This window comes from Parasphingorhabdus sp. NYA22 (assembly GCF_976973735.1).
This window is the reverse complement of the sequence record NZ_OZ333477.1, coordinates 684,177-793,787: the sequence shown is the minus strand read 5'-3', so window position 1 is coordinate 793,787 and position 109,611 is coordinate 684,177. Positions and strand designations below refer to the sequence as shown.

Here is a 109,611-nt window from a genome sequence, read left to right as displayed (position 1 = left end):
CCGCCTTCCATCATCTTGGTATCAAGCGGACCCTTGGGCGGCTTGTGCTCGACAATATCGAGCCGCATCTTCCGGACCGCCTTGCGCAATTCCTCAGGTTCGCGGGCCTTGCGCAAGATTTCACGAATCTTCTGTTCCAGTTCGGCGCGGTTCGCTTTGTCGCCATAGACCGGTCGCGCCCGGGTCAAAGCCATATGCTCCCAGGTCCAGGCGCTTTCCCGCTGGTATTTGTAAAAGCTCTCAAGGGTCACCGCCAAAGGCCCCTGGGTTCCGGATGGCCGCAGCCTCGTATCCACTTCATAGAGCGGTCCGGCGGCGGTCGGCACCGAAAGCGCCGTCACGATCCGCGCGGTCAGCCGGTTATAATATTGGGTAGCCCCCAATGATCTGTTGCCGTCGGACTCTGCGCTATGATCGCCGCTGAACAGGAAGATCAGGTCCAGATCCGAAGCATGGGTCAAGGCCTCTCCGCCCAACCGGCCCAACGCCAGAATCAGCAGAGCACAGCCAGGAACCTTTCCGTGAGTCTCTTCAAATTCCTTGATTGTCGCGTCGGTCAGCACCTGAATCGCCGCTTCCGCCACCCGGGCATAGCCCGCCGATATATCCAGCGCATCATGATGCCCCTCGATCAGCTGGACCCCGAGCGCAAAGCGTTTTTCACCGACGCGGGCCCGCACCCGGTCGAGCAGCATCTGATAATCATCGCCCGGTTCCATCCGGGCAAATTGTTCGGCAAGCTCATCCACCGACGGGGGCAGGTCAAGCGCGGTAGCATCGATCAGACCGTCGAATAATTCTGCGCGCTGCGCCAAAGCATCGGCCAGCACCGGCGCATGGCTTAGAATCTTGCCGAGCAAGTCGAGCAAAGCGGGCCGGGCTTCCAATATCCGGAAGAAATTGATCGCGGTCGGCAATTTGTCGATCAGGCTATCGAGCCGCGCCAGCGCCTTTGTCGAATTGGGTGCGGTGGCGATTGCATCGACCAGATCAGGAAGGATAGCCTCGAAAGACTCCTGAGCCGCAGCAGACCGCAAGGCCGTCACCTTGCCGCTCCGCCAGCGCTTGATCGCCTGCAGAAAACTCTCGCCTTCGAGCAAATTTTTACTGGCGATTACAGCAGCCAACTTTTCTTCATCAGTCGGCAGACGTCTGTCATCTTCCGGTTCGATCAAATCATCATAAATATTGCCGACCGCATCGATATGCGGGGCCAGCAGGTCGAGCAATTGCTGGCCGGTTTCCATCCCGTGCAGCCGCGCCACGCGGTCGAGATCCGCTGCAGCGTCGGGCAAACTATGGGTTTGCTGGTCGTTGACCATCTGCAGACGATGTTCGATGACCCGGTAAAGTTCGTAGGACTCGCTCAGAACCCGCGCTTTTTCACCATCGATCCGTCCCGCCTTTACCAGCGCCGCCAGCGCATCGCGCGTCGCCGGTACCCGCAAATCCGGTTGCCGCCCGCCAAAGATGAGCTGGTGCATCTGGGCATAAAATTCCGTCTCGCGAATCCCGCCTCGCCCGCGTTTCAGGTCAAAGCCCGGTCCGAATTTCTGACCCGCCGCATAATGATCACGGATTTGCGCGGTGACCGAGCCGATATTCTTGATCGCTCCATAATCCAGCGACCGCCGCCAGATGAACGGATTGATCGTTTCTAGAAAATATTGCCCCAGCCCGGGGTCACCGGCAGCGGCCCGTGACCGGATATAGGCCGCCTGCTCCCACGCCAGCGCGCTCGATTCATAATAACTGATCGCCGCTTCGACCGGCAGCGCCACCGGACTGACTTCCGGCGAAGGCCTGAGCCGCATGTCGACCCGGAAAACATAGCCGTCCGCATCGCGGGCGTTGAGCGCCTCGACCAGCTGCTGGCCGATCCGCCGCGCTGCGTCACTGGGATCTTCCCTGCCGCGAACCGGAATTTTATCGGGATCGTAAATGAAGATCGGATCGATATCCGACGAATAGTTGAGTTCGCGGCTGCCGTGTTTGCCGAGGCCAATGATCGAAAAGCCTTCCAGCTGCGCATCGGGATAGCGGGTCGCATATATATCGGCCAGCGCCTCATCCAGCGCCCGGTCGGCAAAATCCGAAAGGCGCGTGATCACATCGGTCAGTGACAATTGTCCGGCCAGATCACCAATCGCCAAAGTCAGGGCCAGAGCCCGCTTTTCGCGGCGCAATTTTTGCCGGACATTTTTGGCACCTTCTCCGGCGCTGCCGACATATTCCAGCGCTGCCTCGAGATTTTCTGCGGCGAGCAGATCGGTCAGTTCGGGCAGTATCTGCATCGCCATCCCGAGATAAGGCGCATTATCGCGGGCGCGGTCCAGCGCATCCTTCAGGTTCGTTTTGTCCGGTAGCCCGACAATCATGACTTCAGATAGGCGCTGCGGAATTTTAGGGCAAAATCAGCAAATGTGCCCTCGGCAATTGCGTCGCGCATGCCTGCCATCAGCGATTGATAATAAGCGATATTATGCTCGGTCATCAGCATCGCCCCCAATATCTCTTTCGCCCGGATCAGATGGTGCAAATAGGCGCGGCTGTGGTTCTGGCAGACGGAGCATGCGCAATTCTCGTCGAGCGGCGCCAGATCCTCGGCAAATTTGGCGTTGCGGATATTGAGAGCCCCCTGCGCGGTAAATGCCTGGCCATTGCGACCGGACCGGCTTGGCAGCACGCAGTCGAACATATCGACGCCCCGCTCGACCGCGCCGACGAGATCGTCCGGCTTGCCGACGCCCATCAGATAGCGCGGCTTGTCGGCGGGCAATTGACCCGGCGCATAATCGAGCACATCAAACATCGCTTCCTGCCCCTCGCCGACAGCCAGACCGCCAATGGCATAGCCATCAAAACCGATTTCGATCAAAGCCTCCGCCGAAGCCGCCCGCATTTCCTTGTCGAGCGAGCCTTGCTGAATGCCGAACAAAGCCGCTCTCGCCGCATGCTCTTCGCCGCTGTCGAAGCCGTCCCGCGACCGCTTCGCCCAGCGCATCGATCGTTCCATCGATGCCTGTGCTTCCTCGCGGGTTGCGCCATTCTTGGTACATTCGTCGAACGCCATGACGATGTCGCTGCCGAGCAGCCGCTGAATTTCCATCGACCGTTCCGGGGTCAGCATATGGCGCGAACCGTCGAGATGGCTCTGGAATTCGACGCCATTTTCGCTGAGCTTGGTCAGTTCCGACAGGCTCATCACCTGATAGCCGCCGCTATCGGTCAGGATCGGTCGATCCCAGTTCATGAACTTGTGCAATCCGCCGAGACGCGCCACCCGCTCCGCGCCGGGACGAAGCATCAGGTGATAGGTATTGCCGAGAATGATGTCCGCACCCGTTGCGCGCACGGTCTCCGGCTTCATCGCCTTGACCGTCGCGGCTGTTCCCACCGGCATGAACGCAGGCGTGCGAATACCGCCGCGCATCATGCTGATCTTGCCGGTCCGCGCCTTGCCGTCGGTTGCGGCGATGGAAAAGGAAAAGCGCTCAGCCATGCAAATGCCCGATTTTCACTGCGAGACCAGATTTTACGGCCTCGATTTTGTGTTTTGCTATTGTTGGTGTAACCAATGGTCCGTCCTGTTCGAATATTTCAACATCTGTGCAGGATGGGCGCAGATTCTCAAAGACCTAAATCGGGAGTATTTTATGATAAAAGCTACAACACTTGGTTCCGCAGCAACCGCACTGATCGCGGCAGCCGCTCTTTCCGCCTGTTCCGGCGGCAGCACCGAAGCAGCCAGCGAAGGCGCCGAAGCATCAAGCGGCGAAGTGACCGAAGTCGCGGCAGCGGACCAGGAAAAATGCTACGGCATCGCCCTGGCCGGTGAAAATGACTGCAAGGCTGGCGAAGGCACCTCCTGTGCCGGTACGTCCGTCGTCGACTATCAGGGCAATGCCTGGAAAAATACCGACGCCGGTGATTGCGAAGCCATGGGCGGATCGCTCACCGAAGTTGCTGACAACGACCCACCGGTCGCTCCAGCAGCGGCTCCTGCTGAAGGCTAGACCTTCCGGGACGTGAAGCAAAAAAAGGGCGGCTCGATTGAGCCGCCCTTTTTTGTTCGAGGTGCATTGTCATTACAGCGTCCCGCCAAGCTGTAGCTTGCGAAGAACGCAAACGTTTAGCTTGGCAAACCGCTGATTGATTTCACTTCCATGAAATCCCTCAGGCCATAGACACCGCCTTCACGGCCGTTGCCGGACTGCTTATATCCGCCGAAGGGCAAGCCGGGAGCCGGTCCCCAATTGTTGACGATGACCATGCCGGCCTTCAATTGCGGCGCAACCGCGACGGCTGCCGCCGGATCGCCGGAAATCACGGCGGAGAGACCATATTCTGTGTCATTCGCAATCTCGATTGCCTCTTCGAGATTATCATAGCTCATCAGCGTCACCACCGGACCGAAAACCTCTTCCCTGGCGATCCGCATATTCGGCGTCACGCCACTAAACAGCGTCGGTTTGATATAATAGCCGCGGTTCACATTGGCAGGCAGATCAGTGCCGCCGGTTTCCAGCGTGGCACCCTCGTCAATCGCGGACTGGATCAGATCCTGGATCTTGCCATATTGAGCCTTGTTCACAACCGGCCCCATATGTCCGCCTTCAACGGTCGGGTCGCCCACTTCCTGACTCTCGACGATATTCTTGACCACGGCGATGGCTTCGCTGTTCTGGTCCTTGTGCACCAATACGCGGGTTGGCGCGATGCAGCTTTGACCGCTGTTGACCATCACCCCGGCAATAGTCGGTGGCAGGACTTCTTCCAGCTTGGCACCGGGCAGCACCAGATTGGGCGATTTTCCACCCAGTTCCTGATGCACGCGCTTGACCGTATCGGCAGCCGCTTTGGCCACCAAGATACCGGCGCGGGTCGAGCCGGTGAAGCTGACCATATCGACGTCGGGATGCGAGGAAATCGCCGCGCCAACGGTCGGACCGTCACCCTGCACCAGATTGAATACGCCGGGCGGAACGCCTGCTGCATCCATCACTTCGGCGAGAATGGCCGCGCTGCCGGGACATTCTTCGGATGGTTTCAACACCATCGTATTGCCGCCCGCCAGAGCCGGAGCGACTTTCAACGTGATCTGGTTCAAAGGCCAGTTCCACGGAGTGATCATGCCGACCACGCCGATGGGTTCATAGGCAATCATATTGGCACCGACTTTTTCGGTAAATTCGAAAGTCTTCAGCGCTTCCAGTGTACCCAGAAACCCGCCAAGACCGGCTGGGGCCTGCGCAGCATTGCCGAGGCTGATCGGCGCGCCCATTTCGACCGCCAGAGAGGCGGCGATGTCGGGCATGCGCTTTTTATATTCTTCAATGATCCGTTCAAGCAGGGCGAGCCGCTCTTCGCGGGAGGTCTGGCTGAAGCTTTTGAACGCCGCTTTCGCTGCGGCGACGGCGGCATCAACGTCGGCCTTGGTGCCAAGAACAATCTTCGTGCCCGGCTCTTCGGTTGCCGGATTGATGACCTGATGCGGCGTACCGCCGATAGAATCGACCCATTGGCCATTGATGTAATTCTGTTCGTAGCTATCCATTGTCATCTCTCCGTTTCGAAACTTTTATAATATTCACTGTCATGCCCTGATTCGGCTTGATATTCCACTAGCAACAAGGCCAGCGCTCATCAGCGCATGACCAACTTCTTTTAACAACCGCCGAAAGCTAACGCGATGTCCATTATGCAAACCTGCCCGAAATGCGGCACAGCCGTTCCGTATACGAAAGCCCTCTGGGGTATGGGCACGCCCTTTGCTTGCACGGGCTGCGAAGCTATGTTGATTATCCACAAGAATTACTGGATTCCCCTCTCGGGTTTCACTCTATTTTTTTTCGCTAAATCAGGGTTGGATGGATGGCCGGAGACCACTGTCCTGTTTTTGGTAATTGCAGCGCTAGTTCTGTTGCTATCCAAGTTTTTTATGCCTGCCGTGATTGTAAAAGAGTAAATATCCATCCGGAATGCTGTTCGCTGTTGCCCTGTGGACGAACTTACCAAGAAAATTCACACTTCCGGCAGCAGCAGACTGGAATCCCCATAGCTGTAGAATCGATAACCCCCGGCAACCGCATGGGCGTAAACCTTTTGCATCGTCTCCATACCCATCAGCGCGCTGACCAGCATGAACAGGGTGGATTTGGGCAGATGGAAATTGGTCATCAGGCCGTCGATCGCACGGAATTTATAGCCAGGCGTAATAAAGATATCGGTGTCGCCTTCGAACGCGCGGATGATGCCGTCTTCGCCCGTCGCGCTTTCGAGCAGGCGCAGGCTGGTGGTGCCGACTGCGATCACCCGGCCTCCGGCTTTGCGTGCTGCATTGAGGCGGCCTGCGGTTTCGGCGTCAATCCGTCCCCACTCGCTGTGCATCTTGTGCTCGTCGGTTTCGTCAACCTTGACCGGCAGAAACGTCCCCGCACCAACGTGCAGGGTCAATATTTCACTGCCCACACCGGCCTCGGCAAGCGCGGCCAATAATCCGTCGGTGAAATGCAGCGCCGCCGTCGGTGCCGCCACCGCACCCTTTTCCTTGGCGAACATCGTCTGGTAATCGTCGGCATCGCGCTCGTCGATCGCCCGCTTGCTGGCGATATAGGGCGGCAGCGGCATGGTGCCTGCCCGTTCGAGCAGCAATTCGACCGGCTCGTCGCCAAGGAAGTGCAGAATGAAACTGCCGTCGTCCAGCTTGGCTTCCGCTTCTGCCGATACGTCCATGCCGAAATCGACAATTTCGCCGACGCGCAATCGCTTGGCGTTGCGGATGAAGGCCTGCCAGCGGCGAAGGTCGACCCGCTTGTGCAGCGTCGCACCGATCTTGGCCTCGCCGCGCGTCCCTTGCAATTGCGCCGGAATGACCTTGGTATCGTTGAAAACCAATATGTCTTTGGGACCCAGCAATTGCGGCAGGTCGCTGACAATATGGTCGAACAGTCGGTCGCCATCGACCTGCAGCATTTTCGCGCTGTCGCGCGGGACGGCTGGCCGCAGCGCGATCAGCTCCTGCGGCAGCGCAAAGTCGAACAGATCAACGCGCACGGATTACTCTAGGGATTGATCGGCGCGTTCAGGTCATCGACCGAAAACGGCGCTTCGGAAATATTGTCCAGGGCACTCGGTAGAACCGGCGGTTTATTGTCTGCGGCCACCGATGCCTGCAATATCCGGCTCGGATTGACCGGCGGCTCACCGCGTTCGATTGCGTCCACATATTCCATCCCGGCAGTCACGCGGCCGAACACCGTGTAATTTTTATCGAGGGAAAAACGCGGGTAAAAGACGATGAAAAACTGGCTATTGGCGCTGTCTTCGCCTTGTGCCCGCGCCATCGAGACCACCCCGCGCACGTGGGGGAAATTGCCAAATTCCGCTTTCAGGTCTGGCAGGTCGGAGCCGCCGGTACCGGTACCGGTCGGATCGCCGGTCTGCGCCATGAAACCTTCGATCACCCGGTGGAAAATAATACCGTCGTAAAAGCCCTGCCGCGTCAGCATCTTGATCCGCTCGACATGATTGGGCGCCATTGCCGGAAACAGCTGTATCGTTACCCGGCCACCGGTCGACAGATCGAGGTGCAGGATATTTTCTTCAGCGGGAACAGACGCAGGTGCCGGTGTCTGCTCCTCCGCTTCCTGCGCATGGGCAGGAAAGGAAGCCAGAAACAGGGCGGAGATGGTCAGTAAAAATTTACGCAGCATGGCATACTCATTTGGTATCGAGGGCTGGGAGAGAAACTGGTCTTTGAACGATTCCACCTTTCTCCGCAATGAATTGCTGGAAAAGCCTATTGATCGCCCTTCAGGCCGATCTTTTGCACCCTTGCGGTGATTTCATCGGCCACAAGCGGCGTCACGAACTTGTGGATCTCGCCGCCGAACATGGCAATTTCCTTGACCAGACGCGACGCGATCGGCTGCAGCGAGACATCGGCCATTAAAAATACGGTTTCGATATCGCCGTTGAGCTGCTGGTTCATGCCCGCCATCTGATATTCATATTCAAAATCGGCAACAGCGCGCAGACCGCGCACGATCACGCCGGCACCCTGTTTCTCGGCAAATTTCATCAGCAGCATGTTGAAACCGACGACCTCGACGCCATCGCCCAGATCGGCGGTTTCCCGGCGCACCATGTCGAGCCGCTCTTCGTCGGTGAACATCGGCGATTTCGAAGGATTGGTGGTCACGCCGATCACCAGCTTGTCGACCAGCCGCATGCCGCGCCTGATGATGTCCATATGCCCCAAGGTAATGGGATCAAAAGTTCCCGGATAAACGCCGATTCTCATATCCCGTCCTTCCCGCCTAGCGGTCTCTAGTAATTGTATATTCTGCAATGGCGCGGAGCAAATCCGCTTCTTCGCCATAGCCGTTCAAGTGAGATTTGGCCTGATCCACCAGCATCTGCGCCTGCTCTTTGGCCCGATCCAGTCCCATCAGGCTCAGAAAAGTTTCCTTGCCGGCTTCAGCATCCTTGTGGAGCGCCTTGCCCGCCTTTTCTTCGTCGCCTTCGACATCCAATATGTCATCGGCAATCTGGAAGGCGAGGCCCAGATCATGGGCATAGCCGCGCAGACTGGTCCGGCCTTCGTTCGCGACCCGGCCAAGAATCGCGCCTATTTCAACGCAGGCACCGATCAGCGCCCCGGTTTTCAGCTGCTGCAGCCGGGTTACGGTCGGAAGATCAAAAGTGGAATTTTCCGCCACCAGATCCATCATCTGACCACCCGCCATGCCAGCCGGTCCGGCAGCCTTGGCCATACAGGCGGTCATCTCGGCGCGGATGAAAGGATCATGATGGGTGCGTTCGTCGGCGAGCAATCCAAAGGCCAGCGCGTGCAGCGCATCGCCAGCGAGAACGGCGGTCGCTTCGCCGAAAGCGATATGGGTGGTCGGCTTACCCCGGCGCAGATCATCATCATCCATGCAGGGCAGATCATCGTGAATCAGCGAATAGACATGCAGGGCCTCGACCGCCGTGGCGGCGCGGATGGCGCAGGATTCGTCGACGTTGAACAGTCTGGCCGTCGCCATCACCAGCACCGGTCGCAGCCGTTTCCCGCCACCGATCGCCGCATGGCGCATCGCTTCATATAGTTCGCGGCGGGCGTCGTCCGGGACCTGCAAAAGCGTATCAAACTGCCGGTCGATCGCGGTGGCAACCCGCCCCATTTCCCGCAAAAGATCCGAATTATTGTTGGCCGCCACAGGCTCAGTCCGCGTCAAAAGCTACAGTGGCTTTTGGTTTGCCATCGCGATCGAGCGTGATTTTCTCGATCTTGGCCTGCGCGGCTTCCAGCCTTTGCTGGCACAGGCCGCGCAATTTTTCGCCTTCGCTATAGAGCGCAATCGACTGGTCTAGCGGCACATCGCCGCTTTCGAGTTTGCGGACGATATCTTCAAGGCGCTTCAGCGCGTCCTCGAAATTCAGTGCGGAAAAATCTTCTTTGGTTTCGCTCATGGCGAAATTCAATGACGACGCTTTGGGCCGCGGTCAAGGGCTGGACTTCACTATCGTCCACTTCCGGTGTAGCTCCCGAAAGAAAAGCTGGGAGAAGAAACATGTTCATCGGTCATTTTGCGCCCGCCATGGTCGCCGCAACCCACCCAAAGGCACCGGGGCTCGGCACGTTGTTTGTCGCCGGACAGCTTCTGGATTTCGGCTTTTTCGGCCTTGCGCTGGCCGGCATAGAGAAATTTCGGATCACTCCGGGGATCACCGAAATGGTGCCGCTGGACCTGTATGACATGCCCTATACCCACAGCCTGCTGGGCAGCGCGATCTGGGCTGCGGGTTTTGCCCTACTGATCTGGTTGTTCACCCGCAACCGGACCGGCGCGCTGATTGGCGGCGCAGTGGTGCTCTCGCACTGGTTTCTCGACCTGCTGGTCCATGCGCCAGACCTCACGCTCGCCGGATCACCGCCGAAAATGGGCTTTGCGCTGTGGAATTATCCGCTGATCGAAATGCCGCTGGAGCTGGCGATCACCTTTGGCGCGCTCGCCTTTTTCGTAATCCGCACGCGGCCAATTGCGCCCAGCTCGAAATTTGTCTTAGTGCTTTTGGCCATATTGCTGGCGGCTTTTCAGGCCGTTAACTGGTTTGCTCCGGAACCCGAGGCCGCGACCCCGGCAATGATGATAACCGCCCTGATCGCCTTTACCGTCGCATCCGCTGCCGCATTTCTGGTCGGCAAGACGCGCATGTTAAAGCAGGTCTGAGCGGGCAAGCGCAACGACAGGAAAGCAGAATACAAATATGACCCAATATATCGCCGCCTATTTCATCGCCGCCATCGTCTTCGGCATTCTCGATTTTCTCTGGCTCAGCAATATGGCGGGGACCCTATACCGGCCGGTGATCGGCGAGATCATGGCGGACGAGTTCCGCAAGGCACCGGCGATGATATTCTATGCAATCTATCTGTTCGGTATCGTCTGGTTCGGAATCAAGCCAGCGCTGGCCAGCGGTCAGTGGACCACAGCCTTGCTCAACGGCGCTTTGTTCGGCGGGATCGCTTATGCAACCTATGACCTGACTAGTCAGGCTGTCCTGAAAGTCTGGTCGACCAAGATCAGTCTATACGACATTGCCTGGGGTGCTTTCGCGACCGGCGTGACGGCAGCACTGACCGCTTATCTGGTGCTGAAATTTGTGAAGGCCTGACGCTACCGGACCGTCAGCGCTTCGGCTTCGCGGTCAATTGCTCCATTCTTCCCGGCAGCAAGGAAAATATTTCACGCTTCCGACCCGGTGAAGCCGATCCCCATTCGGCGATTTCCGACAGGCTGCGGCCGCAACCCACGCACAATCCGCTGGGACGATCGATGGTGCAGATATCGTTGCAGGGCGATTTCAAGAGGATAGCTGCTCGTCAATCTGGCCGAGCCGTTCCTTGCCGAAATACATCTCGCCATCGATATACATGGTCGGGATACCAAAGGCCCCGCGCGCCACGGCATTTTCGGTGTTGTCGATCAGAGCCTGCTTAATCGCCGGATCCTGGGTCTGCGCCAAGAGGTCAACCGCATCAAAACCGCCGTCCTCCAAAATCTTGCCGAGCGTTTCACCATCGGTCACGTCCAGCCCGTCTTCCCAGATCGGAGGCAGGAGCAGTTCGATAAACTCCGCGCGCCTTGCCGGTTCGAGTGCGATTAGCATCCGCAGCAATGTGATTGTGTTGAACGGAAAATGCGGGTTCATCTTGAATTTGGACAGGCCGTGTTTTTTCACAAAGCGACCCAGCTCAAGCATCGCATATTCGTTCTTGCCCTTCACTTCCGCATCGCGGATGAACGGCGGCGCATTACCGGTCAGCTTGTGCATCCCGCCGAGAAAGGCCGGAGTGATTTCGATCGTCGCGCCATGTTTTTCGGCGATGTCTTTAAGCGGTTGCCAGATCAGATAGGCATTGGGGCTGACGAAATCGAAAATCAGCTCGATGGTCTTGGTCATAGATTGTTCCTTTGACGCGAACCATAAAGCAGCGCCACGAAACATCAATTCCCTCTAGGCGAAATTGTCCCGCCTCGTTAAAGGGTCTTCATGACCACAGACACGCTGATTACCGAGCCCCAGATCTCCACCGAAACCGTGCGGGAGCATGGCCTCAATGCGGAGGAATATCAGCGCATATTGAACGCGCTCGGTCGGGAGCCGAATATCACCGAACTCGGCATCTTCTCGGTCATGTGGTCGGAACATTGTTCCTACAAATCTTCCCGTCTGCATCTGAAGAAACTACCGACCACCGGCCCGCAGGTAATTTGCGGCCCCGGCGAGAATGCCGGCGTGATCGACATCGGTGACGGGCAGGCAGCTATCTTCAAGATGGAGAGCCACAACCATCCTTCCTATATCGAACCCTATCAGGGCGCGGCAACCGGCGTCGGCGGCATCCTCCGCGATGTTTTCACCATGGGCGCGCGGCCTGTGGCCAATCTTAACGCATTGCGTTTCGGACGGCCCGACCATCCAAAGATGAAACATCTGGTCAAGGGCGTAGTCGCCGGTATTGGCGGCTACGGCAATTGCGTCGGCGTCCCGACGGTTGGCGGCGAGACCAATTTCGATCCCGCCTATGACGGCAATATCATCGTCAACGCGATGACCGTCGGTGTCGCGGACGCGGACAAGATTTTCTATTCGGCAGCAAGCGGCGTCGGCAATCCGATTGTCTATGTCGGCTCGAAAACCGGCCGCGACGGCATCCACGGCGCGACCATGGCCAGCGCCGATTTCGGCGACGATATCGAGGAAAAGCGTCCGACCGTGCAGGTTGGCGATCCCTTTGTCGAAAAGCTTTTGATCGAAGCCTGTCTCGAACTGATGGCCAGCGACGCGATTGTCGCGATCCAGGATATGGGCGCGGCCGGCCTGACCTCTTCATCCGTCGAAATGGCGACCAACGGCGAAGTCGGCATCATTCTCGACATGGACAAGGTGCCATGCCGTGAGACGGAAATGACCGCTTACGAGATGATGCTCAGCGAGAGCCAGGAACGCATGTTGATGGTCCTGAAACCCGGCCGCGAGGAAATGGCCGAGGCGATTTTCACCAAATGGGAACTGGATTTCGCGGTGATCGGCGAAGTTACCGACACTCGCCGGATGGTGCTGACCCACAAGGGCGAAACCGTCTGCGACATTCCACTCGGCCCGCTCGCCGACGACGCACCCCTCTATGACCGCCCGCATCTGACCCGGGAAGAATATGCTGCGCATATCAATATCCAGCCGCTCGGCGACATTCCCGAGAGCACCGATATCGGTGCCGATCTGCTGAAGATGATGGCCAGCCCCGCGCTCGCTTCGCGCCGCTGGATCTGGGAACAATATGACAGCCAGGTCGGCGCAGACACCGCCCAACGCTCCGGCGGCGACGCGGCAGTGGTTCGCGTACACGGCACCAACAAGGGCCTCGCGATCACCACCGACTGCACACCCCGCTATTGCAAGGCCGACCCCTTTGAAGGCGGCAAGCAGGCGATTGCCGAAGCCTATCGCAACCTCTGCGCGGTTGGCGCCAAGCCGCTTGCGACCACCGACTGTATGAATTTCGGCAACCCCGAAAAGCCGCATATCATGGCGCAATTTGTCGGCACCATCGAAGGCATTGGCGAGGCCTGCAAGGCGCTCGACATGCCGATCGTATCGGGCAATGTCAGCCTCTATAACGAAACCACCGGCACAGACGGCGTCAGCCACGCGATCCTGCCAACACCGGCAATCGGCGCGGTCGGCCTGATCGACGATCTCGATACGATGATGACCATCGGCTTCAAGAATGAAGGCGACTTTATCGCCACCATCGGGTTCCATTATGAAGAGCTCGGCCAATCTGTCTGGCTGCGCGAAATTCACGGGCTCGAAGTCGGACCGCCACCCAAAGTCGACCTCAAGGACGAGCTATGGGCTGGCGAGATCATTCGCGAACTGATTGCCGAAGGCAAAGTCACCGCCGTACACGACATCAGCGACGGCGGCTTGGCTGTCACCCTCGCCGAAATGGCGCTGGCCGGCAATCTCGGAGCGGAAATCGACAAAATGACCAGCGCCTTTGCCTTCAGCGAAGCGCAGGGCCGCTATGTCATCACCTACCGCAACGAAGATGATCTGGATCGCGAGAAAGTACCGTTCGAGAAAATTGGCCAGGTGAAGGGTGATCAATTGGTCCTGAATGGCAAGCCGGTTGCTGTGAGCGATCTGCGCAATGCGCATGAAAGCTTTTTCCGTGACTGGATGGAAGACTAGCCCCTCCACCACTGCTTCGCAGCGGTCCCTCTCCCCATGCCTGCGGCACAGGGTGGAAAAGTTCGGTTTGACAGTTTTGGCCTAGGCATCCCCGAATAGCGCCATTTGTGATACATCTTTCCTCCCTGTTGCGAAGCAATGGGGAGGTGGCCTGCGCAGCAGGCCGGAGGGGTTATGGCAAGAACAACCAGACAGATCATCCTGAAGGCCAGGGAGCTGCGCAAAACCATGAGCAAACCGGAGATCATGCTTTGGCAACAACTCCGCAAGAAACCGCTCGGCATAAAATTCCGCCGGCAGCACCCTATCGGCTCCTATATACTGGATTTCTATTGTCCGTCGGCAAAGCTGGGGATCGAAGTCGACGGCATGGCTCACGATATGGGAAGTCGCCCCGAGCGCGACGAACGGCGCGACTGGGCCCTGTCTCAAGAGGGTGTCGAAACGATCAGAATATCCGCGCAAGAAGTCTTGGATGATCCGGCAGGTGTTGCTGACCGCATATTGCGATATATTCAGAGTCTGGGCTAAACCTCTACCCCTCCACCACGCTACGCGCGGTCCCCCTCCCCATTGCTTCGCAACAGGGAGGAAAACATCTTTCCTCCATGTGCCGCAGGCATGGGGAGGTGGCAACCTGAAAGGCTGACGGAGGGGCCATGGCACGCATTGCGCTAACGCCACGCAGTTTACCCAAGTAATTCCAAACATGTAACCAATCGTCCCGCCGCGCGTTATGGAAGACAACGCGAAAGGACGAGCATCATGGCTTCAGGATATTCCGGCACACCCCTGGCAAAAAAACTGTCCCTCAAGGACGGGATGCGCGTCTGGTTCTCGGATATGCCGGACAGCATTCAGGCCGAGATAGACGAAAGCGACCTCACTCTGTCCGAGGAGAAAGTTCCCACCCCCGGTATTCACTCTGCCCATATATTCGTGACCGAACGCAAGGACATGGAATCCCATCTAGCCACGCTGCGCGAGATGATCGATCCCGCGGGTCAGGTCTGGGTAAGCTGGCCGAAAAAGGCTTCCAAAGTCGAAACCGATATCACCGAAGACACGATCCGTGATGTCGCCCTGCCGATGGGCTTTGTCGATATCAAGGTCTGTGCTGTGGACGAGACCTGGTCGGGGCTGAAACTGGTGATTCGCAAGGAATTTCGCTGATAAATCCTCCCTGAAGCGAAGCTTCGGGGAGGGGGACCATCCGGAGGATGGTGGAGGGGTATTTACGCGCGTTGCCCCTCCGAGCCGCTTCGCGGCCCACCTCCCCATACCTGCGGTATAAGGAGGAAATCTATCTAAGCCGTCTGCGCCAGCATATCATATGGATCGACATTGCCGGCCCGGAACTTCGCATGCGCTTCATGATAGAAATGCGGCGTCTTGATATGCAGCCGCTTGCGCAATGCATCGAGTGGCTGGGCCAGAAGCTCGGCAATATTTTCTTCGTTGATCCGGGGACAGGCCTTGCCCATTTTCTGGCCTTCGCGGATCGCGCTGAATATCGGCGCGTCGCTCTTGACCTGCTTCTTCATGTTGAGACCGGCGGCATAAGCGATAAAGACATTTCCCAATGACGGGTTCTGGCCATAAGTGAAGGCCAGCACACAGGCTTCGCCCAGCGCATCACGGCCATAGCCGGTCAACACGTGGAGCAAATCATGGGTGTCGCGCTGACGGAAACCATACCATTCGATCAGATCGCCATATTTGCGCGGGCTAAACGCGTCATATTCGGCGATCAGGCCAGCTGCGCTGAGCCCTTCTTTTTCCATGAAGTCGCAATAGGCGTGGGCCAGACTACCCGCTGGCATTTGCCGCAAGCGATCATGATCGTCGAGCAGGGCCGCGAGTTCGGGTTCGCTTTCCAGCAGCGCCTTGCCCTTGTCGCTTTCGACAAAGGCCTTTGCATCCTTGCGAAATCCGGGACGCGGAAGCGATTCAAAAATATGGAACACCTGTGAGGTGTCTTCCTTGTCCTTGATCAGCTCGCGGAAATGGTACAGCGCCTTGAGCGGACGAAAGCGGGATGCCGGCCGATCCGGATGCACGAACGGCATTTGCGAATCACTTGGTGCGGAGAATTTATGATCAATTTTCATAAGGTCTATATGTCTCTTACTAACATCCATGTCAATAGAGGATAGATGCTTTCCTACAGGCCACGGCTCCGCTATCCAGCGATCATCCGGTTTCGGCCTGTGAAAAGGTTTTCTTGGCCCTAACTTTGACAAACTTTGAAACGGGAGACGGAAATTTGCAGCCGCATGACACCCTGCCCTACACCGAACTGCCGGACTATTCCGACGCCGAACGCGTAGCGCGGTCAGAGGCTTTTTATCAGGCGATCAAGACCCGGCGGACCTGTCGCTTTTTTTCTGACGAGGCCGTTCCCCGTGCGGTCATCGCCAATGCCATCATGGCGGCTGGCACCGCGCCCAATGGCGCCAATCACCAGCCCTGGCATTTCGCGGTGATCGAATCGCCGGAAAAGAAGAAGGCCCTACGCGCCGCCGCCGAAGAAGAAGAGCGCGCGTTCTACGAGAGCAAAGGCAGCGACGAATGGCTGGAGGCGCTCGCGCCGCTCGGCACCGACGCCGACAAGCCGTTTCTCGAGACCGCACCCTATCTGATCGTCATCTTCGGCCAGCGCAAAGGCGGTATGAACCCCGGCGAGATGAAGCAGAATTATTATGTGGGCGAGAGCGTCGGCATTGCCACCGGCATGCTGATCACCGCCCTTCACGACGCCGGTCTCGCCACGCTCACCCACACGCCCAATCCGATGAAATTTCTGAACGAAGTCTGCGATCGTCCGGTCAACGAAAAACCGGTGATGGTCCTGGTGGTCGGCAAACCCGCCCCCAATGCGACGATCCCCGTCCACGCGACGATCAAGAAGCCGCTGGACCAGATCGCCAGCTGGCTATGAGCAACCTTCGTCCGGAATATTCCGTTCGTGCCGAGCCTGTCGTAGCACAGCCAGTAGCAGCAACTATCATTTGCCTCGGTCCTTCGACAGGCTCAGGACGAACGGTGCATCGATGAGTATAGGTCCTCCCTCACCCCGCTATCTCGAACTCGACGCCTTGCGCGGTTTTGCGGTTATGGGGATATTGCTGATGAATATCGTCGGCTTCTCGATGCCGGAAATGGCCTATGTCAGCCCCGCGGTCTATGGCGGCACCGAACTGCCCGATACTATCGTCTGGGCACTGTCCTACGTCTTTGTCGATGGCAAGATGCGCGGCCTTTTCACGATATTATTCGGGGCGAGCATGATGCTGGTCATCGAGCGTGCACAGAGAAACGGTGAGGATCCGGCTAAGGTTCACTTCTCCCGGATGACCTGGCTGGCGATTTTTGGCCTAGCGCATTTCTTCCTCTTGTGGGCCGGCGACATTTTATTCCTCTACGCCGCCGTCGGCTGCATTGCCTATTTCCTTCGCAACCTGACCGCAAATGAACTGATGCGGCGGGCCCTGCTGATCTTCACTCTCGGTTTTCTCGGCTATACGGTGATGTTCGGCAGCCTGTTATATATGCAATATCAGGCCGGCTTGCCCGGAGCCAGCGCCGCCGCAATCGAAAATGTCGCCGAGGTCATCGCCAGTTTTGACAGCTCGACCGCCGCCATCACCGCGGACATCGCCCTTCATCAATCCGGCTTTATCCCGATATTTCTCGACAAGATTCAGAATGATCTGTTCGGACCATTTGTCCTGCTGACCTATAATCTGGCGGAGACCCTGCCGCTGATGATGATCGGGATGGCTCTTTACAAGAACGGTTTCATCACCGGGCAGTGGACGACCGAGCAATATCGCCGCTGGGGCACGCGGTTGACCGCCATCGGTACGGTCATCCTGACGGCAATTGCATTCGGCCTGATCTACAGCGATTTCGCCATCCTGCTGATGGTCAACGCCAGCTATGCATGGAACTGGCCGTCGCAGTTGCTGATGACCATCGGCTATGCTGCATTGCTGATTGGTCTGATGCGGACATTCCAGGGGTCGCCCTGGATGATGCGGGTCGCAGCCGTCGGTCGCGCCGCCTTCACCAATTATCTCGGTACCAGCCTGTTGATGACCTTCATCTTCTACGGCTGGGGACTGGGACTATATGGGTCGGTCGGAAGGGTGGAATTATATCTGTTCGTGCTCGGCGCCTGGGCGCTCATGCTGCTGTGGTCGCAACCCTGGCTGGTTCGCTTTCGCTATGGCCCGCTGGAGTGGCTATGGCGCAGCCTGGCGCGGCGTCAGCTACAGCCGATGCGACTGTCATGAGGGATCGCTGGCTTCTTCTGCCGTACTCATCAGCTCTTCATCGATAAACGCGCTGGTATAATTGACGCTCAACTGCTCGTACAAATCGAACCGGGAGACGATTTGCAATTGATCCTTCTCATCATTCATCTGTCCTCGCGGCCGCCCATCCGGCGAGTAAGCCAAGCTCCGCAAATCGCCTGCCTGATCGCGCTGGAATATCGAGCAAATTACCGGCGAACTAAGACTACCTACCACATTATACATCACGATCGCTTCCGCCTCTGCTTCCAAAGAAGCATCGTTCTCGGGATCAAACGCCGTTCCGGAATATCGATACACGGTCACATGATCCGATGCTTTTTCAACAGGGTCTTTCATGCAACGGGCGTTGCCGACCTGTATCTCTTCATCGGCTTCAAAAAGCACATGGTTCGGACTGATGGCAATAAAGATACCCCGCTTGGCGTCGAGCGGGCTCACGGCTTTCGGACCTGCCTGAACGAATTCCCAATCAGAAAGAAGTCCGGCAGGGATTTTCCCGAAGAATTCTAGCGACGGCACTTCTCCAAGCGTCAACAGACCGTTATTTCCTAAGCCGCCAGGCAAGGACTCGATATGACTGAGCAGATCTATACCCCTGGTTTTCCAGTCTGCTTCTGCTCCTCCCGTCGGCACCAGGGCGGCGCGGACTTCGGTTGCAATCGATTCCCGAATCTCTTGCAGCTCCTCGGCCATTTCCGTCTGCATGATCTGCCAAAATTCGGCGACCGGCGATAGAATCGGATCTGCCACCGCTTCCGCCTCGCTATTTTCAGCCATTGGCGGCGTGGATGCTGGCACGCTAGCAGCATGGGCGGGCGTCAGGATCAGTGCCGCGCCAACGGACACAAAGCAATTTAAAAGTCTACGCATCACAAACCTCGCTGTCGAACGTGGCTCCGGTGTAATCGATAATCTTTACATTGGAAGAATTTCCTAATAGACACTTTGCTATTGCGATCTATTCTCATTAGCGATATACGAGTCGCAGAGAGGAACCGAGATGGTTGTTTGCGTCTGTAATGCGATTAAGGAAAAAGACCTCAGAGCCGCTGTCCGCAGCGGTGCGGAAAGGCCTTCACAGGTCTATGCCCAACTCGGCCGCAAGCCGAAATGCGGACAATGTCTCGCTTTCGCCCAGACGATTATCAAATCCCAACTTGCGACCGCTTAGCATTCTCTTTAGCAAATCATTGAAATAATTGCGTTTTCTATAAACGCCGCCCTTTCGCTTCATAGGGCAATGCTGTATAGGCTTTCCCAACAGATTCACTGTCAGTCGGGAAGGACGCTGCCATGAAGGGCGATACAAAAGTCATCGAGTTTCTCAACGAAGCTCTGAAAAACGAACTCACCGCAATCAATCAATATTGGCTTCATTATCGCATGCTCGACAATTGGGGCGTGGCCAAACTGGCCGAATTCGAGCGTCACGAATCGATCGATGAAATGAAACATGCGGACAAGCTGGCCGAGCGGATTTTCTTCCTCGACGGATTGCCCAATTTCCAACTGCTCGGACGCCTGAAGATTGGTGAAACGGTGGAAGAAATCCTCAAGGCCGATCTGGAGCTGGAATATGAAGCGCTGCCGATGCTCAAGGATGCGATCGAATATTGCGAGAGCGTGCGCGATTATGTCAGCCGCGACCTGTTCGCCGAGATTCTCGAAAGCGAGGAAGATCACGTCGATTCCCTCGAACAACAGTTCGATATGATCGAACGGATGGGAATTGAAAATTACATCCAGCTGCAGTCGAAATCGGTCGAATAGACTGGTAGCAAGGGTTTCAGCCGAACCGGCGACCAAAGCCGGTCGGCTGGCGTTCCTGGACCAGCGGACTGGCGCCCTTTTCCAATATCGCCAGAGTGTCCTCGAACATCGGCCGTAAGGCCACCACCAGTTCGATAAGCTCGTCGGGCGTCTCATGATGCTCGACGCAAGCGCGTGCGGTCATTTCGATTGTTTCTGTGGTCAGACTGAGTTGCAGGCCACCCAGTTGCAGCGCCTCGCCTTTCAGCTTGTGCGCCGCCAGCACCATTGCGGCGGGGTCGTTGGCGCGCATGGCCTCTTCGATTCGGTCGACAGACTGGATGCCGTCTTCGCGAAAATAACCGAGTATCCGGACAAAATTCGGGCCCAGTGCCGAACGGGTTTCGGCACAGACCTTCCAATCAATCAATTCGCTTTCCACTGGTCCCACGGAACGCTCCCGGAAAAATAGCGAAAATACGCTAACCTCCCTCAACCTAGGGCGAAACTGGTTAACACTCTGTTACCGGGCGCGACAATAGCGGCGAGAATCTGATGCTTTGTTCAACAAGCTACAGAAAAATCATTCTTTTTCGTGATAGGGGTTTTTCGGCGCGCGGATGATCAGACGCACCGGAACGCCGCCGAAGCCCAATTCGCGGCGGATGCCGTTGATCAGATAGCGCCGATAGCTCTCCGGCAGATCGTCGACTCGCGTCCCGAAAATCACGAATGAAGGCGGCCGCGTCTTGGCCTGCGTGATATAGCGCAATTTGATCCGCTTGCCGCCGGGCGCCGGTGGCGGATTCTCGGAAATCGCATCTTCGAACCAGCGGTTGAGCTTGCCGGTAGAGACCCGCTGCGACCAGATCCGGCGAACCTCGAAGGCCGCCTTCATCAACTGGTCGATACCCTTGCCGGTAAAGGCCGAAATAGCGATTAGAGGCACATCACGCACCTGAGCCAGTCCGTCATTGAGCGCCGCTCTTATGCCGTTGAACAATTTGCTCGGCCCTTCGGCGACATCCCATTTGTTGATCCCGATGACGACACAGCGACCTTCCTGGATCGCATGGTCGGCAATGCGCAGATCCTGCGCCTCCAGACCCTTTGTGGCATCGAGCAAGAGCACGACCACTTCGGCAAAGTCCACTGCGTGACGGGCATCGGCAACGGCCAGCTTTTCCAGCTTGTCATTGACCTTGGCCCGTTTGCGCATACCGGCTGTGTCAATAAGGCGCACCTGGCGGTCGGGCGCTATGCCGTCGAGTTTCTCGTCCTCGGTCAGCGCATCGTCATGCCAGACCCAGTCAACCGTGATACTGTCACGCGTGATACCCGCTTCCGGACCGGTAATCAGCCGGTCTTCGTCCAGCATCTTGTTGATCAGCGTCGACTTGCCGGCATTGGGGCGGCCGACAATCGCCAGTTTCAGCGGGGCCGATTCATCAGTCGGCTCTTCGGAAGCCGCCGCTTTGAAATTCTCGACATAGGGCTGGATCGCCTGAAACAGGTCGGCCATGCCGTCGCCATGTTCGGCGCTGAACGGGATCGGGTCGCCGAAACCGAGCGCATAGCTTTCCAAAATTCCGGATTCTGCCGCCTTGCCTTCGGCCTTGTTGACCAGCAAAACAACGGGCGTTTTTGCGCTTCTGAGCCAGCGGGCGATTTCCTCGTCGAGCGGCGTCAGGCCAGCGCGGCCGTCGATGACGAATATCGCCAGTTCCGCTCCGGCCACCGCGAGTTCGGTCTGCTTGCGCATCCGTCCGGGCAGGCTCTTGGCATCCTCGTCTTCATAGCCGGCGGTATCGACGACATTGAATTCGAGACCTAAAAGATTGGCGGCCCCTTCCCTGCGGTCACGGGTGACCCCGGGCGTATCGTCGACGAGCGCCAGCTTCTTGCCAACCAGACGGTTGAACAGCGTTGATTTGCCGACATTCGGTCGACCTATGATTGCGATATTGGGCAGCATGGAGCCGGTCCCTGTCCTTTGCTTCTGAGTCTCAGCGGAACGCGGAAATCCGGCCACTGTCGTCAAGAATATATAGCATGCCACCCGCAACAACCGGCGGCAGCGAAACGCCATCATCCAGTTCAAACAGCGTCTGGCTCGATCCCTCACCCGGCGAAATTGAAACGACATCGCCTTCGGTGCTGGCAACAATCAGACGATTACCAGCCAGGATTGGCCCCGTCCAGTTGACCGGGTTTTTCTTCTTCTTCTCGTTCTTGAAGGCGGCGAGCTGGCTGATCCAGCGGACCTTGCCATTCGGCCGTGCGATGCAAAGCAGTTTCGCATCATCGGTCAGCACGAACACCCATTCACCCGCAACGACGGGGGTGGTGATTCCGGCAATATTCAATTCCCATATCCGCTGGCCGGTAACCAGTTCATAGGCCGCCATACGGCCGCCCTGCCCAAGCGCGAAAATACGACCGCGATCGATCACCGGATCGGCATCGATATCGGACAGGGTTGCCACCGAGGTCGAAATGCTGGTCCGGGCTAGCGCATCATTCCAGAGATTGCGGCCGTTTTCATAACGATAGGCAGTCAGTTCGCCCGAGCTATAGCCGGCGACGACGGTGCCCTGTCCGGCAGCAGGCGCGGCGACACCGAAAATTCCGGCGAGGCCGACCGTGCCAGCTTCATTCCACTGCACCGACCCGTCAGCCATTGAGAGCGCATAGATTTGGTTGTCCTGTGTCATCACATAGACATTGCCGTTGGAAATCGTCGGCGAGCCGCGCAATGGTCCAGCCGGGCGCACTTTCCATATCTGGCTGCCATCCGCCACGTTCAGCGCGACAACATCGCCAACGCCATTGGTCGCGTAAACGACATTATCGAGGACGCTTGCGCCGCCGCCAAACCGCGATGAGGCTCCATCGCCCTTGACTTCGATCTGCGAGGACCAGATTTTCGCACCGGTCGCGGCATCAAAAGCATGAACCATGGCTTCGGTGTCGGTCACGAAGAGCCGTCCGCCGGATATAACCGGTGCTGCTGCCAGCCGTTCCCGTTTGGTGGTGCCGCTGACATTGGCGGTCCAGACCCGTTCGAGACTGCCCGGCAATGCAACATGGCCCATCGATTTGCTCGCGTTGCCGCCCGATTGCGCCCATTCGCTATTGGCTACGGGAGCCGGCAGGATCACGGCAATCGAGGCCAATGCTTGATCGACTTCCGCACCGCTTTCGCCGCTCAATATCGGAGTCCGCTTGCCGAGCGTAGGCGTGTTCTTCTTGTCTTCGCCATCGCCGCCGCCCAGGATGCTGCAGCCGGACAGCAAGGAAAGGGCCAGCAGGCTGGCGATCATTGTCTTACCGGAAATCATTCCTTGGATTCTCCCTCAGTCGCTACCACGACAGGCGGCGCAACTTTTTTATCATCGCTGTCCAGTTCGACGGCGTCAATGCCCTCGACGCCCGCCATCTGCAAAGCACGCGACCGGATAGTGGCCGGAACGCTTTCATCTTTCGCAAGCTGGGCGAAAAGCGGGCCGGCCAGATCGGATTTGTTCAAATTCAGATAAGAGATTGCGACCATTTCGCCAGCGCTACCGAACCACGGGTTGCCGGGCACGGCCAGCGGCTTGAGCCGGTCAATCACTTGCTGGGGCTTGAGCGTATCAAATTCGGTCGCAGTCTGTCGGACAAGAGCCAGATCGCGAAACGGTTTCGGCAGACTGTCGTCAGCAGCGACCTTCGCATAACCGGCGATTGCCTTTTTCGGATCATTTTTTTCCAGAGCAATATTAGCCTGGAGCAGCTGCGCCGCAGCGCGATAACCGCTCTGCTCGGCTTCCATCAAAGGCTCGAGCGCGGTCGCGGCACCATCCAGATTATTCTGGCGGATGCTGTCGATAGCGGCGACATATTCCTCGCTGCGGAAACCGGAATCTTCATTCTGGCTATTCTGCCAGAATATCCAGCCAGCCAGCGAACCCAGACCGATGATGATGGCGGCGAAAATCCAGATCCCGTAACGCGTGACGATATTTTTCAGCTGGTCCTCGCGCACCGCTTCATCGACTTCGCGCAGAAACACCTGTTCTTGCTGGTCCGGCTTCTCTTCCGGTGCTTTATCTTTGTCTTTGGCCAAGCTGGCTTCCTCAAATCTGTTTCGCGTACCCTGTTCGCCGGTCGAACGAAGGCATTATGCAATCGGCTGTCCTTTAGCGTCCGCAATAGCAAATGTAAAAGTCTATTGACCATTTCCACAGGCTGAACAGCGATCGGGTTAAAACGGAGAATTATGTTATTTTTTCGGCTGATAGAGCTGGTCCGGCCCCGGAAAGCTACGCTCCCTGACCTCTCCGGCATATTGTTCGGCGGCCTGATCAATTTGTTCGGCAATATTGTGATAGCGTTTCACGAAGCGGGCGGTGCGGTCGAACATACCGAGCATATCTTCGGTCACCAGCACCTGGCCGTCGCATTGCGCGGACGCGCCGATGCCGATCGTGATTGCATCCACCGCCTTGGTCGCTTCGATCGCGATCGGCTCGAGCACGCCTTCCAATACGATCGCAAAGGCACCGGCCTTGTCCAGAGCGACCGCATCACCGACGATCTTCTTGGCTTCTGCATCACTGCGTCCGCGCGCGGCATAGCCGCCGAGCACATTGATTGCCTGAGGGGTCAGGCCGACATGGCCGACCACCGGGATGCCGCGCTGAACCAGAAAAGCGACGGTCTCCGCCATCACTTCGCCGCCCTCGAGCTTGACCGCGGCGGCCCCGGTTTCCTTCAGGATATGGGCTGCGCTTTCATAGGCTTTCTCCGGCGAGGCTTCATAGGAACCGAACGGCATGTCGACGACGACGACGCTATGGTAGCTACCCCGGACCACCGCAGCGCCATGGTTGCACATCATGTCGAGCGTGACCGGAATCGTCGAATCGAGTCCGTAAATCACCTGCGCCAGCGAATCGCCGACCAGCAGCATGTCGCAATGCGCGTCGAGCAACTGCGCCGTGCGTGCGGTATAGGCGGTCAGCATGACCACCGGCTCCTCCGTCACCCCATCGACCTTGCGACTCTGGATTTTCGGAACGGACAGGCGCCGCATCGGCTGTGGCCGGGGATTGGCGCGACTGGTTGATGTATCGAGTTTGAAGGTTGTGGACATAGAATATGTTTAGCCTCACTTGTCAGATAAGACCAGTATACTGTTGCCGCGATTGCCCATTGCCTTGAAAATTATATTGCGGCACACTTCTCCCGTCTCGCGACTCACCAAAATCTGATCTCCATTCATTGGAAATATTCATGCCTGTGGCCCGTAAGCCAGAGTCCATTTTGCTGTTCGTCGCCTTCATCGTGTTCATCGACATGATGGGCATCGGTCTGATATTACCCGTCATGCCATCGCTGATCGAGGGGATCACCGGCACAACGATCGATCGCGCCGCCGAAATCGGTGGCTGGCTGCTATTCGCCTATGCGATGATGCAATTTCTGTTCGCCCCGATCATTGGCGGCCTGAGCGACAGATTCGGCCGCCGGCCGGTGTTGCTGGTAACACTGTTTCTGCTCGGACTTGATTATGCGATCATGGCCTGGGCACCGACATTGATCTGGCTGTTCATCGGCCGGATATTGTCCGGGATCATGGGGGCGAGCTGGGCCGCTGCCAATAGCTGCGTCGCCGATGTGACATCGCCTGCGGAGCGCGGCAAATATTTCGGCATCCTGGGCGGTGCTGGCGCAATGGGCTTTGTCCTCGGCCCCGGCATCGGCGGTGTGCTGGGCGAATATGGTGACCGGTTGCCGTTTATCGCCGCATCAATTCTTGCTCTGGTCGGGACCGGTGTCGGCATAATTATATTGAAGGAAACACTGCCGAAGCAGAAGCGTCGGCCCTTTTCGATCACCCGGGCCAATCCGATGGGAAGCATCATGCAGATGAGCAAAACCCCGCTCGTCCTCGGCTTTCTGTCGACCATATTCGTGCTCCAGCTGGCGGCGCAGGCGCAGATTGCGATATGGGCTTACTGGCTGATCGAGCGGTTTGACTGGAGCATCTTGAAAATCGGGCTGAGCGTCGCCCTGTTCGGCATATTGCTCGCGCTGGTCCAGGGCATATTGACCGGACCACTGATCAACAGGCTTGGCGAAAGACGAGCTGGCCAGTTCGGCTTGCTGTTCGGGATCCCCGCCTATCTGATCTTCGCCTTCGCGCCCAATGACTGGTTTGTATTTCTGGGCATCATCGTTGGAGCGGCAAGCGGCTTTGCCTTTCCGGCGATGCAACAGATGATGAGCAGCCGGATCAGCGAGGATGCGCAAGGTGAATTGCAGGGATCCATTGCCAGCACGATCAGCCTGACCTCGATCATCGGCCCCGTGATGATGACCGGCGTATTCGGGGCTTATGCCGACAAGGAAGGCCTCTATTTTCCCGGCGCGCCCTTCATTCTGGGCGCCGCGCTGATGGTCGTTTCCATATTGATATACGCGGTCACCACCCGTCGCCACTATTCGGCCGCAGATACCGCCTGAGCCGGATTGTCGCTGAACAAGCCGTCGATGCCCGTCGCGAGGAAGGCACGGATTTCGCCTTGCAGGTCGCCCGGCTCGCGCGGATCGATGCCGCTCTTGAAATCGGTCGCCAGAAAGTAATTTTCGCGGCGGAAGGTCCATGGATGAACCATCAGGCCGGCCTTGTGCGCAGCCTCGACCAGCCCGGTCGGCTCGCCCAGTTGGCCAATGCCGTTTCGACCGATCACCATATCTTTTGACGGTCCGATCCCGACGGCATAGTTGGCCACGTCCTTCAAACCCGCCGCCGTGACCATGGATGCATAGCTTTGTCCAGCCATGTCCGGCGGCCCGCCTTCGCTCGCCACCAGCTGCACCAGCCGGACGTCGGTTTTTCTGGCCAGTGCCTTCAGATTGCCGACCTCGAACGACTGGATGAACACCGGATCATCCTTGCCATCATAGCCATATTGTTTGAGCAATTTGAGCATTGGTTCGTCATGGCCCCGTCCCAGCGCGTTAAAGTAGCTGGGATGCTTGGTTTCCGGATAGACGCCAATCCGCTTGCCACTTTTGGCACCATGCGCTTCGAGCAATTGCAGTATTTCCTCGAAAGTCGGAATTTCGAAGCGGCCATCATATTGCATATTCGCCGCCCGCAGATCGGGCAGCCGCTCCTTCGCGCGCAATGTCTTCAGTTCGGCGAGGGTGAAATCTTCGGTGTACCAGCCGTCATGCTCCGTGCCGTCGATCGTCTTGATGGTCTTGCGACCGGCAAATTCCGGCCTGTCGGCGACATCCGTGGTATCGCTGATGTCATTTTCATGCCGGGCCACCAATATGCCGTCGCTGGTCAGCACCAGATCGGGTTCGATAAAATCCGCGCCCTGCTCGATCGCCAGTTGATAGGCAGCCAGCGTATGTTCCGGTCGCTCCCCGCTGGCACCGCGATGGGCGATGATAATCGGAGGCTCTCCGGTCAATGTCGCTATATTCATCTTGGATTCTCCCGCCTGCTCCATCCCTGCTCCGCATCCGGCGAGCGCCAGCGCGAACAGTATCAAAAGAACAGGCCGGACGCGCATCGCTAACCGACCTCGACGCCGTTCCAGAAGGCGATCCGCCCCTCTATTTCGGCGGCAGCTTCTTTCGGCGCGGGATAGAACCAGGCTGCGTCCTCGTTGATCTCGCCCTCGACGATCAGGCTATGATAGGACGCGTCGCCTTTCCAGGGGCAGTGGCTGGTCTTGTCGCTATACATCAGATATTTCGACCAGACGGAATCGCGCGGAAAATAATGATTGCCCTCGACCATCACTATATCATCGCTGTCCGCTATCACCGCACCATTCCATTTTGCCTGAACCATGATCCTGTCACCTTATATCTAAACCGGGCGGGGCCAACAAAGTTTATCAGCGCCATCCCTAATATTTCCGAAGCCAGCAAAGGCATTCGACAATCAGGGTAAAATGGATAATCGCTACTGGCTATACGGCCATAAGGGCGGCTGGATTGCCGAGGGTTTCGCGCAACACGGCAATTTCAGCCAACCGGCAGCCCTAGCTGTTGCGCGCCGTCAGGCCCGCAGCTTCATAATCCGATGCCTTGAAACCGACGACCAGCTCGTCGCAATGTTCCAGCACCGGCCGTTTGATCATGCTCGGATTTTCCGCCATCACCATCACCGCGGTATCGTCGCCGATATTTTCCTTCACCATGTCGGGCAGCTTGCGGAACGTCGTACCGCGCTTGTTGACCAGCGCCTCCCAGCCTACCATCATCACCCACATTTCGAGCTTTTCCTTGCTGATGCCGGACTTCTTATAGTCGTGAAAAACATAGTTGATGCCGTTGCGTTCCATCCAGTTGCGCGCCTTCTTGACGGTGTCGCAATTGGATATGCCGTACATCTTGGTTTCGTTACTCATGGGTCTGGTCCTGTTTCTGCTGCGCTTTGAGCCAGAGACAGATGTCATTGACCGGACATCGGTCACATTTGGGGCTCCGGGAAGTGCAGATTCGCTTCCCGAACTGAATTAGCCAGAAATGGCCGTCGCGCAAGGCCCAATCGGGACTGCGCGCTTCCAGCTGTTGCGCGGTCTTGTCCGCAGTCTTCGCATCGGTCAGGCCAATCCGGTTGCAAACCCGGTGCACATGGGTGTCCACGGCGATCACATCGGCGCCAAAGGTGAAGCTCATTACTATATCCGCGCATTTCCGGCCGATGCCCGGCATCGATAACAAACCTTCCCGCGTATTCGGCACGACACCGCCATGTTCCGCAAGCAAATGCTCGCAAAATCTACGGATGTTCCGGGTTTTCATATTATAAAGCCCGCAAGGTTTGATCGCCGCGGCAATATCGCGGTCGTCCAGCGCCAGCATGTCTTCCGGCGTTTGCGCGAGCGCGAATAGAGCGCTGGCGGCCCTGGCGGTGTTGCGGTCCAGCGACTGGGCCGAGAGCATGCAGGAAATGCAGGACCGAAAAGCGTCGGGCTGGCCTTTGGGGCCCTTGGCATCTTTCGTGCGCCCCGGCATCGCTTCCGAAAGGCGGCGATATACGGTTTCGACCTGCTCATCATTTATCATAAGGGCGCACCCGTCTCGCAATCAGCCCGCACCGGACAGGACGGACAATCCGGTCGTTTCGGGCGGCAAAACGTCTGGGCGAGGCGTTTTCCCAAAAGATGGTGCTCGTCCAGATCCTCCGCTGACCATTCAGGCGGCAATAGCGGCATCAGCTCGTCATAAGCGCGCGTTGTATCGGCCTTGGGCGCCGCCAGCCCCATGCGCTGCACCACCCGGCGATGGCCGGAATCAAGCACCAGTGCTTTGCGATTGAAGTGACTGGTGTTCATGATGCCGGCACTGATCTTCCGCGCGATCCCCGGCAAAGTCTCCAGCCAGTCCATGGCATCCGCCGTCTCCATGGTTTCAAGATGGTCCAGACTGGCCTTGCCACACTGCGCGATAATTTCCTGCAGACAGGCCTTTAGCCGCTCCGCCGCCATCGCCGGAAACGTCGCGGTTTGCAGCTTGGCCTTCAATTCCTCGAGAGGCGCCTCCGCGGCGCGCTCCCACGAGCCATATTCAGCGATCAATCGATCCGCATTATCATTGGACACAGCAGTTTTCGCGCGCGCGCCGATAACGCCTTGCACCAATGCCCACATCGGATCACGGCGCTTGTCATCGGGCCGGATCACCCGGCCAAACTGCGCGATCAACCTGCTGTGCATCCGGCGCAATATGGCGGTGCGATGATCGGGACCCAGGTCTAGTTGCATCACCGGAATATGGGTAAGCCGCTCGTCAGTGGCAAGCCTCCACACGGGTTACTCACAGCGGTTTCCGGTGCTAGGCCTTCACATAGCCTTCGGACAATTGGCGGATTTCATGATCCGGGTCAAACCACGGCGCGCCATCCGAACGCCAGATATGGGCATCGGGCCTTTGCGTGATTTCCGTATCAACACAGCCCATTCTCAGAAGAACCATATTCGCCTCCCGCCGCTCCGCAATCAATTGTGACCCGCAGCGCGTGCAGAAATAGCGGTTCTTCCCCGGTGATGATTCGAAGCTGTTCCGGACCTCTTCACCGCTAGTCCATCTAAAAGCGCCATGCGCGATCGGCATAACGCTGGAAAAGGCGGCGCTATGGGCCTTCCGGCAGGTCTGGCAATGACAGTGAATGATCGGCCCATTGTCACAATCCGCTTCATAGGTGACCGATCCGCAAAGACAGCTTCCCTTGATCATTTTCGCTTCCTTCCGCGCGCCAGATTAAATCAGATATCGACGACAATCTTGCCGAAATGCTTGCCCGATTCCTGATGGCGGAAAGCATCGCCGAGATCGGCGAGCGGGAAAGACTTGTCGAGCACCGGCTTCAGGCCATTGGCCTCGATCGCTGCGATCATGTCCTGCTGCTGCGCCCGGCTACCGACGGTCAGGCCCTGCACGCGCAGGTTTTTCGCCATCAGCAGCGCTGTCTGCACGGGTCCGGCAAAACCGGTCAGCACACCGATCAGCGCGACATGGCCGCCAATGCGCGTCGCCATCATCGACTGGTCGAGCGTACCCGGCCCGCCGATTTCAACAACGCAATCGACGCCCTTGCCGCCGGTCAGTTCGAGCACCTTCGGCCCCCAGGCCTCGACTTCCTTGTAATTGATCAGATGATCGGCGCCGAGTTCCTTCAGCCGCTTCAGCTTCTCGTTGGACGAAGAGGTCGCGATCACCGTCGCGCCGGCCGCCTTGGCAAATTGCAGCGCGAAGATCGAGACGCCGCCGGTGCCCTGCACCAGCACCGTGTCACCCGGCTTCACGCAGCCATCAACGAACAGGGCCCGCCATGCGGTCAGGCCGGCGCAGGTCAGGGTCGCAGCCTCGGCGGCGCTATAGCCCTCGGGTGCCTTGGTCCACGCAGTGGCGAGGCCGACCGCCTGCTCGACCGCATAGCCGTCAATGCCATCGCCGGGCACGCGCTTGAAACCGCCTTCGGGCGGCGCACCGTCGATCCATTCGGGAAAGAAGGTCGAGACCACCATATCGCCCACCGCAAATTCGCTGACGCCATCACCCACCGCAGTGACTTCACCGGCGCCATCGGACATCGGGATGCGGTTTTCGGCGGTCGGGATCATCCCCTTGACCACCGCATAGTCATGATAGTTGAGGCTGGAAGCGCGCAACCGCACCGAGATTTCGCCGGGTCCCGGCGCTGCCGGATCGGGCAGATCGACCAGCTTGAGATTGTCGAGCGAAGCGGGGGCGTGCAGTTGAATGGCTTTCATGGCGAGTCTCTCCTGAATTTAATTGTCTGATTAAAGTCAGGTCTAGTGTCGCGGCGGCGGGTGGTCAACAACTGCCGGACCAGGCCCGCTCTCTTGACAAAAGGTCACTTAGGTGTCATTTTGACACCATGGCAAAGACGATCAAGATTGACGACGAACTGATGGAAGTCATCGGCCGCGAAGCCGAGATGATGAGCCGCTCGCTGGCCGGGCAAGTCCGCCACTGGGTGCGAATCGGGATGAGCATCGAGAAATCCCGTTTCTTCGACCAGTCGCGGGTCGTAGAGGCATTAAGCGGGAAATTGGCTCCCGACGCGCTGACCGCCGGTGAACAGGAAGCCTATATCGACGGTCTGCTTGATGCGGCACGCTCCGGCACGGTCGAGCAGCGCAAATTCTTCGCCGGACGCAAGGCAGAAGGGCTGGGAGTTGGACTGCGCGACGGCAAGATTAGCCGGGAAAGCGATCCCGCCAACTGATGGCCATCGTCGCCGGCCGCCCGACCTTGTTCCTGATCGCCGGACCCAACGGCGCCGGCAAGTCGACCTTTTACGAGACCGTACTGGCACCGCGCATCGCCGCGCCCTTCATCAACGCCGACATCATCCAGCGCGACGAGCTTGCCGATCCCTCGCCCGAAGCCTCCTACCGCGCCGCGGAAATTGCCGAGCAGAGGCGCCGCGACCATATGGCGGCGGGCCAGTCGTTCGTCATGGAAACCGTATTCTCGCATCCCTCGAAACTGGAACTGTTGCAGGACGCGCGCGATGCCGGATATCGCATCATCGTGTTTCACTTGGTTCTGGCTTCCGCCGATCTGGCGGTGACCCGCGTTGCTGCACGCATCGAAGAAGGCGGTCATTCGGTGCCGGACGAAAAGGTCCGCCAGAGATTCACCCGCAACATCCCCTTGATCCGTGAAGCCGCAATGCTCGCCGACCGCGCCATGATCTTCGACGCCTCGGCGCTCAACGAGCGGCCGGTGATGCTACTGGAACTGGTGCAAGGACAGGTGGCGCGAAGGGCCGGTGAAGTACCGGATTGGTTTGAAGGGGTTTACTGGGATCTGGTTTGAATTGAGGTAGAATTGCTTGAGACCGGCCGACGATACACCCCGTTCGTCCTGAGCCTGTCGAAGGACCTGATGCGCGCGTATGCTGATCCTCGTCACCCTCAACTAGTTACCGGGTCCATTTCTATGGTCTTGCTGGCGGTGATCGTGTCACAATAGATACTGAAACGAGTTCGGTATGACGATTTTTCTGAAACCTGATTGTTAGTAATTTTTCCTGAAAAATCGCCAGAACCAATGACCTAAGCAAACAATAATCAACGCAGCCATCATCCAAACCAATTGGTAAAGTCCGCCCAACCCGAGCCATGGGTGTACGTGATCTTCACCTAACAATTGAATCATTCTAAAAATGGGAGGAACAAAAATGAGTAACTGCACAAGGAGCAAATAAGGCAGCCACTGACGCGGTAATTTCAACGCGGCTACTACAAAAATGACCACCGGGATGAGAAATATTTTATCGCTATTACATTGGTCGAACGAATAAAAATATCGGGCCCATCCGGGAAACATTCGTTCCACCAAGATTGACATTGCAATCAAGTAACTAATGGGAATGCTAATTCCCAAAAACCTTAGCAAGCGGCCCACCTAGGCGCGGCTCCTCACGTCGCCAAATAAATCGGGCGTGCATCCCCCGGATGCCCGCTCTTTCCGATTTATTCCCACTCAATAGTCCCAGGCGGCTTGCTGGTATAATCATAAACCACCCGGTTGATCCCCTTCACCTCGTTGACGATCCGCGTCGATACGCGGGTCAGGAAGCTGGCGTCGAAAGGGTAGACGTCGGCGGTCATGCCGTCGGTGCTGGTGACGGCACGCAGGCCGCAAACGTTATCGTAGGTGCGCTGGTCGCCCATTACGCCGACGGTCTTGACCGGCAGCAATACGGCGAAGGCCTGCCAGATCGCGTCATATAATCCGGCGCTGCGGATTTCCTCAAGATAGATCGCATCCGCCTTGCGCAATATATCGCAGCGTTCCTTGGTCACTTCGCCGGGAATGCGGATCGCGAGGCCCGGTCCGGGGAAAGGATGCCGTCCGACAAACTGGTCGTTCAGGCCAAGCTCGCGACCGAGATCGCGGACCTCGTCCTTGAACAATTCGCGCAACGGTTCGACCAGCTTCATGTTCATGCGTTCCGGAAGCCCGCCAACATTATGGTGCGACTTGATCGTCACGCTCGGCCCGCCGGTGAACGAAACGCTCTCGATCACATCCGGATAAAGCGTGCCCTGGGCCAGGAAATCCGCGCCGCCGACACGGGCCGATTCCTCGTCGAACACTTCGATAAATTCGCCGCCGATAAATTTGCGTTTCTTCTCGGGGTCAGAGACACCGGCAAGGCCCTTCATGAAACGTGCCTCGGCATCAACCACAACCAGCGGGATATTATAATGGTCGCGGAACAGGGTTTCGACCTGCTCGCGCTCGTTCATCCGCAGCAGGCCATGATCGACAAAGACGCAGGTCAGCTGGTCGCCAATCGCTTCGTGAATCAGGATCGCCGCCACCGAACTGTCGACGCCGCCGGACAGGCCGCAAATGACTTTCTTGTCGCCAACCTGTTCGCGGATTTCGGCGATCTTGGCGTCCTTATATTCCGCCATCGTCCAGTCGCCGGCACAGCCGCAGACATGACGGACGAAATTGGCGATCATCTTGCCGCCGTCGGGCGTGTGCACAACCTCGGGGTGGAACTGCGTGCCATAATAGCGCCGCTCGTCATCGGCGATCAGCGCGAAAGGCGCGCCTTCGGTGGTCGCGACAATCCGGAAGCCCGGCGCGAATTCGGTGACCTTGTCACCGTGGCTCATCCACACCTGATGCCGCTCGCCGACCTTCCAGAGGCCATCGAACAAGACGCATTCTTCGCTAATCTCGATGAAGGCCCGGCCAAATTCGCCGCCAAATTCACCGCCGGCACCCGATTCCACCGTGCCGCCAAGCTGGTGCGTCATCACCTGCTGGCCATAGCAGATGCCGAGGATCGGCAGGCCGCTTTCGAAAATCACATCCGGCGCGCGCGGGCTGCCTTCGTCGGGCACCCCGGCGGGCGATCCCGACAGGATGATTCCTTTGGGTTTCAGCCGGTGAAAGGCCTCTTCCGCAGTGTTGAACGGAGCGATCTCCGAATAGACTCCCGCCTCGCGCACCCGGCGGGCGATAAGCTGCGTGACCTGAGAGCCGAAATCGACGATCAGAATGGTTTCTTCATGAGCTATGGACATGGCTTAGGCGCTTAGTGGGCCGCCCCTTTTGAGTCTAGTGCCTTTGTCGAATGTCGCCGCAAAAGCCGGCCCGCCTCAGCCCGTAGCAAGTTCGCCGAGGAATACCGCCAATATCACGCCGATTGCCGTGGCGACACCGGCCATATGCTGATCCTCTTTATAGGCTTTAGGGAAAACCTCGGTGGCGAGCGAGGCGACCACCGCGCCAGCGGCGAAACAGCGGGTCGCGGCCAGCACATGCGGGGAAACGCCTTCCAGCGCGAAATATCCGATGATCGCTGCGGCTGACAAGATCAGCGCGGTCATCGCCCAGAGCCCCAGCGTTTTGCCCCTGGACAGCCCGTTGCTGACCATCTGCTTGGCCCCGCCTGCGGCTTCGGGAAGGTTGGACAGCAGGATCGATCCGGCCAGCGCCGCCACTTCAATCGGCGCCGCCCCGATCAGAGCGACCCCGAGCGCCAGATTTTCCGGCACACCGTCGAGCGTGATCGCCGCCAGCAAGCCACCGCCGCCTTCCGCTCCCCATTTTTCATCAATCCAGTAATCGACGACGGAGAATACAGTCGCTCCGGCCGCAACCGAGCCCAGCCCGACCCAGAGATTGCTTTGCTCGACGGCGGGCTGGATCATCTCGCTGACCAGCGAAACAATCAGCGCACCGCCGGCCAGGGCAATGACAAAGCCTTCGGTCTTGCTCGATATTTTGCCGTAAACGCCCCAGAGCGCGCCCGCTATCAGCGCCGCCGAAACCACCACCACGACAAGAAAGGTCATCAACATGGATCGGTAACGCCCCTCTTCAAACTAGGTTGCCTCGACAAAATAGCCGAGCGGTGCCCCTGCCTGCGCGGGGGCACATTCTACCCCTCGACCATATCCCGCAACTCTGTCTTCAATATCTTGCCTATATGACTGCGCGGCAATTCGTCGATCAGACGAAGCTCGGAGACCCGCTGGGTCTTGCCGAGATTCGCGTTGGTAGCGGCCTTCAGCGCCTCCAGGTCCAGCGTCACCCCGGCATCGGCGACCACAAAACCGACCGGCGTCTCGCCCCATTGCCGCGAAGCCACACCGATCACGGCGGCATCGGCGACACCCGGCTGCGCCATCAGCGCTTCTTCCAGATCGCGCGGATAGATATTGAAGCCGCCCGAGATGATCATGTCCTTGGTCCGGCCCATCAGGGTGATGAAGCCATCCTCGTCGACCTTGCCGATATCGCCCATCCGCTGCCAGCGGTCGCCGTTCTCGTCATACCAGCTGGCTTCCTCGGTCTTCTCCGGCTGGTTCTTGTAGCCCGACATCATCGTCTGCGACCGGCCGACCAGCTCGCCCATTTCACCAGCGGGCAGACGGTTGAGCTGCTCGTCGATCGTAATAACCTCGCTGCCGCCCCAGGCGATGCCGACCGTGTGCAATTTGTCGGGATGCTCGTGGCACAGCAACAGACAGACCACGCCGCCCTCGGTCATCGAATAAATCTCGATCAGCCCGCCCGGCATGCGCTTCAGCACTTCCGCCTTGAGCTCCGCAGAGAAAGGCGCGCTGGTGCAATATTTATGCGTCATGGCACTCAGATCGAAATCGTCAAAACCTTCGAAATCCATCAGCCGCTGATATTGGACCGGCACCAGCATCGTGTGGCTGGCACGATGTTCCTGCGCCAGTTCCAGCCAGCGCTGGCAATCGAACTTGCCCATCAGCACCAGCGTCCCGCCATAGGCAATGGTCGGCGTGAGCAGCGCCAGCGTCGTATTCGAATAGAGCGGCGTCGATAGCAATGTGACCTGCCCCGGCTGACCATAGCCGGTCGCCTCACCCACCGCCGCATGATACCAGCGCATCTGGCGGCTGTGGACAATGCCCTTGGGCGTGCCGGTGGTGCCGCTGGAATAGATGATATTATAGGGGTCTTTCGGGCCGGCACCTAAGTCGGCCGGCGTCGCACCGTCGCCTGCCATCCAGTCGAGGATCATCGGTGCGTTGTCTGTTGCCTGGTCCAGCATGACATGTTTGAGCGCAGGCAATTTTTCGCCACTCTCCAGCAGTTCGGCACGCTTGGCACTATCGATAAACAGATGCATCGCGCCGCTGTCCGCCATCATGTTCGCCAACTGCGTCGGTGTCGCCGAAGTGGTCAGCGGCGCCGCACAACCACCCGCAACAATCGCGCCGAGATAGGCGAGCGCATAACGCACCGTGGTCGTCCCGAGAATCGCAACCGCCTGCCCCTTCTGCAGACCATCCGCCTGCAACTGCGCCGCAATCCGGTTGACCTGCGCAGCCGTTTCAGCCCAGCTCAGTTTCTCATCACTGTCATCCAGCGCGATCCGGTCGGGCTGGTTGACGGCATGGGCGTTGATCAGATCAGCGAGATGGCCAAAGGGCTGCTCGAGATAGCGGGCGGGTTCTATATATTTCATCAAGCGATTAATTCCGCATATCGGCTCGAGATGCAATCGCTTTCGGCGCGGCTTGTTCTTTTGAACAGGTGGGGAAAATTTTCACGCGAAGACGCTAAGGCGCTAAGGGTGATGGTTATTGACGATGCGTTTGAGACCCAGTTTGAAGGTCGGTGCGCCGAAATTCATCAGTCGCGGCAGCCTAACCCGCGACCAGCACCACATAAGTGCTCTCGACCCAGCCGCTCTTGCACGGGCCGTCGTAATTGCGTTTGGCGCGCACCGGAGAGGATACGCCGCAATCGACGGGCGCGCTCGCCGCAAGATCGGCTGGCTTGTCGTAGACAATGCCGAACCATTGCTGGTCGATACTGCGGGTACAGATGTAAACGGTCTGGCCGGCGGCAAGGCTGTCGATTTTTTCGGCGGCGTCAAAGGGTGCGCTGAGCACCGGCAGCGATCCGCTGACATGGCGGCCGACTTCGCCGACCGACTGGCAGGCATCGAACCGCGGACCGCCCTCGCCGATGCGCACCGGCTTGGCCGTCGGCCCGGTCTCGACCCGCTCGGTCCTACCGGTCGGATTGTCGGTATAGGAGCTGCTTTCGGCCAGATCGTCGCTGACCTGGGTGGATTCGGAGCAGGCTGTGGTTGCCAGACATAAAAGGGAGACGGCGAGCAGGGTATTGTTCATGGCCATGGTTTAGCGCAAAAGCGGGGCCTTTGGGAAGCTGCGATTAAATTGGGGCAAGGATAGTCTCGGGGCTGAGCTGGTCGCAGCCAATTCCGTTGCCTTTCGCATCCAGCCCCCGACGAACATTGCTATACCGTTCGTGTTGAGCCTGTCGAAGCACCTGCGCGGTCTCCAGCGTCCTTCGACAAGCTCAGGACGAACGGTGCGCAGCCAGGCTACTGCGCGTTCAGCATGCACGGCGCATGTGGCAACATCGATGGGAATATACGATCCCTCACAGCACAATCTGCGTCTGCGTCACCACCGCCACCAACGTTCCGTCTTCCAGCGTAATTTTTGTCTGCCAGACCGACTGGCGTCGGCCGACCTTGAACGGCACTGCTTCGCCGTAGACGATGCTGCCCTCGGGCGCGGCGTTCAGGAAATTGGTTTTGCTTTCCGATGTCGTGGTGCCGTTCGATCCCTCGGGAAGATTGGCAAAACCGCCGAACGCGCCGAGCACATCGGCAAAGGTCATGACCGCGCCGCCATGGATGCTGGGACTGCCGCGCCCGTTTCCGGCGGTGCAGATTTCCGGTCGCACCAGCATCTCGCCGCGGACAAGGTCCTTGCCCATTTCGGTAATCGTGATGCCCATCGTTTTGGCAAAGGGCACCATATCGGCAGGATTGGTCATATATTGGTTCCTCTAGGTCATTTTCGGTCATCATTTTGCGCAAAAACGGGAATAAGATCCCTGTTTTGCACAAAGGCGCGACGTGACAAAGGGCTTTCCAGCATAGGCTTTCAGGCCTTCACCATCCCGTCATTTCCCACCCCTATCCATTTTGATAATCAAGGCTTTGTGCGATTATTGTCTTTCCAATCTCAAACCAATATAAAGCTCTGATTTGACGCGATTTTAATATCCCGAAATCCTACATTTCCCTTGGGTTTGCCGGTTCCAGCGGCTATGGTTGCGGCATGAATGACATCAGCAAAAACGAAATGCCGGAAGATGCTTCCAAATCTTCCAATCAAAACGAATATGGCGCGGATTCCATCAAGGTTCTTAAAGGCCTGGACGCGGTCCGCAAACGCCCCGGAATGTATATCGGTGACACCGATGACGGCAGCGGCCTGCATCACATGGTGTTCGAGGTATCGGATAACGCGATCGACGAGGCCCTCGCCGGCCATTGCGACCTGATATTGATCACCCTCAACGCCGACGGCAGCGTCTCGGTCGAGGACAATGGCCGCGGCATTCCAACCGGCATGCACACCGAAGAAGGCGTCTCGGCAGCCGAGGTCATCATGACCCAGCTGCACGCCGGCGGCAAGTTCGAGAATACCTCCGACGACAATGCCTACAAGGTCTCCGGCGGCCTCCACGGCGTCGGCGTATCGGTGGTCAACGCGCTATCGGAATGGCTGGAACTAGACATCTGGCGCGACGGCAAAGAGCATAATATGCGCTTTGAATTCGGCGATGCCGTAAGGCCGCTGAAGGTTGTCGGCGATGCCCCGGCCGCGGACAACAAGACCGGGTTCAAAAAGGGGACTAAAGTCACTTTCTTCCCGTCTCCCGCGACCTTCAAGATCACCGAATTCGATTTTGAAAAGCTCGAGCATCGCTACCGCGAACTCGCTTTCCTGAACAGCGGCGTGCACATCATATTGCGCGACGCGCGGCATGAAGAGGTGAAGGAAATCGACCTGTTCTACGAAGGCGGGATCGCTGCCTTTGTTCAATATCTCGACCGCAACAAGACGCCGCTGGTGCCAGAGCCGATCGCCATTCACGGCGACCGCGATGATGTCATCATCGACGTCGCGCTGGAATGGAACGACAGCTATTATGAAAATGTCCTCTGCTTCACCAACAATATCCCGCAGCGCGACGGCGGCACCCATCTGGCGGCCTTCCGCTCGGCGCTGACCCGGACGCTCAACAATTATGCCGAAAGCTCCGGCGCGCTCAAAAAAGAGAAGGTCAAGCTGACCGGCGACGACATGCGCGAAGGTCTGTCCGCCATCGTGTCGGTCAAACTGCCCGACCCGAAATTCGGCTCGCAGACCAAGGACAAGCTGGTCTCGTCCGAAGTGCGCCAGCCGCTGGAAAGCCTGATGGCTGACAAGCTAGCCGAATGGCTGGAAGAAAATCCGCAAAATGCCGCAATGGTCATCCAGAAGGTGATTGATGCCGCTGCTGCCCGCGAAGCGGCTAAAAAAGCGCGCGAGTTGACCCGGCGCAAAGGCGCGATGGATATCGCTTCACTGCCCGGCAAGCTTGCCGATTGCCGCGAAAAAGACGCGAGCAAATGCGAACTGTTCCTGGTGGAAGGGGACTCTGCTGGCGGATCGGCCAAACAAGGCCGCGACAGCATGTATCAGGCAATCCTGCCGCTCAAGGGCAAGATCCTCAACGTCGAACGGGCCCGCTTTGACCGGATGCTCTCGTCCAAAGAAGTCGGCACACTGATCCAGGCGATGGGCACCGGCATTGGCCGTGACGATTTCAATCTGGAAAAGCTGCGCTATCACAAGATCGTCATCATGACCGATGCTGACGTCGACGGCGCGCATATTCGAACCTTGCTGCTGACCTTCTTCTATCGGCAGATGCCAGAGATCATATTGAACGGTCATCTCTACATCGCCCAGCCACCGCTCTACAAAGTCGGCAAGGGCAAGAGCGAGGTCTATCTCAAGGACGACAATGCGCTCGACCAATATCTGGTAAATGCCGGACTGAGTGGCATGATCCTGCAAACAGCCGAAGGCGCGCGGAGCGGTGAAGACCTGCGCGGTCTGATCGAACATGCCCGCAGAATGCGCAGCCTGATGACTTATGTACCGCGGCGCTATGACAGCACCATTGTCGAGGGAATGGCGCTCACCGGCGCTCTCAATCCGGATCACGGCAATGCGGAACGGCAAGCCGCAGTCGACGCGACTGCTGCCTGGATGGACAAGGTTGACGAGGAAGGCCGCTGGTCGGGTCAGGTTTCCGAAGAAGGCGGCTATCTCTTCCAGCGTTTCTGGCGCGGCGTCACCGATCATCACATTATCGAAGCGAAATTTCTGGAAAGCGCCGAAGCCCGCAAACTCCACCGCCTTGCATCCGAAGAATCCGCGACCTATAATAGCGGCAGCCGGCTGGTCAAATCGACTGCCAGCGACGCGGAAACTGCGGACGAGGATGGCGTCGGGTCGGAAGGTACTTTGATCACCCGCCCCTCCGAACTGCTCGACACCGTCATGGCGGCAGGCCGCAAGGGCCTCGCCATTTCCCGCTACAAGGGTCTCGGCGAAATGAACGCCGAACAGCTTTGGGAAACGACCCTCGATCCCGAAGTGCGCTCGCTGCTTCAGGTGACCGTAGAACAGGCCGATGTGACCGATGATATCTTCACCAAGCTGATGGGCGAAGTGGTTGAACCGCGGCGCGAATTCATCGTCGACAATGCGTTGAACGTCGCCAATCTGGACGTTTAGCTTCGCCTGACCTTAGGCCTTTGGGCCATATGGCGAAGGAGCATTCTGTCGGTTAGATGTCTGCTGCAATGATGGCGAGACAGACATGACGCATAGCCTCGGTGACGAAGCAGGATCGATGAGCCACGTAACCGTCTGGTATGATGGCGCCTGCCCACTGTGCATCCGGGAAATCGCCCTGATGCGCAAACTGGACCGGCGCGACGCCATCACCTTCATCGACATCGCAACGCCAGCTGCATCCTGTCCGCTCGACCGGCAATTGATGCTCGACCGCTTTCACGCTTCGGAAGACGGGCAGATATTGTCAGGCGCGGCAGCCTTTGCCGCCATGTGGCGTGCCATCCCGGTCATGCAGCCACTGGGCCAGCTTGCCCGCATTCCGGGCGTGCTGCCGATCCTCGAAGCCCTGTACAAACAGTTCCTCAGGATCCGGCCGCACTTCCAGAAGCGGTTCAGGCCGATAGACTAGGGTCAGGACGCGGCGGCGACAGCCCCCATCATCAGTTCCTGATCCTTGCGGGTCGGATTGCCGCGCAGGCACAGCCCGCCGTTAACCTGCAAATTCTCGCCGGTCATGAAACATTCGTCGCTGGCCAGGAATACAGCAGCGGCAGCGATATCTTCGCTGGTTCCGATGCGACCGAGCGGATAGCGCGCTTCGAACGATTCAACCAGCCCCGGCACCTGATCGACACCGGCCGTCATCGGCGTCCGTGTGAGACCGGGTGAAATGCTGTTGGCTCTAATCCCGCGATCACCAAATTCATGGGCAACGCAGCGAATGATATGATCGGTGGCCGCTTTCGTGCCCATATAGGCGGCATGATCATTTAGCATGATCGTCGCGGTGGCCGAACTGATCTGGATGATCGATCCGCCGTCATCCATCGCCTTGATCATTTCCTGATAGAATTGGAATGGCCCGACCAGCTGCAGCGCCGACATCGTTTCCAGCTCTTCCTTGGTGTTTTCCAGGAAGGGTTTGAGAAAGCCCAGACCGGTCGCATTGATGGCAATATCAACGCCGCCCATCTTGCTTTTGGCGCTCTCGCCAAGAGCCTTGATATCCGCCTCATTGGTAAGATCACATAGCGCATAATGGCCGCCGAGTTCTTCAGCGAAACGTTTCAGTTCGTCCTCCTTGCGTCCAGCAACCAGCACGTCAGCGCCTTCATCGTGCAGGCGCTTGGCAATCACCTGCCCCATATTGTCCCGACCCGCAGCTCCCAAAACAACCGCTCTTTTTCCTTCTAGACGTCCCATGCAATCCGCTCCTTTGATTGATTTTCCGTGTCTTCTAACGGTCACTCTATGACCGTTGCCACTCTCATTATGGCTATTCATTAGCCGCAAAAGAAAAGGCCGGGTACAGCAAGCTGTCCCGGCCAGTTTAGATCAACAGGAAGTTAATCAGAATTTAAATGCAGCTTCCACAAAAACCTGGCGACCACGATTTTGTGTCCAGACTTCATCATCACCCACGCCTGGCTCGAGGAACGGACGACCTGCGCTGGTGTTGATCCAGATTTCGTCGGTCAAGTTTACGCCAACCAGGGACAATTTCCATTTCCCGTCTGGATCACCTACAGAAATCGAACCATCAATCGACACGTAGCTGTCCTGTACAGTGTCGGATGCTGAATCTTCGTTGGTGAAGTAAGAACCGCTATATTGAAGGTTACCGTTTAAGCCCACTTCCACGGCATCACCCATGGGTATGGTCCAATCAAATGCCGCATTCGCTGCAAATTTTGGAGCACGTGCTGCAGACCGGCCGTTAATATCTTCACCCGAGGTTGTCACAAACGGAGCGGTAAATTCTGCATCCGTATAAGCGACAGAACCGGAAAGGTTCAAACCTTGTACTGGTGTGCGCCATCCCCATTCAACATCAACACCCTGCGTCGTTAGCTGGCTGGCGTTGAAGGTCTGGAACTGAACCGCTGCGGCATCAAAATTCTGCACCTGAAGATCATCAAATACATAATAGAAAACCGAAGTGTTCAAAGTGATTGTACGGTCCGCAAACTGTGTCTTAACACCGATTTCGCCGCCCAATCCCGTTTCGGAATCAAATTTCAACGCATCCGCTACGCTCTGACGAACAGCCGGGTCCGGATCGTTAAATCCAAGCAGGCTGTTCGATGGCAGCGCGCTATTGTCGATGCCGCCCGATTTAAATCCGGTCTTGAAAGACGCATAGACGTTGATGTCCGGCGTCGCCTGATATTTGATCGATGCTTCTGGCGAGAAGTTCGAGTCCGAGAATTTGATCGGTCCCGAGAAGAAACCGCTGCTGATAAAGGCAGGCGTCGCGGACAGGAACGAATGAACATAAGGAACGCTGATCGTCGAAACCTTGCTTTCGTCGGTCCAACGCAAGCCGCCGGACAGCTGCAACTGGTCTGTCAAATCCAGTGTGGCACTGGCGAAAAATGATAGCGCTTCGGTTTTGGTATTCTGTTTTTTATACCAGTCATAAGTGAAGCCGGTGACCGGATCGGGCGCCACGAAAGAGATGTTCACACCCTGTTGTGATGTATTGAAATCAATATCTCTGGTTTCGTAAAATGCACCCAGCATGAAATTAAACATACCGTCAAAGTCACTGGTGATACGCAATTCCTGGGTATATTGCTCGGTCTTATTAACCGGGTCACTACAACCTGCGTTACCGGCAACACCAGGCGAAAGCTCACCGGTATAAGCATAACAATCGGTGTCTACTGCATCCAGGCTGAGATAACCGGACACCGATGACAATGTAAGCGTCTCGCTCAGATCAAGGTCCCACTTCAATCGGCCAAAGAAAATGTCCGTTTTGCCGAATGGTATGCCATTTTCAAAACTCGTATTGTCGCCACCGGAGCCGGTTGGAACATTGCTGACCAATGCGGCAGCGCCGTCTGACATGCCGTAAAGACCGTCAGTGGCATTACAATCCGCGTTGGAAGGAATAACGAGCGAACCAGACAGCAGGTAAACGGGATCGGCGACGCCATTGGCACCACAGCTTATGTCGGTATGGGAATCAGCACCATCACTTCTGTTTCTGACGTAGTTCAATTTCAGATTTGCGTTGAAATTATCAACTGGATCCCATTGCAGCGTTGCGCGACCGACAAAGTTGCTAAGACCCCGACTGTCTCTGAAAGTACCATCAGGATTGAACGCCGGCGTGCCGGGTTGAACTTTCACATAGTCTTCAATGTCCTGATACTGCCCCGCTACGCGAATACCGAGTGTGTCGGTGAGCGGTCCGGAGATATGGCCACCGATGGTGTAGCCATTTTCTTCAAATTCGTAAGAAGCCTTGCCAGCCACTTCCCATTCCCGGGTAGGGTTGGCGGAACGGATAGCGAAAACACCGGCAGACGCACTTTTACCGAAGAACAGCGATTGTGGTCCTTTCAAAATATCGATTTGCTCGACATCAAAAAAACCGGCCTGAACGATCCGCATGGTGCTGACCTGAACGCCGTCAAAATCAAATGCCACGGCAGAGTCAAATGAAGCGGAGATATTGGAAGAACCAACGCCTCTCAAGCTGATCTGACCACCGGAACCGGAACCACCGACCTGCACGTTGAGCGCGGGAACGCGGCTTACCACGTCAGCGATTTCATTGACCTGGAATTTTTCAAGCGTATCGGCGCCAATGGCGGTCACAGTCACCGGTACTTCTTGCAAGGATTCAGTTTGCTTACGGGCTACAACGGTGATCACGTTGCTGTCGTCCCACGCATCAGCGTCCTGCGCTAAAGCTGGCGTAGCAAGCCCGGCGAATGCCAAGGTTGCGACGGACCCCAATAATAGTGATTTGGCTGTCTTGCTTTCCAAGACTGAATTTTTATGTGACGGATCTCTGGTCATTGTTCTCTCCCTATGGTCGATGTTTTTCGGCTGAAGCCTGCTCGAAGATCGGTAGCGGTTATGCTCGCCTTCCATTGGCGCGGTCTTAAGCGTGAGTTCCGGATCGCTCTGCTAGCCAATTTGATAGCAAATGCGGAGAACTGTGATTTTTGCGCAACATTTGTTCGTTTTCTGCCATTAATCGGCAATGGCACTAGCGATAGTGCTAACGATAATAGGGATTGCACCGACCGATATCTCGACGCCTATAGCGGGGTAACAGTTCAGAATTCGGAGAGAAACAAAATGGATCGCCTCAATGGAAAAATTGCCATCGTAACAGGAGCCGGTTCGGGCCTCGGAAAAGCGATCAGCGAAACATTTGCTGCAGAAGGCGCTCGAGTCGTTCTGACCGACATTGATATGGAAGCCGTCACAAAGGTTGCCGAAGCAATTGGCGCCAATGCAATTGCTCTTCAACAGGATGTTGTTGATGAGCACCGCTGGGATGAGATATTCGCGGCAACGGCTGACGCATTCGGCGCGCCGCATATTCTGGTCAACAATGCCGGTCTCGTCATTCCCGGCACGATCGAGGATTGCTCGCTCGAACTGTTCCGCAAACAGACTTCTATCATGCTCGACGGTGTATTTCTGGGATGCCGTAGCGCGATCAAAGTGATGAAATCTAATGATCAGCCCAGCTCAATCATCAACATGAGTTCGATGGCGGCCTTACAGGGCTATTCGCCATTCGTCGCCTATAGTGCAGCCAAAGGCGGCGTCCGGTCGATGACAAAATCGGTCGCTCTGCATTGCAAGGAACAGGATTATCCGATCCGTTGCAACAGCCTCCATCCGGCCGGCATAGATACGCCGATGGTACGGCAGGAAGCGGTCGGTGCGGGTGGCGGAGAAACCCCGGCAACCGGAATGATAGAGATCGGCGAACTGGGTCACCCCAATGATGTTGCGGCTCTATGCGTCTATCTGGCCAGCGATGAATCGCGCTTTATGACCGCTGGCGAATATCCGGTCGACAATGGCGTGCTCTACAAGCCAGCCTGACCTCAGGAGGCGGCCGCCCCCATTGCGGCCGCCATCTGGTTCTGGAATTCCGCGAGATCGAAATAGTCACGCCATTTGGCGATTTTGCCTTCGCGCATTTCGAACGTGCCCATCACGCGGATGGCAATCCACTGTCCGTTGATCCGGAACTTGTCGGTGCGTTCGGTCAACACCGTGTCGCCCTCGGCGACAATGTGGTGGACGATCCATTCCGCGCCATCGGAACCCATGCCGGAGCCATCAAAGAATGCTTTGACCGCGTCGATACCGACACAGGGTTCCATCGGGATATTATGGTAGAAAATATCGTCCGCCATGGCCGCATAGATTGCGTCATAATCCAGCCGGTTCCAGGCATCGATAAAGTCGAGAACCTGTTGCTTGCTATCGGACATGGTCAAACTTCCTTCTATTCTGCCGGCGATACGTCGAGGATCATCTTGCCCTGATTGGCCCCGGAGAATAGTTTCATGAAGGCAGCATAGCTGTTTTCGATACCCTTATCGATATCCTCGTCATGCTTGATCTTGCCCTCGGCGAGCCATTTACCCATTTCTGCAATGCCTTCGGCAAACCGGGGTGGATAATCGCGAACGAGGAAGCCCTTGATCGTCGCCTGACGCGAGATCAGATACCAGAGATTGCGAATACCAACAGGTTCCGGACTGTTATATTCGCTGATCAGGCCGCAAAGCACGACGCGGCCATATTCGTTGATCGCAGTGATCCCGGCGTCGAGAATTTCACCGCCCACATTTTCCCAGATGATATCGACACCATCGGGGGCTGCCGCCGCGATTTCCTTTTCCAGGTCGGCCTGGCTCTTGCCGCGATAGTCTATCGCTGCATCGAAACCATAATCCTCGATCAGGCGGCGACATTTATCTGCGCCACCGGCAATGCCGATAACACGGCAGCCCTTGATCTTGCCGATCTGGCCAACCAGCGAACCAACCGCACCAGCGGCGCCGGTTACCAGCAAAGTGTCGCCAGCCTTGGGCTTGCCATCGTCGATCATGCCGAAATAGGCGGTCATCCCGACCGCGCCGAGAACCGACAGAAAATTGGTCGGAGACGGAACCAGCGAGGCATCTACTGGCGATGTAAATCCGCCAGCTTCGACCACGGAATATTCTTCCATCGCGCCTAGACCGACAACCCACTGCCCAACTGGGAAGTCGGGGTTTTCGGATTCGGCGACCCGACCGACGCTGCTGGCCGTAACCGCAGCGCCCAAAGCAATCGGCGGCATATAGCTTTCCGCATCGCTCATCCAGCCGCGCTGGGCCGGATCTAGAGAGATATAATGATTGCGGACCAGAAACGAACCATCAGAGAGTTCCGGCAAATCCTCCTCGATCAGCGCAAAATCGCTTTCCTTGGGCTCGCCAACCGGGCGACTGACGAGCGTGAATTTGCGGTTCGTGGTCATATATTATCCTTCATTCGCGATTTGGTGGGATTTCTTGATTTTCTTGGCGAGCGACCATTTGTGGACTTCGGTCGGGCCGTCATAGACGCGGAAAGCGCGCACTTCGCGGAACACTTGCTCGACCACTGTATCCTTGCTCAGTCCGGTACCGCCCATCACCTGGACGCAATTGTCGGCGATGCGGAACAAAGCCTCGGAAACAGCAACCTTAGCCATCGAGCTTTCGGTGGTGCCCAATGCGCCGGTATCCAGTACCTCTGCGCACCAGTCGATCATCAACTCAGCCTGCTTGAGATCAATCTGGTTCTGCGCCAGCATGAAGCCGACACCTTCATGGTCGATAAGCGGCTTGCCGAATGCTTGCCGTTTGCAGGCATAGTCAATGGCAATTTCCTGTGCCCGGTCACAGCAACCGAGCCAGCGCATGCAATGAGTCAGGCGGGCCGGAGACAATCGAACCTGCGCATATTTGAAACCTTCACCGCTTTCGCCGAGCATCTGGTCGGCAGGAACGCGGAGATTATCAATATTCACAACCGAATGGCTGCCGGGCATCGAGCTGTCGATCGTGTCCAGCACCCGCTCAATCTTGATCGCCGGATCGGGAAGGTCGACGAGAAACATGGTCGCGCCTTCGTCAGACTTCGCCATGATGATCCCGACCTTCGCGCCTTTTGCGCCGGTGATGAAAGTCTTGCGGCCATTGATCACCCAGTGGTTGCCATCGGGCTTCGCAGTCGTCTGCATCATCATCGGATCGGAACCAGCGCCATTTTCACTGGCCGGTTCGGTCATGAAAAAGGCCGAGCGTTCCCGTCCGGAAACCAGTGGTTCCAGGAACCGCTCTTTCTGCTCCGGCGACGCGCATTTTCCGAGCAGATACATATTGCCCTCGTCCGGCGCGAACGTATTAACCGCCAGCGGCCCCAGCGGCGACAATCCGGACTTGCGCAAAACAAGCGCCGTTTCCAGATGCGTCAGATGGCTGCCATCCTCGCGAATATGCGGCGTCAGGACACCGGCTTCCCTGGCGAGCACGCGCATTTCCTGGACCAGCTCATCGGTCGGACCGTGATCCTCGCAGCGCACGTCCTTTTCATAAGCAAAAATTTTGTCGCGAACGAACTTCTCAACCCGTTCAGCCATGTCATGCGCCTCGGCGCTGATTTCTTTGGTCATCGAATCTCCTATCTTTGGAGAATCGTTACGGCAGATACGCCCGGTGCGCCATAGACTTGGGTATAGGCGGTTTTGGGATCGCCCGGCACCTGCCGCGCGCCCGCTGTTCCTCGCAACTGAACGACATTTTCATATACCTGGCGCAAACCGGACGCGCCAACCGGTTCGCCGCAAGCGAGACAGCCACCATCTGTGTTGATCGGCAAAGTGCCGTTGATCTCGCTGCGTCCTTCGAGCAGCCACTGCTCCTGTTCGCCGGGCTTGCAAAATCCGTTTTCCGCCATGTGCATGATTTCCGCACCGGATTCCGTGTCCTGCAGCTGGGCGATATCAATATCTTCCGGCCCCATGCCGGCCTGTTCGAAGGCCGCCTTGGAAGCTATTCCGGTTGCTGTTCCACCCCGTTCGTTGTCAATCGATGCGGCAAAGACCTCGAAGGATCCGGCTGGCCGCGTACGCATCACGGAAGACTTGAGCCGGATTATCGGAACGCCCAATTCCCTGGCCTTTTTCTCACTCGCCAATATCAGCGCGACAGCCCCTTCCGCAGGCGCACAGAACATATATTTTGTCAGCGGGTCGCAGATCATCGGCGCATTCATGATCGTTTCCAGGTCAACCTCGCTGCGCCGCCATGCATGATCGGTTTTCACGCCGTTGCGGAAGGCTTTTTGAGCAACCCTGCCGAGCGTCTCCCGGCTGATATTATGCTCATGCAGATAGCGCATGATCTTCGCACCGAAAAACTGCACGGTAAGCATATAGCCGGCTTCGCCATACCAGTTGGGCAGACCGTAATCTGACGGGTCGGCGTTAAATGCACCGCGCGGATGTTTATCGAAACCGACCGCCATGCCCATTTCATATTCGCCCGACTTGATCGCGCTCACCGCAGCGTTGAGGGCCGATCCGCCGGTCGCGCAACCATTGGAGACATTAATAAACTGGATGCCGGTCAGGCCCAGCTGCGACACCATATTATCTGCGCTGCCCGAAGCCGCCGAACCGCCAAAGGCGAACTCGACATCTTTCCATTCGATACCGCTATCGGCAAGTGCCTGCCTGACCGCGAAAATTCCCTGGTCCATGCCGTCACGTCCTTCGGTCCGGCCAAAGGGGTGAATGCCTGCTCCTACGATGCAAACGTCTGACATGATTATTCTCCCTGAACAGGTTTGAAGGCATGGATAAGCAATTGCTCTTCTGGCGGCGCATCGGGATCCAGCGGGATCACCGTAAACTCGACCTCCATGCCGATTTTGACATCATCCGGGTCAATACCGGTTAAACGCGATTCGACCATCGTCTGGCCCGGCAGGCTGACATAGGCGACCACATAAGGTTTGAATTTCTCGGGCTCAGTGGGTCCGATATAAGGGGGCTTGGGCGGAAAACGCTGAACCGTATAGGTCCAGACTGTCCCGCGCGTGGCCAGCGCTATCGGTTCGATATTGTCCGCCGGATTCAATGGCAGGGGAAAAAATATCTGCCCGGTTTCCTTGTTTCGCGCACCGATGAGTGCGTTCATGTCCTCGGTAAACAGATTGTCGGCAATCGGTTGTGCGCTCACGAAGATCTCTCCCTTTTCTGTACATCCTATAAGGGGGAAAGCGGGAAGCCATTAACTGCCAAAACGGCTAGGATAATCACGCGCTAATAGCCAGGATGCACTGCCAGCATACCGCCATCGACCAGCAGATCGCTACCGGTGACAAAGCTGCTGTCATCGCCCGCCAGATATACGGCGGCTGCGGCCAGATCACTGCCTTGCCCAATCCGGTTCATCGGCGCCATGGCGGCTGCCATTTCGACCATGCCAGGAACACTTTCCGCCGCCGTGTCGATAATGGCGGTGTGAGTCGCCCCGGGAATCAGATTGTTGCACCGGATATTCAATCCGCTCTGCGCGCAATGGACCGCCACCGATTTGGACAACATCCGCACCGCGCTTTTTGAGGCTGTATATGTCACATCACCAGGGAGCGCCGCGAATGCACTGGTCGAGGCAATGTTGATGATCGAGCCACAGGACCCGCCGGGATTCTCTTTCATTGCGGCAATCGCTTTCTGGCAACCCAGCATCACACCGGTCAGATTGATGCCAAGCAAATGGTGCCAGCTTTCGAGATCGACATCCTCGATAGTCTTGCCGATCACGATTCCGGCATTGTTGACCAATATATCCAGCCGACCATATTCGTCTTTGACCTTCTCCATCACCCGATCCCATGCTTGGGCATCGGACACATCCTGAACCATGAACATTGCTCCGGCCTCGTCAGCAACGGATTGACCAAGACCTTCTTGAACATCGGTCGACAGGACTTTGGCACCCTCCTGCACAAAACGCGCGACCGTCGCCGCACCAATACCCGATGCGCCGCCGGTCACTATCGCAACCTTGCCCTCCAATTGACCCGACATATTCTTCTCCCTATCAAATTCAGCAGAGGCTTATCTGGCCCCGACACTCTAGTTCCGGCATAATCTTAAACGAAAGGATGCTTGATGCTGACGCCGGAACATATGACGCAAATCGTGGACCAATATCTGGCCGCGATAAATGCAGGCGACATGCCAGCGGTAATGACAATTTATTCCGATGATGCGGCAGTCGAAGACCCGGTCGGCACAGAGCCGAAACGTGGCGACGATATCCTGGAATTTTATATCAACGCATTTTCCGGCGGCGCCAAGGTCGAGCTGACCGGTCCCGTGCGCATTTCGGAAAAGGCAGCTGCTTTCCCGTTCCGCGCCGAAATCAAACGGCCGGGAGATCAGATCCTGATCGTGGACGTGATCGACATTTTCGAATTTGATCCAGCCGGCAAAGTGCGCAAGATGACGGCCCATTTTGGTCCTGCCAATGTGACCGTCAGAACCGTCTAGATCGCTCCGCGGCTGATCAAAAGCCGGAATTTTTGGCCCAGCGATCACTGTGAAAACCGGCGTCGCCAAACATCTGCTGGGCGACATGCACGCGCTTGAAGTAAAGGCCGACATCATATTCGTCGGTAACGCCAATGCCGCCGTGCATCTGGATCGCTTCCTTGGTCGCAAGCTGTGCGACTTGGCCGGTCTTGGCCTTGGCCAGCGAACAGGTGATCCCGGCACTGTCAAAATCCTCGTCGAGATCCTTTAGCGATTTCAGTACTGCCGACTTCATCATCTCGATCTCGGTCGCCAGATGGGCTGCCCGATGCTGCAACCCCTGAAAGGACCCGATTTTCTGGCCAAATTGCTCGCGTTCCTTGAGATAGTCCGTGGTAACCCCGAAAACCTGCTGCGCGGAACCGGACATCTCGGCGCTGAGCACCGCGCGGCCGGCAGATAATATGCCCTCCAGCGCGCCATAGCCGCCATCCAGTTCGCCCAATATATCATCGCCGGTAACTTCGAGGCCGTCGACCGAAATATTGGCAGCGTTGCGGCTGTCCACCATCGGTGTTTGCTCGCGCGTTATTTCGGGCGCATCTGCGTCAACCAGGAACAAAGTGATGCCGTGCGTATCGCCTTGCGCTCCCGATGTGCGGGCAGCGATGATCAATTTGTCAGCGACATGGCCGTCGGCAACAAAGGTTTTTGCACCGGAAAGGGTGAAGCCGTTGCCAGAAGGTTCGGCTGAGAATGCGATCCGGCTCGGATTATGCCGCGGCCCCTCATCGACAGCCAGAGCAAATAACTTCTCGCCGCTGCTGATCGCCGCGAGATTTTCCTCTTTCTGCTTTGCCGATCCATATTGCTGGATCGCGGTCGCGCCCAGAACGGAAGTGGAGAAGAATGGCGAGGCGGTAAGATTGCGGCCCATTTGTTCCGCCAGCACCCCGGCACCGACATAGCCAAATCCGCTGCCGCCATGTTCTTCATCGACGATGATTCCGGCCCAGCCCATTTGCGCCATTTCCGACCAGAGTTCACGGCAGAACCCGTCCGCGGGCTTGTCGTCGCGAACTTTCCGGAATGCGGAAACCGGAGCTTTCTCCGTCAGAAAACCGCGCGCGGCATCCTGCAGCATTTCCTGTTCTTCGTTGAGTATCAGCAGCATGTGTATTTCGCCCTATTCGCTCGGCAATCCCAAGACGCGCTTGGAAATGATGTTAAACTGGACCTCCGTGGTGCCACCAAGGATCGAATAGGCCCGGTTGTAGAGCCAGTTATTGGCGAGGCTGCCATATTCAATACCATCTTCACCGATAGTTGCCGCAGCGGTGCCTTCGATATCCATACGCAACTCGGTGCCACGCTTGGTCAGCTCGGAAGCGACATATTTCAGCATCGACGATTTCGCGCCCAGACCGTTGCCCGCATTGGCTTCGTCGGTCATCCGCTCAACGGTCAGATTATAGGCCCAATTGTCGAGCTCTGCCTGCGCTATGCTTTGACGCAGAGCAGGATCGTCGAGACGTCCAGCGGCATCCAGACCGATTTTGTCGGCAGCAAATTTGCCGAGGCTTTCCGGTCCGCTCGTTCCGCGCAAGGGCGACATCGTACCGAGCATACCGCGCTCGTGTACCAGCAGGTTCTTCGCCACATCCCAGCCGCGATTGACTTCGCCGACGACGGACGCGTTGTTGTCGCCATAGCTTTTCGGCACTTTGACATTGTCGAAAAATGTCTCGCAAAATGGTGAATGGCCGGAAATGAGCACGATCGGCTTCACACTGATGCCCTCGCTCGCCATATCCATCAGGATGAAGGTTATGCCTTTATGCTTTGGAGCATCGAAGTCGGTCCGTACCAGACAGAAGATCCAGTCGGAAATATCGGCGTTGGATGTCCAGACTTTCTGGCCGTTGATCAGCCAATGATCACCCTTGTCCTCGCATTTTGTCTTGAGCGAAGCCAAATCCGACCCGGCACCCGGCTCGGAATAGCCCTGACACCAGCGAATTTCGCCGCGCGCAATCCCTGTCAAATGCTGTTCTTTTTGCTCGTGCGTCCCATAAGCCAGCAAAGCGGGGCCGAGCATCGAAATACCGAAGTTGCTCAGCGGTTTACGTGCGTCGATTGCCTGGCGCTCTTCGTCAAGAATCTTGGCTTCGTCAGCGGAAAGGCCCGCTCCGCCATATTCCTTGGGCCAGGTCGGTACAGTATAGCCCTTGGCCAATGCGCGCTCGAACCAGATTTTCTGCGCTTCGGACTGGAACTCCCACTGGCGTCCACCCCAGCACTGGTTTTCAGCGGTGATATCCCCGTCGCGCATTTCTTCGGGGCAGTTTTCTGCCAGCCATGCCCGCACTTCTATGCGGAATTTTTCCGGATCGCTCATGACCTAACCTCTCGTGACAACCATGTCATATGTCAGCCTGCATGATGCGGGCACTGCGCATTTAGTTAGCGATATCATCGTCTGCATCAGTCCAGACGAAGCATTTGCTTGCCGAAATTCTGGCCTGCGAACAAACGCCGCAATGTTACGGGAATATTGTCAAATCCTTCCTGGATATCTTCTTTGAAGGTTATTCTGCCTTCCTTGATCCATTGCCGCATGCGTTTTTGCGCTTCGGGAAATTCGCTCGCATAGTCGGATACAATAAAGCCCGACATGCTTGCCCGCTTGAAGATCAGGTTGAAGTAATTTTCGGGTCCAGCCGGCATGTCGCCCTGCTCGTAGCGGGAGATACCGCCGCAAATCGCAACGCGCGCGTGCATGGCAATATGGGCCAGTGCATCATTGAGGATCTTGCCGCCGACATTGTCGTAGAAGACGTTGATCGACTGGGCGCAATGTTCCTTCAATTTCGCCCGAACATCATCATTCTTATAGTCGATCGCCACGTCATAACCGACATCGTCGATCAGCCATTTGCATTTTTCTGCACCGCCAGCGATGCCAATCGTCCGGCATCCTGCGATTTTGGCGATCTGCCCGACCATTGAACCGGTTGCACCGGCTGCGCCAGACACGACAACCGTATCACCTGGCTGCGGTCGGCCATGTTTCAACAATCCGAAATAAGCTGTCATCCCGGTGGTGCCGAGCGCTCCCAGATTTGCGGCAAGCAAATCATCATCGGGAACCTTGTTCAATTCACCGCCGGGGACATGCGCATAATCCTGCCAGCGCAACATGCCCATTACCTTGTCACCAGCCGAAAAACCGGAATGCCGCGACTCGATGACCGTGCCGACGCCCGATCCGCGCATCACTTCACCAATTTCTGTAGGCGCGACATAGCCGCCGATATTCTCCATCCAGCCTTTTTGCGCCGGATCGAAACCCAATATCTCGGTCTTCACGAGAACATGACCTTCGGCGCATGACGGCACTTCGGTGACCACTTTTTTAAAATCATCGTCAACGAGCCCGCGTCCTCTGGGACGTCCATTGATCAGCCACTGCCTGTTGTCGGTCATTTTTTCTCTCCATTGGAAGACTTGGAAAGGTGTTAGACGGTTTCTTCCAGTCAACCGAACTGCCAGCTTTGATAGCTGGCGGACTGGAAATATCGATTGCATCCAGCTTGCCTGCGGGTTGCTCGTGCATGATCCGCGCTTTTCCGCCATAGTCCCGCGAGCAACAATGTTCGACTGGGCGCAGCCTAATCGCGGCTCACTCCCTATAACAATAGTGGCGGGCCAGCCCGCTCGCGCTATGAAGTTTTCAAAGAAAGCGTCCCCTCCAGAGGGCCGCATTACAAAGGAGCAAAGCCATTGGCCAATAGTGACATGGCGGACAAAGACGTCCTCGTTGATATTTTCACCCGCGCCGACCTGATCATGCAATCGGATATCAAATTCCGTCAGATGATTGGAGCGGGTCAGTTGCAAATCGTCTATTATCCCGTACGCGGCCAGGAAGTCGTGTCTTCGGCGATGATGGCAGCGGTGAACAAGGAAGATTATCTCGTCACGATTTATCGCGGACTGCATGATCAACTCGCCAAGGGCATTCCTTCCAAAGACCTATGGGCCGAATTTGCCGGCAAGATGGCAGGCACCTGCAAGGGCAAGGGCGGGCCGATGCATATTACCCATCCTGAAACCGGAGTGATGGTCACGACCGGGATTGTCGGCTCGGGCATCCCGATTGCCAACGGCCTCGCGCTTGCCAGCCAGCTCGACAAGGACGGCAAGGTCACGGTCTGCTGTTTCGGCGATGGTGCGACCAATATCGGCGCATTCCATGAAGGCCTTAATATGGCCCAGGTCTGGAAGCTTCCGGTTATTTTCCTGTGCCAGAACAATCTCTATTCCGAACACACCCCGATGTCTTTCGCCACCAGTTCCGATTCCATCAAGCAGCGCGGCGAAGGCCTTGGCCTGCGCTCGGTGCAGGTGAACGGCAATGATGCCAGCGCAATGTATGCGGCAGCAAAAGAGGCGGTCGAATATGCGCGGGCGGGTCACGGACCAACATTGATCGAAGCAATGACCTTCCGCTTCCACGGTCACCTGCTTGGCGATACCAGCCATTATATTCCGAAAGAGGAAATGGAGCAGGCGAAGAAGGACGATCCGATGCCGATCCTGCGCCAGCAGTTGCTCGACCTTCAGGTCAGCGAAGCAGATATCGCCGCGATTGAAGCAAAAAATGCCGCGATCATAGAAGAAGCATCGCAGTTTGCGCTGGATGCACCTTATCCTCCGGGCGATGAATATCGCATCGATGTCCTCGACGTGGAGATAGCAGCATGACCGATACAGCCGAAAAACCGAAAGACATCATGTTTGCTCAAGCCTGCAATATGGCCTTGGCCAAAGCGATGGCAGACGACCCCAAAGTCATTCTGTTGGGCGAAGATATCGCCGATGAACAGGGCGGCGGCGTATTCAAGGTGACCCTCGGCCTGTCCGAAAAATTCGGCACGGACCGCGTGCGTTCCACCCCGATTTCCGAACAGGCGATCGTTGGCGCAGCGGTTGGTTCTGCCATGGTCGGTTACAAACCGGTTGCGGAAATCATGCTGATGAACTTCATCACCGTTGCGATGGACCAGATTGTCAATCACGCGGCAAAGCTTCGGTTCATGTCTGGCGGACAGACCACCGTTCCGCTGACCATCCGCACCACGACCGGTGCAGGCACCGGTCTTGGCGGTCAGCATAGTGACATGCTCGAAGCATGGCTTGCCCACGTTCCGGGCCTCAAGGTCGTTGCAGCATCCAACCCGGCCGATGCTTATGGCCTGCTTTACTCCTCGATCATGGATCCCAACCCGGTGATCTTCATCGAGAATACGCCCGGCTATTTTGTCAAAGGCCCTGCTCCTGCACCGGACCACGTCGTACCGCTCGGCAAGGCATCGGTACCTCGCGAAGGCACGGATATTACGCTGATCGGCTATGGCAGCAGCATCAGCAGATGCCATGGCGCTGCGGACAATCTCGCCAAGGACGGTATCTCCTGCGAAATCGTCGACCTGCGCACCATCGCCCCGTTTGATGAAGAAACGGTGCTGAAAAGCGTTGCCAAGACCAAGGCTGCAGTCGTTGTCCACGAAGCGGTCCGGAATTTCGGCGTAGGCGCAGAGATTTCCTCGCGCATTCACGAGGAACTGTTCTCCGAACTGAAGGCCCCTGTCGGCCGTGTCGGATCTGGCTATGCGCCGGTTCCTTTCTCACCAGCGATCGAGAAGGCCTGGATGTTCAACCAGGACGATGTCGAACGTGAAGTACACAAGATCTTAGGGTAAAATTACAATGGCAACAGAAATACGCATTCCGAAATTGGGCTTCAGCATGGAATCCGGCATTCTCGCGGAATGGCTGGTCGAAGACGGCGCGGACGTAACCGCGGGTCAGGAAATCTACGCGCTGGAAAACGAAAAATCGACCCAGGAAGTCGAATCGCCAGCAAGCGGAAAACTGAAGATCATCATCCAGGCGGATGGGGAAGAATATCCGGTAGGCGAATTAATCGGAACGATTGAATAACCAAGACCACGCAACTCCACGGACCTATCACTATCGTTAGGAATGTTTGGTTGACTACAAAACCAAACAACGCGACACACAGAGAATAATAATAAGTGTCGCAAGGAGTAGAGTTGGATGGCTGCGAATTTTATCGCCGAGATTCCCGAAATTGGTCGGAAACGGTTTCGCGAGAATGTAGATAGTGTCACCATTACCAATCCAGCGGAGATCCGTCCCGCTGCAGAGGCTGTGCACAAAATCGCGGAATCCTATGGATTTCGTATCGCTGTATCGGCCGACATTTCATCCAAGGCACATCTCGTCGATGCCGACGGCAATCTGATCAACAAGGATGTTTTCGGCTGGGTCGCCGAAGGCGAACGCTGGTGGGAAGATACCCGCCTTGCGCTCAGTTCTCCCCTGCCCCGTGCCTGCCGCTACGAGAGCGAACCAATCTGGTGCAACGCCGAGGGGTTTCACGGGCATTGGCCGAATGAATATCTCGACAAAATCGATCTGAAGGATTTTTACGCCCAATCCCAGACCTCCAAATCCCACATATTGATTCCCGTACATCTGCCATTCGGCCAGATCGCGGCCGTCAGCTTCTCGACGCTTGAACATGGCATAACCGATCTCACCGAGGCCTATCGGCTCTATTCCGACTTTTTCGGGATTGTCACCGGCCGCTTTGTGACCGGCTATGTTCTGGCAATGCGCGAAAAGCACCGGATGCCGGCCAATTGCATCCTGTCAAAGCGCGAAGCAGAATGTCTGCACTGGGCCGCGATCGGCAAGACCGACAAGGAGATCAGCATGATCCTGTCGCTCAGCCATGCGACGATCCGCTATCACGTCAACCGGGCCGGGCAAAAGCTGAACAGCGTAAACCGTGGACAGACGATATTCAAAGCCGGCCAGCTGGGATATCTCGGCGCGACCGACTAGGGTCTATTTCCGCAATATGGCGAAGACCGCGGTCATCGTCATCAGCACAGCATCACCGCAGACAATCTGCCCGCTGCAGTAAGCGGTGCGTTTGCTGATCCGGTCGATGTTCGTATAAGCTTCGACCCAGTCATCAAGCTTCGCAGCAGCGAGAAAATTGGTGTTCAGATTCATCGTTGCCACCGGCAAGCGAGGCCGTTCGGCTTCGTGAACCTGCAGGCTGAGCGCTACGTCAGCGAGCGTCCCGAGAATGCCGCCGTGCGCGACGTTTATGTGGTTGATCTGCCCCTTGTGGATCCGTGTCCCCACGACGATGCAATCTTCATCGGATCGCACATAATAGGGCCCGGCCATGTCGAGAAACGGGCTGGAAAATTTCGCTCGTTCAAAACCGGCCGGGATATTATCGGCAGACAAACTATCCAAAGTCAGGCGACCGCCTTCTTCGGGCTTTTCGGTGGCTCTTCGGAATCCAGCCACAGGTTCAGCGTCTCGTGAAAATGCCGGAGCTTCGATTCCTGATATTGCGCGAACAGGGAGACCCCGTCCGGCTGGCTTTTCACGCCTTTTTGCATCGCCTTGTGATTGAGATAGTCCTGGTTAAAAATCTTGTTCAGATAGCTGCCAAACTCTGTCGCCTGCGTATAATCGTCATGCAGGTCGAGGAACGTGCATTTCGCTGGCTCTGGACGCTCTGCACCTTCTGGCAACGGGACCATGAACATGACTTCATGCAGCGATTGCTCCGGATTGTCGCCATCGGGACGGAAACGGTAGAAAATCGGATTGAAGTCCGCCCAGGGGCTGATGTTCGGGAATACGCTATAGAAAATCGCATCGACGAGATCAGCATCGCTGATATCATCAACCATGTCGCCCCAGGCGGGACGCATTTCCTCGCGTCGTGCCTGCGCCGCCTCGTCACGCATGGCGTGAGCGGAAACGTCGGTATGGACCATCGGCATATTTTCATCATCCGGAGCAATCTTGCCACCGATCCAGTTGCACATATGCGGATCTGCAGATGTCACATCACCTTCAATATAATTGGCCTCCATATCGAAAATGCCGCTCTTGCCGTTCGGCAAAGAGACTTTCACCCGATTTTCTTCCAGCCGCTCGAACTTGTGCTTGCTGATCGGGTGGACGAAACTCTGGAAAGCTTTCTGATCCGGAAAGGCTGTCGGATCGGGATTGACCAGATCGGTATGGGGGCTGGGCTGACCATGGGCAGACATCGCCCGGGATATATTGTGCCAGACATCATATTTGCTGTTTGCGTCAGCAAAGGCCGGCATCAGTTCCGGATGGGTGCCGACCACATGATAGGATTCCATGAACGCTTCCTGGGCAATTTTCCAGTTGCACGGCAGCCGCTTGATCATATGCGCCGCTTTGAAACGCCGTTCGAAAGGAATCTGGAAATGGCGATCAATGTCACCAAGGAAATCTTCGAGCGGTTCGCAATCGGGATCCGGATTGATAAACACGAACCCGCCCCACTCACCGACGCTGATTTCCTTCAGGCTGTGGGTTTCTTCGCTTACCGAAGGAAAATCCCATTGGCATGGCACTTCTTTCAACTTGCCGTTCAGTTCCCACGACCAGCCATGGAACGGACAGCGCAGCGCCTTTTGACCCTTTTTGTGATTGTCGCAAATCGCCCGGCCGCGATGCATGCAGCTGTTGGGATATGCCTTGATCTCGTCTTCCGATACCCGGACCACCAGAAAGGAAAGCCCGGCAATATCATAAACGAAAGTATCGCCGACATTCTTTATATCATCCTTGTGACAAGCCATTTGCCAGACGCGTTTCCAGAGTCTCTCGACTTCGCGATCATGCTCTTCCTTGGTCCAGTAGCGGCTGACCTCGACGGTAGTGACGCCAGGCTCCATCGGCGATTCTTCAAGAAACACAGCCGGCGGCGCGACTTTGTCGCCTTCCAGCAATTCCGTATAGGAAATCCCGTTTGACCGATTATGTCCGGTTAAAGTCTCAACCATCATCTTCTCCTGAAAACTAAACGTCTTTGTTTCGATCAAAATAGCCTAAACAAGCCACTCGGCCACTAGTGAATCTGGCAGCATCGCCTGTTGTTTTTGAGAGGTTAGCCCCCGGCGATTACCTGTGTATCTTTGCATCATATAGAGACGGAAGCGAATCCGCCCCGAAGGAGAAATTTCACGTGAAGCTTTATTCCAGCCTTGGCCCCAATCCACGTTTTGCCCGTATGTTCATTCTCGAGAAGGGTATCGACGTCGAACGCGTGCATATCGATATCCTGACGGCGGAAAACAGGCAGCCGGACTTTGCAGACAAGAACATCCTCGGTACCACACCGGTGCTCGAACTCGATAATGGCTTCATGCTCAGCGAGATCATGGCGATCGCCGAATATCTGGAAGAAACCCATCCCGAGCCAGTTCTGATCGGATCAACTCCTCTGGAGCGCGCCGAAGTGCGGATGTGGACCCGCCGGATCGATCTGGAAATTGCCGTGCCGATGACTCTCGGCTTCCGCGGCGGCGTCGGTCGTCCAATGTTTGAGCCGCGAATGGATGTGGTTGGTGCCGAAGGCGCAGCAGATCTCTCCCGCATGTCAGACAATAAATGGAAATGGCTCGACGGGCAGCTCGAGGGCAAAGACTATATCTGCCAGGACAAGTTCACCATGGCCGACCTGATTGCCTATTGCTTCATCCAGTTCGGCTATACGATCGGCTGGTCGCTGCCGGAAGGCACGGACAATCTGGCAAAATTTGTTGATCGGATTGGCCAGCGACCATCCTCGAAAGTCTGGCAGGACAGCGAATGAGCGAGACTCCAGCCTCTCTCGCCAAGCTCGGCACGATCATGCAGATCAGCTATGTGCCGGACGATTATGACGCGGCGCTCGATTACTGGACGCAGAAAATGGGCGCAGGTCCGTTTTTCCACACCGAAAAAGTCGAGGTGGAAAATGTCAAATATCGCGGCGAGCCGTCCGATATCCAGTTCTCTATGGCAATCGGCTATTGGGGCGATGTCCAGGTCGAACTGATCCGTCCGAATAATGATGCACCGTCGATGTTCAGGGACTGGCGAGAAAAGGGCCTGCAGGGTGTCCAACATCTCTGCCTGATCGTCGATGATCTGGACCACGCCCGCGCACTAACCAAAGAAGCTGGCGGCGAAGTGATCCAGGAAGTCAGCCTGCCCGGCGGTGTCGGTGGCGCCTTTTATGCCGATTATGGTGGTGGCCCCGGTACAATCATCGAATATCTGCAAATCCCGCAAGCCGGCCTCGACGGCTTCGGAGCCATGCGCCAGATGCATCTCGACTGGGATGGCAAGACAAACCCCGTGATAGGAAAAGAATAGATGAGCGAAGCTCCAGAACGCCGTCCCGACCAGAAACCGATCCAGTGCGTGCTGGTCGCCGCCGGCAAATATCATGATATCGATTACGCCAGGCTGGAAGTGCTGAAATTGCTCGCCGAGGATGACCGCATCCGGGTGCGGGTATTCGAGGATTACGAAAATCTCGACGCGATCAAGAATGCAGATTTTCTCGTCAGCTATACCTGCGATCTGAAACCCAGCGAAGCGGCGCAGAAAAATATCCAGGATTTTGTCACAAGCGGCGGGCGCTATTTTGCCCTGCACGGCACAAACTCGGTCCTGCGTTTTCTGGAAAGCGGTCTGGTCGATGCGCCCGATGAAATGCCGGTTTTTGCCGACACGCTTGGTACCCGCTTCCTTGCACACCCGCCGATCATCCCGTTCACCGTCGACAATGCTCAGCCCGATCATCCGCTGGTCAAGGGCATTCCCAGTTTCGAGACAGTTGACGAACAATATCTGGTGCAGACTCGCGCCGAACTCGATGTGCTGCTCGACACCGAATATAATGGTACGGATGATATCAGTGGCTTCGTTCACAGCGACGTCGAGAAGAGCCGTCATCCGGTTTTCTATATCCGCCGGATGGGCGAAGGCGCAGTGCTTTATCTCACTATGGGCCACTGCCGCGGCCATTATGATATGGATCCGGTGATGGATTGGTGGCCCGAAGTGGATCGCTCGGGCTGGCAGCAGCCGATCATTTATGATCTGCTGCGCCGCGGGATCGGCTGGAGCTGCGAAACCGCCATAACAAAATTTTAACCCCGATTTCACGAAACACACAGGAGAATAAAATGGATTTAGGACTCAAGGGCAAAAAAGTCATTCTCACCGGCGGAAGCCGTGGCCTCGGGCGCGCGGCGCTGGAACATTTTGCTGCGGAAGGCGCTGATGTCGCCTTCTTCTCGCGCAATGCCGAGCAGGTCGCTGCCGCGAAGAAAGAACTCGAAGCCCATGGCGGCAAGGTGATCGCCGATGCGCTCGATATGACCGATCTCGACGGCTATGCCAAATGGCTTGAAAAAGCCGCCGGCGAGCTTGGTGGCTGCGACATTTTCATCCACAATGTCAGCTCGTCCGGTGCCGGCGCAACCGGTGACTGGGAAGTTACTTTCAACACCGACATCCTCGGCGCGGTCAAAGCGATGGAAGTGCTCGAACCCTATCTGGAAAAATCAGACGACGGCAGCGTGATCTTCATGTCTTCCACCGCAGCGTTCGAAACCTTTGTTGCGCCACAGGCATTCAACGCGATGAAAGCCGCGCTGATCACCTTCGGCAGCCAGCTGAGCCAGTCGCTCGGCCCCAAGGGCATTCGCGTCAACATGGTTTCCCCGGGCCCGATCAAATTCCCCGGCGGCAACTGGTCGCAGATTGAAAAGGGCATGCCGGAATTTTACGAAGGCACAAAAGCCGGCTTTGCACTGGGTGATTTCGGCACAGCCGATGACGTCGCCCGCGGCGTCGTCTTTCTCGCCAGCCCGGCGTCCAGCTATACCACCGGCGCGCATCTGGTCATCGACGGCGGCTTCACCAAACGCGTTCAATTCTAAATTAAAATGCTTCCCCTTCCCGATGGAGGGGGAAGCTTGATCTTCCCTTTACGTGGTTCCGTATCACCCCCGAGGGCATAAGCCCGATTTACGGTCGCCCCCGCTGATAGGGCTACCTCGCCAAAACCTTCATTGTGATCGCTCACCCAATGATTTTATGATGCAAGCGATCCAAAGCGCATTATAGCGCGCGTCATGTCGACACGGCCATCAGAGAACACCCGAACATCCACGCTTTGGGCAGCCATGCCCTATCTCGCTTTATTTGGCGGAATGGTGTCCCTGGCGGTTGGGACCTCCTTTGCAAAACAGTTGTTTCCGGTGATTGGCGCGGAGGGAACCGCCGCGCTGCGGGTCAGTCTGTCGGCCCTGATATTGCTCTGCGTCTGGCGACCCTGGCGTTCCAGGCTGAACCGGGCCGATGCAGGGCGTGTGCTCTTATACGGGCTCGTGCTGGGACTTATGAACCTTACATTCTACCTGTCGCTACGGACCATTCCGCTGGGACCGGCCATCGCGATCGAATTTACCGGACCATTGGCTCTGGCGTTAATTCATGCGCGGCGCTGGATCCATTTTCTCTGGGTGGGCTGTGCAGTGGCAGGCCTGGGACTTCTGCTCCCTCTCCGCGGCGGCATATATGCGTTGGATCCCGTAGGCGTTGCTTTCGCAGCCGCAGCGGGTCTGTTCTGGGCTCTATATATCATTTTCGGAAAAAGCCTGTCGCACATGCACGCAGGACAGTCCGTGGCACTCGGTATGAGCACCGCTGCTATCGTTATCCTGCCCTTCGGCATCATGGGCGCCGGAACGGCCTTGCTATTACCGTCCGTCCTGTTTTTGGGCCTAGGTGTTGCGCTGCTATCCAGCGCCTTGCCTTATTCCCTGGAGATGATTGCCCTGCGCCACATCCCGGAGCGAACCTTTGGCGTCATGCTGTCTGCGGAACCGGCCATAGGTGCGATCGCAGGCATGTTCATTCTCCATGAGCAACTCAGCGGCCTGCAATGGTTTGCCATCGGCTGTATAGTAATAGCCTCTATTGGCGCGCTCCTGACGACAGAATCAGATAATCCGATCATCACGCCCGGTGCGCCGGCATAGAGGACTGATTGCCCTAGCAAGCAAATTTAGAGGCCTGCTGAACCAGACATCCTGTTCGAATCATGCATGCGCGAGCGCAAAATCCAGCGCCGCACAAACGGCCGCGACTTGCGCTTTGTTGCACTCTTCAGGCGTTGCGCGCTCGCTGTCCGGATAAACTTCGGTAGTTGTCCTGAACCGGGCATCGGTGATCGCCCCGCACATCGCATATTTGGCTTGCGGATATTCGATCACGCCGTGAGCGACGACGGGTGAACCTATAATCATATTATTTTCATCCGGCGGAGCGATGTGCGTCACAGCTTCAACCGCGGAGATTATGGACTGCTGGAAGGCAGGTTGCGGGCCCTCGCTATCGTCAACCAGATAGAAACCGTCAGGTATGGAGTCCGGCATAGAGCTATTGCCGTCTCGCGCGGCCAAGGCGGGACGAAACTCGGTCTCGTCGCTGTCGGTGGTTTCGTGCAGGTCGATATGCAAAAGAAACGGTCCCTTCTGTGCCGCAACCAACGCCATCAGCGCGGCGCACTCCAGCGCCTGGCTATCGGCTTCGAAATTGCGATTGGGATCCAATGCATCGTAATTCCAACGATTGACGCGTTCGTAAGCCCAGGGGCTGATGCAAGGCGCCACCAGCAGATTGACTTTGCCAGCATAGTTGGCTGCGCGGGTCTCAAGGAATTCAAGCGCGCCCATGATTCCGCTCGTTTCGTATCCGTGGACTCCGCCAGTTACCAGCGCTGTGGGCAGAGCCGGATCGTGAGGACCGTTGCGAAGCGCGAAGAGCGAATAGGTTTCACCAGCATAATCGAGTTGACCATAGGGGATAATCTCAAACTGGTCAGCCAGAGCCTCGATCCGCGGCACCACGTCCGCGGCGTACCGGCGCTGGACGGATTGACTGGCCCGCCATTGCCTCCGCTCCTCCTCGCCCCATGGCTGGCCCGGAATTCCTATCGGATAAAAAGGGGTGCTGTTCATTCTGGTCTCACTGGCTAGGTTCGCAAATCACGGCTTGCGAGTTGCGCTGCCAATTCTAGACGAATTTCGACTGAGTGCCAGAGTTGGTGTCCGCTTTCAGAATAATACAGCTTCCGAAAACAAGCGGTTCATCTCTCCATCACTTCCCTTTGCCGGTAAAAGCTCCGATCCTCTGATGCATATCGGGACCGTGGCCTTCGCTCTCCATCACTTCCCACTGCAGCCCGGCATCGAGCGGACCGCCATCGGTCGCCTCGAGCAAACGTTTGTTAGCGGCGTGGGAGAACCCGGAATTGGCGACAATCTTGCCGGCAAGTGCCGCAATCTCGGCGTCAAATTGCGCGAGCGGCACGGCATATTCGGCCAGACCGATACGTACCGCTTCCTCGGCGTTGATCATGTCGGCGGTAAACATCAGCCGTTTGGCGGTAGCGATCCCGACCCGTCGCGGCAGTCGCTGGCTCATCCCCCAGATCGGGGTCAGCGCCCATTTCGCATGGGTATCGCCAAAGCGGGCGCTATCCGCTGCCAATATGAAATCCGCCGCCAGCGCTACTTCCAGCGCGCCCGTATAGCAATGGCCGTGCACCGCCGCGATCACCGGCTTGGGCAGTTTTTCCAGCATCCGCAACGTCTCTGAATGCCAGCCACGCGAAGGCACCGCCTCGCCTTCTGCAATGTCGCCGAGATCATGTCCGGCTGAAAAACATTTCCCCGCCCCGCGCAGCACTACGCAACCGATATTATCATCTTTACGCAGGTCCTCGACATGGTCGCGCAGCTCCTTGAACATCGCCACGGTCAAAGCATTGAGCTTGTCGGGGCGATTCAGCGTCAACAGCGTCCAGCCATCCTGATCTTCACGCAGTACGAGATTAGTCATGGCTTCACTCCCTTTGTCGGACACCGTTCGTGCTGAGCCTGTCGAAGCACCTCTCGACGAGAAGTGCCCTTCGACAGGCTCAGGGCGAACGGTAAAATATCAACTATAAAATGCTATCGATCAGTTGACCGCCCGGTCCTTGCCCTCCCAATAAGGCGCGCGCAGGTCCTTGCGCAAGATCTTGCCTGACGGATTGCGTGGCAGGGCGTCGATAAAATCGATCGATTTCGGACATTTGAAACCGGCAATCCGCTCGCGGGCATCGGCAATCAGTTCGGCTTCGGTCAGTTCCTGCCCGGGCTTGAGCACGACACAGGCCTTTACCGCCTCGCCCCATTTTTCATCGGGCACCCCGATGACCGCGACGTCGGCGACCTTGGGATTGGCATAAAGCGCATTTTCGACTTCTGCCGGATAGACATTTTCACCACCCGAGATGATCATGTCTTTCAGCCGGTCCTGAATATAGAGATAGCCGTCTTCGTCGAGAGAGCCGGCGTCGCCGGTGTGCAGCCAGCCATCGGCATCAATGGTTTCGGCTGTGGCTTCCGGACGATTCCAGTAACCTTTCATATTCTTGGTAGAACGCGTCGCGATTTCGCCGATTGTATAAGGCGGCAAAGCCTCGCCCGTCTCCGGATCGATGATCTTGATCTCGACACCGGGGAGAGGCGTACCGACCGAACGCATCTTCTCGTTGCCGTTCACATCATGGTCTTCCGGATTAAGCGTGGTAATCGTCCCCGATGTCTCGGTCATGCCGTACATCTGGACAAAACCGCAGCCGAGCACATCCATCGCCTGTTTCATCAGCTCCAGCGGGATCGGCGACGCGCCATAGGTGATATATTTGAGATTGGAGAAATCGACATCCTTGGCCCGTGGATGATTGAGCAATATCTGGATCGCCGCCGGGACCATGAAGATTTTCGAGATATTATATTGGGCGATCAGATCGAGCGCCTGGGTCGGATCATATTCCGGCAGCACAATGGCGCTACCGCCGGTAAACATCACACCCAGCCCGGTGCCGGTCCCGCTGATATGGAAGCAGGGCATGGCAAGCAATGTAATCTCGCCCGGAATCGGCTTTTGCCAGTCCATCAGATCATCTTCGGTAACACCGGAACTGCGGGAAGAGAAGATCGATCCGCTGGTCATGATCGCGCCCTTGGGATGCCCGGTGGTACCAGACGTATAAAGCTGCAGCGCATCATCTTCTTCAGTGCAGGACACCATCGGGTCAATCGCATCAAAGCCATCACGCCATGACGGATAGCTGGCGAAATCGCCCTCGGCTTTCTCGCTGCCCAATATCAGTTCGACATGGTCCATATCCGCTTTGATTTTACGCACCAGATCATCGAAACCGGGGCCGATGAAGAGAATCTTCGCCTGACAGTCATTCAATATATAGGCGACTTCCGGCGGTGCCAGACGCCAGTTGACCGGCACCATGACCGCGCCCAGCTTGGCCGCACCGACCAGGATTTCGAAATAGAGATGGCTGTTCTTGCCCATATAGGCGATCCGGTCGCCCTTGCCGACGCCTCTGGATGCCAGAGCCTGAGCCGCCCGGTTGCTGCCTTCATCGAGTGCAGCATAGGTCATCTCGTCATCTTCATAGGTGAAAACCACAGAGTCCGGTTGTTCCTGTGCGTGAAAACGCACAACATCGGCGATGGAAATAATGTCTTCTTCGGTCATGCAATTGTCCTCTTTGCGCGATTCTGTGATCGGCTTTTCCATGGAATACATAGAGAGGCTGTCACATGATACAGCCTAGCAGATTGACTAGCCGCGATGCCCTGAATCCGGTGGCAACGAAACCGCTAGCTGCTCTAGGATCAATCCATGCGCAAACTGGCATTGCATCAGATCACCATGATGGACGGCGGACCGGAACGGCTTTTGCGCTTTGCCGCGGAATCCGGACTGGACGGCATCTGTCTTTTCACCGCCTCACCGCTCGACGCAAATGGCATCCCCATGTTTCCGGTCGTGGCAGCTGAGGCTGTGAATTCCTTCAAAAGCCTGCTTCGCGACCATGATGTGCGAATCATTAATGCGGAATATTTTCCGGTAATGGCCACACAGGACGTCGCAGCCTATTTACCGGCCATCACCCTGGCTGCAGAACTGGACGCCAAGCGCCTGGTCAGCCACATCCATGAAACCGACCGGCACCGCGCCGAGGATCAACTTTTGCGGCTTTGCAATATGGCTCTCGACCACGGGCTTGAGGTTGGCCTCGAATTCACCGGCTTTTCTGCCGGCTGCAACAGTCTGGACGATGCCGTCGCGCTGCATGGTCGCGTGAACCAGCCCAATCTGAAGATCGCGATCGATGCGCTCCATCTTTTCCGCACAGGCGGCACGCTGGAACAGGTGCAGGCCGTCGACCCGGCGATCATTGGCTACACGCAACTTTGCGATGGTCCGGATTTCCGGCTATCGGGCGATTATCTCGATGAAGCGATGAACCGGATGATCCCCGGCGAAGGTGTCTTCCCGCTGAGCCAATTGGTCGCCTTGCTGGGACCGCATGTCGATATCGACATTGAAGTGCCCAATTTTGCCGGTCCTTCAGGTTCAGAGGCAAAAACATGGGCGCGACGCGCCATCATCGCCAGCCGCGACCTGTCCGACTAAGACGGCGGGAGCTTGGGAGATTTGACCGGCGGCAAGTCCGACAGATCGAGCCAGTCATTTCCGGACTGGTCATAAAGGCTATCCAGCACCGCGAAGGGCAGCCGAAATGGTCGCCCCCAACCGCTGTTCCACATCGCAACCACGCCGCTGCGCGCCACCGGATCGAATATCATCGTCGAGCGGAAGCCGTCCACCGCGCCGCTATGCCCGACCAGATGCCGACCGGAATAGGTGAAGCTCCGCCAGCCCAATCCGTATGACGGCTCCCCGAGCGCACGAGCGAGATCGCCGCTATATGGGCGTTTGGTCCGGACCAAGGGCGCATGCGCCAAAGCCAGTGCCTCGCCCGACAGGACATCCTTGTTCTCGCCCATTTGCGCTTGCATCCAGCGCGCCATATCGACGATGTCGCTGCTCACCCCGGCGGCTGCAGGAACCCGCCAGTAGGATTCCGACAGGGTCCGCACCTCATCACCACGATGCGGCCGCGCCCAGCTTTTGGCACCAGTCAGGCCGGTCATGCCAAATTGCGCGCTCTTCATGCCAAGCGGCCTGAACAACTGCTGTTGCACCGCATCAGAATACAGAGTTCCGGCGGCCTGTCCCAATATCTCGCTCGCCGCATCAAAGGCGATATTCTGATAGCTGTGACAGCTGCCCGGCACACATTGCAACGGCGCGTCGACAAGCTGCGTACGGAGCAGGCCGGGATCCTGACCATCCTCCAGCTTGCTATCATAGGCATTTTTGGTGAGGCCGGTCCGGTGCGATAGCAATTGCGCCAGCGTGACCTGCGTCTCGGCATTGCCGGGCAAGCGAAGGGACGAATGCCAGCTGCTCAGCGGAGCTTCGAGATCGACTTTGCCTGCTTGCGATAGTTTTGCCGCCAGCGAACCCGCGACGCCTTTTGAAACCGAGGCCCAGCGGAACACCGTATCCGGCATCACCCGCTTGCCGCTATCTTTGTCCGCCACACCGTAAGTACCAATAAAGCGGAGCTCGCCGCTCTCGACAATCGCCACCGCCAGCCCGGCCATTTCGGGCTGTGCCGCCAGCACCGTAAAATCGCGGTCGAGGCCACGATAATCAATTCTGCCGTGCCAGTCACCGGCTGCGACCGGCAGCTTCTTTTCAGCTTTCGGCTGGGTCAGCACGGGCAGCGGAAAGCCGGTTTGCCGCTCGACAAGCGTACGATAACCATACCAGCCGATGAGCAGCAGAGCCGCCAGCCCGAACAGCAGCGCCAGAGATTTTTTCACGTTCAGTATCTTATAAAGCTAATTCATAGGCAGCGGTGGTTTTCGCAGCGACATCCTCGGCGCTGATACCCGGAGCCAGTTCGATCAGCCGGAACGGGCTGTCATGGTCAGGCCGCTGGAAAACACATAGATCGGTGATGATCATGTCGACAACATTGGTACCCGTCAGCGGCAGCGTGCATTCGGGAATGAACTTGGGGCTGCCATCCTTCGCGCAATGGTCCATCACGACAATGATTTTCTTCACGCCGGCGACCAGATCCATCGCGCCGCCCATGCCCTTGATCATCTTCCCCGGGATCATCCAGTTCGCGATATCGCCATTTTCGGCGATCTCCATCGCACCCAGCACGGTCAGATCGATATGACCGCCGCGAATCATTGCAAAACTATCGGACGAACTGAAATAGCTCGACGAGGGCAATTCACTGATCGTCTGCTTGCCGGCGTTGATCAGGTCGGGATCGATCTCGTCCTCATAGGGAAACGGTCCGATACCGAGCATGCCGTTTTCGCTCTGCAAGGTAACCTCCACGCCCGGCGGGATATGGTTGGCAACCAGCGTCGGAATGCCGATGCCGAGATTCACATAATAACCGTCATGCAGTTCTTTCGCCGCCCGAGCGGCCATTTCATCGCGAGTCCAGGGCATATTCATCCTTCTTTGTCATCTGGTTTGGCTGTCGTTTCCTTAGTCGCTTCCACAAGAGGAGGCGGTGTCAGAAACCAGCCATTATCGAACATATGATTCAACGTGATCGCTCCGTCGGGCTCCAGCAAATAGTCATAAAGCTCGTCGAAATCAGCACGGTCGTCGCCCGCGATGGCGACAATGCAATAGTTGCGCGCTGCATCCCAACGCCGAACCTGTTTGCGATCTTCCCCGCCGCGGTCAAGAAAAAGAAAATCATCCGATTCGGAATGTGAAAATCCCGCCTCGTTGAGGATGGCCGAAATCCTCGCGGATGCGGCAACCGGTTGATCGGACAGCCAGATCACGCTGATTTCGGCAGAATGCAGATTGTTGAGTGCCTCAACCAGACCGTTCTGCCGGTAAAGCGTCTCGGCTTTTATCAGGTCGCCACCGGTCGGACCATCAAGATCGATGAGCACGGCCAGCGGCTTGCCCCCGCATTCCATGGTTTCCGGCGTAAAAATATCCACTCGCGGAACCAGCACCACCGATTCGACGCCCTCTCCCGCTTCCTGTCTCGCCGATTGTGTCAGAGCATGAGCCGCAAAATTGGCATAAGGTGAAGCGCCCGGCCCCGATGATGGGAAAATTTGTGAACCATAGTCGGCAGAATTATCGTCAAGATTCAGCTCCGCAATTTCAAAAGCGCCACCTTGTCCGGAGAAGCTGTCATCTTTCGCGGGCAATCCGGTCGCACTTTCGCCGTCAAGCCCGATCGTCACGGAACCTACTGGGATCGCCAGATCAATCGCACCAGACGCGACCAGTTCCTGCTTCGCCCGGGAGCGATCAATTTCATTCTTGCCGATCGTTCCCAGAGCCGCCAGCGGCAGCAGCGCAGCGACGCAACCGGAGAGCAGCGGCAAGGCTGTCAATATAAGGAGAGACAGGCGGAATTGCGCCATCAGGCGTCTGCGCGCTCCCGGGTCATGCGGAATTCGATTTTTTTGTCATAGGGCGCGCCACAGATCAGGCGTTTGACATAAATGCCGGGCAGATGGATGCAATCCGGATCCAGTTCGCCGACTTCGACAATTTCCTCGACCTCGGCGACACAGATCTTGCCCGCAGTTGCCATCGGCGCGTTGAAATTACGCGCGGTCTTGCGAAACATCAGATTGCCCGCCTTGTCGGCTTTCCAGCCCTTGATCAGGCATAGGTCGGCGAAAATGCCGCGCTCGAGAATATAGGTTTCGTCATCGAAATCCTTATGCTCCTTGCCCTCGGCCACCTGTGTACCGACACCGGTCTTGGTATAGAAGCCGGGGATGCCCGCGCCGCCGGCACGACACCGTTCGGCCAGTGTTCCCTGCGGACAGAATTCCACTTCCAGTTCACCGGACAGGAACTGCCGTTCAAATTCCTTGTTCTCGCCGACATAGGACGCGATCATCTTCTTCACCTGCCGCGAGCGGAGGAGCTTGCCGAGACCTTCATTGTCGATGCCGGCGTTGTTGGAAGCGATGGTGAGGCCCTTGACCCCGTCAGCCTGGATCGCGTCTATCAACCTTTCCGGGATTCCGCACAGGCCAAACCCGCCGACGCAGAGATGCATTTCGTCAAACAAAAGGCCCTCAAGCGCGGCCGCCGCATCCGGATAGATTTTTTTCATAAACATGCTTTCCTGACTGATTGCCCGCCATCTAGCGCAGGAGGCGCACGAGCGTCCAGAATAGAATATGTTTGAAGATGCGAATCGGTTATGCGCACTCTCATGTTGCGCTTGCTTGCCTGCCTGTCACTATTCTTTTTTTTGGTACCGGTCACTTACGTGCGCAGTCCTGCGCCCCCGGCAAATGACAGTCAGTATATCGCTCTCGAACCGATCGCGCTCGACGCCAGAACCCCCGCCCGGACCCGGGTCGGGCGTCTCGCCTTTCTGGGCGGCTGGAAAATTACCAGCGACAATGGCGAATTCGGTGGCATATCTTCAATGCTGGCACTGCCGGACAACCGTTTCCTGATGCTCAGCGACAATGGCACGCTGGTCGGTTTCACATTGGACGAGGCAAGACACCGGGCGATCCGGCCATTCATTGCCCCCCTGCCCGACGGTCCTGCTCCGCCTAATGAATATGCAAAGAAGAACTGGGATTCCGAATCCTTTCTCCATGATCCAAAGACCGGCCAGTTCTGGGTCGGTTACGAGCATCAGCACAGCATCTGGCGCTACGGCCCCTCCTTTGCCCGAAAGGAATCCGTGAATTTTCCGAAAGCGATGCAGAAATGGCCAGACAATGGCGGCGCAGAAGCCGTGCTTCGTTTACGCGATGGTCGTTTTCTGGTTTTTTCAGAATCGGCAGAATATTTCAAGGGCGGCTATGAAGCGCTGATCTTCGAGGCCGACGCGTCCGAACCAAATAGCAAAGCCGCGCTTATGGGCTATCGGGGGCCGAAGGGTTACAGGCTGACCGACGCGGCCATTCTTGATGACAAGACAGCCTTGATGCTGCACCGGCGTTTCACGCCATTCGACGGGGTCTCGGCGATATTATCCATTGCACAATTGGCGGATTTCCAGCCGGGGAAAGTCGCGACATCGATTCCGGTCGCCACGCTGAAACCGCCGGTCAAGGTCGATAATATGGAAGCCCTCGCAGTCACGCGGGACGGCGACAAAATCATTGTCTGGATAGCATCGGATGACAATTTCAGCACGCTGCAGGAATCGCTGTTTTTCAAATTCCAGCTATTGGATGCTGAAAACAGCGGAAAAAAGTCCGGTCCCAAACGTCAAAACGAAAAAGCCGAGGCTAGCCCCGGCTTTTCAACGTTCGAATCAGATTGATCGCTTAAGCGGCCGCAACCTGCTTTTTCACGATTTCCTTTTTGATGCGTTTTACACGCAGGCTCAACTTGTCGTCCTTGGTTTTCAGCAACCAATTGTCGAGGCCGCCAACATGTTCCACAGAACGCAGGCCGTGGGTCGAAACACGAAGCTTCACGCCCTTGCCGAGTGTATCGGACAAAAGAGTCACATTTTGCAGATTGGGCAAAAATGTCTTCTTGGTCCGGTTTTTGGCGTGCGACACATTATTGCCTACCAGCCGAGTCTTACCTGTCAGTTCGCAAATCCGCGACATCGTAAAAGTCCAATTTCTTGTTATTGAGTGATTCCCAGCGGGAAAGAGCGGTCACCTAACCGTAATCGTGCCATGCGTCAAGCATATCGGAGGCATTTTGCATGATCCGGCTCAACTCCGGCTCACCTATGGTCTTCGTGTCGGTTCCGCGCTAATCCATATACATGTTGGCAGCAAAATATACCTCTTTCATGGGCGATGCGCTGGATTTGGCCCATGCAGCCATCACCGTCGATGAAGTGCCGGTCGGTGCTGTGATCGTCCGGGACGGCAAAATCATTGGCCAGGGCCATAACCGCACCCGCATCGATCATGACCCCACTGCCCATGCCGAAATCGTGGCGATTCGGCAGGCGACAGAGTTTCTCGGCAATGACCGGCTGGAAGACTGCGACCTTTGGGTGACGTTGGAACCCTGCACCATGTGCGCCGGCGCCATTGCCCATGCCCGCCTCCGCCGGCTTTATTATGGTGCGGACGATCCCAAGGGCGGCGCCGTCGACAGCGGTGTCCGGTTTTTCGATGCGCCGACATGCCACCACAAGCCCGAAGTCTATGCCGGAATAGACGGAGAGAGTTCCGCCACATTGCTGATGGAATTTTTCCGCAGTCGCCGGGATTAAAGCCTAGTGCACAAAGCGCGCGACGACATCGCGGTAGCTGCGACTGACCTTCACCTGCGCGCCTGATCCGAGCACCAGAAAACATTCGCCATTGGTGTGCGGCTTCACTTCGCGGACCTGGCTCAGATTGACAATGGTGGAGCGGTGCACCCGCTGGAAATGACGGGGATCCAGACGTTTCTCCAGATCTTTCATCGTTTCGCGCAGGATCAGGCTGTTGTCGGCGGTATAGATGCACATATAATCGCCAGCGGCATCGATTCGTTCGATCGTATCGACATCGACGCGGAAAATCTGTCCGCGATCTTTCACGTTGATCAGCTTCTCATAGCGATTCGCCGACGCAGGTTCGTCGCTATCCTCGATATTGGCCATCGCGTCGGGAGCCACTTCGCTGAGCACATTTTTTAGCTTTTCCAGCTCGGCGCCGCCACGTTTTTCCAGCAGGCGCTTGCGCACCCGGTCAATTGCGTCGGCCAGCCGGTCTTCCTCTACCGGCTTGACCAGATAGTCGATCGCTTCCGCTTCGAAGGCGCGAACGGCATGTTCGGAATAAGCGGTAACGAAAATGAACAGCGGCGGTTCGATTTCCATGATCCCCTGCACTACCGAAAATCCGTCAAAGCCCGGCATCTGGATATCCAGAAACACCAGATCGGGTTTCAGGGTCTTGATCTTGCGAATCGCTTCACGGCCATTGCGACAGGTGTCGACAATCTCGATATCATCAAATTTCTCGAGCCGGATCTGCAAGCCCTGAATCGCCAGCTTCTCGTCATCGACTAATATTGTCTTGATCGTCATGTTTTTAAATCCTTATGCTGAAATGATGCCATCGTCCGTGCATTTACCGGTTCCCGCTGATGGTCATCACTGGATGCATGCTCCCCAAAAATAGTCTCGTTTCTCAATTGTTCGTCGGTTGCAGAGTGATCTGCCGCTTCCCGTTCGATCTGTTCTCTGGTTTCAAATGGCAAGGCGATGAATACCGAAAAGCCTTCGCCAGGAGACGAACGCGTTTCAAATATCGCGCCTTCTCCATAGGCCTGGTTTAATCGCTCCTGAATATTACCGAGACCGACGCCGGTGGAACCGGATTTTCCGGTCGTCGCGCCGACTTTTCCTGGCCCGGTATCCGACACGGTGATGCGCAATTTATCCCCGTCGCGATGGGCGGAGACCGAGATATCGGCGCCTTCCTCCTGCGGTGTCACCGCATATTTGATCGCATTTTCAACCAGCGGCTGGAGCAATAGCGATGGTAGCAACGCATCGCGCACCGCCGGATCGATATCGAAATGGGACCGTAATCGTTCCTCGAAACGCATCTTCTCGATATCTAGATAGAGATGCAGGGTTTCCACCTCCTGCGCCAGAGTCACCCGGCTGTGCACTTCGTTGACCAGCGTATGGCGCAGAAAGGACGACAGGCGCGACAGCATGGCATTGGCCGGTTCGGTCTGTCGCAGCAGCACCAGCGTCGAAATGCTGTTCAGCGTGTTGAACAGGAAATGGGGATTGAGCTGATAGCGCAGCATCGCCAGCTGCGCCCGAGTCGCCTGCGCTTCCAGCTGCAGAAGCTGGTCATTTTGCTCCTCGACCCGGAGGAAGAAATTGATAGCGTAATAAAGCGCCGACCAGGCACCAAGCAGCATGATGCCGAGGAATAGCGAACCCAGAAACAATGTGCCAAACGCGGTTTCCGATGTCGGATTCTGGATGAGAAAAACCCAAGCGTCGATGAAGGCATATAAAGCGGATGCAACCGTCAATATCGCGGCGGTGGTGCTCCATGTCACAATCGGACGGCGGTGAATCAGATTCTTGTAGACCACCGACAGCAGCAGGGAGATCGAATAGCCGGTGATCGTCGAGATAATGACCGGCACCAGAAAGCTCAGCGGCAGTCCGTTGGAGATTCCGCCGATTGCGCGCAAGATGAGTGCACCGGCCCAACCCGCGGATTGCAGGTTCCAGAATGCGCGGTTCTTGTTGCCAAAAAACGGCTGGGGACGAATTTCCATAACGGCCATCGCGCTTTCTATAGCGGGCCATTGCCGCTTGGGGAAGAATCGCCTATCATTTGCGCAAATAAGACGACAAATGTTCCGTTTTTCGCGCGAAATGCAAAGATATTTATATTATCCGGCGACAAAATGCGGCTGAAGATCGGCAAAAGATAAAGGAGAATATCATGGGTGGTCCCAACGAAGTCCGGGCAAAATTTCCTTCCATGGCAGAGGGCACACAGGAAGACTGGCAGATTATCGGCGGCCATTTTGGTCCCTTTGCCAGCAAGGTCGCCGACCGGGTGCTCGACCATCTGAAATTGCTCGACGGCGATTTCGGCGGTTTTCCGATCGACCGGATGCAGCATAGCCTGCAAACCGCAACCCGGGCGCATCGCGATGGTCGGGACGAGGAATATGTCGTGATGGCCTTGCTACACGACGTCGGGGATACGCTTGGTACCTATAACCATCCCGACATCGCAGCGGCGATTCTAAAACCTTTCGTCAGCGAGAAAAACCACTGGATCGCGGAAAAGCACGGCATTTTTCAAGGCTATTATTTTTTCCACTATCTCGGCCAGGATCGCGACATGCGCGAACAATATCGCGGCCATGAGCATTTTGATGATTGCGCGGAGTTCTGCGAAAAATATGACCAGACGGCGTTTGATGCCAATTATGACACCGCTCCGCTGGAGTTTTTCGAACCGATGGTTCGCCGCATCATGGCACGGCCGATTAACAGTATTTACGCAACCGTCGAATAGCGCCGGGCGGCCAAATCCTTCACGCCGCTGACGATTCGCCAATTTCCCTGAGATGACGGACAACCATATCCTCGCGGTTGGTACCGTCTGCATCCGGCTTCAATTCTGATTCATCGATCCAGCACAGGTCGTCCATTTCCAGGACCCGGTCATCATGCCCGCGCATGGTGATTTTGCGGATAGGCTGGCGGTCGCGCGAATCGCACAAGATCGGGTTGGAGGGAACGCCGGTTTCCCATCGTTCGCCCCATTGCCGCATCGCGATCATCGTCGGCAACAGATCCTGCCCCTTGTCGGTCAGCCGATATTCGACTTTCCTTTTGTCATGATCGCAGGGACGACGAGTCATGATCCCCGCTTCCACCATCCGGGTCAGCCGGTTGGCCAAGATATTCCGGGCGATACCGATCTCAGACAAGAAATCCTCGAAATGTCCGACACCGTTGAGCGCCGCACGCAATATCATGAAGCACCAACGCTCGCCGATGACCTCCAGTGATACGGGAAGGCTGCACTCACCGCCAGCCAGACTCGATAGATCTTCTCTGATTTTGTCCATGTAGCCATTCCTAAACCAGTTTTCTGGTGAGTGCGAAAAAAATATACGTTTTTAGTTGCAACTTAAAACCTATTAATCTAGGTATTGATTCGCAACCTAAATTGCAACCGGAATTTTCTCCCCATTGGTCCGTACAACAGGACCTCGAAACTGACGAATAAGAAAGGAAATATCATGCTTCTCTCCCAAAGCCCACTTCGCGCCTCTATGTTCTTCTCCATCGCGGCGATGACATCCCTCACCCTGTTTACTGCCACGACCGCTGAAGCACGTAGCACGCCGATCGCTTATACAGCCGAATTGCAAGCCCCCGTCGAAGCCGCCCAGGAAATTATCAAGGGTACCGTCATCCGGTGCGACGGCACAAAATGTATCGGCGGAAAAAGCAGCTCCGCGCCGCGAACGATCTGCGCCAAGATCGTCGATGAGTTCGGCCCGGTCGCCAATTTCGCTTATAAAGGCGAATCCTTTGACGCCGAAGCGCTCGCCAAGTGCAACAACTGATTTAACAATCCCCGTCTGACCGGCCTTCTCGCTCCCCATGGCAGCCAGGTTTCTGGCCCCCGCCGGTCAGCTTTAGCGCCGAAGCCATGACTTGCTTCCCTTCCCCGGAGACAAGCGGCGGCTTCGGCGCTCTTTTTTGTTGCCCCAGCCCCAAAAGCGCACCATCTTCACCATATGCTGAGACAATATGAACTGGTGGAGCGAGTACGATCCTATGATCCCGATGCGGACGAGGACCTGATCAACCGCGCCTATGTTTTTTCCGTGCAAAGACATGGCAGCCAGAAACGGGCCAGCGGCGACCCCTATTTCAGTCATCCCATCGAGGTCGCCGGCCTGATGACCGACCTCAAGCTGGACCAGCAGACGATTGTAACCGCGCTGCTCCACGATACCGTCGAGGACACGCTCACCACCTCTGAAGAAATCAGCAAATTATTCGGTGCGGAAATCGCCCGGCTGGTTGACGGCGTGACGAAGCTATCGAAAATCGAAGCCCAGACGGATAACGAGAGAGCCGCGGAAAACCTGCGCAAATTCCTGCTGGCGATGTCCGACGATATCCGCGTGCTGCTGGTCAAGCTAGCCGATCGCCTGCACAATATGCGGACGCTTCATTTCATCAAGAGCGAAGAAAAACGGCTGCGGATCGCCCACGAAACCATGGATATCTACGCGCCGCTGGCCGAACGGATCGGCATGTATGAATATATGCGCGAGATGCAGTTGCTGGCCTTCGAGCATATGGAGCCGGAAGCCTATGACACAATCACGAAAAGATTGCAGGCGATCAAGGAAGGCGACGACGGCCAGGTTGATAAAATCGCCCAGTCGATCCAGAAAGCGCTCGAAAGTGGCGGACTGGTGGCGGAGGTCAGCGGACGGGAGAAACATCCCTATTCGATCTGGCGCAAGATGCAGGAGCGGCACGTCAGCTTTGAGCATCTGACCGACATCATGGCGTTCCGGGTGGTGACCGACAATAGCGCCGAATGCTATCGGGCGCTTGGCATCTTGCACGAGAAATGGAAAATGGTTCCCGGCCGGTTCAAGGACTACATCTCCACGCCCAAGCGCAATGGATACCGGTCGATCCACACGACCATCATGCACGGCAATAATATGCGGGTGGAAATCCAGATTCGCTCGCAGCGCATGCATGAGGACAATGAGTTCGGCCTCGCCGCGCACTGGGCCTATAAACAGGGCAACCGGCCCGATGGTCAGGCCGGCTGGATCCGGGATCTCATAGAAATTCTCGATCAGGCGGAAGATGCCGAAGAGCTTCTCGAGCATGCCCGGTTGGCGATGTATCAGGACCGGATTTTCGCTTTCACCCCCAAGGGCACTTTGCTGCAAATGCCCAAGGGCTCTACCACCGTCGATTTTGCTTATGCCGTGCACACCGATCTCGGCAACCAGGCGGTTGGCGCCAAGGTCAACGGCCGGCACGTGCCATTGCGCACCCAGTTGCAGAATGGCGATGTCGTCGAAATCCTGAAATCCAAGGGACAGGAACCGCAGCCGGGCTGGCTGTCCTTTGTCATCACCGGCAAAGCGCGGGCCGCAATCCGCCGCAACGTCCGGTTCAAGGAACGCGACGAGATTGTCGCCATCGGCACCGAACTATACGAGGAAATCATCGAACGGCTACCCGGCAAGATCGGCAAGCGCGCGATCAAGGCTGCGCTGAAACGGCTGGACATGAAAGAGCCGGATGATCTGATGATAGCGATCGGCACCCGCCAGCTCAGCGATCGCGAAGTGATGGAAGCGATCATTCCCGGCAGCGTCCACGACAATGACGACGAACGGCTATGGCCGGAACAGGATCGCGCTATCTCGATCAAGGGCCTCACCCCCGGCGTCGCCTTCGACCTAGCCGAATGCTGTCATCCCGTGCCCGGAGACCGCATCGTCGGACTGCGGCGCAGCGGCCAGAATGTAGAAGTCCATACGATTGACTGCCAAAGTCTGGCGGATGGCGTCGATGCCGACTGGGTCGATCTCAGCTGGGGCAATGAGAGTGACGGCGCAGCCGCGCGGCTATGCGTGGTATTGCACAACAAGCCGGGTACGCTTTCCGAAATGGCGGGAATTTTCGGCTTCCACAACGCCAATATCCTGAACCTGCGCCTGTCCCATCGGGACGGCCCGTTTCATACGTTTGACGTTGATCTGGAAGTGCACAACGTCCACCATCTGATGCGCATATTGTCTGCCCTGCGCGCATCGGAAGCAGTCGCCCAGGCCGAACGCACCTGATTCGGATTTTCAGCTATTCTCAAGGAGCAGGCGGTGGTCCGCCAGGGACGCCTTGCGCCTGCATCTGCTGACGCAATTCTTCCATCTGCTCCGCTGAAATAAAGTCCAGCAGAGTGACATCAAAAATGAGCACACTGTCCGACGGAACCAGATCGCCGGGAGACGATTCGCCATAAGCCAGGTCGGACGGGATCCAGACGCGATAGTCGCCGCCCTTCTGCATCAGTTGCAGCGCTTCGGAGAAACCCGGAACAACGGCGCCAACCGGCATCGGTGTCTGCTCATTGGCATCGAAAACCGTGCCGTCGCGCAACGTGCCTTCATATTTGACCAGAGCCGTATCGGTGGCGACAGGCGATGGCCCCTTGCCCGCCTTGATAACTTGATATTGCAGACCTGATTTGGTCTGGACGACGCCGGACTGTTTCGCATTGTCCGCTAGAAACTCTGCATTTCCCGGTGGCGGGAACAGCTTCTCCCACCCTGACTGGATAAATTCGGTCGGACTGGTTTTTTCCGGAATTGCAGCGGCTAGTGCCGCTAGGGAAACAATGCCGAGCAGCAGACCAAGCAAGAAAGGCCTGATAGGGGATGACGGCCTGGGGGTTTTTTGATTCGCGGCGATATCGGTCACAACCTACTCTCCAAAAACAACTATAGGCGAGGTTATTATTGGCCTGGAATTTGGGGATTGCCTGGAGGGCCCTGCGCCTGCATCTGCTGACGCAATTCTTCCATTTGCGCCTGCGATATAAAGTCGATCAGAGCCACATCGAAAATCAGCATGCTATTTGGTGGAATTTGCTCGCCGGGAGAGGCTTCGCCATAAGCCAGTTCGGACGGAATCCAGATGCGATATTCGCCGCCCTTCTGCATCAGCTGCAGCGCTTCGGAAAAACCGGGGACGACGGCGCCAACCGGCATCGGCGCTTGTTCGTTGGCATCGAAGATCGTGCCGTCGCGCAGCGTGCCTTCATATCTCACCAGAGCCGTATCGGTGGCGGTGGGGGAAGGCCCCTCGCCCGGCGTGATGATTTTATACTGGAGACCTGATTCGGTGGTTACGACGCCATCTTCATCGGCATTGGCGGCCATGAACTGGTCATTGGACGCACCGGTCACAACGGCATTCTGGGTTCCCGTATAAGCGAGAAGCAGTGCAGCGCCCACTATCAGCGCCACACCGACCCAGATCTTGGTCAGCGAGCCCTTTTTGATGGGATGAATCGGAACCGTCGTGACAGACATGGGCAGGCTACCTTATTCTAGTGGAGCCGAAGCGCTTAAATCAGACCGTCGCGTTCCATGCGCTTGCGGTCCATCTTGCGGGCACGGCGCACGGCAGCAGCCTTTTCGCGGGCACGTTTCTCGGATGGCTTTTCATAGTGGCGACGAAGCTTCATTTCGCGATAGACGCCTTCGCGCTGCAACTTTTTCTTGAGCGCCCGGAGGGCCTGATCAACATTATTGTCGCGAACCATGATTTGCATAAGACTAAGTAACTCCGTTCAAATTTCGTAGCGGTCCAGAAGCAATTTCTTCCGGCCTATATTAGTGTAAAAGCCATAAAAAAGGGTTTGCCGCAGAATCAATCTGCTTCAATCTCGCGCCGCCTATCAATTTCTCGGCACCGAGGCAAGCTTTTACGCGATTCAATGCGCGAATGACAGCAGCTTTGGATTCGTCTTTTCACGGCTTTGCTATAGGTTGATGCATAGAGACTATAAAAACCGATTCGAGGAGAGAAAAAATGGCCACCGCGATCAATATCCAGTCCAGTTGCAGCGAAGCAGAATGGAAAGCCCGCCAGCGGCTCGCAGCCTGTTACCGGATTTTCGCCTATCTCGGCTGGGACGAAATGATTTTCAACCATATCACCCTGAAGGTGCCGGACGAGGATGATGCCTTTCTGATCAACCCCTATGGCCTGCATTTCAGCGAAGTTACCGCTTCGACCCTGGTCAAGATAGATATCGACGGCAACACGCTCGACGGCTCGACCTATCCGGTCAACAAGGCCGGCTTCACCCAACACAGCCTGTTCCACCGCGAACTACCCGATGTCCATGCGATCATCCACACCCACACGACAGCAACCATGGCGGTATCCTCGGTCGAAGGCGGACTACAGCCGATAAACTTCTACGCCGCCGCGATTGTCCCGCGCCTCGCCTATCACAAATTCGAGGGCATCACGGTGCACGAGGACGAAGGCCCGCGCTTTCTCGCCAGCCTGGGCAAGAAGCGCATGATGATGCTCGAGAATCACGGGCCTGTGGTCATGGGCCGGACGTTGGAAGAAGCGTTTCTCAACCACTGGGTGCTGCAGCGCGCCTGCGAAATCCAGATGCAGACCCTGTCGATGGGCAAGCCGCTGATGATCGGCGAAGAGGTGATCAAGAAGCACCTTGAAAATCTGTCGCAAGCCTCGATTGATCCGATGCAGCAGGGCGTTCCGGAATTTGATGCCATGGTCCGACTGGTCGATCGCGAAGACACAAGCTGGCGGGAGTAAAATATCCACGTTCGTCATGCTGAACTTGTTTCAGCATCTCTTATTGCATAAGCCACTCGCAGGAGGTCCTGAAACAAGTTCAGGATGACGAGCAAGACGCTATGACCAAATTTACCGTCAATGATCGCCCGGTTTGGTACCGGATGGACCCGGATACGCCTTTGCTCTGGGCGCTGCGCGACGCGTCCAATCTGACCGGCACCAAATATGGCTGCGGCACCGGCGACTGCGGCGCCTGCATGGTCGAGGTCGACGGCGAAGCGATCCGTTCCTGTCTGGTCACCATTGGCGAGATGGAAGGCCGTTTTGTCACCACCATCGAAGCGCTGTCGCGCGATCGCAGCCATCCGGTGCAACAGGCTTGGGCGGCAGAGAATGTCCCGCAATGCGGGTTCTGCCAGTCCGGCATGATCATGGCGGCGGCGGTATTGCTGAAGAAAAACTCCAATCCGTCAAAAGCCGCGATTGACGAAGCGATCACCAATATCTGCCGTTGCGGCACCTATCCGCGCATCCGCGAGGCAATCCAGCGCGCCGGTCGCGTGGCGCGGGGGGAAACCGTGCTCAGCGCCGCCCCGCCGCCGGGGATTGATCCGGAAGACGCCGCCAAGGCGGTTCCGGCGCTTACGCCCGGGAAGTGAGTAGTTCACCCGCGAAGGCGGGTGTCCATCCAGAACCTTCAAAACACGCACCAGCGGGAATTTTGAAGCGCTTGTTGACCGCAAAGGACCGAACCCCTCCCCAGTTGCGCGCTGGCTGCACTGTTCGAGATGGACCCCGGCCTGCGCCGGGGCACAGGTCCCCTTAAAAACCGAATTTCACGGTCAGCCGCGCATTGAGCGGCTCGCCGGTCGAAATATTGTCATTATTATGGACCGATGGATAATAAGTCTCGTCGAACAGATTCTCGACATTGAGCTGGACCTGCACCTGCTCGCTCACATCATAATATAGCGCGGCATCGACCCGGGTGAAGGCCGGAATGCGAACGCTGTTGTCATTGGTGGCAAATTGGCTCGACTGATGGGTCACCCCGACACCGGCGGCAAATTGCTGCGTGAAATCATATTTCGTCCAAAGCGAAATCATATGTTCCGGTACCTGAAACAGCCGCAAATCCTGACCGCCAACACTGGCCGCATTGCGCTGCTGGCCGTCGAGATAGCTATAGCCGGCGTTGATCTGCAGTTGATCGGCTAGTTTACCAACCAGCTGGAATTCCACTCCTTCGGTCCGCGATCCCGACAGGGTGCTATTGCCCTGGTTGTCGAGCAGGATCGACTGGTCATCACGGTCGAGACGGAAAAGGGCTGTGGTCAGGCTGAGCCCCGATGCCAGATCCCATTTCACCCCGATTTCGTAATTTTCGAATGTTTCCGGTGCGAGATTGGCATTGCTCGGAGTCAGGGTCAGAAACTGGTCGCCGGAACGCGGCAGGAAGCTTTTGGCATAGCTCGCATAGATCGAGATATTCTCCTGCGGCTTGTATATTGCGCCGAAACGCGGCGAGAATTTCTCGTCCGTCCGGCTGAGCAGCAAGCTGTTCTGGATATCATTCACATCAAGATCGAACCGGTCAAAACGCACACCGCCGATGATCTCGAAATGATCACCGATGCTGATCTGGTCCTGCACATAGAGGGAGAGAAACTTAAGGTCGGACATCGTGCTGCGGTTGAAGACAGGAAACGTGAAGGATGGCACGGCAATCGGGTCGGTCAGCGGAATCACGACCTGGTCATCACTGCTGGAAGCAAAGAATATATCCCGTCGTGCATTGGCGGATTTCTGCTGGCCGATCTCGTAACCGAGCAGCAGACTGTGACCCAAAGAGCCGGTGTCGCCCGTCCACAACAAATTACCCTGGCTGATGAAATTCTCGCGGTCGGTCGTGTCGACATATCCGTCGAGGGTGACGGAATTGGCAAGCGGCGTCAGTCGGATGTCGTTGCTGACCGCATCAACCGGATAGACGTTGCGATAGAGCTTGTCATAATCGCCATATTGCGTGGTTGAACTGAAGCTCAGCTCATCGGTGAACTCATGTTCCACGCGCAACTTGACGATATGCGCCTGCAGCGTGGTGCGGTTGGTTCCGGGCTGGCCGAACAATGTGTCGCGATATCCGGTGAGCGGGCCACATGGGTCGGCAAGCGAACAGCTATTGCCAGCCGCGCGGAGTTCCGCAGGATTACCACGGTCTACGCCGCGGTCATCATCGACATATTCGTAGGACAGCAATATCCGGCTATTGTCGCCAAGCTCGGCCCCGAAGGTCGGGTTGATCGCGAAGCGCCGGCCATCGAAAAAATCACGATGGTTGTTGAACTCTTCATATAGCCCATTGATTCGAAAGGCTGCCGTTTCGCTAACACTCAAATTCAGGTCGCCGCTGAGATAATAAGCGCCAAAGCTGTCAACGCTGGCGGTTGCTTCGCCAAACTGACGATCGGCAATCGGTGATTTGGCCACACGGTTAATGATACCGCCCCCACCGCCGCGACCAAAGATCATCGCATTGGGGCCCTTATGGATCTCGACTCGCTCGATATTATAGAGCGGCCGGAAATATTGAACGTCATCGCGAATGCCGTCGACGAAGAAATCGGCGGTGGTATTCTGGCCCCTGATGGTGATCTGGTCGCGGTTTCCTTCACCCTGGCCGATCGATGCACCCGGTGTGTAGCGAAGAATATCGCCAATATCCTGAAGCGCCTGATCGTCAAGCTGCTCGCGGGTTACGACCGAGACGGTCTGCGGTGTATCAATCAGCGGTGTGTCGGTTTTCAAGCCCGCGCTGCTGATCGCAACATAGCCTTCTTTTTCACCGGTTACGATAATCTCCTGATCATCTGCGAAGCCTTCTTCCAGCGCCTCTGCGGCAGCGACATGGACTGGACTCGCTGCAATCGCGGCGAGGCTGACAGAAACAAGGAAGCGCAATGGACGGCGCGGAACAATAATCACAAACAATCTTCCTGACATTAAACTAGGCTGAACAGCCATTCTGCTAATGAGAATGGTTTTCACATGCAATAGCCAAGCTCGCTTCCCTCGGGTTTTCTTTGAACCAACCCGCCTATTCGTGTTTATGAAGCTCTTTTGACGAATCGGGAAAGAATCATGAAAGCAACTATCTGGCACAATCCGAAATGCGGCACGTCCCGCAAGACATTGGCGATATTGGAGGAAACGCCCGGCGTTGACCTGACCGTGGTCGAATATCTGGAAAACCCGCCCAGCCGTGCCAAGCTGGAACAGCTTTACAGCGATGCTGGAATGACCCCGCAGGAAGGCCTACGAGTGCGGGGTTCTCCGGCCGATGAGCTGGGACTAACCAAAGACGACACCACAGCCGACCAGATTCTGGATGCCATGGCCAAGGAGCCGATGCTGATCAACCGGCCGCTGGTCGAGACCGACAAAGGGGTCAGACTGTGCCGCCCGCAGGATATCGTACAGGAAATACTCTGACACGATTTTCTTTCGGCGGATTTGAGTAAAACAGACCGGGAAACACAATGTCGGTAATCGCAGTGTACAGCATGAAAGGCGGCGTCGGCAAAAGCTGCACCGCAGTGAATCTGGCATGGAACAGCGCCGTCGGCAGTTCGCGGCGGACATTGCTCTGGGACCTCGACCCGCAAGGCGCCGCGTCCTTCATCCTGAAGGGTGATCGGTCGGAAAAGGACCGCGCCCGCGCCATGGTCGCCGGCAATGTCAAACCGGACAAGTTGATCAAGCATACGGAAATAGAAAATCTCGATCTTCTGGCCGCGGACGTGTCGCTACGCGGCCTCGACCGGCTGTTTTTCCAGATCAATAAAAAGCGGCATCTCGGCAAATTGCTCAAGGAAATGGGCAAGGATTATGACCGGATCATTCTCGATTGCCCGCCCGGCCTGACCGAGACCAGCGAGCAGATCTTGCGCAACGCAGATATCGTGATTGTGCCGACGATCCCGTCGCCACTGTCGGAACGCGCGCTCACCGATGTCCAGATGTTCCTGAACAGCAACGGGAAAAAACACGCTCCCTTGCTGCCGGTATATACAATGGTCGACAGGCGCCGATCGATCCACAATCAGAGCCTGGCCCGGAAACCGAAATGGCCGGTCATCCCGATGTCGAGCGCCGTTGAACATATGACGAAATTGCAGCAACCAGTAGGCAGCTTCGCACCGCGCAGCCCTGCTGCGCAGGCCTATGCCCGAATCTGGCGCGGTATTGAAAAACGACTGGCGAAAAAATAGACCGGGAAAGTCCGCTCAGGCGGTCTTTTTGCTATATTCCAGCTGCCCGGGTTCGAACGAACTGAACAATTCCCTGGCATCGGCAGCGATCATCGGACGACCGAAATAATAGCCCTGGATTTTGCGGCAACCGAGCCGCTTGATCATCTGCACTTCTTCTTCTGTCTCGGCACCCTCGGCGGTCGTCGACATGCCCAGTGCATCCGCCATCGCGACAACAGCACGGATGATGGCAAGGCTTTCGGGAGCATTTTTGGCCGCGCCCTGAACGAAGCTGCGATCAACCTTGATCGTCGTGAAGCGGGTTTTGCGCAAATAGCCAAGCGAGGAGTAGCCGGTGCCGAAATCGTCGAGCGAGAGGTTGATGCCCAGAGCGATGATTTGATCGAGCACTTCTGCAGCGCCGTTGCCCTCGTGCATGAAGATGCTTTCAGTCACCTCTATCTCGAGGCGGCTGGGAGGAAGCCCGCTTTCCTCGAGTGCGGACACCACCATCGACAGGAAATTGACTTCGGTCAACTGGTCCGCGGACACATTGACCGCGACTTTGACCGAGGACGGCCAAGCCAGGGCTTCCTTGCACGCAGTCCGCATCACCCATTCGCCAATCGAGACGATCAAGCGCGCTTCTTCTGCTATCGGCACAAATTTCGCTGGAGAAACAACGCCAAATACCGGGCTGGTCCAGCGGAGCAGCGCCTCGAAGCCAACCACGCCGCCCGAATCAGCGCTGACAACGGGTTGGTAGTTCAGCGACAGTTCGTCATTCTCCAGCGCCTTGCGCAGAGCCATTTCCATGACCCGCCGCTCTTCCGCCTGGACATGAAGCTTCGGCTCGTAATGGGTGAAGGCCCCGCCGCCCTGGTCCTTGGAGCGATATAGCGCGAGATCGGCGCTGCGCATCAGCATTTCGACCGTGCGTCCGTCGCGCGGACCGATCGCTGTACCGACGCTGGCGCCTATGTAGAGCGTGTGCTGGTCGACTTCATAAGGCCGCGAAAGCGTATCGATAATCTTTTTGGCCAGCAATTCCATATATTGCGTATCGCTCGCCTCTTTGATGACGATGGCAAATTCATCTCCGCCGAGACGACCGCACAGCTCGTTGTCGGTCATGATCGACCGCAAACGGTCGGCTACGCGGGCCAGCAAACGGTCACCCACCGGATGACCGAGCGTGTCATTGACCGCCTTGAACCGGTCAAGGTCGATCATCATGAAGCCGCAGCGGCCATTCCATTTTTCGGCGGTTTGCATAGCCTTGCTGACCGCGTCGGTCAGCTGCAGGCGATTGGGCAGTCGGGTAAGCGTATCAAATCTGGCCAGCTGGGAAATCTTGTCCGCCGACTGACGCTGTTCGGTTATGTCCGACCCGACACCGCGGAAGCCATGAAACACGCCGTTATCATCGAGTTTCGGCGAAGCGGATAATTCCCACCACCGGGTTTCGCCATTGATCTGCACGGGCACCAGCATGTTGCTGAAGCTGTCGCGCCGTTTCAGCTTGTCCGCCAGTTCGTGCAAGGCGGTCGAGAAATTTCCGCTGTCCCAGGATTCGCCGGCGACCAGTTGCAGGAACGGCTTGCCTTCGATCTCCTCGGTCGGCTGCCCTATCGCATGGGCGAAGCGCGGGGAGACGTGCATGATGCGACGCGATGTATCGGTCTGCCAAAGCCAGTCGGCGCCGGTATCCTCAAATTCCTTGAGCAACAGACTGACCACTTCGCCTTTCTCGTTGAGACTGGCTTCTGCGATCCTTCTGTCAAGAAATGACCGGCCGCTCATCAGACAGGCAGAGATCAACAGCACTGCGATCGCCAGAGAGGCCAAAGCCAGATGGAGGCTGCCGATGTAAAGCCAGCCGAAAATTGTTGCGGCGCTGGACGATGATATGAATAAAATGCTGCTGAGCGGCATATTTGACAAAAGCATCGCGGAGCCCACCATCAGGCATATGAGGGTTGCCCATACCGGTATCATGGTCATCAGGTCCGAGCTGAACGCGAACAGCAGAAAGCCCGCGCCCCACAGAGAGCCACCGGCCAGGGAAACGAGATAGAATATCGTCAAGTCAGAACGATTGATGGTTTTTCGCTGCCACGCAGACGCTTTGCGATACAGCAGGTGAGCGTAAATATATACCGCGGACAGACCCAAGAGCCACAGACCAAGAAACAGAATATTGACCTGGCCGACACCCAGTTGCACAATCAGCAGACCGCACACGATCGCGGCGACAATCTTCAGCAGACCATGCCGGTTATTGCCATTGAACTGCAGCGCACGGATACGGCCCCAGTCGATCCCGTCGGGATCGGATAGGCCGAGCAGTACACTGACCGGGATTACCCGCGGCAGGCCGGATTGAGCGATTGTTCTTAACACCGCTCGTCCCTACAACGAAATTCTTAGCGAAAAGTAAGGATCGGCCTAAATATTTTCGCGATTTCCGATTAGCGCATTTTCAACCGATTCACGCAGCGATCGCATATGGCTGAATATCGCCCGAAAGGTAAAGGTTTCGAGCCTTTGCCCGGCTCAATTTCCCGGAACTGGTTCGCGGCAAGGTGCGCGGTGGCACCAGTTCGATCACACAATTCATGCCGGTAATGGCTCTCACCTTTTCCCTGATCTCGTTCCACAGCCGCAGCCGTTCGATCTCGTCCGAGGTCCGGCATTGCACGAGCACGGCGGGTGTTTCCTCGCCGCCCGGCGTGGTGATGGCAAAGGCGGCTATGTCTCCGGCCTTGAAGCCGGGCAATTGTTCCACCGCCCATTCGATATCCTGCGGCCAGTGATTTTTGCCATTGATGATGATCATGTCCTTGGCGCGGCCGACAATGTAAAGATAGCCGTTCGACAGATAGCCCATATCGCCGGTATCGAGCCAGCCGTCGACCAGACAGGCATCTGTCGCCTCCTGATCGCGATAATAGCATTCCATCACCGCCGGGCCCTTCATCCAGACCTTGCCGACGGTTTTTTCAGCCAGAACCGCTCCGTTTTCTTCACGGATTTCGAGCAAAGTATCGCGAACCGGCTTGCCGCAATTGACGATCGCGCGGAACCGTTTCGGGCGACTGCCGTCGCTCTTTTTCTCGCCTGAAAGCTCGGTTTCTTCCACCAGTTCCACTTCCATGCCTTCGCCCGATGGCATCAATGTCACCGCCAGCGTTGCTTCGGCGAGACCATAGCTCGGCAGGAAGGCCTTGGCATCAAATCCTGCGGGCGCGAACGCATCGGTAAACCGCTGCATGACGTCGGGCCGGATCATGTCGGCGCCATTGCCCGCCAGCCGCCAGCGCGAGAGGTCGAACCGTTCCTGCACATTGGACTGGCTGCCAATGCGGCGCGCGCAAATTTCATAGCCGAAGGTTGGCGAAAAGCTGCAGGATGTACCCGAGTTACGCGTAATAAGGTCAAGCCAGGACAAGGGCCGACGCGCGAAATCCGCAGTCTTGAGATAATCAGTAGAAACCTGATTGGCGACCATCGACAGGAAGCAGCCGACCAGACCCATGTCATGATAGAAGGGCAACCAGGAAATACAGCGATCTGTGTCGTTGATAAGCATGCCGTGAGCGTGCGAACCCAGATTGTGCAGTAACGCCTTGTGGGAAACGGCAACGCCGTGCGGGAAACGGGTCGAACCGCTGGAATATTGCAGATAGGCGATATCGCTGCTGTCGGCTTCCGGTAATTCCACGTCAGGCGCATCCTGCTCCGCAAAGGCGTCCCAGCCGGCGATCGGGATGGAGCGGGTCAGGCCGGCCGGGCCTGCCAATTCCGCAATCTCGTCCGGAAACAGCAACAGAGCGGGATCACAGCTGTCCAGCTGCACACCGATCTGGTCGATATAGCTTTCCTTGCCACCGAATGAAGTTGGCAATGGCAATGGCACCGGCAACGCGCCGGCATAGACAGCACCAAAAAACAGCGCGCAAAACTGCGGCTCGGTATCGGCAATCAGCGCCACCCGGTCACCCGGCTTTATACCGGCAGCGATCAGGCGTTTTGCCGCCGCCAATGCATCGTCCCGCAGTTCGCTGAACGGATAGGCCCGGACCAGCGACGCCCGGGCATCGTGAAAGTTGAAACCTTTTTGCCCCTTGGCTGCATAGTCCAGCGCATCCCCCAGCGTATCAAAATCGGAGAAGCGGCGAGGAAGTTCATCCAAGGTCGGGGTTGGTGTCAATTCGGTCATCCAATATCCATTTCCGGGAGGTCCAGCCTTCCCAAAATCAATCTCATTCGTTCTAAAAGGGAATAAACTGTCATTTTACCTCCCATTCAGCCGCTTCTATCAACATCAATGGTGACCTCTGGCGTTTAAATTTCGGCCCGACTGTGGCACAAAAAGGGCAAACGTCATAGTTGAAGGTCAAATCGTTGAAAAACAGCGTTAAAACGTTAGATCAGGAGAGCTTGCATCGGCTGGCTATACGCTATGTCGAGCGATATGCAACGAGCCGGAAAAAACTGGCCGATTATCTTCAGAGGAAAATTCACGAGCGGGAATGGCAGGACGAGGCCCCTCCCGCGGTCGAACAACTGGTAGAGCGTTTCGTCGAGCAAGGTTATATTGACGACGCACTATACGCCCAGACCAAGGCTGCATCCCTCACCCGACGCGGTTACGGAACCCGCCGCGTCTCGCACGCGCTTTACCAGGCCGGGATCAGCGAAGCGGACGGACGCGAAGCCTTTCAGAACAGTGAAGCGAACAAATGGGCCGCAGCGGATAAATTTGCCCGCAAGCGCAAGATCGGCTGCTATGCCGAGAGCCAGCAGGACGCCGACAAATGCCGCAAGCAATTGCAGGCTTTCCTGCGGGCAGGCCACGACTTCGACCTGGCATCCCGTTTTGTATTCGCCCGACCAGGCGAAGAAATAACAGTGGAAGACTAGTTCGCACCAGCGCAAGTAGATTGCCCCCAATAATGGGATTGGCCTCTTTGGCGTCAAGAATCGCCAGCCTAATAATATTATGATATATGGTGCCGACCGAGTCGGAATGTGTTAGATTTTTGATTTGGCGTAGTTTTGTTCGGAGATGCATAGTGGCAAGCTTGTTTGCGGAACCTGACCCAGCGGGTCATCGCGCGCCCCATGACAGCGAGGACGATCATCCATCAACCAGCAGCGAATTGCTGCGCGCCACCGGTCGCGTAAAATGGTTCGACAGCCATCGCGGTTTCGGATTCATCGTCCCCGAAAATAGCGATTCGGACGATCAGGACCCCACTCCGCATTCGGATATATTGGTCCACTGGAGTCTGCTTGAATCCCTCGGCACACGCGAATTGCCGGAAATGGCGATTGTGACCTGTGAATATGCCGTCGCGCCCAAAGGGCTGCAGGCGACGAGAATTCTCGATATCGATCTTTCCAACTGCGGGCCGAAAAACGATGCGCCGGCAGCGACAGGCTCTCGTCAGGCGATGCATATTGTCGATGACGATTCCGCGTTCCTCAATGCCGAGGTAAAATGGTTCAATCGCGCCAAAGGCTACGGCTTCTTGGTGTGCGACGAGTTCGACGGCGATATTTTTCTCCATATGGAAACGCTGCGTGACGCCGGAATTGCTGAAATTGTTCCGGGCCAATTATTGCTGGCCCGTATAAGAGACGGAAACCGCGGTCATATGGCCGTGCAAGTCTGCCTGCCTCCGTCGGACTGAAAAAGAGACACACCCGAATGATCAAGATTTCAAAAGCGATTGCGCTTTCCCTGACGCTGCTTAGCCTAACCAGCATATCCGGCTGCTATGCCCGGACCAGCGATAGCACGGCAACCAGCCCGCAAAACGGATTGCCTGTATCCGAGGCGGGCCTCAGGCAGGTTCCGCTCAGCATCCGGACATCTGACACGACCCATGATTTCATTGTCGAAGTGGCAGAAAGCAGCGCCCAGCAAGCCCAGGGCCTGATGTTCCGGACCCGGCTGGCACCCGACAAGGGCATGATTTTTCCTTTCTCCCAGGATCGCGTCGCGGGATTCTGGATGAAGAATACCGTGATCCCGCTCGATATTATCTTCGTTCGCCGGGACGGGACGATCGAATCGATCGCCGCCAACACCACACCTTATTCGCTGGAGTCGGTTCGCTCCAACGAGCCGGTTGGCGCGGTGCTCGAAATTGCTGCAGGCCGTGCGGCTGAACTGGGTATCCAGCCGGGCAACACCGTCACCTGGCAGTGATGATATCGACAACCGCGAACATCCGTCCTGTTTGACATTTTTTCATTGCGAAGCGCATGGCTGCGGGGCTAAGCGGACGCCATGAACATATTGGCGAAAATATTCACTTGGTGGGACGGCGCAACGATCGGCACGGCCCTGTTCAGCGCCCGCAACGGCAAACGCGTCGGCGAAGATGTGTTTGGCAATATCTATTATCAGGCAAAAAAAGCCGGAACCGGTCATCCTGCCGGGCAGCGCTGGGTCATTTATAATGGCCCCAATGATGCCAGCCGGGTGCCGCCAGAATGGCATGGCTGGCTGCATCACAGCTATGACGAGATTCCCGAAAGCCATTTGCCGCAAGCGCGCATCTGGGAAAAAGAACCGAGCGGAAACCTGACCGGGACCGCACAAGCCTATCGCCCGGCCGGGGCACTGGAAGAAGGCGGTCACCGTGCCGCAGCAACCGGCGACTATGAATCCTGGAACCCCGCCGAAGCGGAATGACGGGCATGATGCGCCACTCCATTTCATTCTCGATGCTGGCGGCAATGCTGCTATTGTCGGGCTGTGGCTGGTTCAGCGACGACAATATCGATGAACGTGCGACCGGCCAGGCCGCCGAAAAAGGCGAGGTTGCTGCAACCGATGGTGACTTGATCGCATCGGTGACCGAGCAGATCGGAACGCCAATGGCGGAACGCGTCGCCACCCTCGGCTTCCTCAACAAGCGCAACGGCCTCACCCGGGATCTAGAGCTGCGGCCGGGCCAGTCGATCCGAATCGGACGTGCGATCGTCCGCTTGCGGGCGTGCGAGCGAACAGCGCCGTGGGAACTGACACCCGAACAGGGCGCCTTTGTCCAGCTGCTGGTCAACGACCGGCCCTCCAATCGGTCCGGCGAAGATCAATGGAAGCGGGTTTTCTCCGGCTGGCTGTTTCGCGAATCACCCTCGCTGAATGTTGTCGAACACCCGATCTATGATGTCTGGGTCAAGAGCTGCGCAATGAGCTTCCCGGGCGAGGAGGATCCACCCGAGGATTCGGTCAATCCGACGGCACCGCGCACATCTTCGTCCAATCTGGCCAACAGCGTATCAAGCGCGCCGAATGAAACCGTGCCGGAAGCCCCGGCGCCTCCGGTTGCTGCACCCCAGCCTGCGCCAGCCGCCAGACCGGCCCCGTCGACGAATAATCCACCGGAAGATCTGATCGGCGACCTGATTGCGGAAACCGAAGACGGCGCATAGCCTCTTACCTTTCCGAGATCCTCCAGATAAGCCTCCTGGCTGATCTCAATCGCCCCCAATGATGCTAGATGATCGGTCATGAACTGGCAATCGAGCAGCGGAAATCCCCCGACTTTCAACCGGGCCACCAGCCACGCCAGCGCCACTTTCGACGCGTCGCTGGCGCGCGAGAACATGCTTTCACCGCAAAATGCGCCGCCAATCGCCAGGCCATAGAGACCGCCGACCAAGTTTTCCTGTCCGGTTTCGGTGTCGCGCAACCAGCATTCGACGCTATGCGCATGGCCAAGCTCGTGCAGCTGGTTGAACGCCTCTTCAATCTCTGCATTGATCCAGGTTTCCTTGCGATCGGCTGCTTCTGTCGCGCAAATCCCGATCACATCGGCGAAGGCGGTGTCGGTCGAAACCCGGAACCGGTCCGATCTGATGGTTTTGCGCAGCGAGCGCGACATCCGGAAATTCTCCAGCGGGATGATCGCGCGGGCCTTGGGTTCCACCCAGAAAGTTTCCGGATCATCCCGGGCATCCGCCATCGGGAAGATGCCCGAAGCATAAGCTTTAATCAGGAGATCGAGATCAATGGTCATGAACGGGGGATAACGCGGCCAGAACCATTCGCCCAGACCGAAAGTGACAAAGATTTCCGGCCATCAAACCGCCATCAGGACGCGGGCTTCCTCGGCAATTTTCTCCGCTATCGCTGCATATTCGCTGGCAAAGCCGGCATTGGTGCGCCAGGCCGCGCCGATGCTGCGGGTCACCGACCAGCCTTCGACGTCGAGCAACGCGACATCGCCACCGCGGGCGAGTTCGGATCGCACATAAAGTTCAGGCAATATTGCCAGCCCGAGGCCCGAAGCAACCATCTGCCGGACGCTGTCGAGGCTGGTGCCCTCATAATCCCGCAGCAGATTCATGTCATGCTGCTGACACTGGCGCGCCACATCGCGATGCAGATGATGGCGTCGGTCCAGACTCAGCACCGGCGAGCCTGCCAGGTCGGCAAGTGTCAGATGTTTCTGCGATGCCAGCGGATGGTCGGGTGGCGCTACCAGCATCAACGGCTCACGAAACAGCGGTTCGATATGCAGATTCTCTCCCTCGATCGGCAAAGGCCCGAGAAGCATGTCGATAGAGCCCTTGGTCAGTTCCATCGCTTGCAGATCGGGTATCCCCTCGCGCATGTAAAAGCGCAGGTCCGGGCGGCTGCGGTGCAGGGCCGCGATCACCGGTGGCATCAGATAGGGCCCGAGCGTCGGCGAAACCCCGAAGCGCAATATTCCGGCCAGACTGTCGCTCGCCCGTTCGGCGAGATCGCGAATATCCTTTACCTCGACGAGGACTTGGCGCGCACGCGCGGCAATCTCACGGCCCACCGGTGTCAGCTCGGCACCATGGGTTCGCCGTTCGACCAAAGTCACACCCAGTCTTTGTTCAAGCGTTCGTAGCTGATGGCTCAAGGTCGGCTGCGAAGCGCCTGCGGCTTGAGCAGCCTTGCCGAAATGGCCATGATCGGCAACCGCAACAAGATACTCAAATTGGCGTAAAGTAGGCATAGCGCAATTCCATCCCATAGAATAAATCTATCGATTCTTACGATTTCATTCGATTGGAGTTATCACGTGCTTTGCACCATATCAACTCTATCGATGCTGAAGCACGATAGAAAGAGGATATGCCGTGGAACAATATACCAACAGCCTGATCCGCAAACATCGTAAACTGGGCGACCGGATCGCGAACCGTGACGACCATGTTGAACAAGTTCGAGAGCTGAGAGGATTACAGCGCAGTCTGGCCGAACGCATCCGCAAAATTCAGCGTGGAGCCCAATATCACCGGCCCAGCGAAACCGCATAGCCCCGCCTACCCTTCCCCCAACTCCTGGGGCGGCAGCACTCCCTCAACTGCTGGCCGCCCCGATTTTTATAACTGCTATTCTGAAACGAGGATGATGCCCCGATGGTGAAAAAGATGAATGCAGCGTTGCGGGAATTTATTGCCCAGGAAACCAGCGCGGGCATTATATTATTCTGCGCTGCCGTGGCGGCAATGGTCGCGATGAACAGCGCCTTCAATCCCTATTATCTGGCCTTTCTCGACATTCCGGTGGCCATGCAATTCGGCGCCCTGGAAATTGCCAAGCCGCTGTCGCTCTGGATCAACGACGGGCTGATGGCGATCTTCTTCTTTCTGGTCGGACTGGAAGTGAAGCGCGAACTGCTCGAAGGACAGCTGTCCAGTATCGAGCAAGCCTCGCTGCCCTTCATTGCAGCGATTGGCGGCATGGCGCTCCCCGCTTTGGTATTCCTCTATTTCAACTGGACCATGCCGGAGAATATCAACGGCTGGGCGATTCCGGCCGCGACCGACATCGCCTTTGCGCTGGGCGTACTCGCCCTGCTCGGCAAACATGCGCCGGTTTCGCTGAAAATATTGCTGCTTGCGATCGCGATTATCGACGATATCGGCGCGATCATCATCATTGCGCTATTCTATACCGCGGAAGTATCGAGCTTCTCGCTGTTGCTCGCCGGTGGCGGAACCATATTGTTGTTCGCGATGAACCGGCTCGGTGTGATTCGGACCGCACCCTATATATTGGTCGGCACGTTCCTGTGGATATGCGTTCTGAAATCCGGCGTCCACGCCACACTGGCCGGCGTTATTGCTGCGCTGGCAATCCCGCTGAACGCCAAAGACGGCAGTTCCCCGCTAAAACATCTCGAGCATTTCCTGCACCCCTGGACCGCCTTTCTGGTATTGCCGATATTCGCCTTCGCCAATGCCGGCGTATCGCTCGCGGGGTTGCAAATCGCCGATCTCATGGCACCGCTGGCGCTCGGCATCGCTGCCGGACTGGTCGTGGGCAAGCAGGTCGGCGTGTTCGGCTTCATGTATCTGGCGACCAGAATCGGTCTGGTGAAGCGCCCGGCCGGCGTCACCTGGCTGCAACTCTACGGGCTCGCCTGCCTGACCGGAATCGGCTTTACGATGAGCCTGTTCATCGGCAATCTCGCCTTTGTCGATCCGGAGCAGATCGAAACGGTCAAACTGGGCGTGATCAGCGGTTCGGTGGTTTCGGGACTGCTCGGATATTGCCTGCTGCGCTTCGCCTCGGCACCCGATCCTGCCGTAAAAGCAAAGCCGGCCTGATCGTTCCCCGCACTCAAAACAACCATATCGAATCTGTCGGCAATCGCCACAAAGCGTGATACAGCGCAATCATGAAGCGACAATTCTATCTGGTAGCCGGACTGGCTTCGCTTGGGCTGGGCGGCATCGGTATCATCTTGCCGCTGCTCCCCACGGTGCCGTTCATGATTCTCGCAGCCTTCTGTTTCGCCAATAGCTCGCCGCGGCTGGAAGCCTGGCTGGTCGAGCATCATGTCTTTGGCCATCATATCAAAAACTGGCGGGAGCGGCGGGCGATTACCCGGCGCGGTAAGTGGGCGGCGACGGTCGCTTTTGCGGTCAGTTGCGTGATGGCTTTGCTTTTTGTCAACCTGCCCTGGAACCTCATTCCGATTGCTGCGGCGTTAATCAGCGGCAGCTGGATCTGGACGCGCAACGAGCCCGATTCGGGAAAATCACCGGAACGCGCCCCTGCCCATAAAGAATAGTTTTCGCTGCGCGCGAATCTGATATTCTCGTCCCGAATTTAGGAGAGAATTATGTCGCGGCAGCAATTGTTGGAAATGACCCGTTCCCTGATCGAACATGGCAAGGCGGATACAATGGAACTGGTCGACGAAGTCGTCTCGGTGCCGGCATCCGACTATACCGATGAAGCGCGGTATGAACGCGAGAAGAATCTGATCTTCAAACGATTGCCACTAATGATGGCGCCATCCTGCGAACTTCCCGAGCCGGGCTGTTACAAGGCGATGGAAGTCGCCGGCATCCCGGTGCTGATGACACGCCAGAAGGACGGGACCGCACAGGCGTTCCTGAACAGCTGCACCCATCGCGGCAATCCGGTGGCGCAAGGCACCGGCAAGGCGTCCCGTTTCACCTGCGGCTATCATGGCTGGACTTTCAAGAATGATGGCGAATTGCTGGCCATCGCTTCACCGAAGGATTTCGGGACCGTCGACAAGGCGTCTTTCTGCCTGCAGAAATTCCCGACGCTGGAGCGGGCCGGCCTGATCTGGGCGACTCTCGACCCGGACAGCACGCTTGATATCGAATCCTATCTCTGCGGTTATGACAGCCTGCTCGAACATTTCGGCTTCGACGGCTGGCACCTGTTTGACCAGCGGACTATTCCGGGACCGAACTGGAAGACCGCCTATGACGGCTATCTCGATTTCTACCACCTGCCCGTCCTGCACAAGGACACGTTCGGTGCCGACTTCTTCAACCGCGCCAATTATTTCGCCTGGGGTCCGCATCAGCGAATCTCCTCGCCATCGAAATTTATCCAGAAAACCGGCAGCGACGAGAAGCTGGATCTCACCGAGATCGATGAAAAGGACTGGCCGATCGACGCACTGCTGCAGGGCGTCTGGACGATCTTCCCGCATATCTCGATTGCCAGCTTCTATGGCGGCGGCGGACGTGGCGCGCTGATATCACAGCTGTTCCCCGGCAAGACCGTCGGCGAAAGCTTCACCACACAATTTTACGTGATGGAACATGAACCGACCGATGATGCGGTCCGGCAAGGTGCGCGGGAGCAGTTTGACTTTCTCGAAACCGTGGTTGCGGAAGAAGATTACAAGACCGGAAAACGCCAGCATGAAGCGCTGCAGTCCGGCCTTATCGACAAGGTCTGGTTCGGTCGCAATGAAGGCGGCGGACAGGTCTTCCACCAATGGGTTGACCGCCTGACCGAAGCCGATGATGCCGAATTGAACCGGATTTTCGCACCGCAGTTGCAAGCCGCGGAGTGATCCGCAGCAAGCCCCGGTTCAGGCGTTGCGATAGTCCCTGACCGGGGGCAGTGCCTCTTTCCATTTGGGTTGCTCGGCGCGCAATTTCTCGAGCATCTTCTCCCAATAGGCGTCGGTCTTGCCCTTGAACTGGATATCGAAATCTTCCTGCGTCCGGAATTCGAGTAGCTCGACGCCCTCGTCGCCGATCGTATAGGTATAAGGCGTACCGGCGGGCAGGAAAAAGCCGTCACCTGCGGCCATTTTTTCCGTGCCCATACGGATATCGCCGCTGATCAGATAGTAGAGACAATCGCTGTCATGGCTGTGCAATGGCAAGGGATAGCCGGGCTTGAACCAGACATAGTGGAGCGAAAAACCGAAGCCGCTGAACAGGCATTTCAGCACGGCGCCTTCACCAATGCCGGCTTCGCCCAATTTGGCCGCGCCGTCCAGAATCACCGGGTCGTCATCGACATAAGACATATGTCCCGCTTCATCGAGACTGGGTGCATCCTTGCCCCGGAAGATCCGCAATACCTTAGGCGGTTCGGGCTTGTTTGAAACGGGAGCGCCAGCGTCTGTCATATCTTCCTCCGGACCAGAATGGGATCATGACGTTAACAGCAGTCACCCCGTCCGGGAAAGCCGGTAAAATGCTAGGCGCGATCTAGGGCATCTGATATTTGGCGACATAATGATCCAGTACCGCCGGATTGAGCCGGTTTTTGAACGAGCAGCCGATGCCCTGATTGCCATGTCGGACCACCTCGGCCTCGAGCGCGCCAAGTCCCGGCAATGTCAGCCAGCACAAGGTGCCGGGATGCGCGGTCAGCAAAGCGTCGCAGGTAAATCCGGCAAGCGACATGTCGGTCACTTCCACCGGAAAGCTGCTGGAGCAGGAAAAGCGCATTTTACCCGGGATCGATATCCGGTGGCGCGGGGCACATCGACCTGCTTCGGAGACAAGCGCATATTGCTTTGCTGGCTGGTTGTTGACGGTGGAAATCGGTGACCTGCGAACCAGGGAATCTGTCATTTCTGTCTCCTTAGCGTGGCATTCGCTATGGCGGTCGCTCCCCTGGTCAATGGAGAAACCGCGACAGACACGGTTTCGACCCTATGGGTAAACCCTCTCTTCCCGCTTCCGGTAAACAGCGGCTCGGTGGAATTTAACCATGGAGTGATTTGGCCGTCCGGGGCACAATCACGCTTGCCGAAAGCATCCTGGGACGCTAAGGCGCGCGAACCGGCTGTATCGCAAGGGTGATACGGCCCGTGCAGGAGTGTAGCTCAGTTGGTAGAGCATCGGTCTCCAAAACCGAGGGCCCACGGTTCGAGTCCGTGCACTCCTGCCATTTTCTCCATCAACAACTGAAATCTTCATGACCCAGTTTATTTCCGCCATCAGCCTGATTGTTCCTGACTATGATCAGGCTATCGCCTTTTATGTCGGCCTGATGGGTTTCGAACTGATCGAAGATAGTGAATTGTCCGAAGACAAGCGCTGGGTTCTGGTGGCGCCGCCGGGCAGCACCGAAACGCGGCTGCTGCTGGCGAAAGCAACCAACGAAGCGCAGGAAGAGATTATCGGCGAGCAGGCTGGTGGCCGGGTCTTCCTGTTCCTCGAGACCTATGATTTTGAGGGCGATATCGCGCTGATGGAACGGGCCGGCGTGGACATCATCGACGGGCCCCGAGTCGAAAGCTACGGCAAGGTAGCGGTGTTTCGCGATCCCTTCGGCAATAAATGGGACCTGATCGAACGGCACTAATATCCGATGCCGTAGCGTTACTGATCTCAGTTGCCTGAACCCCAGTTTTCTGCCATGTTTTCCCGATGATCGAGCAGAAAACAGCACCGACGGACGGGACGACATTGGAGCCTTTTCTGGGCGGCAGAAGCTTCGCACAATGCTGGGAAGAATATGAAACCAACGGCTATGTGATCTTTCCAGGGATCATGCCTCCGGAAGAGGTCGAACGGCAACGGGCGGCGCTGCAACCTTTTATCGAAGCCGACATTCGCGGACGCAATGTGTTTGAAGGCGTCGAGTCCAACCGCATTTATGCCATGCTGGGCAAGGACCCGGTCTTTGCCGATCTGGTCACCCATCCTCTGCAGCTTGCTTTTGCAGAGAAGGAACTGGGCAAGTCCTGCCTGCTGTCCGCCTGTCTTGCCATCAACCTGCACCCCGGCGAAACCGTTCAGCCCTGGCATATGGATGATGATCATTGTCGTCAGCCGTCTCCCCGCAAGGCGCTGGGCGTCAGCACCTTCTGGTCAATCGATCCGATGACCGAAGACAATGGCGCGACCGAACTCATTCCGTGCAGCCACAAATGGGGCAAGGTCGAGCTCAACGGTGCCAACAGCATTTCCGATTTCACCACCAAGGGCAGTAGCAACCAGGACGTTGACCCGGGCGCGCATGAAGACGCTATCAAGGCCGTCATGCCCGCCGGATCGCTGATGATTGCCAAGGGCAATTTATGGCATCGCGGCGGCGCCAACCGCTCTGACCATTCGCGGCTGATTGTGACGCCGCAATTTTGTCCGGGCTGGATGCGGCCACTGGAAACGATGTTGCTCGCTGTACCGGCCGACAAGGCAGCCGCCTTGCCTAAGCGCGCGCAGGAATTGCTGGGCTATTCGATTCACGAGCCTTTCATGGGCTATGTCGATGGCATGCACCCGGGCCGGGCATTGCCGCAGAATTAAGCTATCATTCACGGAGACAGCCGATGAAAGCCCTGGAAAGCGACGCGCCGCTGATTGTCTATGTCGACATCAAGAGCCCTTATGCCTTCGCCGCCATCCGGCCGACGCTGGCGCTGGAAAAGTCGCTGGATATGCGCTTTGACTGGCGGCCGCTGACGCTCGATATCCCCAGCTATCTGGGTTCGGCGCGCAAAAGCAAAGGCAAGGTCGTCGAAAGCACCCGCAGCGCCAGCCAGTGGGTGGGAATCAAATATGGCTATCGCGATGCGCGCCGCTATGTCGAACGTCAGGGCCTGATGCTCAAGGGCACCGAGAAAATCTGGGATTCCTCGATCGCCAATATCGGGATTTCCTGGGTCATGCAGACAGATCGTGACCGGCTCGGCGACTATTTCGAAACGGTCTATCCGCCCTTCTGGCGGCGAGAGCTGGATATCGAAGATATTGCCGTAGTCGAAGCCTGTCTCGAACAAGCTGGCATCGACTCAGCCGGCTTTGCCGCCTTCGAGCAAGGAGAGGGCCGCGCCCGGCATGACGATCTGCAAGCCCAACTCCACCCTAGCGGCATCTACGGCGTACCGACCTATGTGTTTGAAGGCACGATCCTGTTCGGCCGCGAGCATCTGCCTTATGTCCGCTGGCACTTGCAGGGACGCAAGGGTCCGGCACCCGACGTCGCTTATGAGATAGATTGTCTGGAGCCACTACCATGCTGACCGTCTTCATCGATTTCAAATCACCCGCGTCGTTTCTGGCGCTCGAACCGACATTGGCGCTGGCGCAGGAAACCGGCGTGCAGATAGACTGGCTACCCTTCTCGGTCAGGCCTTTTTCGATCCCCGAAGAACAAGCGGAAGAGACAGTCGGCGAGCGGCACCGCCGCGTCCGCGCCATTGCCCAGCGCGACACCCATTTGCATTATGCCAGGGTTCAGGGGCGGGAAATGCGTTTTTCAAAGACGCCGGCGGGCAGTGATGCTGCCCTCGCCGCCATGGCCGGTATCGACGGTGACCCCGTGCCGTTTATCCGCGCCGCTTTCGCCGCATATTGGACCGAGCAGGCTGACCTCGACGACGAGGCTGTCGTGGCAGCGCTGTTATCCTCGCTCGCCATGGCTCTGCCCGATTGGGAAACGGGCCGCGAAAAACTGGTTTCCATCCGCGCCAAGGCAGAGGAATCCGGAATTTTCGAATCACCTTCTTATGTCATTGCAGACCAGCTATTTGTCGGCCGCGAGCATCTCCCGTGGATAGGCTCGCTGATAGAAGCGGCACCAGTCGGGTAAAATCCGGTTCTTTTTCTTGCGAATCCGGGAATCTGCGTATAAAGGGCTGGTTCTTTCCGAAACCATGCATATATCCGAACACAGTCAAATGACTGACACCCGGAGTTTATGTGGAAACCGGCGAGAAAGTTTAGGGAATCAAGCATGGCGAAAGTCAATCCAGGCGAATTCATGAATCAGGTCAAGGCCGAGACCAATAAGGTCGTCTGGCCTACATGGCCCGAGACCGTCCGTACGGCGATCCTCGTGCTGATCATGACCACGATACTCGGCCTGTTTTTTCTCGGCGTTGATTCGGTTTTTAACGGGATTGTAGCCTGGCTCCTCAGCCTTGCATAAACGCCCCACTCAGTTTTTTTAGGTTATTCGCATGGCACGCTGGTATATTATTCACGCTTATTCGGGCTTTGAACACAAGGTCAAGGAAGCCATCGAGGCCGACGCCAAGCGTCTTGGCCTGACCGAACTGGTCGAGGATATTGAAGTCCCGACCGAAACCATTACCGAAGTCAAGCGCGGCAAGAAGATCCAGTCGGAGCGGAAATTCTTCCCCGGCTATGTTCTGGCCAAGCTGGAAATGACCGATGATGTTTATCACCTGGTCAAGAACCAGCCCAAGGTAACCGGCTTCCTCGGCAGCAGCGGCAAGCCGCAGGCGATCAGCGAAAGCGAAGCCGCCCGCATTCTCAACACCAAGGAAGAAGCCGCCAACGCTCCGAAAGAACGGATCACGGTCGCTTACGAAATTGGCGACGAGGTCAAGGTCAAGAGCGGCCCATTCAACAGCTTCAACGGCATTGTCGAGGAACTCGATTTCGACAAGAATAAGGTCAAGGTTTCCGTGTCCATCTTCGGTCGCGCAACTCCGGTCGAACTGGACTTCGGAGAAGTCGACCTGATCAGCTAGTTTTCATGCTGCGGATATGATCCGGAGCACAAAGAAATTCCGGAGCTTGCTCCAGAATACCAGTGTGGGAGGAGGGTTCGCTCTCCGTTTGACCACTTAATTTGCGGGTGCGGCAATTTCGCCAATCCCAAAAGAATGAAAGGACAGCCAAATGGCTAAGAAAATTGATGGTTATATCAATTTGCAAGTACCTGCCGGTATTGCAAATCCATCCCCGCCAATCGGCCCGGCATTGGGTCAGCGCGGCGTTAACATCATGGAATTCTGTAAGGCGTTTAACGCGGCTACAGACAAGCTTGAAAAAGGGACGCCGATCCCGACCAAGATTACGGTCTATGGCGATCGCAGCTTCACCTTCGAAACCAAGACACCACCAGCCAGCTACCTGATCAAGAAGGTCGCCAAGCTGAAAAAGGGTTCAAGCGAACCGGGCAAAGTCTCTGGCGGATCGATCAAGTCTTCGCAGATCAAGGAAATCGCCGAAACGAAAATGGCCGACCTCAATGCCAACAGCATTGAACAGGCTATGAAAATCATTTCAGGCACCGCGCGCTCGATGGGCGTAGATGTGGTGGAGGGATAAGAATATGGCGAAACTCTCCAAAAAAATGCAGGCGATCAACGAAAAAGTTGACCGTGAAAAACTGTACAGCATCGATGAAGCTATCAAGACGCTGAAAGGCCTCGCTTCTACCTCGAAGTTTGACGAGACACTCGATGTCGTGATCAATCTTGGTGTCGATCCCCGTCACGCTGACCAGATGGTCCGCGGCGTGATCTCGCTGCCAGCCGGAACCGGTAAAACCGCCCGCGTTGCAGTATTTGCCAAGGATGCGAAAGCAGACGAAGCACGGGAAGCGGGCGCCGATACGGTTGGTGCTGAAGATCTGATGGAAGCCATGCAAGGCGGCGACCTCAACTATGATCGCATCATCGCGACCCCTGACATGATGGGCCTCGTCGGCCGTCTCGGCAAGGTTCTCGGTCCAAAAGGCCTGATGCCTAACCCGAAACTCGGCACGGTTACCCCGAATGTCGGCCAAGCGGTCAAGGACGCCAAGGGCGGCCAGATCGAATATCGCGTCGAAAAAGCCGGTATCATCCACAATGGCATCGGCAAGACCAGCTTCTCCGAAGCCGATCTGCGCAAGAATTTCGATGCGCTGGTCAACACTGTGGTCAAGGCAAAGCCAGCCGGCGCCAAGGGCAAATATGTCCGTAAAGTCGGACTGAGCACAACCATGGGCCCGGGCCTCAAAATCGATCTCGGCGAGATTGAAGGCGCCTAACCCGTCGCACGTCACCCCGGCAAAAGCAGGGATGGCTTGAACAGCTTTTAGAAAAAGGCCGGGCGCAAGTCCGGCCTTTTTTCATGCGCCATATTTTCTATAAGGACCGATATGACAATATTGCAGATCAGCGCGGACCTATCCTACCGCCTCCCCGCGCCCTGCACGATATTGGTCCAGGTCGAGGCGGCAGCGACATCCGACCAGACACTCGTCGACGCGCATATCGATATCGGCCCCGCCAACAACAAATCCGTGGTCCCGGCTCATGACCGGATCGGCACAAGGCTATGGACCACGCAGCAGGAACAGCTCACCGTCTCCTACACCGCGAGGGTCGCAATCGATCGCCCCAATCCGGATTTCACCACTCTGCCAGCCACCGCCCTGTCAGACCTGCCGGGCGAAGCCGTGCCCTATCTGTTCAACTCGCTCTATTGTTCGGTCCATGCCTTTGACCAGGTCGTCACCAGCGAATTTTCCGGTCTGAGCGGCGGCCCGTTGGTCGCTGCGATGGCCGGCTATATCGGACAGACCATGACCTATGGCTCCGATGTCGATAATGCCAACAGCAACGCCGAGCAGAGCTTTGCCGCGCGCAAGGGCGTCTGCCGCGATTATGCCCATATAATGATCAGCATGGCCCGCGCCGCCAATATCCCCGCGCGCTTCGCCAGCACCTACGCCCCCGATGTCGAGCCACAGGACTTCCACGCCGTGCCGGAAGTTTTCCTCGATGGCCGCTGGCACCTGATCGACCCCACCGGCATGGCGCAGGCATCCGACATGGCAGTCATCGGCATCGGCCGCGACGCCACCGACGTCTCCTTCCTCACCGCCTTCGGCAGCATGAATATGGTCGAGCAAAGAGTGAGCGTTTCGCGCGTCTGAAGCGCGAACCGCAATTTCCAGCTTTCAAAACGCAACATTTTTCCTTTAAGATTGCTCCCGAACGACTCCCGGGAGGAAAATATGCACAAGGGCTCCTGCCTCTGCGGCGCCATCCATATCGAAGTCGTCGGCACCCTGCCCGAGGCCGATGCCTGCCACTGCAGCCAGTGCCGCAAGCAGTCCGGCCATTATTGGGCCTCGATCGACGTCCCGACCAGCGCCGTCACCATCAACGGCGAAGACCATATCCGCTGGTATCAATCCTCGGAAAAAGTCCGCCGCGGCTTCTGCGACACCTGCGGCGCATCCCTGTTCTGGGACCCGATCCACCACGACAAGATCGCCATCGCCATGGGCTGTTTCGACCAGCCGACGGAGACGAAAATCTGGAGCCATATATTTGTCGCGGAGAAGGGCGATTATTATGAGATTGAAGCGGGGGTTTTGCAGCGGGATCAGTGAGTATGACGTCCGACTTATTGTTGGTTCGATCCCGAATGCCGATGTTCATTGAAGCTCTGCAAATATTGCTTCGATTTCTTCGATAGTTGGAGGACGACTATCATCTGCGAGAAAGTGGAGAGCTTCTACCGTTTCGTCTTCGGCAAAGTCGAAGTCTTCACTCATAATCAAGCCGTCTGCTAGATAGTTGGCCACCTCAATCGGCAGTTCATTGGCTAGCACCGATTTGAAAAGACGGGCAGCATGATTTCGATTAATGATCGTAAGCGGGCCGTCGTTTACTATGATGTTGCCGAACCCTTTAGTTTTCAAATCGTCGATGCATCGATCAACCTCTACCTGCACTTCTTGAAGAAATTTCCCTGCGGACATTTCTCCGCGGAGAAAAGAAATGATCGAAGAATGCTTCATGCCATTCAAACTATCAACATTCCCAAAGTCCGCAACATATCGATCCGCCCAGCGCCTAATTTTACGCCGCGAGCTGACATCCAAAATCCCACCCACCCTTGACATCCCCGCCCCACCCGTTAATGGCACCCCTACAAATTGTGCTTCCCTTAAAAGAATCACAATTTCCGTCCGAGACAGCGGGTGAGGGGAATTTGCCTCTCTTAATTTCCAGCCTAGACGGGGATCAGTTTTTTCGTGTGGAGACACACGGGCACGCAGCCAGCGTTTTTACAACGCGGCAGAGCGACCAAAACCCCCCTTCGGATTATATGGAATTGGCTCAGGCTAATTCTTTCGCTCGTCACCCCTGCGCAGGCAGGGGCCTCGATGGTCCGGGACGTTTCCTGGCCTGTCGAGATCCCCGCCTTCGCGGGGATGACGGTTACTAGTAAGGACTGCGCGTCAAAACGCAGTCCACGTGAAGGAGCAAAATATGGATCGTGGTCAAAAGACCGAAGCGGTTGTCGCTCTGAACGCTATTTTCAAAGACGCCGGTGTTGTCGTGGTAACACGCAACCTGGGTCTGACTGTGGCTCAATCTACCGAGCTGCGGACGAAAATGCGGGACGAAGGCGCAAGCTTCAAAGTCTCTAAAAACCGCCTTGCCAAGCTGGCTCTGGAAGGAACCGACTATGCCCCGATAGCAGATATGCTGACGGGTCCGGTCGCACTTGCCACATCGGATGATCCGGTGGCTGCTGCAAAAATCGCAGTGGCATTTGCAAAAACCAACGATCGTTTGGAAATCGTTGGCGGCGCAATGGGCGACACCCTTCTTGACGAAGCTGGCGTAAAATCTCTGGCTGCCATGCCTTCGCTTGATGAACTGCGCGGAACGATTGTTGGATTGCTTGTTGCACCACAAACGAAAATCGCTCGGGTTCTTGTCGAGCCGGCAACCAGTGTTGCACGCGTACTCAGCGCTTATGCTGCTACGGGTGAATGAATTTAACTTTTCAAATATTTAGAAAATTGGAGCGTATTTAAAATGGCTGATATTGCAAAACTGGTCGAAGAACTTTCGAAACTCACCGTCATGGAAGCGGCTGAACTGTCCAAGGCACTTGAAGAAGAGTGGGGCGTTTCTGCTGCCGCTGCTGTTGCAGTTGCTGGTCCAGCGGCTGCTGCTGGCGAAGCTGCTGAAGAGCAGACCGAATTTGACGTAATCCTGACCGGCGACGGCGGCAAGAAAATCCAGGTAATTAAGGAAGTCCGTGCGATTACCGCTCTGGGCCTCACCGATGCCAAAGCCCTCGTCGAAGGCGCGCCTAAGGCCGTCAAAGAAGGCGTTAACAAAGCCGAAGCTGAAGAAATCAAAGCGAAGATCGAAGCAGCCGGCGGTACCGTCGAACTCAAATAAGCCTGACGGTTTATTGCAAAAATTTGGGGTGGTTTCCGGTTCGGAAACCGCCCCTTTTTTATGACATCAGCCATGGAGCCCGCGCCCGCTAGCCTCATCTCACCCCGACTCGCTTTTGTTGCACAATGATTGACACGGCCCAACCGCTGCGCGACTAGAACGGTTCGTGCTTCCGGGGGACAAGATGACCGAAAATCAGGACCTGATCGATCTCGTGCGGACGATCCCCGACTATCCAAAGCCGGGCATCCAGTTTCGCGATGTATCCACCCTGCTGCTCGACGGCCCCGCTTTTCGCCAGACGATTGACCGGATGGTCGCGCTGGTCGATCCGGACAGTTTCGACCTGATCGCGGGCATAGAGGCACGCGGCTTCATCGTTTCGGCAGCGATGTCCTACGCGCTGGAGAAGGGCAAGATCATGCTGCGCAAGCCGGGCAAATTGCCGGGCAAGTCGGTTAGCATCGACTATGCACTGGAATATGGCA

General features: G+C 56.8%; 122 protein-coding genes, 1 tRNA gene and 1 pseudogene (2 of these 124 running past the window's edge). 60 read left to right on the top strand and 64 right to left on the bottom strand.

Features of this window, described 5'->3' with window-relative positions; genetic code table 11:
• Positions 1-2,378: the 5' portion of a bifunctional [glutamine synthetase] adenylyltransferase/[glutamine synthetase]-adenylyl-L-tyrosine phosphorylase gene (locus ACWFTY_RS03915; RefSeq protein WP_447526087.1), read on the bottom strand. The gene continues 349 nt to the left of window position 1, outside the view; only the first 2,378 of its 2,727 coding nucleotides appear in the window; the start codon lies at positions 2,376-2,378; its stop codon lies off the left edge, out of view.
• Complete coding sequence (tgt, locus tag ACWFTY_RS03910) at positions 2,375-3,502, bottom strand: tRNA guanosine(34) transglycosylase Tgt (protein ID WP_447526086.1); 1,128 nt, start codon at positions 3,500-3,502, stop codon at positions 2,375-2,377. The genes ACWFTY_RS03915 and tgt overlap by 4 nt, the downstream gene beginning before the upstream one ends.
• 154 nt (positions 3,503-3,656) lie before the next feature.
• Here tgt and ACWFTY_RS03905 point away from each other — a divergent pair, with 154 nt between their 5' ends.
• Positions 3,657-4,016: a BufA1 family periplasmic bufferin-type metallophore gene (locus ACWFTY_RS03905; protein ID WP_447526085.1), complete on the top strand. Its 360-nt coding sequence runs from the start codon at positions 3,657-3,659 to the stop codon at positions 4,014-4,016.
• Positions 4,017-4,132: 116 nt separating this feature from the next.
• On the opposite strand, the gene ACWFTY_RS03900 is transcribed toward ACWFTY_RS03905, so the two are convergent.
• Positions 4,133-5,557, bottom strand: coding sequence for an aldehyde dehydrogenase family protein (locus tag ACWFTY_RS03900; RefSeq protein ID WP_447526084.1), 1,425 nt, complete (start codon positions 5,555-5,557; stop codon positions 4,133-4,135).
• Between the two features lie 135 nt (positions 5,558-5,692).
• On the opposite strand from ACWFTY_RS03900, the gene ACWFTY_RS03895 reads away from it, so the two are divergent.
• Complete coding sequence (locus tag ACWFTY_RS03895; RefSeq protein ID WP_447526083.1) at positions 5,693-5,968, top strand: hypothetical protein; 276 nt, start codon at positions 5,693-5,695, stop codon at positions 5,966-5,968.
• Positions 5,969-6,024: 56 nt separating this feature from the next.
• Here the strand turns inward: ACWFTY_RS03895 and queA are convergent, their stop codons facing one another.
• From queA to ACWFTY_RS03870, 5 genes are all read right to left on the bottom strand, one after another.
• The gene (gene queA / locus ACWFTY_RS03890) at positions 6,025-7,056 is read right to left on the bottom strand and encodes a tRNA preQ1(34) S-adenosylmethionine ribosyltransferase-isomerase QueA (RefSeq protein ID WP_447526082.1); all 1,032 of its coding nucleotides are present in this window, start codon (positions 7,054-7,056) and stop codon (positions 6,025-6,027) included.
• Positions 7,057-7,064: 8 nt separating this feature from the next.
• Positions 7,065-7,715 carry a peptidylprolyl isomerase gene (locus tag ACWFTY_RS03885; RefSeq protein ID WP_447526081.1) on the bottom strand — a complete coding sequence of 217 codons (651 nt, stop codon included), beginning with the start codon at positions 7,713-7,715 and terminating at the stop codon, positions 7,065-7,067.
• An 86-nt stretch (positions 7,716-7,801) separates the two neighbouring features.
• Positions 7,802-8,305, bottom strand: a complete 504-nt coding sequence (gene coaD, locus ACWFTY_RS03880) for a pantetheine-phosphate adenylyltransferase (protein WP_447526080.1) — start codon at positions 8,303-8,305, stop codon at positions 7,802-7,804.
• A 16-nt stretch (positions 8,306-8,321) separates the two neighbouring features.
• Positions 8,322-9,188, bottom strand: coding sequence for a polyprenyl synthetase family protein (locus ACWFTY_RS03875; protein ID WP_447526937.1), 867 nt, complete (start codon positions 9,186-9,188; stop codon positions 8,322-8,324).
• Positions 9,189-9,228: 40 nt separating this feature from the next.
• Complete coding sequence (locus ACWFTY_RS03870; protein ID WP_447526079.1) at positions 9,229-9,477, bottom strand: exodeoxyribonuclease VII small subunit; 249 nt, start codon at positions 9,475-9,477, stop codon at positions 9,229-9,231.
• Between the two features lie 101 nt (positions 9,478-9,578).
• On the opposite strand from ACWFTY_RS03870, the gene ACWFTY_RS03865 reads away from it, so the two are divergent.
• Positions 9,579-10,238, top strand: coding sequence for a hypothetical protein (locus ACWFTY_RS03865; protein WP_447526078.1), 660 nt, complete (start codon positions 9,579-9,581; stop codon positions 10,236-10,238).
• A 37-nt stretch (positions 10,239-10,275) separates the two neighbouring features.
• Positions 10,276-10,683 carry a DUF2177 family protein gene (locus ACWFTY_RS03860; protein WP_447526077.1) on the top strand — a complete coding sequence of 136 codons (408 nt, stop codon included), beginning with the start codon at positions 10,276-10,278 and terminating at the stop codon, positions 10,681-10,683.
• A 13-nt stretch (positions 10,684-10,696) separates the two neighbouring features.
• Here ACWFTY_RS03860 and ACWFTY_RS03855 read toward each other — a convergent pair whose 3' ends face one another.
• Together ACWFTY_RS03855 and ACWFTY_RS03850 are read right to left on the bottom strand one after the other, a co-directional pair.
• Positions 10,697-10,876 (bottom strand): DUF1289 domain-containing protein, encoded by a 180-nt coding sequence (locus tag ACWFTY_RS03855; protein WP_447526076.1) that lies wholly within the window; start codon positions 10,874-10,876, stop codon positions 10,697-10,699.
• A complete protein-coding gene (locus tag ACWFTY_RS03850; RefSeq protein ID WP_447526075.1) occupies positions 10,873-11,472 on the bottom strand; it encodes a DsbA family protein in 600 nt (199 codons plus the stop codon). The genes ACWFTY_RS03855 and ACWFTY_RS03850 overlap by 4 nt, the downstream gene beginning before the upstream one ends.
• 90 nt (positions 11,473-11,562) lie before the next feature.
• On the opposite strand from ACWFTY_RS03850, the gene purL reads away from it, so the two are divergent.
• The 3 genes from purL (at position 11,563) to ACWFTY_RS03835 (ending at position 14,943) form a co-directional block, all read left to right on the top strand.
• Positions 11,563-13,770 (top strand): phosphoribosylformylglycinamidine synthase subunit PurL, encoded by a 2,208-nt coding sequence (gene purL, locus ACWFTY_RS03845; RefSeq protein ID WP_447526074.1) that lies wholly within the window; start codon positions 11,563-11,565, stop codon positions 13,768-13,770.
• Positions 13,771-13,944: 174 nt separating this feature from the next.
• Complete coding sequence (locus ACWFTY_RS03840; RefSeq protein ID WP_447526073.1) at positions 13,945-14,301, top strand: endonuclease domain-containing protein; 357 nt, start codon at positions 13,945-13,947, stop codon at positions 14,299-14,301.
• Between the two features lie 234 nt (positions 14,302-14,535).
• Positions 14,536-14,943: a hypothetical protein gene (locus ACWFTY_RS03835; RefSeq protein WP_447526072.1), complete on the top strand. Its 408-nt coding sequence runs from the start codon at positions 14,536-14,538 to the stop codon at positions 14,941-14,943.
• Positions 14,944-15,077: 134 nt separating this feature from the next.
• Here the strand turns inward: ACWFTY_RS03835 and ACWFTY_RS03830 are convergent, their stop codons facing one another.
• Positions 15,078-15,881, bottom strand: a complete 804-nt coding sequence (locus ACWFTY_RS03830) for a Coq4 family protein (protein WP_447526071.1) — start codon at positions 15,879-15,881, stop codon at positions 15,078-15,080.
• A 155-nt stretch (positions 15,882-16,036) separates the two neighbouring features.
• Between ACWFTY_RS03830 and ACWFTY_RS03825 the strand changes: the two genes are divergently transcribed.
• Complete coding sequence (locus ACWFTY_RS03825; RefSeq protein WP_447526070.1) at positions 16,037-16,711, top strand: nitroreductase family protein; 675 nt, start codon at positions 16,037-16,039, stop codon at positions 16,709-16,711.
• 112 nt (positions 16,712-16,823) lie between these two features.
• On the top strand, positions 16,824-18,068 hold the full coding sequence (locus tag ACWFTY_RS03820; RefSeq protein ID WP_447526069.1) for a DUF418 domain-containing protein: 1,245 nt from the start codon (positions 16,824-16,826) through the stop codon (positions 18,066-18,068).
• Here ACWFTY_RS03820 and ACWFTY_RS03815 read toward each other — a convergent pair.
• Positions 18,063-18,869, bottom strand: a complete 807-nt coding sequence (locus ACWFTY_RS03815; RefSeq protein ID WP_447526068.1) for a hypothetical protein — start codon at positions 18,867-18,869, stop codon at positions 18,063-18,065. The genes ACWFTY_RS03820 and ACWFTY_RS03815 overlap by 6 nt on opposite strands.
• A 223-nt stretch (positions 18,870-19,092) precedes the next feature.
• Between ACWFTY_RS03815 and ACWFTY_RS03810 the strand changes: the two genes are divergently transcribed.
• Together ACWFTY_RS03810 and bfr are read left to right on the top strand one after the other, a co-directional pair.
• On the top strand, positions 19,093-19,263 hold the full coding sequence (locus ACWFTY_RS03810; protein ID WP_447526067.1) for a (2Fe-2S)-binding protein: 171 nt from the start codon (positions 19,093-19,095) through the stop codon (positions 19,261-19,263).
• A 122-nt stretch (positions 19,264-19,385) separates the two neighbouring features.
• Positions 19,386-19,862, top strand: a complete 477-nt coding sequence (gene bfr, locus ACWFTY_RS03805; RefSeq protein WP_447526066.1) for a bacterioferritin — start codon at positions 19,386-19,388, stop codon at positions 19,860-19,862.
• Between the two features lie 16 nt (positions 19,863-19,878).
• On the opposite strand, the gene ACWFTY_RS03800 is transcribed toward bfr, so the two are convergent.
• The 5 genes from ACWFTY_RS03800 to panB form a co-directional block, all read right to left on the bottom strand.
• Complete coding sequence (locus ACWFTY_RS03800) at positions 19,879-20,271, bottom strand: Hpt domain-containing protein (RefSeq protein WP_447526065.1); 393 nt, start codon at positions 20,269-20,271, stop codon at positions 19,879-19,881.
• A 153-nt stretch (positions 20,272-20,424) separates the two neighbouring features.
• Positions 20,425-21,816 carry a ribosome biogenesis GTPase Der gene (gene der / locus ACWFTY_RS03795; protein ID WP_447526064.1) on the bottom strand — a complete coding sequence of 464 codons (1,392 nt, stop codon included), beginning with the start codon at positions 21,814-21,816 and terminating at the stop codon, positions 20,425-20,427.
• A gap of 31 nt (positions 21,817-21,847) precedes the next feature.
• A complete protein-coding gene (locus ACWFTY_RS03790; protein ID WP_447526063.1) occupies positions 21,848-23,182 on the bottom strand; it encodes an outer membrane protein assembly factor BamB family protein in 1,335 nt (444 codons plus the stop codon).
• Positions 23,179-23,949: a tetratricopeptide repeat protein gene (locus ACWFTY_RS03785; RefSeq protein WP_447526062.1), complete on the bottom strand. Its 771-nt coding sequence runs from the start codon at positions 23,947-23,949 to the stop codon at positions 23,179-23,181. The genes ACWFTY_RS03790 and ACWFTY_RS03785 overlap by 4 nt, the downstream gene beginning before the upstream one ends.
• Positions 23,950-24,105: 156 nt before the next feature.
• The gene (gene panB / locus ACWFTY_RS03780) at positions 24,106-24,978 is read right to left on the bottom strand and encodes a 3-methyl-2-oxobutanoate hydroxymethyltransferase (protein WP_447526061.1); all 873 of its coding nucleotides are present in this window, start codon (positions 24,976-24,978) and stop codon (positions 24,106-24,108) included.
• Between the two features lie 146 nt (positions 24,979-25,124).
• Between panB and ACWFTY_RS03775 the strand changes: the two genes are divergently transcribed.
• On the top strand, positions 25,125-26,351 hold the full coding sequence (locus tag ACWFTY_RS03775) for a TCR/Tet family MFS transporter (RefSeq protein WP_447526060.1): 1,227 nt from the start codon (positions 25,125-25,127) through the stop codon (positions 26,349-26,351).
• Here the strand turns inward: ACWFTY_RS03775 and ACWFTY_RS03770 are convergent.
• From ACWFTY_RS03770 to ACWFTY_RS03740, 7 genes are all read right to left on the bottom strand, one after another.
• Positions 26,327-27,415, bottom strand: coding sequence for a glycerophosphodiester phosphodiesterase (locus ACWFTY_RS03770; RefSeq protein WP_447526059.1), 1,089 nt, complete (start codon positions 27,413-27,415; stop codon positions 26,327-26,329). The two genes, ACWFTY_RS03775 and ACWFTY_RS03770, sit on opposite strands and share 25 nt — an antisense overlap.
• Before the next feature lie 2 nt (positions 27,416-27,417).
• Positions 27,418-27,699 (bottom strand): DUF427 domain-containing protein, encoded by a 282-nt coding sequence (locus ACWFTY_RS03765; RefSeq protein ID WP_447526058.1) that lies wholly within the window; start codon positions 27,697-27,699, stop codon positions 27,418-27,420.
• A gap of 193 nt (positions 27,700-27,892) precedes the next feature.
• Entirely contained in the window at positions 27,893-28,261 is a 369-nt protein-coding gene (locus ACWFTY_RS03760; RefSeq protein ID WP_447526057.1) for an ArsC family reductase, read from the bottom strand.
• Positions 28,254-28,922 carry an endonuclease III domain-containing protein gene (locus ACWFTY_RS03755; RefSeq protein WP_447526056.1) on the bottom strand — a complete coding sequence of 223 codons (669 nt, stop codon included), beginning with the start codon at positions 28,920-28,922 and terminating at the stop codon, positions 28,254-28,256. The genes ACWFTY_RS03760 and ACWFTY_RS03755 overlap by 8 nt, the downstream gene beginning before the upstream one ends.
• Positions 28,919-29,620 (bottom strand): endonuclease III domain-containing protein, encoded by a 702-nt coding sequence (locus tag ACWFTY_RS03750; protein WP_447526055.1) that lies wholly within the window; start codon positions 29,618-29,620, stop codon positions 28,919-28,921. The genes ACWFTY_RS03755 and ACWFTY_RS03750 overlap by 4 nt, the downstream gene beginning before the upstream one ends.
• Positions 29,621-29,690: 70 nt before the next feature.
• On the bottom strand, positions 29,691-30,092 hold the full coding sequence (locus tag ACWFTY_RS03745) for a GFA family protein (RefSeq protein ID WP_447526054.1): 402 nt from the start codon (positions 30,090-30,092) through the stop codon (positions 29,691-29,693).
• Between the two features lie 29 nt (positions 30,093-30,121).
• The gene (locus ACWFTY_RS03740) at positions 30,122-31,129 is read right to left on the bottom strand and encodes a zinc-dependent alcohol dehydrogenase family protein (protein ID WP_447526053.1); all 1,008 of its coding nucleotides are present in this window, start codon (positions 31,127-31,129) and stop codon (positions 30,122-30,124) included.
• Positions 31,130-31,257: 128 nt separating this feature from the next.
• Between ACWFTY_RS03740 and ACWFTY_RS03735 the strand changes: the two genes are divergently transcribed.
• Positions 31,258-31,608, top strand: coding sequence for a TA system antitoxin ParD family protein (locus ACWFTY_RS03735; protein WP_447526052.1), 351 nt, complete (start codon positions 31,258-31,260; stop codon positions 31,606-31,608).
• Positions 31,608-32,204, top strand: coding sequence for a zeta toxin family protein (locus ACWFTY_RS03730; protein WP_447526051.1), 597 nt, complete (start codon positions 31,608-31,610; stop codon positions 32,202-32,204). The genes ACWFTY_RS03735 and ACWFTY_RS03730 overlap by 1 nt, the downstream gene beginning before the upstream one ends.
• Before the next feature lie 659 nt (positions 32,205-32,863).
• On the opposite strand, the gene guaA is transcribed toward ACWFTY_RS03730, so the two are convergent.
• From guaA to ACWFTY_RS03705, 5 genes are all read right to left on the bottom strand, one after another.
• Positions 32,864-34,435 carry a glutamine-hydrolyzing GMP synthase gene (gene guaA / locus ACWFTY_RS03725; protein ID WP_447526050.1) on the bottom strand — a complete coding sequence of 524 codons (1,572 nt, stop codon included), beginning with the start codon at positions 34,433-34,435 and terminating at the stop codon, positions 32,864-32,866.
• Positions 34,436-34,510: 75 nt separating this feature from the next.
• On the bottom strand, positions 34,511-35,215 hold the full coding sequence (locus tag ACWFTY_RS03720) for a ZIP family metal transporter (protein ID WP_447526049.1): 705 nt from the start codon (positions 35,213-35,215) through the stop codon (positions 34,511-34,513).
• 80 nt (positions 35,216-35,295) lie between these two features.
• Complete coding sequence (locus tag ACWFTY_RS03715) at positions 35,296-36,858, bottom strand: class I adenylate-forming enzyme family protein (protein ID WP_447526048.1); 1,563 nt, start codon at positions 36,856-36,858, stop codon at positions 35,296-35,298.
• A 181-nt stretch (positions 36,859-37,039) separates the two neighbouring features.
• Positions 37,040-37,531, bottom strand: a complete 492-nt coding sequence (locus tag ACWFTY_RS03710; RefSeq protein ID WP_447526047.1) for a hypothetical protein — start codon at positions 37,529-37,531, stop codon at positions 37,040-37,042.
• Between the two features lie 274 nt (positions 37,532-37,805).
• Complete coding sequence (locus ACWFTY_RS03705) at positions 37,806-38,207, bottom strand: PaaI family thioesterase (RefSeq protein ID WP_447526046.1); 402 nt, start codon at positions 38,205-38,207, stop codon at positions 37,806-37,808.
• A 287-nt stretch (positions 38,208-38,494) separates the two neighbouring features.
• Here ACWFTY_RS03705 and gyrB point away from each other — a divergent pair, with 287 nt between their 5' ends.
• Together gyrB and ACWFTY_RS03695 are read left to right on the top strand one after the other, a co-directional pair.
• Entirely contained in the window at positions 38,495-41,011 is a 2,517-nt protein-coding gene (gene gyrB, locus ACWFTY_RS03700; protein ID WP_447526045.1) for a DNA topoisomerase (ATP-hydrolyzing) subunit B, read from the top strand.
• Between the two features lie 85 nt (positions 41,012-41,096).
• Positions 41,097-41,483, top strand: coding sequence for a thiol-disulfide oxidoreductase DCC family protein (locus ACWFTY_RS03695; RefSeq protein WP_447526044.1), 387 nt, complete (start codon positions 41,097-41,099; stop codon positions 41,481-41,483).
• Between the two features lie 2 nt (positions 41,484-41,485).
• On the opposite strand, the gene ACWFTY_RS03690 is transcribed toward ACWFTY_RS03695, so the two are convergent.
• Positions 41,486-42,277 (bottom strand): SDR family oxidoreductase, encoded by a 792-nt coding sequence (locus ACWFTY_RS03690; RefSeq protein WP_447526043.1) that lies wholly within the window; start codon positions 42,275-42,277, stop codon positions 41,486-41,488.
• Between the two features lie 147 nt (positions 42,278-42,424).
• Positions 42,425-44,887, bottom strand: a complete 2,463-nt coding sequence (locus ACWFTY_RS03685) for a TonB-dependent receptor (RefSeq protein WP_447526042.1) — start codon at positions 44,885-44,887, stop codon at positions 42,425-42,427.
• 285 nt (positions 44,888-45,172) lie between these two features.
• Between ACWFTY_RS03685 and ACWFTY_RS03680 the strand changes: the two genes are divergently transcribed.
• Complete coding sequence (locus ACWFTY_RS03680) at positions 45,173-45,934, top strand: SDR family oxidoreductase (RefSeq protein WP_447526041.1); 762 nt, start codon at positions 45,173-45,175, stop codon at positions 45,932-45,934.
• A 2-nt stretch (positions 45,935-45,936) separates the two neighbouring features.
• Here ACWFTY_RS03680 and ACWFTY_RS03675 read toward each other — a convergent pair whose 3' ends face one another.
• The 6 genes from ACWFTY_RS03675 to ACWFTY_RS03650 form a co-directional block, all read right to left on the bottom strand.
• A complete protein-coding gene (locus tag ACWFTY_RS03675; protein ID WP_447526040.1) occupies positions 45,937-46,329 on the bottom strand; it encodes a limonene-1,2-epoxide hydrolase family protein in 393 nt (130 codons plus the stop codon).
• Positions 46,330-46,343: 14 nt separating this feature from the next.
• Complete coding sequence (locus ACWFTY_RS03670) at positions 46,344-47,366, bottom strand: NADP-dependent oxidoreductase (RefSeq protein WP_447526039.1); 1,023 nt, start codon at positions 47,364-47,366, stop codon at positions 46,344-46,346.
• A 3-nt stretch (positions 47,367-47,369) separates the two neighbouring features.
• Positions 47,370-48,545, bottom strand: coding sequence for an acyl-CoA dehydrogenase family protein (locus tag ACWFTY_RS03665; protein ID WP_447526038.1), 1,176 nt, complete (start codon positions 48,543-48,545; stop codon positions 47,370-47,372).
• A gap of 8 nt (positions 48,546-48,553) precedes the next feature.
• On the bottom strand, positions 48,554-49,702 hold the full coding sequence (locus tag ACWFTY_RS03660) for a thiolase family protein (protein WP_447526936.1): 1,149 nt from the start codon (positions 49,700-49,702) through the stop codon (positions 48,554-48,556).
• The gene (locus tag ACWFTY_RS03655; protein WP_447526037.1) at positions 49,702-50,115 is read right to left on the bottom strand and encodes a Zn-ribbon domain-containing OB-fold protein; all 414 of its coding nucleotides are present in this window, start codon (positions 50,113-50,115) and stop codon (positions 49,702-49,704) included. Before ACWFTY_RS03655 ends, ACWFTY_RS03660 begins: the two co-directional genes overlap by 1 nt.
• 83 nt (positions 50,116-50,198) lie before the next feature.
• Positions 50,199-50,969 (bottom strand): SDR family NAD(P)-dependent oxidoreductase, encoded by a 771-nt coding sequence (locus tag ACWFTY_RS03650; protein WP_447526036.1) that lies wholly within the window; start codon positions 50,967-50,969, stop codon positions 50,199-50,201.
• Between the two features lie 84 nt (positions 50,970-51,053).
• On the opposite strand from ACWFTY_RS03650, the gene ACWFTY_RS03645 reads away from it, so the two are divergent.
• Entirely contained in the window at positions 51,054-51,434 is a 381-nt protein-coding gene (locus ACWFTY_RS03645; RefSeq protein WP_447526035.1) for a nuclear transport factor 2 family protein, read from the top strand.
• A gap of 16 nt (positions 51,435-51,450) precedes the next feature.
• Here the strand turns inward: ACWFTY_RS03645 and ACWFTY_RS03640 are convergent, their stop codons facing one another.
• From ACWFTY_RS03640 to ACWFTY_RS03630, 3 genes are all read right to left on the bottom strand, one after another.
• The gene (locus ACWFTY_RS03640) at positions 51,451-52,590 is read right to left on the bottom strand and encodes an acyl-CoA dehydrogenase family protein (RefSeq protein ID WP_447526034.1); all 1,140 of its coding nucleotides are present in this window, start codon (positions 52,588-52,590) and stop codon (positions 51,451-51,453) included.
• A gap of 12 nt (positions 52,591-52,602) precedes the next feature.
• Positions 52,603-53,814 (bottom strand): acyl-CoA dehydrogenase family protein, encoded by a 1,212-nt coding sequence (locus ACWFTY_RS03635; protein WP_447526033.1) that lies wholly within the window; start codon positions 53,812-53,814, stop codon positions 52,603-52,605.
• An 86-nt stretch (positions 53,815-53,900) separates the two neighbouring features.
• Complete coding sequence (locus ACWFTY_RS03630) at positions 53,901-54,902, bottom strand: NADP-dependent oxidoreductase (RefSeq protein ID WP_447526032.1); 1,002 nt, start codon at positions 54,900-54,902, stop codon at positions 53,901-53,903.
• 297 nt (positions 54,903-55,199) lie between these two features.
• Here ACWFTY_RS03630 and ACWFTY_RS03625 point away from each other — a divergent pair, with 297 nt between their 5' ends.
• From ACWFTY_RS03625 to ACWFTY_RS03610, 4 genes are all read left to right on the top strand, one after another.
• Positions 55,200-56,183, top strand: a complete 984-nt coding sequence (locus ACWFTY_RS03625) for a thiamine pyrophosphate-dependent dehydrogenase E1 component subunit alpha (protein WP_447526031.1) — start codon at positions 55,200-55,202, stop codon at positions 56,181-56,183.
• The gene (locus ACWFTY_RS03620; RefSeq protein WP_447526030.1) at positions 56,180-57,181 is read left to right on the top strand and encodes an alpha-ketoacid dehydrogenase subunit beta; all 1,002 of its coding nucleotides are present in this window, start codon (positions 56,180-56,182) and stop codon (positions 57,179-57,181) included. The genes ACWFTY_RS03625 and ACWFTY_RS03620 overlap by 4 nt, the downstream gene beginning before the upstream one ends.
• 7 nt (positions 57,182-57,188) lie before the next feature.
• The gene (locus ACWFTY_RS03615) at positions 57,189-57,422 is read left to right on the top strand and encodes a biotin/lipoyl-containing protein (protein ID WP_067197704.1); all 234 of its coding nucleotides are present in this window, start codon (positions 57,189-57,191) and stop codon (positions 57,420-57,422) included.
• 117 nt (positions 57,423-57,539) lie between these two features.
• Positions 57,540-58,352, top strand: coding sequence for a helix-turn-helix domain-containing protein (locus tag ACWFTY_RS03610; protein WP_447526029.1), 813 nt, complete (start codon positions 57,540-57,542; stop codon positions 58,350-58,352).
• A 3-nt stretch (positions 58,353-58,355) separates the two neighbouring features.
• On the opposite strand, the gene ACWFTY_RS03605 is transcribed toward ACWFTY_RS03610, so the two are convergent.
• Positions 58,356-58,778, bottom strand: a complete 423-nt coding sequence (locus tag ACWFTY_RS03605) for a PaaI family thioesterase (protein WP_447526028.1) — start codon at positions 58,776-58,778, stop codon at positions 58,356-58,358.
• A gap of 2 nt (positions 58,779-58,780) precedes the next feature.
• On the bottom strand, positions 58,781-60,358 hold the full coding sequence (locus ACWFTY_RS03600) for an aromatic ring-hydroxylating oxygenase subunit alpha (RefSeq protein WP_447526027.1): 1,578 nt from the start codon (positions 60,356-60,358) through the stop codon (positions 58,781-58,783).
• 182 nt (positions 60,359-60,540) lie between these two features.
• On the opposite strand from ACWFTY_RS03600, the gene ACWFTY_RS03595 reads away from it, so the two are divergent.
• The 5 genes from ACWFTY_RS03595 (at position 60,541) to ACWFTY_RS03575 (ending at position 64,396) form a co-directional block, all read left to right on the top strand.
• Positions 60,541-61,170, top strand: coding sequence for a glutathione S-transferase family protein (locus ACWFTY_RS03595; RefSeq protein ID WP_447526026.1), 630 nt, complete (start codon positions 60,541-60,543; stop codon positions 61,168-61,170).
• Complete coding sequence (locus ACWFTY_RS03590) at positions 61,167-61,715, top strand: VOC family protein (protein ID WP_447526025.1); 549 nt, start codon at positions 61,167-61,169, stop codon at positions 61,713-61,715. The genes ACWFTY_RS03595 and ACWFTY_RS03590 overlap by 4 nt, the downstream gene beginning before the upstream one ends.
• The gene (locus ACWFTY_RS03585; protein WP_447526024.1) at positions 61,716-62,501 is read left to right on the top strand and encodes a ThuA domain-containing protein; all 786 of its coding nucleotides are present in this window, start codon (positions 61,716-61,718) and stop codon (positions 62,499-62,501) included. It abuts the gene before it with no gap.
• Positions 62,502-62,533: 32 nt separating this feature from the next.
• Positions 62,534-63,292 (top strand): SDR family NAD(P)-dependent oxidoreductase, encoded by a 759-nt coding sequence (locus tag ACWFTY_RS03580; RefSeq protein ID WP_447526023.1) that lies wholly within the window; start codon positions 62,534-62,536, stop codon positions 63,290-63,292.
• 195 nt (positions 63,293-63,487) lie between these two features.
• Positions 63,488-64,396: an EamA family transporter gene (locus ACWFTY_RS03575; RefSeq protein ID WP_447526022.1), complete on the top strand. Its 909-nt coding sequence runs from the start codon at positions 63,488-63,490 to the stop codon at positions 64,394-64,396.
• 60 nt (positions 64,397-64,456) lie between these two features.
• On the opposite strand, the gene ACWFTY_RS03570 is transcribed toward ACWFTY_RS03575, so the two are convergent.
• The 3 genes from ACWFTY_RS03570 to ACWFTY_RS03560 form a co-directional block, all read right to left on the bottom strand.
• Positions 64,457-65,377 (bottom strand): M14 family metallopeptidase, encoded by a 921-nt coding sequence (locus ACWFTY_RS03570; protein WP_447526021.1) that lies wholly within the window; start codon positions 65,375-65,377, stop codon positions 64,457-64,459.
• A 139-nt stretch (positions 65,378-65,516) separates the two neighbouring features.
• The gene (locus ACWFTY_RS03565; protein WP_447526020.1) at positions 65,517-66,260 is read right to left on the bottom strand and encodes an enoyl-CoA hydratase/isomerase family protein; all 744 of its coding nucleotides are present in this window, start codon (positions 66,258-66,260) and stop codon (positions 65,517-65,519) included.
• Between the two features lie 120 nt (positions 66,261-66,380).
• Positions 66,381-67,967 (bottom strand): fatty acid--CoA ligase, encoded by a 1,587-nt coding sequence (locus ACWFTY_RS03560; RefSeq protein ID WP_447526019.1) that lies wholly within the window; start codon positions 67,965-67,967, stop codon positions 66,381-66,383.
• A gap of 147 nt (positions 67,968-68,114) precedes the next feature.
• Between ACWFTY_RS03560 and ACWFTY_RS03555 the strand changes: the two genes are divergently transcribed.
• Positions 68,115-68,912, top strand: a complete 798-nt coding sequence (locus ACWFTY_RS03555) for a sugar phosphate isomerase/epimerase family protein (protein WP_447526018.1) — start codon at positions 68,115-68,117, stop codon at positions 68,910-68,912.
• Here the strand turns inward: ACWFTY_RS03555 and ACWFTY_RS03550 are convergent.
• The 4 genes from ACWFTY_RS03550 to ACWFTY_RS03535 are packed head-to-tail and all read right to left on the bottom strand — an operon-like array spanning position 68,909 to position 72,477.
• Positions 68,909-70,171, bottom strand: a complete 1,263-nt coding sequence (locus ACWFTY_RS03550) for a serine hydrolase domain-containing protein (protein WP_447526017.1) — start codon at positions 70,169-70,171, stop codon at positions 68,909-68,911. The genes ACWFTY_RS03555 and ACWFTY_RS03550 overlap by 4 nt on opposite strands.
• Before the next feature lie 10 nt (positions 70,172-70,181).
• Entirely contained in the window at positions 70,182-70,823 is a 642-nt protein-coding gene (locus ACWFTY_RS03545; protein WP_447526016.1) for a 3-oxoacid CoA-transferase subunit B, read from the bottom strand.
• A 2-nt stretch (positions 70,824-70,825) separates the two neighbouring features.
• Positions 70,826-71,770, bottom strand: coding sequence for a hypothetical protein (locus ACWFTY_RS03540; RefSeq protein ID WP_447526015.1), 945 nt, complete (start codon positions 71,768-71,770; stop codon positions 70,826-70,828).
• On the bottom strand, positions 71,770-72,477 hold the full coding sequence (locus tag ACWFTY_RS03535) for a CoA transferase subunit A (protein ID WP_447526014.1): 708 nt from the start codon (positions 72,475-72,477) through the stop codon (positions 71,770-71,772). The genes ACWFTY_RS03540 and ACWFTY_RS03535 overlap by 1 nt, the downstream gene beginning before the upstream one ends.
• Positions 72,478-72,567: 90 nt before the next feature.
• Here ACWFTY_RS03535 and ACWFTY_RS03530 point away from each other — a divergent pair, with 90 nt between their 5' ends.
• Positions 72,568-73,653 (top strand): esterase-like activity of phytase family protein, encoded by a 1,086-nt coding sequence (locus tag ACWFTY_RS03530; protein ID WP_447526013.1) that lies wholly within the window; start codon positions 72,568-72,570, stop codon positions 73,651-73,653.
• A 4-nt stretch (positions 73,654-73,657) separates the two neighbouring features.
• On the opposite strand, the gene rpmB is transcribed toward ACWFTY_RS03530, so the two are convergent.
• On the bottom strand, positions 73,658-73,948 hold the full coding sequence (gene rpmB, locus ACWFTY_RS03525) for a 50S ribosomal protein L28 (RefSeq protein WP_447526012.1): 291 nt from the start codon (positions 73,946-73,948) through the stop codon (positions 73,658-73,660).
• Positions 73,949-74,112: 164 nt separating this feature from the next.
• Between rpmB and tadA the strand changes: the two genes are divergently transcribed.
• Entirely contained in the window at positions 74,113-74,571 is a 459-nt protein-coding gene (gene tadA / locus ACWFTY_RS03520; RefSeq protein WP_447526011.1) for a tRNA adenosine(34) deaminase TadA, read from the top strand.
• 3 nt (positions 74,572-74,574) lie between these two features.
• Here tadA and ACWFTY_RS03515 read toward each other — a convergent pair whose 3' ends face one another.
• Both ACWFTY_RS03515 and ACWFTY_RS03510 read right to left on the bottom strand, forming a co-directional pair.
• Positions 74,575-75,375, bottom strand: a complete 801-nt coding sequence (locus ACWFTY_RS03515) for a LytR/AlgR family response regulator transcription factor (protein WP_067197676.1) — start codon at positions 75,373-75,375, stop codon at positions 74,575-74,577.
• The gene (locus tag ACWFTY_RS03510) at positions 75,372-76,604 is read right to left on the bottom strand and encodes a sensor histidine kinase (RefSeq protein ID WP_447526010.1); all 1,233 of its coding nucleotides are present in this window, start codon (positions 76,602-76,604) and stop codon (positions 75,372-75,374) included. The genes ACWFTY_RS03515 and ACWFTY_RS03510 overlap by 4 nt, the downstream gene beginning before the upstream one ends.
• Before the next feature lie 161 nt (positions 76,605-76,765).
• On the opposite strand from ACWFTY_RS03510, the gene ACWFTY_RS03505 reads away from it, so the two are divergent.
• The gene (locus ACWFTY_RS03505) at positions 76,766-77,350 is read left to right on the top strand and encodes an HD domain-containing protein (RefSeq protein ID WP_447526009.1); all 585 of its coding nucleotides are present in this window, start codon (positions 76,766-76,768) and stop codon (positions 77,348-77,350) included.
• Positions 77,351-77,369: 19 nt separating this feature from the next.
• Here ACWFTY_RS03505 and ACWFTY_RS03500 read toward each other — a convergent pair whose 3' ends face one another.
• A complete protein-coding gene (locus tag ACWFTY_RS03500; protein WP_447526008.1) occupies positions 77,370-77,909 on the bottom strand; it encodes a winged helix-turn-helix transcriptional regulator in 540 nt (179 codons plus the stop codon).
• 174 nt (positions 77,910-78,083) lie between these two features.
• Here ACWFTY_RS03500 and ACWFTY_RS03495 point away from each other — a divergent pair, with 174 nt between their 5' ends.
• Both ACWFTY_RS03495 and ACWFTY_RS03490 read left to right on the top strand, forming a co-directional pair.
• Entirely contained in the window at positions 78,084-78,413 is a 330-nt protein-coding gene (locus ACWFTY_RS03495) for a CC_3452 family protein (protein WP_447526007.1), read from the top strand.
• A 174-nt stretch (positions 78,414-78,587) separates the two neighbouring features.
• Positions 78,588-80,678 (top strand): RelA/SpoT family protein, encoded by a 2,091-nt coding sequence (locus ACWFTY_RS03490; protein ID WP_447526006.1) that lies wholly within the window; start codon positions 78,588-78,590, stop codon positions 80,676-80,678.
• A gap of 19 nt (positions 80,679-80,697) precedes the next feature.
• Here the strand turns inward: ACWFTY_RS03490 and ACWFTY_RS03485 are convergent, their stop codons facing one another.
• The 3 genes from ACWFTY_RS03485 to rpsU form a co-directional block, all read right to left on the bottom strand.
• Entirely contained in the window at positions 80,698-81,252 is a 555-nt protein-coding gene (locus ACWFTY_RS03485) for an FKBP-type peptidyl-prolyl cis-trans isomerase (RefSeq protein WP_447526005.1), read from the bottom strand.
• Between the two features lie 95 nt (positions 81,253-81,347).
• Positions 81,348-81,926, bottom strand: a complete 579-nt coding sequence (locus ACWFTY_RS03480; protein ID WP_447526004.1) for an FKBP-type peptidyl-prolyl cis-trans isomerase — start codon at positions 81,924-81,926, stop codon at positions 81,348-81,350.
• Between the two features lie 35 nt (positions 81,927-81,961).
• Positions 81,962-82,168, bottom strand: a complete 207-nt coding sequence (gene rpsU / locus ACWFTY_RS03475; protein ID WP_067197663.1) for a 30S ribosomal protein S21 — start codon at positions 82,166-82,168, stop codon at positions 81,962-81,964.
• Positions 82,169-82,428: 260 nt separating this feature from the next.
• Here rpsU and ACWFTY_RS03470 point away from each other — a divergent pair, with 260 nt between their 5' ends.
• Both ACWFTY_RS03470 and ACWFTY_RS03465 read left to right on the top strand, forming a co-directional pair.
• Positions 82,429-83,193 carry a class II aldolase/adducin family protein gene (locus ACWFTY_RS03470; protein WP_447526003.1) on the top strand — a complete coding sequence of 255 codons (765 nt, stop codon included), beginning with the start codon at positions 82,429-82,431 and terminating at the stop codon, positions 83,191-83,193.
• Positions 83,194-83,294: 101 nt separating this feature from the next.
• Positions 83,295-83,834: a (2Fe-2S)-binding protein gene (locus ACWFTY_RS03465; RefSeq protein WP_447526002.1), complete on the top strand. Its 540-nt coding sequence runs from the start codon at positions 83,295-83,297 to the stop codon at positions 83,832-83,834.
• Positions 83,835-83,997: 163 nt separating this feature from the next.
• Here the strand turns inward: ACWFTY_RS03465 and ACWFTY_RS03460 are convergent, their stop codons facing one another.
• Positions 83,998-86,160, bottom strand: coding sequence for a TonB-dependent receptor (locus tag ACWFTY_RS03460; protein WP_447526001.1), 2,163 nt, complete (start codon positions 86,158-86,160; stop codon positions 83,998-84,000).
• Between the two features lie 156 nt (positions 86,161-86,316).
• Between ACWFTY_RS03460 and arsC the strand changes: the two genes are divergently transcribed.
• On the top strand, positions 86,317-86,667 hold the full coding sequence (gene arsC, locus ACWFTY_RS03455) for an arsenate reductase (glutaredoxin) (RefSeq protein WP_447526000.1): 351 nt from the start codon (positions 86,317-86,319) through the stop codon (positions 86,665-86,667).
• A gap of 47 nt (positions 86,668-86,714) precedes the next feature.
• Positions 86,715-87,446: a ParA family protein gene (locus ACWFTY_RS03450; RefSeq protein WP_447525999.1), complete on the top strand. Its 732-nt coding sequence runs from the start codon at positions 86,715-86,717 to the stop codon at positions 87,444-87,446.
• Positions 87,447-87,461: 15 nt separating this feature from the next.
• On the opposite strand, the gene ACWFTY_RS03445 is transcribed toward ACWFTY_RS03450, so the two are convergent.
• Both ACWFTY_RS03445 and ACWFTY_RS03440 read right to left on the bottom strand, forming a co-directional pair.
• Complete coding sequence (locus ACWFTY_RS03445) at positions 87,462-89,831, bottom strand: putative bifunctional diguanylate cyclase/phosphodiesterase (protein WP_447525998.1); 2,370 nt, start codon at positions 89,829-89,831, stop codon at positions 87,462-87,464.
• An 88-nt stretch (positions 89,832-89,919) separates the two neighbouring features.
• Positions 89,920-91,650, bottom strand: a complete 1,731-nt coding sequence (locus tag ACWFTY_RS03440; RefSeq protein WP_447525997.1) for a fatty acyl-AMP ligase — start codon at positions 91,648-91,650, stop codon at positions 89,920-89,922.
• Positions 91,651-91,871: 221 nt separating this feature from the next.
• Between ACWFTY_RS03440 and ACWFTY_RS03435 the strand changes: the two genes are divergently transcribed.
• From ACWFTY_RS03435 to ACWFTY_RS03415, 5 genes are all read left to right on the top strand, one after another.
• Complete coding sequence (locus ACWFTY_RS03435) at positions 91,872-92,354, top strand: regulatory protein RecX (RefSeq protein ID WP_447525996.1); 483 nt, start codon at positions 91,872-91,874, stop codon at positions 92,352-92,354.
• A gap of 152 nt (positions 92,355-92,506) precedes the next feature.
• Entirely contained in the window at positions 92,507-93,127 is a 621-nt protein-coding gene (locus tag ACWFTY_RS03430) for a cold-shock protein (RefSeq protein ID WP_447525995.1), read from the top strand.
• Positions 93,128-93,144: 17 nt separating this feature from the next.
• A complete protein-coding gene (locus tag ACWFTY_RS03425) occupies positions 93,145-93,648 on the top strand; it encodes a DUF192 domain-containing protein (protein ID WP_447525994.1) in 504 nt (167 codons plus the stop codon).
• Positions 93,649-93,729: 81 nt separating this feature from the next.
• The gene (locus tag ACWFTY_RS03420; protein WP_447525993.1) at positions 93,730-94,137 is read left to right on the top strand and encodes an NADH:ubiquinone oxidoreductase subunit NDUFA12; all 408 of its coding nucleotides are present in this window, start codon (positions 93,730-93,732) and stop codon (positions 94,135-94,137) included.
• Positions 94,138-94,142: 5 nt separating this feature from the next.
• Positions 94,143-94,880, top strand: coding sequence for a DUF2155 domain-containing protein (locus ACWFTY_RS03415; RefSeq protein WP_447525992.1), 738 nt, complete (start codon positions 94,143-94,145; stop codon positions 94,878-94,880).
• Positions 94,881-94,939: 59 nt separating this feature from the next.
• Here the strand turns inward: ACWFTY_RS03415 and aat are convergent.
• Both aat and ACWFTY_RS03405 read right to left on the bottom strand, forming a co-directional pair.
• Positions 94,940-95,413, bottom strand: a pseudogene (gene aat / locus ACWFTY_RS03410) (leucyl/phenylalanyl-tRNA--protein transferase); the annotation flags it as partial.
• Positions 95,414-95,530: 117 nt separating this feature from the next.
• Complete coding sequence (locus tag ACWFTY_RS03405) at positions 95,531-96,436, bottom strand: hydrogen peroxide-inducible genes activator (RefSeq protein ID WP_447525991.1); 906 nt, start codon at positions 96,434-96,436, stop codon at positions 95,531-95,533.
• Between the two features lie 124 nt (positions 96,437-96,560).
• On the opposite strand from ACWFTY_RS03405, the gene ACWFTY_RS03400 reads away from it, so the two are divergent.
• The 4 genes from ACWFTY_RS03400 (at position 96,561) to ACWFTY_RS03385 (ending at position 99,775) form a co-directional block, all read left to right on the top strand.
• Positions 96,561-96,740 (top strand): hypothetical protein, encoded by a 180-nt coding sequence (locus ACWFTY_RS03400; protein WP_447525990.1) that lies wholly within the window; start codon positions 96,561-96,563, stop codon positions 96,738-96,740.
• Positions 96,741-96,842: 102 nt separating this feature from the next.
• A complete protein-coding gene (gene nhaA / locus ACWFTY_RS03395) occupies positions 96,843-98,036 on the top strand; it encodes a Na+/H+ antiporter NhaA (protein WP_447525989.1) in 1,194 nt (397 codons plus the stop codon).
• A 71-nt stretch (positions 98,037-98,107) separates the two neighbouring features.
• Positions 98,108-98,503 carry a YbaN family protein gene (locus ACWFTY_RS03390; protein ID WP_447525988.1) on the top strand — a complete coding sequence of 132 codons (396 nt, stop codon included), beginning with the start codon at positions 98,108-98,110 and terminating at the stop codon, positions 98,501-98,503.
• 75 nt (positions 98,504-98,578) lie between these two features.
• Complete coding sequence (locus ACWFTY_RS03385; protein WP_447525987.1) at positions 98,579-99,775, top strand: aromatic ring-hydroxylating oxygenase subunit alpha; 1,197 nt, start codon at positions 98,579-98,581, stop codon at positions 99,773-99,775.
• Positions 99,776-99,793: 18 nt separating this feature from the next.
• Here ACWFTY_RS03385 and ACWFTY_RS03380 read toward each other — a convergent pair whose 3' ends face one another.
• Together ACWFTY_RS03380 and ACWFTY_RS03375 are read right to left on the bottom strand one after the other, a co-directional pair.
• Entirely contained in the window at positions 99,794-100,342 is a 549-nt protein-coding gene (locus ACWFTY_RS03380; protein WP_447525986.1) for a cupin domain-containing protein, read from the bottom strand.
• 82 nt (positions 100,343-100,424) lie between these two features.
• Complete coding sequence (locus ACWFTY_RS03375) at positions 100,425-100,793, bottom strand: PilZ domain-containing protein (protein ID WP_447525985.1); 369 nt, start codon at positions 100,791-100,793, stop codon at positions 100,425-100,427.
• 243 nt (positions 100,794-101,036) lie between these two features.
• On the opposite strand from ACWFTY_RS03375, the gene ACWFTY_RS03370 reads away from it, so the two are divergent.
• The 11 genes from ACWFTY_RS03370 (at position 101,037) to ACWFTY_RS03320 (ending at position 107,310) form a co-directional block, all read left to right on the top strand.
• A tRNA-Trp gene (locus tag ACWFTY_RS03370) sits at positions 101,037-101,112 on the top strand.
• A gap of 27 nt (positions 101,113-101,139) precedes the next feature.
• On the top strand, positions 101,140-101,529 hold the full coding sequence (locus ACWFTY_RS03365; RefSeq protein ID WP_447525984.1) for a VOC family protein: 390 nt from the start codon (positions 101,140-101,142) through the stop codon (positions 101,527-101,529).
• Between the two features lie 65 nt (positions 101,530-101,594).
• The gene (locus ACWFTY_RS03360) at positions 101,595-102,476 is read left to right on the top strand and encodes a phytanoyl-CoA dioxygenase family protein (RefSeq protein WP_447525983.1); all 882 of its coding nucleotides are present in this window, start codon (positions 101,595-101,597) and stop codon (positions 102,474-102,476) included.
• Between the two features lie 23 nt (positions 102,477-102,499).
• Positions 102,500-103,192 carry a DsbA family protein gene (locus ACWFTY_RS03355; protein WP_447525982.1) on the top strand — a complete coding sequence of 231 codons (693 nt, stop codon included), beginning with the start codon at positions 102,500-102,502 and terminating at the stop codon, positions 103,190-103,192.
• Positions 103,186-103,761, top strand: coding sequence for a DsbA family protein (locus tag ACWFTY_RS03350; RefSeq protein ID WP_447525981.1), 576 nt, complete (start codon positions 103,186-103,188; stop codon positions 103,759-103,761). Before ACWFTY_RS03355 ends, ACWFTY_RS03350 begins: the two co-directional genes overlap by 7 nt.
• A 144-nt stretch (positions 103,762-103,905) precedes the next feature.
• Complete coding sequence (secE, locus tag ACWFTY_RS03345) at positions 103,906-104,100, top strand: preprotein translocase subunit SecE (protein ID WP_067197601.1); 195 nt, start codon at positions 103,906-103,908, stop codon at positions 104,098-104,100.
• Between the two features lie 31 nt (positions 104,101-104,131).
• Positions 104,132-104,668 carry a transcription termination/antitermination protein NusG gene (gene nusG / locus ACWFTY_RS03340; RefSeq protein ID WP_340166354.1) on the top strand — a complete coding sequence of 179 codons (537 nt, stop codon included), beginning with the start codon at positions 104,132-104,134 and terminating at the stop codon, positions 104,666-104,668.
• Positions 104,669-104,819: 151 nt separating this feature from the next.
• The gene (gene rplK, locus ACWFTY_RS03335; RefSeq protein ID WP_067197592.1) at positions 104,820-105,251 is read left to right on the top strand and encodes a 50S ribosomal protein L11; all 432 of its coding nucleotides are present in this window, start codon (positions 104,820-104,822) and stop codon (positions 105,249-105,251) included.
• 4 nt (positions 105,252-105,255) lie between these two features.
• A complete protein-coding gene (rplA, locus tag ACWFTY_RS03330; RefSeq protein ID WP_447525980.1) occupies positions 105,256-105,957 on the top strand; it encodes a 50S ribosomal protein L1 in 702 nt (233 codons plus the stop codon).
• A gap of 111 nt (positions 105,958-106,068) precedes the next feature.
• Positions 106,069-106,848: a transglutaminase-like domain-containing protein gene (locus tag ACWFTY_RS03325; RefSeq protein WP_447525979.1), complete on the top strand. Its 780-nt coding sequence runs from the start codon at positions 106,069-106,071 to the stop codon at positions 106,846-106,848.
• Positions 106,849-106,929: 81 nt separating this feature from the next.
• Positions 106,930-107,310, top strand: coding sequence for a GFA family protein (locus ACWFTY_RS03320; RefSeq protein WP_447525978.1), 381 nt, complete (start codon positions 106,930-106,932; stop codon positions 107,308-107,310).
• A gap of 45 nt (positions 107,311-107,355) precedes the next feature.
• Here the strand turns inward: ACWFTY_RS03320 and ACWFTY_RS03315 are convergent, their stop codons facing one another.
• Complete coding sequence (locus ACWFTY_RS03315; protein WP_447525977.1) at positions 107,356-107,883, bottom strand: hypothetical protein; 528 nt, start codon at positions 107,881-107,883, stop codon at positions 107,356-107,358.
• Between the two features lie 313 nt (positions 107,884-108,196).
• Here ACWFTY_RS03315 and rplJ point away from each other — a divergent pair, with 313 nt between their 5' ends.
• From rplJ to ACWFTY_RS03300, 3 genes are all read left to right on the top strand, one after another.
• The gene (rplJ, locus tag ACWFTY_RS03310; protein ID WP_447525976.1) at positions 108,197-108,709 is read left to right on the top strand and encodes a 50S ribosomal protein L10; all 513 of its coding nucleotides are present in this window, start codon (positions 108,197-108,199) and stop codon (positions 108,707-108,709) included.
• Positions 108,710-108,751: 42 nt separating this feature from the next.
• On the top strand, positions 108,752-109,123 hold the full coding sequence (gene rplL / locus ACWFTY_RS03305) for a 50S ribosomal protein L7/L12 (RefSeq protein ID WP_447525975.1): 372 nt from the start codon (positions 108,752-108,754) through the stop codon (positions 109,121-109,123).
• A 184-nt stretch (positions 109,124-109,307) separates the two neighbouring features.
• A protein-coding gene (locus tag ACWFTY_RS03300; RefSeq protein WP_447525974.1) for an adenine phosphoribosyltransferase crosses the window boundary here: on the top strand, positions 109,308-109,611 show its 5' portion. Its footprint extends 236 nt past the window's final position; 304 of the gene's 540 nt are visible here — the first part of the coding sequence; it begins with the start codon at positions 109,308-109,310; the stop codon falls past the right edge of the window.

What these genes read in the sequence shown, in the direction of transcription:
- rplK (WP_067197592.1), top strand. Translation starts at nt 104,820, where the DNA reads ATGGCTAAGAAAATTGATGGTTATATCAATTTGCAAGTACCTGCCGGT.
- ACWFTY_RS03865 (WP_447526078.1), top strand. Translation starts at nt 9,579, where the DNA reads ATGTTCATCGGTCATTTTGCGCCCGCCATGGTCGCCGCAACCCACCCA.
- ACWFTY_RS03415 (WP_447525992.1), top strand. Translation starts at nt 94,143, where the DNA reads ATGATGCGCCACTCCATTTCATTCTCGATGCTGGCGGCAATGCTGCTA.
- ACWFTY_RS03760 (WP_447526057.1), bottom strand. Translation starts at nt 28,261, where the DNA reads ATGAGTAACGAAACCAAGATGTACGGCATATCCAATTGCGACACCGTC.
- ACWFTY_RS03835 (WP_447526072.1), top strand. Translation starts at nt 14,536, where the DNA reads ATGGCTTCAGGATATTCCGGCACACCCCTGGCAAAAAAACTGTCCCTC.
- ACWFTY_RS03545 (WP_447526016.1), bottom strand. Translation starts at nt 70,823, where the DNA reads ATGCCCTGGACTCGCGATGAAATGGCCGCTCGGGCGGCGAAAGAACTG.
- ACWFTY_RS03375 (WP_447525985.1), bottom strand. Translation starts at nt 100,793, where the DNA reads ATGACAGATTCCCTGGTTCGCAGGTCACCGATTTCCACCGTCAACAAC.
- ACWFTY_RS03365 (WP_447525984.1), top strand. Translation starts at nt 101,140, where the DNA reads ATGACCCAGTTTATTTCCGCCATCAGCCTGATTGTTCCTGACTATGAT.
- ACWFTY_RS03515 (WP_067197676.1), bottom strand. Translation starts at nt 75,375, where the DNA reads ATGACGATCAAGACAATATTAGTCGATGACGAGAAGCTGGCGATTCAG.
- ACWFTY_RS03810 (WP_447526067.1), top strand. Translation starts at nt 19,093, where the DNA reads ATGGTTGTTTGCGTCTGTAATGCGATTAAGGAAAAAGACCTCAGAGCC.
- ACWFTY_RS03635 (WP_447526033.1), bottom strand. Translation starts at nt 53,814, where the DNA reads ATGAGCGATCCGGAAAAATTCCGCATAGAAGTGCGGGCATGGCTGGCA.
- ACWFTY_RS03895 (WP_447526083.1), top strand. Translation starts at nt 5,693, where the DNA reads ATGTCCATTATGCAAACCTGCCCGAAATGCGGCACAGCCGTTCCGTAT.
- ACWFTY_RS03490 (WP_447526006.1), top strand. Translation starts at nt 78,588, where the DNA reads ATGCTGAGACAATATGAACTGGTGGAGCGAGTACGATCCTATGATCCC.
- ACWFTY_RS03480 (WP_447526004.1), bottom strand. Translation starts at nt 81,926, where the DNA reads ATGTCTGTCACGACGGTTCCGATTCATCCCATCAAAAAGGGCTCGCTG.
- ACWFTY_RS03840 (WP_447526073.1), top strand. Translation starts at nt 13,945, where the DNA reads ATGGCAAGAACAACCAGACAGATCATCCTGAAGGCCAGGGAGCTGCGC.
- ACWFTY_RS03405 (WP_447525991.1), bottom strand. Translation starts at nt 96,436, where the DNA reads ATGCCTACTTTACGCCAATTTGAGTATCTTGTTGCGGTTGCCGATCAT.
- ACWFTY_RS03360 (WP_447525983.1), top strand. Translation starts at nt 101,595, where the DNA reads ATGATCGAGCAGAAAACAGCACCGACGGACGGGACGACATTGGAGCCT.
- ACWFTY_RS03705 (WP_447526046.1), bottom strand. Translation starts at nt 38,207, where the DNA reads ATGACCAATCCTGCCGATATGGTGCCCTTTGCCAAAACGATGGGCATC.
- ACWFTY_RS03380 (WP_447525986.1), bottom strand. Translation starts at nt 100,342, where the DNA reads ATGACAGACGCTGGCGCTCCCGTTTCAAACAAGCCCGAACCGCCTAAG.
- guaA (WP_447526050.1), bottom strand. Translation starts at nt 34,435, where the DNA reads ATGTCCATAGCTCATGAAGAAACCATTCTGATCGTCGATTTCGGCTCT.
- der (WP_447526064.1), bottom strand. Translation starts at nt 21,816, where the DNA reads ATGCTGCCCAATATCGCAATCATAGGTCGACCGAATGTCGGCAAATCA.
- purL (WP_447526074.1), top strand. Translation starts at nt 11,563, where the DNA reads ATGACCACAGACACGCTGATTACCGAGCCCCAGATCTCCACCGAAACC.
- ACWFTY_RS03820 (WP_447526069.1), top strand. Translation starts at nt 16,824, where the DNA reads ATGAGTATAGGTCCTCCCTCACCCCGCTATCTCGAACTCGACGCCTTG.
- ACWFTY_RS03765 (WP_447526058.1), bottom strand. Translation starts at nt 27,699, where the DNA reads ATGGTTCAGGCAAAATGGAATGGTGCGGTGATAGCGGACAGCGATGAT.
- secE (WP_067197601.1), top strand. Translation starts at nt 103,906, where the DNA reads ATGGCGAAAGTCAATCCAGGCGAATTCATGAATCAGGTCAAGGCCGAG.
- ACWFTY_RS03450 (WP_447525999.1), top strand. Translation starts at nt 86,715, where the DNA reads ATGTCGGTAATCGCAGTGTACAGCATGAAAGGCGGCGTCGGCAAAAGC.
- ACWFTY_RS03385 (WP_447525987.1), top strand. Translation starts at nt 98,579, where the DNA reads ATGACCCGTTCCCTGATCGAACATGGCAAGGCGGATACAATGGAACTG.
- ACWFTY_RS03870 (WP_447526079.1), bottom strand. Translation starts at nt 9,477, where the DNA reads ATGAGCGAAACCAAAGAAGATTTTTCCGCACTGAATTTCGAGGACGCG.
- ACWFTY_RS03325 (WP_447525979.1), top strand. Translation starts at nt 106,069, where the DNA reads ATGACAATATTGCAGATCAGCGCGGACCTATCCTACCGCCTCCCCGCG.
- ACWFTY_RS03735 (WP_447526052.1), top strand. Translation starts at nt 31,258, where the DNA reads ATGGCAAAGACGATCAAGATTGACGACGAACTGATGGAAGTCATCGGC.
- ACWFTY_RS03875 (WP_447526937.1), bottom strand. Translation starts at nt 9,188, where the DNA reads ATGGGGCGGGTTGCCACCGCGATCGACCGGCAGTTTGATACGCTTTTG.
- ACWFTY_RS03565 (WP_447526020.1), bottom strand. Translation starts at nt 66,260, where the DNA reads ATGACTAATCTCGTACTGCGTGAAGATCAGGATGGCTGGACGCTGTTG.
- ACWFTY_RS03770 (WP_447526059.1), bottom strand. Translation starts at nt 27,415, where the DNA reads ATGCGCGTCCGGCCTGTTCTTTTGATACTGTTCGCGCTGGCGCTCGCC.
- ACWFTY_RS03715 (WP_447526048.1), bottom strand. Translation starts at nt 36,858, where the DNA reads ATGAAATATATAGAACCCGCCCGCTATCTCGAGCAGCCCTTTGGCCAT.
- ACWFTY_RS03630 (WP_447526032.1), bottom strand. Translation starts at nt 54,902, where the DNA reads ATGACCGACAACAGGCAGTGGCTGATCAATGGACGTCCCAGAGGACGC.
- ACWFTY_RS03535 (WP_447526014.1), bottom strand. Translation starts at nt 72,477, where the DNA reads ATGAAAAAAATCTATCCGGATGCGGCGGCCGCGCTTGAGGGCCTTTTG.
- ACWFTY_RS03560 (WP_447526019.1), bottom strand. Translation starts at nt 67,967, where the DNA reads ATGACCGAAGAAGACATTATTTCCATCGCCGATGTTGTGCGTTTTCAC.
- ACWFTY_RS03500 (WP_447526008.1), bottom strand. Translation starts at nt 77,909, where the DNA reads ATGGACAAAATCAGAGAAGATCTATCGAGTCTGGCTGGCGGTGAGTGC.
- nhaA (WP_447525989.1), top strand. Translation starts at nt 96,843, where the DNA reads ATGGTGAAAAAGATGAATGCAGCGTTGCGGGAATTTATTGCCCAGGAA.
- ACWFTY_RS03555 (WP_447526018.1), top strand. Translation starts at nt 68,115, where the DNA reads ATGCGCAAACTGGCATTGCATCAGATCACCATGATGGACGGCGGACCG.
- ACWFTY_RS03615 (WP_067197704.1), top strand. Translation starts at nt 57,189, where the DNA reads ATGGCAACAGAAATACGCATTCCGAAATTGGGCTTCAGCATGGAATCC.
- coaD (WP_447526080.1), bottom strand. Translation starts at nt 8,305, where the DNA reads ATGAGAATCGGCGTTTATCCGGGAACTTTTGATCCCATTACCTTGGGG.
- tadA (WP_447526011.1), top strand. Translation starts at nt 74,113, where the DNA reads ATGTTGGCAGCAAAATATACCTCTTTCATGGGCGATGCGCTGGATTTG.
- ACWFTY_RS03830 (WP_447526071.1), bottom strand. Translation starts at nt 15,881, where the DNA reads ATGAAAATTGATCATAAATTCTCCGCACCAAGTGATTCGCAAATGCCG.
- ACWFTY_RS03860 (WP_447526077.1), top strand. Translation starts at nt 10,276, where the DNA reads ATGACCCAATATATCGCCGCCTATTTCATCGCCGCCATCGTCTTCGGC.
- ACWFTY_RS03590 (WP_447526025.1), top strand. Translation starts at nt 61,167, where the DNA reads ATGAGCGAGACTCCAGCCTCTCTCGCCAAGCTCGGCACGATCATGCAG.
- ACWFTY_RS03685 (WP_447526042.1), bottom strand. Translation starts at nt 44,887, where the DNA reads ATGACCAGAGATCCGTCACATAAAAATTCAGTCTTGGAAAGCAAGACA.
- ACWFTY_RS03745 (WP_447526054.1), bottom strand. Translation starts at nt 30,092, where the DNA reads ATGATCAAGGGAAGCTGTCTTTGCGGATCGGTCACCTATGAAGCGGAT.
- ACWFTY_RS03900 (WP_447526084.1), bottom strand. Translation starts at nt 5,557, where the DNA reads ATGGATAGCTACGAACAGAATTACATCAATGGCCAATGGGTCGATTCT.
- ACWFTY_RS03710 (WP_447526047.1), bottom strand. Translation starts at nt 37,531, where the DNA reads ATGAACAATACCCTGCTCGCCGTCTCCCTTTTATGTCTGGCAACCACA.
- ACWFTY_RS03645 (WP_447526035.1), top strand. Translation starts at nt 51,054, where the DNA reads ATGCTGACGCCGGAACATATGACGCAAATCGTGGACCAATATCTGGCC.
- panB (WP_447526061.1), bottom strand. Translation starts at nt 24,978, where the DNA reads ATGTCCACAACCTTCAAACTCGATACATCAACCAGTCGCGCCAATCCC.
- ACWFTY_RS03390 (WP_447525988.1), top strand. Translation starts at nt 98,108, where the DNA reads ATGAAGCGACAATTCTATCTGGTAGCCGGACTGGCTTCGCTTGGGCTG.
- ACWFTY_RS03510 (WP_447526010.1), bottom strand. Translation starts at nt 76,604, where the DNA reads ATGGCCGTTATGGAAATTCGTCCCCAGCCGTTTTTTGGCAACAAGAAC.
- ACWFTY_RS03665 (WP_447526038.1), bottom strand. Translation starts at nt 48,545, where the DNA reads ATGACCAAAGAAATCAGCGCCGAGGCGCATGACATGGCTGAACGGGTT.
- ACWFTY_RS03465 (WP_447526002.1), top strand. Translation starts at nt 83,295, where the DNA reads ATGACCAAATTTACCGTCAATGATCGCCCGGTTTGGTACCGGATGGAC.
- ACWFTY_RS03570 (WP_447526021.1), bottom strand. Translation starts at nt 65,377, where the DNA reads ATGAACAGCACCCCTTTTTATCCGATAGGAATTCCGGGCCAGCCATGG.
- rplJ (WP_447525976.1), top strand. Translation starts at nt 108,197, where the DNA reads ATGGATCGTGGTCAAAAGACCGAAGCGGTTGTCGCTCTGAACGCTATT.
- ACWFTY_RS03470 (WP_447526003.1), top strand. Translation starts at nt 82,429, where the DNA reads ATGGCCACCGCGATCAATATCCAGTCCAGTTGCAGCGAAGCAGAATGG.
- ACWFTY_RS03730 (WP_447526051.1), top strand. Translation starts at nt 31,608, where the DNA reads ATGGCCATCGTCGCCGGCCGCCCGACCTTGTTCCTGATCGCCGGACCC.
- rplA (WP_447525980.1), top strand. Translation starts at nt 105,256, where the DNA reads ATGGCGAAACTCTCCAAAAAAATGCAGGCGATCAACGAAAAAGTTGAC.
- ACWFTY_RS03580 (WP_447526023.1), top strand. Translation starts at nt 62,534, where the DNA reads ATGGATTTAGGACTCAAGGGCAAAAAAGTCATTCTCACCGGCGGAAGC.
- ACWFTY_RS03320 (WP_447525978.1), top strand. Translation starts at nt 106,930, where the DNA reads ATGCACAAGGGCTCCTGCCTCTGCGGCGCCATCCATATCGAAGTCGTC.
- rplL (WP_447525975.1), top strand. Translation starts at nt 108,752, where the DNA reads ATGGCTGATATTGCAAAACTGGTCGAAGAACTTTCGAAACTCACCGTC.
- ACWFTY_RS03815 (WP_447526068.1), bottom strand. Translation starts at nt 18,869, where the DNA reads ATGGCTGAAAATAGCGAGGCGGAAGCGGTGGCAGATCCGATTCTATCG.
- ACWFTY_RS03640 (WP_447526034.1), bottom strand. Translation starts at nt 52,590, where the DNA reads ATGCTGCTGATACTCAACGAAGAACAGGAAATGCTGCAGGATGCCGCG.
- ACWFTY_RS03650 (WP_447526036.1), bottom strand. Translation starts at nt 50,969, where the DNA reads ATGTCGGGTCAATTGGAGGGCAAGGTTGCGATAGTGACCGGCGGCGCA.
- ACWFTY_RS03620 (WP_447526030.1), top strand. Translation starts at nt 56,180, where the DNA reads ATGACCGATACAGCCGAAAAACCGAAAGACATCATGTTTGCTCAAGCC.
- ACWFTY_RS03850 (WP_447526075.1), bottom strand. Translation starts at nt 11,472, where the DNA reads ATGACCAAGACCATCGAGCTGATTTTCGATTTCGTCAGCCCCAATGCC.
- arsC (WP_447526000.1), top strand. Translation starts at nt 86,317, where the DNA reads ATGAAAGCAACTATCTGGCACAATCCGAAATGCGGCACGTCCCGCAAG.
- ACWFTY_RS03790 (WP_447526063.1), bottom strand. Translation starts at nt 23,182, where the DNA reads ATGATTTCCGGTAAGACAATGATCGCCAGCCTGCTGGCCCTTTCCTTG.
- nusG (WP_340166354.1), top strand. Translation starts at nt 104,132, where the DNA reads ATGGCACGCTGGTATATTATTCACGCTTATTCGGGCTTTGAACACAAG.
- gyrB (WP_447526045.1), top strand. Translation starts at nt 38,495, where the DNA reads ATGAATGACATCAGCAAAAACGAAATGCCGGAAGATGCTTCCAAATCT.
- ACWFTY_RS03585 (WP_447526024.1), top strand. Translation starts at nt 61,716, where the DNA reads ATGAGCGAAGCTCCAGAACGCCGTCCCGACCAGAAACCGATCCAGTGC.
- ACWFTY_RS03505 (WP_447526009.1), top strand. Translation starts at nt 76,766, where the DNA reads ATGGGTGGTCCCAACGAAGTCCGGGCAAAATTTCCTTCCATGGCAGAG.
- ACWFTY_RS03885 (WP_447526081.1), bottom strand. Translation starts at nt 7,715, where the DNA reads ATGCTGCGTAAATTTTTACTGACCATCTCCGCCCTGTTTCTGGCTTCC.
- ACWFTY_RS03610 (WP_447526029.1), top strand. Translation starts at nt 57,540, where the DNA reads ATGGCTGCGAATTTTATCGCCGAGATTCCCGAAATTGGTCGGAAACGG.
- ACWFTY_RS03530 (WP_447526013.1), top strand. Translation starts at nt 72,568, where the DNA reads ATGCGCACTCTCATGTTGCGCTTGCTTGCCTGCCTGTCACTATTCTTT.
- ACWFTY_RS03755 (WP_447526056.1), bottom strand. Translation starts at nt 28,922, where the DNA reads ATGATAAATGATGAGCAGGTCGAAACCGTATATCGCCGCCTTTCGGAA.
- ACWFTY_RS03690 (WP_447526043.1), bottom strand. Translation starts at nt 42,277, where the DNA reads ATGGGACGTCTAGAAGGAAAAAGAGCGGTTGTTTTGGGAGCTGCGGGT.
- ACWFTY_RS03425 (WP_447525994.1), top strand. Translation starts at nt 93,145, where the DNA reads ATGATCAAGATTTCAAAAGCGATTGCGCTTTCCCTGACGCTGCTTAGC.
- ACWFTY_RS03750 (WP_447526055.1), bottom strand. Translation starts at nt 29,620, where the DNA reads ATGCAACTAGACCTGGGTCCCGATCATCGCACCGCCATATTGCGCCGG.
- bfr (WP_447526066.1), top strand. Translation starts at nt 19,386, where the DNA reads ATGAAGGGCGATACAAAAGTCATCGAGTTTCTCAACGAAGCTCTGAAA.
- ACWFTY_RS03350 (WP_447525981.1), top strand. Translation starts at nt 103,186, where the DNA reads ATGCTGACCGTCTTCATCGATTTCAAATCACCCGCGTCGTTTCTGGCG.
- ACWFTY_RS03540 (WP_447526015.1), bottom strand. Translation starts at nt 71,770, where the DNA reads ATGGCGCAATTCCGCCTGTCTCTCCTTATATTGACAGCCTTGCCGCTG.
- ACWFTY_RS03575 (WP_447526022.1), top strand. Translation starts at nt 63,488, where the DNA reads ATGTCGACACGGCCATCAGAGAACACCCGAACATCCACGCTTTGGGCA.
- tgt (WP_447526086.1), bottom strand. Translation starts at nt 3,502, where the DNA reads ATGGCTGAGCGCTTTTCCTTTTCCATCGCCGCAACCGACGGCAAGGCG.
- ACWFTY_RS03600 (WP_447526027.1), bottom strand. Translation starts at nt 60,358, where the DNA reads ATGGTTGAGACTTTAACCGGACATAATCGGTCAAACGGGATTTCCTAT.
- ACWFTY_RS03905 (WP_447526085.1), top strand. Translation starts at nt 3,657, where the DNA reads ATGATAAAAGCTACAACACTTGGTTCCGCAGCAACCGCACTGATCGCG.
- ACWFTY_RS03440 (WP_447525997.1), bottom strand. Translation starts at nt 91,650, where the DNA reads ATGACCGAATTGACACCAACCCCGACCTTGGATGAACTTCCTCGCCGC.
- rpmB (WP_447526012.1), bottom strand. Translation starts at nt 73,948, where the DNA reads ATGTCGCGGATTTGCGAACTGACAGGTAAGACTCGGCTGGTAGGCAAT.
- ACWFTY_RS03670 (WP_447526039.1), bottom strand. Translation starts at nt 47,366, where the DNA reads ATGACCACGAACCGCAAATTCACGCTCGTCAGTCGCCCGGTTGGCGAG.
- ACWFTY_RS03695 (WP_447526044.1), top strand. Translation starts at nt 41,097, where the DNA reads ATGACGCATAGCCTCGGTGACGAAGCAGGATCGATGAGCCACGTAACC.
- ACWFTY_RS03720 (WP_447526049.1), bottom strand. Translation starts at nt 35,215, where the DNA reads ATGTTGATGACCTTTCTTGTCGTGGTGGTGGTTTCGGCGGCGCTGATA.
- ACWFTY_RS03355 (WP_447525982.1), top strand. Translation starts at nt 102,500, where the DNA reads ATGAAAGCCCTGGAAAGCGACGCGCCGCTGATTGTCTATGTCGACATC.
- ACWFTY_RS03420 (WP_447525993.1), top strand. Translation starts at nt 93,730, where the DNA reads ATGAACATATTGGCGAAAATATTCACTTGGTGGGACGGCGCAACGATC.
- ACWFTY_RS03675 (WP_447526040.1), bottom strand. Translation starts at nt 46,329, where the DNA reads ATGTCCGATAGCAAGCAACAGGTTCTCGACTTTATCGATGCCTGGAAC.
- rpsU (WP_067197663.1), bottom strand. Translation starts at nt 82,168, where the DNA reads ATGCAAATCATGGTTCGCGACAATAATGTTGATCAGGCCCTCCGGGCG.
- ACWFTY_RS03680 (WP_447526041.1), top strand. Translation starts at nt 45,173, where the DNA reads ATGGATCGCCTCAATGGAAAAATTGCCATCGTAACAGGAGCCGGTTCG.
- ACWFTY_RS03495 (WP_447526007.1), top strand. Translation starts at nt 78,084, where the DNA reads ATGCTTCTCTCCCAAAGCCCACTTCGCGCCTCTATGTTCTTCTCCATC.
- ACWFTY_RS03740 (WP_447526053.1), bottom strand. Translation starts at nt 31,129, where the DNA reads ATGAAAGCCATTCAACTGCACGCCCCCGCTTCGCTCGACAATCTCAAG.